Raw genomic sequence first — 115,343 nt, forward strand, 5'->3', positions numbered from 1 at the left:
ACTGGCAATGCGCCGGGGCGGAAACTTGGAAAGCCGAATCAGGGTGATAGTCCGAATCATGGCCGGTGGCCGCCCGCCAGATGCCAAAAAACAACACGTTAACCTTCGCGATTAACAAACTAACGCGCTAACCTTTTGCACACAAAGATTAATTTATTCCTGCGCTTTTTCGTTTGACCCAAACGGCCCCTTTCCACAAGATTAGCAGCGTTCCGAGGGAACATGACGTGATGGCTCCGGCGCAACTGCCGGAAATAAAACAACAAGGGGTCGCGTCGGTTCCAGCATATCTCCCCCTCGGACGGGCAAGCCGGAAATAGATGCCGGTGCCTATTTTGGACTTACCCGGGCTAACGGATGATCGCCGGGGTGTTTAGGGGTGATTGACCATGAAAACCTTTCTCAAGACCTTTATCGCTGACGAGTCGGGCGCTTCGGCGGCCGAATATGCTCTGATCCTTGCCATCGTTGGTGTCGGTATCGGTGCTGCCGCTCTTACGCTTGGCGCCAACGTCAAGCAGGCGATTGGCAATGCGGCTTCGGACGTTTACAAGTGCAACAACACGACGAGTGTGACTGCATCTTCGTCGGTCAACTCCGCTGCTTGCACTGGCAATGCTGGCTAATTTGAGTATAGAAATGGCCTGGTCTGCCTTTGCAGGCTGGGCCTTTTCGCCTTCAATATCTTAGGTGGCTGCGTCTTGGGGGGAGCTTCATGCAGGGGCGAAACGCCATAATTCTGCTCATTGCGGTGGTCATCGGCATCGTGGCCGTCATCATCGCCAATTCCTGGTTTTCCGGGATGCAGCAGCGGCAAGAAAAAGTCGCGGTCCAGCAGAAGCTATCCCGCATCGTCGTCGCCACCCAGCCGATGGAATTCGGCACCAAGATCACGCCGCAGATGGTGCGGATGCAGAACTGGCCGGCGGACTCCGTTCCGCAGGGCGCCTTTACCTCTATCGATGCGGTTCTGAAGGACAATCGCGTGGCGCTTCGCCCCATCGTCCCCAACGAACCCGTTCTTGCCAGCAAGGTAAGCGGCACCGATGGCCGCGCCACGCTGGCCGCCGTGCTGCCCGAAGGCATGCACGCCTATTCCATCAGGACAGACGCGACGCGCGGCGTTTCGGGCTTCGTGCTTCCCGGCACGATGGTTGACGTGCTGCTCACCCGCAAGATCGATGGTGATGGTGCCGGTCCGCAAGACCTGCGCTCAGACGTTATCCTGCGCAACGTGGAAGTGCTCGCCGCCGACCAGATGGCGAACGACAAGGAAGGCAAGCCCAAGGTGAGCCGCAACGTAACGCTGGCAACGACCCTGTTCGATGCGCAGCGCCTTTCGATTGCCGAAAAGGTCGGCACAATCAGCCTGGCCCTGCGCAAGGTGGAAGACGCCGCGCAGGACAAGGCGGACGGCGTGGTGCGCGATGCCGCCTTTACCGTTACTGACCGCCAGCTGGGCGGCAGGCGGATGTATATCGCCAAGCGCCGCGAAGGCCCGCCGCCATCCAGCATTCCGTCGGCGCGCATGGCTTCCGGCCCTGTTTCCGCCGCACCCGCCTTTTCGGGGCCGAGCATGACCGTTTTTCGCGGCACGGACCCCACAATCTATCCGCTTGGCTTCTCGGGGGGGAAGTAAGATGAAGGTCCTGACCGGAGCCAGGTCTGTCGCAGTGGGCGCGCTTCTGGCGCTTATGCTGCCCGCGCCCGCATTCGCGCAATATTCCAGCCAGATGGACGGTGCATCGCTGCACGCCGGCGAACTGGAAGTGCCCATAAACAAGAGCCAGGTCGTCACCGCCGACCGCTCCATCGCCAAGGCGTTGGTCGGCAACGCCGACATCGCGGACGTTCTGCCCATCTCGGGCCGCTCGGTCTATGTGCTGGGCAAGAAGCTGGGGACCACCAGCCTGACGCTTTACGATACCGGCGGCCGGGTTATCGCGATCATGGATGTCGCGGTGGGGCCGGACGTGGAAAGCCTGCGCCGCCAGATCGCGCAGCTGATCCCCGGACAGGACATCGAAGCGCGCATTTCCAACGGGTCCATCCTGCTTTCGGGCATGGTCAGCGATCCCGGCGCGGTGGACCGCGCGATGCAGCTGGCCAAGGCCTTTGCCGGCGATAACGTGATCAACCTGATGACCGTGGGCGGCAGCCAGCAGGTCATGCTGGAAGTGAAGTTTGCCGAAGTGAACCGCCAGATGGGCGAAAAGCTCGGCCTCGATTATGGCTTCTCGGACAACGGCAGCTTTGGCGGCGTGATCGGGGAAGGGGCGGCGCAGTCCGGCGCGGGCGCGGCCACGCTGGGCGCGATTTCGGATTCCTTCGGCATCTTCGGCAAGTCGTTCAGCATCGGATCGACCAGCATCAACGCCACGCTGAACATGCTGGAACGCCACGGCCTGGCAAAGACGCTGGCGGAACCCACGCTGATCGCGCTTTCGGGCGAACGCGCTTCGTTCCTGGCGGGCGGCGAGTTTCCGATCCCCGTATTGCAAGGCTCTTCGGGCGGAACGGGAACCAACAACAACGCCATCACCATCCAGTTCAAGCCTTTCGGCGTCAGCCTGGGCTTCACGCCCACGGTGCTGGGCGACAAGGTGATCAGCCTTGTGGTGGAACCCGAAGTCAGCTCGATCGATCCTTCGGCATCTGTAACGGTGAACGGTCTGGTCGTGCCCGGCCTGCAAACGCGCAGGGCCAGCACCACGGTGGAATTGCGCGACGGTGAAAGCTTCGCCATCGCCGGCCTGATCCGCCGCGATTTCCAGACCACCGTGCGCCAGCTTCCGATCCTGGGGTCGATCCCGATCATCGGTTCGCTGTTCCGTTCTTCCAGCTTCCAGAAGGGCGAGACGGAACTGCTCATCATCGTAACGCCGCGTCTGGTTGCGCCGATCAAGCCGGAGCAGGTTCGCCTGCCGACCGACCAGATCGAAGATCCCAAGGCGGTTGACGTGCTGATCGACGGGGAAGGGTACAAGCCCAAGGCCCTGCCGCCGCAGCCGAACGCGCCGATGGCCGATCCTGCAGGCGCCGCGGCGGCCGCACCTGCGGCCACGGGCGGGACCGCACCCGATGCAGCGGCAAAGAAGGATCCGGGCTATGAATATTGAACGCGGACGCTGGATTGCGATGGCCGGGCTTCTTCTGCTCGCCGGCTGTGAACACGGGGTTTATGGCAACGATCCGCGCGTGACGGACCTGGGCGAAGCCAACCGGCAGACCATGATGGCCCAGGTGATCGATCCCGATCCGCAATACGAATACCTCGATCCCGCAACCAGCGGCGAGCACGCCGCGCAGGCGATCGAACGCTATCGCACCGACAAGGTGAAAAAGCCTGCGGCCGTCCGCAGCACGTCCGTCAGTAGCGGCGGCGGCGGCGGTGGCGGCGGATAAGGGAAAGTGGACTGGAGCGGCGATGGAAGCCGGATTTTTCCGATCTTTCGCGCGGGATGAGCGCGGCGCCATTTCATCGCTTTATGCGGTCGGCATTCTCGCGCTTGTCGCGATCGCGGGGGTAGGGTTCGACTATGGGCGCATGATGGCGCTCGATACCGAATTGCAGAACGCGGCCGACCAGTCGGCGCTGGCCGCGGCGACGCAGCTTGACGGAAGCGACGGTGCAATGGCCCGCGCGCGAGCGGCTGCCATCAATGCGCTTGGCAACCAGACGCGTTTCGCGAACGACCGCGATGCGGACGGCCGGAACCTGAGCATTCCTTCCGCCAATGTCGAATTTTTCGATGGTTACGCAAACGACACCTTCGGCAGCGTCGCCACGACGGACGATGCGGCCAAGGTGGTGCAGGTGACGGTAAGCCCGCGCCGGGTGTTCTATGCGCTGACGCCGCTGGTCGATGCCTTCTCCGGCCGCGCGACGGGCAAGGCTGCGGCCATGCTACAGACCGCGACCTGCAACGTGCCGCCGATGATGTTCTGCGTGCCGAATGGCGCGGACGGCAATCCGCGCCGCGATTTTCCGACGTCGGACGATATCGGACACGGCCTTGCGCTCCACTTCAAGGCAAATGGCGTCAGTTCCAATCCCAGCAGCACCGATGCGACGCAGACGGATACGACCGTATGGGCACCCGGCGACTTCGGGTTCCTTGACATGGATTACTATCCCAAGAGTGGCCAGAACTCGACCGCCGGGGTAAATTCCTACGCGCTGGGCTGCACCGGAACACCGCCGGTAAGCAATCCGGGTTTCCGCACGCCGCAGGGCACGGCGCTCAATACCCGGTTCGATCTGTATGGAACGCCGAAGAAGAGCTGCGATTCCAGCACGGGTGACTTCTGTCCTTCGCCCAATGTGACGAAGAACTGGATCAACGTGCAGACGGTGACAGTGACCGACCCGAGCACGGCGACATGTGCATCGACTCCTCCGAACAAGAGCACCTGGAGGCCTTACGATGCAAGCACCGACAGTTCGTTTTCCAATCCCGGCTATCCGCTGGATGCATCCTATTCCGGACCATATGGCGATGGAAACTGGTCTCCGTCGACATGGATCTCGGCCGCTCATCCCGGCAACACGCTCGACGCTATTCCCGATCTTGACGGGAATGGCGAGATCAGCAGGTATGAGGCATACGAGTGGGAGATGGGCGATCCGGCCAACCTGCTGAAGCCGAGGCTGCTGCACAGCGATCCGCCGGTGGCGTCGAACGGCAACAGCGGCAAATGGGACGTCACGCTCTATTGCTCTTATCCGCAACCGGTGAATGCCACCGGCTTTCCCGCCAGCGATTCCGAAAAGGATCGCCGTGTGATGTCTGTTGCGGCGGTCGATTGCTCCAGCCTCAACGGCAAGGAGGCGGTCGATATCGTGCGCTGGGTCGACCTGTTCCTGGTCCAGCCGGTCAATACCACCGCGGAAGATCGCAACTTCCAGACGGAAATCATCGGCCCGGCCCGCCAGGCCAATGGCAACAGCGGCTTCCAGTATTTCGGCAAGCGCAAGGCGGTGTTGATCCGATGAGCCCGCGCCGCTTCATCCGTTCCGACCGGGGGAATGCGGGGGTCGAGTTCGCACTCGTCCTGCCGATGCTGATCGTGCTGATGTTCGGCGGGTTCGAGGCCGGTAACTTCGTGTGGAACGAGCACAAGCTGGTAGAAGCGGTGCGGGACGGCGCGCGCTTTGCCTCGCGCTATCCGGTCAGCACGTTTTGCGACGGCGAGAGGGCGAAACCCGCCACGGACGCTACCTATGCCGATGCAGTCGACGTGATAAAATTCTATACGCGCACCGGACGTATGCCGGGAAGCGACCAACAGGCGAACGCGGCCGTCCTGCCGCGCGTGCCCAACTGGACCAGCGATAGCCAGGTGACGTTCGATCCGGGCTGCGGCAAATTCGTGAGGACCGGGATCTATGGCGCCTTGACCAACGAGGCCGGCGATGCCGGTCAGGCCGGGCCTCTTGCGTCGATTTCAGCTTCGGTGCCGTATCGTTCCCTTTTCCACGGCCTCGGCTTTCCGAGCGTGGGCATTGTTCTGAGGGCGCGGTCCAACGTCGCGGTGATCGGGCTATGATCCGGATCGCGGCCTTCCTGCGCCAGGATCGCGGCGCGACCGCGGCGGAATTCGCGCTGGTCCTTCCGGTGGCGTTGCTGTTCCTTCTGGGGATCATCGACGTTGGCCGCTATGCCTGGGCGATGAACCGGATGGAAAAGGCGGTGCAGATGGGAACGCGCTATGCTGTTGCCACGTCGATCGTGCCCGAAGGCCTTAACAGCAAGGATTTCGTCGGCTTCGATTGCGGGGGCACGAGCGTTCTCGGGCCGGGCGATCCGATTTGCCGCGATGCGATCGGCACCATCGCCTGCACCGGCAGCCCGGCTTCGTGCACTTGCACGCCAAGCGCGCTTTCCGGTTCGTGCACCGGCCTTCCGGGAAATGCGGACAACGACGCATTCACGAAAATCGTCAACCGGATGCGGGTCGTTTCCCGGTCGGTCCAGCCCGGCGACGTTACGATCACGTACAGCGGTTCGGGGTTGGGCTATGCCGGCGATCCCTCTGTCGCCGACGACGGAACGCCTTTGAGCCAGGTTTCCCCGGTGGTAAGCGTGCAGGTGAAGGGCGCGACGTTCCGTTCGCTCGTCGCTTTCGGGGCGCCGCTTCGGCTTCCGACATTCCGATATTCCGAAACTCTCGAGGATGGCGACGGTTCTGTCGCGTATTAGGCTGATTCCATGGGCAACTTTGATAGAAAACTTGAATTGATGAACGATATGATTCCGACGTTGCCCGGCGGCCTTGTGATCGCTGCGAATGCCGCCGAGATCGAGCGGCTGCGCACCGCTTCGGTTGGCACCGCCTATCGGGGAGCGGTGTTCATTGCCACGACGCCGGGAGAGCCCCTGCCGAGAGACATTGTCGATTCCGCGCGCGTCCTGGTGATCGAGGTCGATCCGGAAGACGACGTATCGTTGCGCCGTGTCGGCGGCATCCGGGCGGAACGGCCGGACCTTGCCATCATCGCGGCGCTGGCAAAGGCCGATGTGTCGCTGGTGCGCACGTTGATCCGGCAGGGCGTTTCCGACGTTGCCACGTTGCCGTTCGAACCGGTGGAACTCGCGTCGCAGATTCTGGACGCCTCGGCGAAGTCCGCGGGCAAGGAAAGCAAGGTCAGCCTTGCTCCGATGTTCAGTATCGTGCGCGGGACAGGCGGTTGCGGAACGTCGACGGTCCTCACCCACCTTGCCGCTGCCTTGCAGGAGGATTGCGCGGGCAGCAAAGGCGTGTGCATCGTCGATCTTGACCTGCAGGGCGGGGATATCGCGCCGCTTCTGGGGGTGGAACCCAAGGTTACGGTTGCATCGCTGCTCGATGCCGGGGACCGGCTGGATGCCGATCTGGTCCAGGCCGCGGTGACGCGGACGCGCCATGATTTTTCATTGATTGCGGCGCCCGAAATGATCGAGCCGCTCGACACCGTCGATGTCGACTATTTGCTGCGCGCGCTGGCGCTGGTTCGCCAGCAGTTCGATATCGTCCTGCTGGACCTGCCGGCAAACTGGACCAACTGGGCGCTTTCCACCGCCCTTGCATCGACGCGCGTGTTGCTGGTTACCGATCTTTCCATCGCCAGCCTGCGACAGGCGAAGCGCAAGTTGCAGCTGCTTTCCTCCATCGGTCTGGAAAAGGACAAGGTGGAAGTTGTCGTCAACCGGCTGGAACGCAGGCTGTTCAAGGCCATCGGCGTCGAAGAGGCGGAAGAGGCGCTCAACCATCATGTCCTTGCGGGGTTGGCGAACGAAGGCGCGGCTATCCGCGGTGCACAGGACCAGGGGCTACTGATCGAAGAGATCGAAAGCCGCAGCAGGTTTGCCAGGGATATCCGGGCGCTTGCCGCTCAACTTTGCGGCCAGGGGGGATAGGCGCCCATGGCGATGTGGAACGTCAGGAAAACGCACGATGCCACCGAAGCACCGCCACAGGTGCATCCCGGCGACGTGGCCGCTCCGCCCCCGCAGGCGTCGGCGGGGCGTTCCCGCGCGGCGGAACGCAAGCTGCAACTGAAAGTTTCGATCCACCGCTCCCTGCTCGACAAGATCAACCTTGCCGCGCTTGACCAGTTTTCGCGTGAGCAGATCGAAATGGAGGTCAAGGACATCGTTCTTGAGCTTCTTTCGACCAAGCACGAAATGCTCAACGCCGAGGAACGGCGCGAGCTGGTCGAGGAAGTGCTGGACGAATTGCTCGGTCTGGGGCCGCTTGAGCCCTTGCTGAAGGACGAGACGATCACCGATATCCTGGTGAACGGATATTCGACCGTGTTCGTTGAACGTAACGGTTTGCTGGAAAAGGTGCCCACCCGTTTCCAGGACGACAAGCACCTGCAACGCATCATCCAGAAGATCGTCAGCGCGGTTGGCCGGCGGATCGATGAATCCTCGCCCTATGTCGATGCCCGTCTTGCCGACGGTTCGCGCGTGAACGCGATCATTCCGCCGCTGGCGGTGGACGGATCGACGCTGTCCATCCGCAAGTTCGCGAAGAAGCGTATCGGCATGGAGCGCCTGATCGAGTTCGGCAGCATTCCGCAGCCGATGGCGACGGTGATGCAGGCGATCGTCGCGGCGCGGCGCAACGTCCTGATCTCGGGCGGCACCGGTTCGGGCAAGACCACGCTGCTCAACGCCATGTCCTCTTTCATCGATCATCGCGAACGTATCGTGACGATCGAGGATTCGGCCGAGCTCCAGCTTCAGCAAGAGCATGTCGTCAGACTTGAAACGCGCCCGCCCAACCTTGAAGGGAAGGGCGAGGTGTCGCAGCGCGATCTCGTCAAGAACGCGCTGCGTATGCGGCCTGACCGGATCATCGTGGGCGAGGTTCGCGCCGGCGAAGCCTTCGATATGTTGCAGGCGATGAACACCGGCCACGACGGATCGATGACGACGGTCCACGCCAACTCGCCGCGGGATGCGCTGGCGCGTATCGAACAGATGATCGGCATGAGCGGGATCGACATTACGCCCCGGTCCGCGCGCAACCAGATCGCGTCGGCGGTGAACATCGTGGTCCAGGTCGCCCGCCTGATGGACGGCCGCCGCCGGGTCACCAGCCTTTCCGAAATCACCGGGATGGAGGGCGAGACGATCACCATGCAGGAGATCTTCCGCTACAAGATGACGGGCCGGACCGAAGACGGAACCGTTATCGGCCACTTCGAAGCCACGGGCATTCGCCCCAAACTTCTGGCCGATGCGGCTGCATACGGTGTGGACCTTCCGTCCGAAATCTTCCGGCCGGAAACGAAGCTGAACTGAGATGATCGACCTGCTCATCCGCATTGTCGTTCTGCTCGCGATCTTCGCGTCGATCTTCGTCGTGTCGCAGATCGCGCTTTCGGGCATCTGGCGCAGCCGGGCGCGCAGCGCGGCGATCAACAAGCGGTTGCGGATGATCAAGGAAGGCGCATCGCGTGAGGAAATCGCGGTGCATTTGCGCAAGAACGCGCCGGACGAATTTCCCAACCTGCCGGTGCCCGTGGCCAAGATGCTGCGGGCATTCCAGCGTTCGCTTTTCGCCGCAGCCGTCCCTTTGACCATGTCGCAGGCGCTGGCCGCGATCGGTGCGTTCTTCCTGGTCGTCTTCGTCGTGATGGCTTTGGCGGCCGCGCTTTGGGGATTTGCCCTTCACGCCGGCGTGGTGGTGATGATCGGCGCGGTCGCGGCGGCGATTGCCATCGCCATGCCGCTGTTCATTCTCAACAACCGGGCCCGCCGCCGCCGCAAGAAAGTGGAAGAACAATTCCCCGTCGCGCTGGACGTGTTCGTGCGCGCGTTGCGCAGCGGGCACCCGGTCGCTTCGGCAATCGAACTGCTCACCACAGAGATGGAAGATCCGATCGGCTCCGAATTCGGCCTGGTTTCGGACGAGGTCGCCTATGGCGCGGAACTGACGGACGCGATCGAGGCGATGGCCGAACGCTGGGATCTGGAAGACATGCGCATGTTCGTGGTGTCGCTGTCGGTGCAGATCGAAACCGGCGGCAACCTGGCCGAAGTGATCGAGAACCTGAACCAGGTTATTCGCGAACGCGCCAGCCTCTATCGCAAGGTGCGTGCGCTCAGTTCCGAAGGGCGAATGACCGGATGGATGCTGACCGTGCTGCCGGTGGTCACGTTCATCGGGATGTTCATGGTCAATCCGGGGTTCTACCTGAATGTGGCGATGGACCCGATTTTCCTGTTCGGGTTCCCTTCGCTGATCATCCTGTATTTCATCGGTGTCTTCTGGATACGCAAATTGGTTGACATCAAGGTCTGATATGCTTGGTTTTGTTCTCCAGGATCCGTTGATCCGCATCATCCTGCTGGTAGCGATCTTTGCCGTCGTGGTGTTCGCGGCGGTGTATGTGATGAACCTGATCGGGCGCCGGATCATGGTCAGGACGCAGATCAGGGAAATGGCCGCGGGCGCGCTTGAAGTCGTTCCTTCGGCACGGGCGTTGCGATCGGTAGAAAACGACACAGCCTGGTCGCGCATCGCCGCAGCGGTGGAGAAGGCGGGCCTCAACCTTACCGACACGAACGACGAAAGGCTGACCAAGCGTTTGCGCGCGGCGGGCTTCAGTTCGCCTGCCGCGCCCCGTGTGTTCACGCTGGTGCGGCTTGTCATGCTGATCGTCCTACCGCTCAGCTATGTCTCGCTGTCCTATTTCAGCGGGAACCCGCCGTCGTTTCTGAAGCTTTACCTGATCGGTTCACTGCTGGCTCTGCTTGGTCTCTATCTGCCCAACATCTATGTCCAGGCCCGTGCCGACCGGCGCAAGGAAGCGATCGTGAACGGCTTCCCGGACTGTCTGGATCTGTTGCTGGTATGCGTGGAATCTGGCCTGGGGCTTGAGGCCGCGATGGACCGCGTGGGCCGCGAAATGGCCCTGTCGCATCCGCTGGTTGCGGAACTGCTTTCGATTACCACGCTGCAACTGCGCGCCGGTGCATCGCGCGAAGAGGCGTTCCGCAAGCTGTCGGGCAGCGCGCAGGTGGAAGAGATCAGGTCGTTCACGACGCTTCTTATCCAGTCCGACCGGTTGGGGACGAGCATTTCGTCCACGATGCGGGTCTATGCCGCCGAAATGCGCGAAAAACGCCGCATGAGGGCGGAAGAGAAAGCGCACAGGCTGCCCGTTCTCATTTCTATCCCGCTTGTCGCCTGCATGCTGCCGGTGATGATCGGAACGCTCATGCTGCCGGCCGTTGTCATGGTGGTCCGGGATATCTTCCCGCTGATGTTGGGACGTTGAACAATAGGAGGTTGCCAATGCGCAGGACAATCGCGACCATCGTTGCTCTGACCATTGCCGCGCCGGCCCTGTCGGGGTGCGCGTCGCTGTTCGGAAGCCGCTTCAGTGCGCAATCCGCCAATTGGGTGCCGGATCAGCGCGACCCTCATGAATATGCGAGTTCGCAGATGTCGCTGGGGCGGGACGGACTGCGATACGGTCAATACGGCCTCGCGGTTATCGCCTTCCGCAATGCCGAGCGGTTTCCCGAATTTGCCGCCGACGCGCATAACGGACTGGGCGTAGCCTATGCCCAGATCGGCCGACCCGACGTTGCGCGGCATTATTTCGAGATGGCGATCAACGAAGCGCCAAAGGACAAGCGGTATAGTGCGAACCTTGCAAGGCTGGACGCCAGCCTTGCCGACCAGCAATCGAAGGCGCTTGCGCAGGCAGCGCCAGCCGCACCCCATGCTGTGGCCGATGCCCGTGGGCAGAACCAGATCATCGCCCAATTCCCCGGCAACGCCGTTCGTGCGGGATTGCGTGTAGAAATGCCGGCAGATTCGATGCAGCGCGTTTCGCAACGCGAAGTGGAAGTGGGCAGCGGAACGCCTGCCGCGGGCAGGCGCCGCTCGAACGTCAGCGCCGTTGCCCTCGCGCACCGGCCGACCGGGCGGCGGCTTAACCCGAATTACCCCGTCACGATCGATTACGCGGACCGCAAGGACTTCGGGTCTTCGGCCGTCCACGTTGCGAAGAAGGCGGCCTATCCGGTGCACATAGAGCTCGACCAGTAAGGCATTTCACCACGATGGAAACCGCAACTGTTGGCGCCCATGCGGTGCTTGTCGCCGCGTGCCTGTGCGCGGCATATCTCGATATTCGATACCGCCGCCTGCCGAACTGGTTGAGCGCTCTTACGCTGATCGCAGGCGTCGTTCTGGCTGGCGTCGCGGGCGGTTTTCCTGCGGTTGGCGCGGTGGCCATTCACGTGGTCATCGCGCTTGCCGTGGGCATGGCGTTGTTCGCGATGGGCTGGATCGGCGCGGGAGATGCCAAGTTCTATGCGGCCGTTTCCGCCTGGTTTTCGTGGCACTATGCGGCTGCGCTTGCCGGAGCGATCGGGATCGGCGGGCTTGTGTTGCTGGTTGCCTGGTTTCCGCTGCGCAAGATGGGAAGGGGCAAGGAAGATCCCCTGTTTCGCCAGTTGCCATTTGGCGTGGCAATCGCCCTGGGCGCGCTGCTCGCCCATTTCGGCGTGGCCCTTGTCGCGTAAAGTGGCCCTTGCCGCGTAAAGGCGCGTTTGGTCAGCGCCCCAGCGGATTTACGGCGTGTCCGTCGATCCGGACCTCGTAATGCAGGTGCGGCCCGGTTGAGAGCCCTGTAGATCCGACATAGCCGATCACGTCCCCGGCATGAACTGCCTGACCGGCGGCAACGGTCATGCGCGACATATGGGCATAGCGCGTCTGCACACCCTTTCCGTTGTCGAGGGAGACCATCAGCCCGTAGCCACCGGCCCAACCGGCCGAACGGACTATGCCGTCTGCGGTCGCTTCTATTGGCGCACCATATGGCGCACCAAGATCGACGCCGCTGTGCCATCTTTCTCCGCCAAGCAATGGATGCCAGCGCATTCCGAACCGGCTGGTAAGGATCGGCGAGGACAGCGGCATTCCGCTGGGAACGCCGCCGGTTCCCCCTGAAAAACCGGACTTTGACGCGGCGAGGAGACGTTGCGCGCGCAAGTAGCCTGCGAAGTCGACCGGGCTTCCGCTCAGGTCCATCGCCCGGCCTGCAACCACTGCGGGATCGGAGGCAACGCGAAGCACGGAAACGTCTGCCGCGCCTGTCGATCTGACGACGGTTACGCGTGCCGGAGCCAACGTGCGCGCGGCCGGTTCGGGAACGCTGCGCGAAACGGGCCATGTGACCAGCTTTGCCCCGACGGACTCGTTACTCTTCAATGCCGCGACGCCGGAGCGCGAATGGCTTTTTACTGAAGGCTCCGCGGCGAAAGCGTGCGACGATGCAACACCGGCCATCGCAAGGATGGCCAGAATCCGTGCGGCAGGGGAGCGTATCGACATTTCGCGTGCCGTCACAGCTCGGAAATGACCAGTACGTCGTCGCCTGCGTCATAGCGCAGGTCGATCCCCGCGCTGCGCAATTTTGCAAAGCTCAGGTATTCCGCGTTGGCTGACGATCCGGCAAGCCTGCTATAGGCCGAAGGCTGCATTTCGGTCTGGACCATCGAAAGAAGGTCGCCAAGCCTTACCGCAAGCCCGCCGCTCGCATCGATCTTTACGGTAAGCCTGCCCGCGATGTGGTTGTTCAGGCTTACCGACGTCTCGTGCATGATGACGCCGTCGACCAGCCGGTCGCGCGAAGGAGCGGCACCCGCCAGCCGTCCCGGCTTGCCGCCAGATTGACGGACGCTTGGCTGCGCCAATGCAGCGGTGCGCGTGGCCGATCGCTTTCCAGCCTGCGGCGCGGCGCGCGGAATATCCGCAAGATCGAACGTCTCGACCGCCCTGGAGCCTTGCATGAGCGCGGGTTGCTGGCTGTCGGTGGAAACGGATGCCAGACCAGCACCCTTTCCGGGCCGGGCGGCTGCCGCCGCTCCCGCACTGGATACCGGATCGGCAAAGCTTGCGCTGTCGTCCGCAATAGTCGGTACCGGGGCGGTGGCGCCGCCAGTTGGGGCGCTTGCCACGGGGCTGGTGTTCATCGTCGCCGCGATGGGCCGGAGCGGCGCCGCTGTTGCGCCCGCCGGTTGCTTGAAAGGCTGCTCTATTTCCACGTCGGGAAGGGTGAAGGCGATCAACGCGCGATCAGGCGAGGCAATCGGTGCCGTGCGGCGAATTGTGCCGACCGGGCTGGACGCAAGCGGCAAATCGAACCGCACGGCTAGGTTTTCGCTCCCGTTACCGTGCGACTCGGATTTCAGAGCCTGTGAAGTGCGCGTTGTCGGCTGGCGCAGCCCGGGTATGGAAGGTGCGGTTTCCCCGATTGCAGCAAGGCGATTTACATTTGTTCTCGAATTGCCCGGTTTTGCGGCAAGAGATTGATCCAGAACGGTTTTGCCTGTTCTTCCACCGTCGAATCCGGCCGATTTTTCCGGATTGGCAGAGAAAGCCGCGCGCACCATTGCGCTTGCCGGAAGCGTTTTGCCCGGCGGCGTATGGGCGAACGCAACGGCGACGCTCGCAATGCCGCCGGCAAATGCAGCGGCAATAAACGGAAATTCCGCGTCAAGTGATTGGAATCGCAATGTTCCTGGATGCGCTGAGTAGGTCATCTCGCTGCACCACCCCCAGTTGTCCGATCCAACCAGAATATCACAACCGGCATCCGGGAAAAAGCAGCCTTGCGGTCAGGGCGCGCGACACGGGCCGATTGCACCAGCGCTGCGGGACCGTCGCAAATCCGCGCGGTAACGAACGATTTCGGTTGTGTACCACTACCGGACAGTTCGTATTCAGGCACCCATGTTGTTAGTTTACAATGATTAACGCGCTTGCACGACTCGTTCTGGCGTGGTGTGCTGAAACTCTGGGAGTTGAGCTGTCCCGAGTCGGCCTTTGGCCCGGAGAGATTAGTCGCTTCCAGCTAACCATGTGCTCGGGTCGTCGAACGGGCAATCCTTCCAGGTTTCACGATTCCCGTTCGTGAGCGCGTCCCGGCCGATCCTCGTTGGGAGGACCGGCTTTGGGTTGCAGGGGATCGGAAATGGATTTTCAGGAGGGACGTCAGTCCGGAAGCAATGGTACGAATGCGTCGGCGGACAATACCGCTGCCGAGCATACTGCCGCTGCAAGCAACGCTCCGGCTGCAAGCAACGCCGTTGAACTCGTGCCCAATGCAGACAACGTCGTCGTCCTGCCCGAAGGGGCAAGCCTCGACGATTTGACCGTCCAGGGCCGTGATATCGTCATCACGCTGCCCGACGGGCAGGTCTATGTGATCCACGACGGCGCCGTTTACGTCCCGCAGATCGTTGTCGACAATGTCGAAATCCCGCCGTTGAACCTGGCGGCCCTGCTTACCGGCAATGGCCCGCAACCCGCGGCCGGTGCGGCGCAAAGCTCCGGCGGCAATTTTGCCGAAGCGGCCGGCCCGATCCAGTCGGCCTACGGTCTGGGCGATCTCCTGCCGTACACCAATCTTTCGTTCAGCGAACCGCAGCAGCGCGAAGTGCTGCCTTACCTGGCCGACAACAACGTTCCCGACGTGGTCATCCAGGACGGGTCGCCGGCATCCTCGAACGCGGTGGACAATGTCAGCGAGGCGGGCCTTCCGGCCGATCGCCTCAATGGCAACGTCGAAAGCCCGGGCTCGTCGGCTGGCGACGGCTCGGATTCAACGACCGGCACGATTTTCATCACGTCGCCCGACGGTATCGGGTCGATCACGATCAATGGCGTCACCGTCACCGGCGTTGCCGGCCAGGAGATCGACACCGGCACCGGCTCGCTCGTGCTGGGCGCGCTCGAAAACGGGCAGATCGGATATACGTATACGCTGTATGACAACACGTCCGGCGATAATGCGTCCGACGTGTTTTCCGTTGTCGTAACCGACACGGACGGCGACAAGGCCAATGCGACGTTGACCATCAACATCGCCGACGATGTGCCGACCGCGCATGCGGACAGCGGCAGCGCAGGTGAGGGCGCCACGCTTAACGTGAATGCGGCCTCCGGCGTATTGTCGAACGACGTGTTGGGAGCGGACGGCGCGGCGCCGGGCGGCGCGGTGACGGGCGTTGTTGCGGGCAGCGACACGAGCGCGGCGGTGACAGGCGGGATCGATACGGCGATCGCGGGGAGCTACGGCACGCTGACGCTGCACGCGGACGGCAGCTACAGCTATGCGAGCACGGCGAACGGGGTACCCGCGGGCGGGGCGAGCGACACGTTCGTCTATACGATCACCGACGGCGACGGGGACACCTCGACGACGACGCTGACGATCAACCTTACGGACAGCGGGCTTGCGGCGACCGGCGAGGACGCGAGCGTGAACGAGGCGGCGCTGGACGGGATCGGCTCGAACCCGTCGAGCAATGCGGAGACGGTGAGCGGGACGCTGGTGGACAACGCGTCCGGCGGCAGCGGGGCGCTGAGCTATGCGCTGGTGGGCTCGGGCACGGGCAGCCACGGTTCGATCACGGTGAACCCGGACGGGACGTGGAGCTATACGCTGACGAGCCCGGTTGACGGGACGACGCTGGATAACGGCACGAACACGGTCGATAACGTCGAGAGCTTCACCTACCAGGTGACCGACGCGAACGGGAACACGACGACGAACACGATCACGATCGACGTGATCGACGACGTTCCGACGGCGCGCGCGGACAGCGACAGTGTGGTCGAGGGCGGCACGACCGACGGCAACGTGGTGAGCGGTGTCGGCACGACCTCGGGTCTTGTCGACGTTCTGGGAGCGGACGGCGCGGCGCCGGGCGGCGCGGTGACGGGCGTTGTTGCGGGCAGCGACACGAGCGCGGCGGTGACAGGCGGGATTGATACGGCGATCGCGGGGAGCTACGGCACGCTGACGCTGCACGCGGACGGCAGCTACAGCTATGCGAGCACGGCGAACGGGGTTCCTGCAGGCGGGGCGAGCGACACGTTCGTCTACACGATCACCGACGGCGACGGGGACACCTCGACGACGACGCTGACGATCAACCTTTCCGACAGCGGGCTTGCGCCAGACAATCAGACGGTAACGGTTTACGAAGCGGCGCTGGACACCATCGTGGACCCCAACGACCTGGCGGCGAGCGCGGTGACCGGCAGCAATCCGACGCTGACCACCGAAACGGTGACCGGCCAGCTCAATGCCAACAGCGCGCCGACCTATGTCGCGACCAGCGGCACGACGGCTTACGGCTCATATCAGGTCAACGCCGACGGAACGTTCACCTATACGCTGACCAGCCCGTACACCACGACGCCTTCGGCCGATAACGGTGCGGAGACCGAAGCGGGCAAGGACTCGTTCAGCTACACCGCGAAGGATGCGAACGGGAACACCGTGAGCGGAACGATCACCGTGGACATCGTTGATGATGTTCCGTCTATCGACGTGACGGCGGGTTCGGACAGCGGCGTTGTGCTGACGACGCACGACGCGCTGACGGTGGGCGCGGCGTTCGACACGGCGAGCAGCACGGCGAACTTCGGTTCGGTGTTCGGGCTGACCTCGACGGCGGGCGCGGACGGCGCGGCGACGCCGAGCCTGTCCTATGCGTTCACGATCGACAACGCGGCCTCGGGCCTGACGAGCCACGGCGACGCGATCACGCTGTACCAGCTGGCGGACGGCACGGTGGTCGGCTCGACCGCGGGGACGGCGCCGGCGAGCGTGAGCGACGCATCGGTGGTGTTCAGCGTATCGGTGGCGAGCGACGGCACGGTCACGCTGACGCAGTTCCAGCAGATCGATCATTCGGCGGCGGCGGACCCGTCACCCACGGATGCACCGTTCGTCGACCAGACGACGGTCCTTGCCGACGGGCACCTGTCGCTGACCGCGAGTTCGACGATCACCGACAGCGACGGCGACAGCGCGACCGACAGCGCGTCGATCGACCTGGGTCACAACCTGGTGTTTGCCGACGCGGGGCCGAGCCTGAGCGCGACGGCGGCCGGCGTTGGCGTGACGGTGGACGAGACGACGGCGGGATCGCCGGGCGGTTTCGGGGTGAGCGGGATTTCCGCGACGTCGGCGACGGCGGCGATCACCGCCACCAGCGACTTCGGCGCGGACGGCCCGGCGACATCGGGATCGAGCGTTTACGGCCTGACCGTGAACGGCACGGGCACGACGGCGCTGCATACGACGGTGGGCGACTATGCGATCCATCTCGACCAGACGAGCTCGAGCACGATCAGCGGCATCTATAACGACGGCGCCAGCGATCACACCGCGTTCACCCTGACGATCAATGCGGACGGGACGCTGACGCTGACGCAGTTCGTGGCGCTGGATCACCCGGTAACGACCGACCCGAACGATCCGCTGCACCTGACAGACGCCAGCGGCGCCAGCCTGGTCGACGCGACGCTGACGATCACCGACTACGACGGCGATACCGCCACGACATCGGTCGGCATCGGCCAGAACGTGACGTTCCTCGACGACGGGCCGTCTATCGACGTGACGGCGGGTGCGGACAGCGGCGTTGTGCTGACGACGCACGACGCGCTGACGGTGGGCGCGGCGTTCGACACGGCGATGAGCACGGCGAACTTCGGTTCGGTGTTCGGGCTGACCTCGACGGCGGGCGCGGACGGGGCGGCGACGCCGAGCCTGTCCTATGCGTTCACGATCGACAACGCGGCCTCTGGCCTGACGAGCCACGGCGACGCGATCACGCTGTACCAGCTGGCGGACGGCACGGTGGTCGGCTCGACCGCGGGAACGGCACCGGCGAGCGTGAGCGACGCATCGGTGGTGTTCAGCGTATCGGTGGCGGGCGACGGCACGGTCACGCTGACGCAGTTCCAGCAGATCGATCATTCGGCGGCGGCGGACCCGTCGCCCACGGATGCACCGTTCGCCGACCAGACGACGGTCCTTGCCGACGGGCACCTGTCGCTGACCGCGAGTTCGACGATCACCGACAGCGACGGCGACAGCGCGACCGACAGCGCGTCGATCGACCTGGGTCACAACCTGGTGTTTGCCGACGCGGGGCCGAGCCTGAGCGCGACGGCGGCCGGCGTTGGCGTGACGGTGGACGAGACGACAGCGGGATCGCCGGGCGGTTTCGGGGTGAGCGGGATTTCCGCGACGTCGGCGACGGCGGCGATCACCGCCACCAGCGACTTCGGCGCGGACGGCCCGGCGACATCGGGATCGAGCGTTTACGGCCTGACCGTGAACGGCACGGGCACGACGGCGCTGCATACGACGGTGGGCGACTATGCGATCCACCTCGACCAGACGAGCTCGAGCACGATCAGCGGCGTCTATAACGACGGCGCCAGCGATCACACCGCGTTCACCCTGACGATCAATGCGGACGGGACGCTGACGCTGACGCAGTTCGTGGCGCTGGATCACCCGGTAACGACCGACCCGAACGATCCGCTGCACCTGACAGACGCCAGCGGCGCCAGCCTGGTCGACGCGACGCTGACGATCACCGACTACGACGGCGATACCGCCACGACATCGGTCGGCATCGGCCAGAACGTGACGTTCCTCGACGACGGGCCGTCTATCGACGTGACGGCGGGTGCGGACAGCGGCGTTGTGCTGACGACGCACGACGCGCTGACGGTGGGCGCGGCGTTCGACACGGCGATGAGCACGGCGAACTTCGGTTCGGTGTTCGGGCTGACCTCGACGGCGGGCGCGGACGGGGCGGCGACGCCGAGCCTGTCCTATGCGTTCACGATCGACAACGCGGCCTCTGGCCTGACGAGCCACGGCGACGCGATCACGCTGTACCAGCTGGCGGACGGCACGGTGGTCGGCTCGACCGCGGGGACGGCACCGGCGAGCGTGAGCGACGCATCGGTGGTGTTCAGCGTATCGGTGGCGGGCGACGGCACGGTCACGCTGACGCAGTTCCAGCAGATCGATCATTCGGCGGCGGCGGACCCGTCACCCACGGATGCACCGTTCGCCGACCAGACGACGGTCCTTGCCGACGGGCACCTGTCGCTGACCGCGAGTTCGACGATCACCGACAGCGACGGCGACAGCGCGACCGACAGCGCGTCGATCGACCTGGGTCACAACCTGGTGTTTGCCGACGCGGGGCCGAGCCTGAGCGCGACGGCGGCCGGCGTTGGCGTGACGGTGGACGAGACGACAGCGGGATCGCCGGGCGGTTTCGGGGTGAGCGGGATTTCCGCGACGTCGGCGACGGCGGCGATCACCGCCACCAGCGACTTCGGCGCGGACGGCCCGGCGACATCGGGATCGAGCGTTTACGGCCTGACCGTGAACGGCACGGGCACGACGGCGCTGCATACGACGGTGGGCGACTATGCGATCCACCTCGACCAGACGAGCTCGAGCACGATCAGCGGCATCTATAACGACGGCGCCAGCGATCACACCGCGTTCACCCTGACGATCAATGCGGACGGGACGCTGACGCTGACGCAGTTCGTGGCGCTGGATCACCCGGTAACGACGGACCCGAACGATCCGCTGCACCTGACAGACGGCAGCGGCGCCAGCCTCGTCGACGCGACGCTGACGATCACCGACTACGACGGCGATACCGCCACGACATCGGTCGGCATCGGCCAGAACGTGACGTTCCTCGACGACGGGCCGTCTATCGACGTGACGGCGGGTGCGGACAGCGGCGTTGTGCTGACGACGCACGACGCGCTGACGGTGGGCGCGGCGTTCGACACGGCGAGCAGCACGGCGAACTTCGGTTCGGTGTTCGGGCTGACCTCGACGGCGGGCGCGGACGGCGCGGCGACGCCGAGCCTGTCCTATGCGTTCACGATCGACAACGCGGCCTCTGGCCTGACGAGCCACGGCGACGCGATCACGCTGTACCAGCTGGCGGACGGCACGGTGGTCGGCTCGACCGCGGGGACGGCACCGGCGAGCGTGAGCGACGCATCGGTGGTGTTCAGCGTATCGGTGGCGGGCGACGGCACGGTCACGCTGACGCAGTTCCAGCAGATCGATCATTCGGCGGCGGCGGACCCGTCACCCACGGATGCACCGTTCGCCGACCAGACGACGGTCCTTGCCGACGGGCACCTGTCGCTGACCGCGAGTTCGACGATCACCGACAGCGACGGCGACAGCGCGACCGACAGCGCGTCGATCGACCTGGGTCACAACCTGGTGTTTGCCGACGCGGGGCCGAGCCTGAGCGCGACGGCGGCCGGCGTTGGCGTGACGGTGGACGAGACGACAGCGGGATCGCCGGGCGGTTTCGGGGTGAGCGGGATTTCCGCGACGTCGGCGACGGCGGCGATCACCGCCACCAGCGACTTCGGCGCGGACGGCCCGGCGACATCGGGATCGAGCGTTTACGGCCTGACCGTGAACGGCACGGGCACGACGGCGCTGCATACGACGGTGGGCGACTATGCGATCCACCTCGACCAGACGAGCTCGAGCACGATCAGCGGCATCTATAACGACGGCGCCAGCGATCACACCGCGTTCACCCTGACGATCAATGCGGACGGGACGCTGACGCTGACGCAGTTCGTGGCGCTGGATCACCCGGTAACGACGGACCCGAACGATCCGCTGCACCTGACAGACGGTAGCGGCGCCAGCCTCGTCGACGCGACGCTGACGATCACCGACTACGATGGCGATACCGCCACGACATCGGTCGGCATCGGACAGAACGTGACGTTCCTCGACGACGGGTCGAGCGCGGCGACGGCCGATGGCGTGTCGTTGACCAATGGATCTGGGGGCACCAACAGCGCCTTCCTGGATGCGGATCACACGCTCAGCAACAACTATGGCGCTGATGGTCCGGGGGCGGTGATATTCACTGCGGCCACGATCACGAGCCTTGAAGGGCAGAACCTGACGTCCGGCTTTGCGGCACTGGAATATGCCCTTTCGGCGGACGGTACGGTCCTGACGGCTTCGAAATCTACCGACCATTCGCTGGTGTTCACGATTGCCCTGCAACCGTCGGGTTCGCCTGACCAGTATGTCGTCACGATGGCGCAACCGGTCGATTCGACGAGCACGGTCAACTTCAACGACGGCACGTATGACTTTGTTGGCGGGAACGATCCGTGGGCCGGCTTCGTCCCTCTCGGGCAGGATCCCAACAAGCCGGGCGGCGTCGCGTTGAACGACAATTCCCATGACTTGCTGCTCACGCCGTTCGGCACGGATGGCACGTCCGGAGACTCGATCAACGGCACAGCCAATTCCGCCGGTGTTTCCGGTGGCGGCGGTGGCCAGAACATCGGCACGGACGAAGGCATCCGCCTGGATTTCGTCGTCGATCTGACCGGTAATCCGAAGGGCAGCCCTGCCAATTACGATGGCAACGTGGCCCAGCAGGATCACGTGTTCGACAACCATTACCAGGTAAACGACGTATCGGTGCAGTTTGGCAGCGGTTCGACGAACACCACGATCGGCATCGAGGCGTTTGACGCCAACGATTCCACGGACCTGGTCTATCACAACGGAACGCAGGTAAACGTCACGCAGGTCGTGATCAGCTATGATGGCGAGAACCAGCTTTTTTCCTTCGATCCCGCGCACCTTACCCAGACGCTTTCAGTTGGCAGCCCCGGCGGCCTTGCAGATCGCAACTACACGGTAACGTGGGTAGAAAGCTCGCCGGGTTCGGGTGTCTATTCGGTTGAAGTGACCGGCGTTCTGGATACCAGTGTGCGGATCGCCACGCATGGCGCTTCGGCGTACGAGGCCTTGGAAATCCAGCATATTTCCGGCGACAGCTTTGCGCTGACCGGTTTTGGTGCGGCCACGATCTCCAACGATCCGGTCGATTTCAATGTGCCGATTTCGATCCAGGACGGGGACGGCGACATCGTCCCTTCGGGCAGCCTTCCGATCCACCTCAATGCCACGACGACGCCGATCGCGATGGACCTCGATCACAACGGGGTGCAGTACCTTGGCCTCGCTGCTGGCGTGATGTTCGATTACAACCACGATGGCGTGGCCGAACATACCGCGTGGGTTGCCGGAAACGACGGCATCCTGGCGCACCAGGGGGCTGACGGTTCGCTCCAGATTGCGTTCTCCAGCGCCGGGGCGGGAACCGACCTGCAAGGCCTGGCCGCTACTTACGACACGAACGGCGATGCGCAGCTGACATCGGCGGACAAGGCCTTCGGCAGCTTCGGCGTATGGCAGGATGCCAACAGCAACGGCGTTGTCGACAGCGGCGAATTCCATACGCTGGCCGAACTGGGCATTTCCTCGATCTCCCTGAAGTCCGACGGTGTAACCTCGGTCCAGGCGGGCGGCGATGTCGTGGTCAGCGGATCGTCGACGTTCGTGATGAACGGCACGGCCGCCACGCTTGACGATGCTGCATTCGCAACCGTCGCTGCCGAGCGCACCGCCGCCCGCACCGCGGAACTGGCTGCGGTTTCGGTTGCGGCAGCGGGCTTTGCCGGTCTTGCGGCGGCGCACGCGGCCATGGCCATGCCGGTCGCGGCAGAATCCTCGAACGTGCCGGTGGCGACCCTGCAACTGGCCGATATCGCGGATCATGCCGTGCTGCCCGATGTGGTTTCGACCACGAAGGCGCCGGTCGAACATTTCGAGGCGCAGCAAGCGGAGCAGGCACCCACGCCGGAACGCCACGCGATGCAGGATTCGAGCACGCTCGAACCGCTTCACGACCTGGGCACGGTTGCGGATCATGCCAATCCATTGCCCGCTGTCCAGGCTGCGGTGGGCGGTGCGGACCTGCACGTATCTTCGCTGTTCGGCAACGCCGGCGATGCGTCGCTGATGCAGTCGATCCTGCAGGCGGCCCATTCGAACGGCGCCAACGCGCAGGCAGAACAGCAGCAGGCCCAGGGGACGATGGACCTGCCCGCCGTGCGCGAGGCGATGGCCGAAGGCACTGCGTCTCACGCCGTGGATGCGATTGTCGATCACTTCGCGGCGGGGCATTCCGCCCCTGCCATCACCATGCCCGATGGTGGCGCAGGCGATATGCTTGCCCATGCCCTTGCCGGTTCCGGACACCCGGCGATGAATCCGGGTATCATGGAGGCTGAAATGGCGCATGCTCTCGCCGCGGCAGAGGCTCACGCGGTGGTACACGCTTAAAAGATATTTTTTGCAGAAAGGGGATGGGGATGTCCCAATATACGAAGATGATCGCATGGGCGGTCGGGTTGTCTTGCGGTCTGGTGCCGGCCCTGGCCATGGCCCAGGACGCGACCGACCTGATGAGCCTCGACAAGGGGGCCTTGAAAGGGGAAATCCAGAAGCGCTTCGACGGCGCCGTGGCCGCCACGAAGGACGATGCCGTCGTCAACGCGGATTCGGCGGCGTTCATGTGGGCCTCGCAGGCCAAGGCGCAGTGCGGGATCGCGCTGGGCTTCCTGCGGAGCGGGACGAAGGATCCGGTCAGCATCGGCAAGTGCGCCTATGCCTACGATCGCATGACGACGCCGGTCGTCGCGTCGGAAACGCCGCTGCCACCCCCGCCGCCGCCACCGCCGCCGTGCAAGCCGGGGCCGTATATCGTGTTCTTCGACTGGGACAGCAGCGCGGTCACGCCCGAAGCGGCCGGTATCCTGGATACCGCCGTCACGTCGACCGCCGGTTGCGGCAGCAAGACCGTGAAGGTTGACGGCTATACCGACCGGTCCGGCAGCGATGCCTATAACCAGGGTCTTTCGCAGCGCCGCGCCGATGCGGTTCGCGATTACCTTTCCGGCCACGGTGCAACGGCAACGATCGAGACGCACGCCTTTGGGGAATCCAACAACCGCGTGCCGACGGCAGACGGAGTTCGCGAACTCCAGAACCGCCGCGTAGAGATCACGGTCGAGTAATCGGGAGGGGATGTCATCATGTCTATCAGCAAGACTCTGGCGATGAGCCTGGCGATGGCCCTTGCCGGCACGGCAACATCGGCCATCGCGCAATCCGCAGGCCCGGTTTCGATGAAGGATGCGATCGTTACGGCGGTCAATTCCAATCCGGAAATCGCGCAGGCGCAATACAACAAGGAAGCGATCCAGTTCGAACGCAAGCAGGCGCAGGGCCTCTATGCGCCGCGCGTCGATGTGGAGACGTCGGCGGGCTGGCGTAACCTCGACAACGCCACGCGCCGCAGTCTCGGCATTGCCGGACAGAACCTGTACCCGGTCAGCGCGGAAGCGCGGGCCGAATGGGTGGCGCTGGATTTCGGCCGCCGTCACGGTGAACTGCTGCGGCAGGCCGCCCGTGTTGACGGTGCGTCGCTTCGCGTGGTCGAACGTTCGGAATTCATCGCGCTGCAGGTGGCCCGCCAGTATCTTGACGTGTTGCTTCAGCAGCGCGTTGTCGCGGCGAGCCAGGACAACGTCTCGTTCCACCGCTCACTGGTGAGCGATCTTGGAGAAGGCGTGCGGCAGGGATCGATTTCGGTCGCGGACCAGCAGCAGGCGGAGGAACGCCTGCAGGCGGCCCTTGTCCGCCAGTCAGAGGCCGAACAGTCGCTTACCGAAGCCAAGATCAAGCTCCGCCGCCTGACCGGGCTGGATATCGATCAGGTGGTGATGCCGCCGACGCTGGCCGACGGCTTGCCCGGAACGCTTTCCGAAGCGGTTGGCCTGGCGCGGACCCAGAACCCCCTCGTGCGGGAGGCGGAAGCCGATGTCGATTCGGCCAATGCCCATGCGGACAGCGTTCGCGGTGACGGGTTTCCGAAGATCGGCGTCGATCTGTCGGGCCGCATCGGTGACGACATTGACGGCTTCAAGGGCACCACGCGCGATGTGCAGGCGCGGGTGTTCATGCGCTGGAACATCTTCGACGGCGGTATCAACCGCGCCAACTATCAGGAGATGGTCCGCCGCGCGAGCCAGGCCCGCTATCATCTGTACCAGGTCGCGCGTGAGGCCGAGGAAGACGTGCAGGTCGCTTGGACGTCTCTGAAGACGCACGGACGCGTGACGCAGCAACTGCAATCGCAGAGCCGCGTTTCGGACGACCTTCTGCTGTCCTATCGCAGCCAGTTCAACGTCGGCCGCCGGTCGCTGCTTGACGTGCTGGATGCGCAGAACACGCGTTACAGCGTTCAGGTGCGCCTTGAAACGTCGCGCTTTTCCGAAGTTTTCGCGCGCTATCAGGTGCTTGCGGCAACCAACCGGTTGCTGACCGCACTCGATGTGGCGCCGGGAGCGGGGGCAGGCGCGAACGAACGCGGACGCTTCAACTATGGGCCGCCGCGGCCCGCGGAAACGCAATACCGCACAATGCCTTGAGCTTGCACCGTGCATTGACCTGCACCGTGCCCTGACGGGTCGCATTCTAAGTCCGGCAACCGCAAAGGCGGGCCGGACACCAACTGGAAAGAACACGGCATGGCCGAAGGGCCCGGAAACGATTTGCACACAGGCGATGCCCTCATCGACTGCATCGGCCAGGTTGCGGAGCGTTTCGGGGTAACCTTCGCGCCGGGGATGTTCGCGTCTTTGGCGCGCCATCCCGACGGGCGGTTGCCGCTGCACCAGGCAGAGCCCGCGCTGGAACTGCTGGGCCTCAATTGTGATGTGTCGCGCCGTGCCAGGCTGCCCTCGCGGCCGGAAAACTATCCGGCGATCGTTTCGCTTGGCGAAGCGGGCGCCGTGGTGGTCCACGAGGTCAAGGATGGCGAGGCGCTGGTTTGGCGGCCCGGTCCGGCAACAGCCCAGTGGGAAAAACTGTCCGATATCGCCGATGAATACGCTGGCTGGATGGCCACCGTTTTCGGCGATCCTTCGACCATGCGCGACGCGGGCGCGCCCTGGCAGCAGAGGGCGCAGAGCCACTGGTTCTGGAGCGAACTTTACAAGCTGCGGCGCGAATTCTGGCCGGTGCTGCTGGCTTCCGTCATCATCAATTTCCTGGCGCTGGCCTATCCGCTGTTTTCGATGAACGTCTATGACCGCGTGATCCCGAACCGCGCGCAGGCGACGCTGTGGGTTCTTGCGGTCGGCGTTCTGATCGCCTTCGCGCTGGATTTTTCGCTGCGCCGGGCGCGCACCCGCGTGCTTGACCAGATCGGCCGCGATCTTGACCTGAAACTGTCCGAAAAGATCTATTCCAAAGTGCTTTCCGCGCCGCTTGCGGGACGCAAGGGGCATACCGGCAACCTTGTTGCGCGCGTTTCGGAATTTTCGATCGTCCGCGATTTCTATGCATCGACCACGATCGTGCTGATCGTGGACATGGCCTTCCTTGTGCTGTTCATCGCGGTGATCAGCTATATCGCCGGCTGGCTGGCGCTGGTGCCGCTGGTCGCGGCGGCCTGCATGGGGATATTCGGGCTGCGCCTGCAACGCAAGGTCAGCCGCGTCGCGCTTGAGGCGCAGGCGGATTATGGCCTTCAGCAGACGCTGCTGGTGGAATCGATCTCCGGCATGGAAACGCTGAAAAGCCTGGCGGGCGAGGGCGTGATGCTGGGGCGCTGGCGCCGCATTTCCGAAGTCGGATCGCATTCGCAGCGCCGGCTGCGCGATATAAGCTCCGCCGCGATCGGGCTGGCATCCACATTCCAGCAAGTTTGCAGCATCGGGCTGGTGGTTGGCGGTTATTACCTTTTCGCGGCCGGCCAGATCACCATGGGTTCGATCATCGCCATCGTGATGCTGGCGACCCGATCACTTTCACCCGCCGCGCAGTTCGCATTCTTGCTGACGCGCAGCCAGCAGGCGCGCAAGGTTCTGGATACCCTGCAGGAACTGTGGGCCGAGCAAGACGAGCGCAAGATGGGAAGCGCCTCGCTCACACCGTCCGTGCACAGCGCGAACGTGGTGACGGAAGGGCTGGCGTTCACGTATCCCGAAAGCTCCACGCCGTCACTCAGCAACATCAACATCACCATCAATCCGGGCGACCGCATTGCCATCGTCGGCCGGGTTGCATCGGGCAAGTCCACGCTGGGCCGCGTGCTGTGCGGCCTTTACCAGCCGACAGACGGCGCGATGCGCATCGACGGGATCGACAGCCGCCAGTACCGCCCGCAGGACTTGCGTGAGGCGTTTCGCTTCGTCGGGCAGGACGCGGCGCTGTTCAGCGGATCGGTGAAAGACAACCTTGCCATCGGCGCGGGTATCGTCAGCGACGACCAGCTGCTGGAAGCGCTGAAAAAGGTGGGCGCGGACGAGTTCCTGTCACGCGATGAAAGCGGCTTCGATCGCGGTGTGGGCGAATCGGGAATCAGGTTGTCCGGCGGCCAGCGTTCGTTTCTTTCGCTTGCGCGGGCGATGGTCCGCCCGGCCAAGCTGCTGTTCCTCGACGAGCCGACAGGCGCGATGGACAGCCAGAGCGAGCAACTATTTGTCGAACGCCTGTCCCGTTCCATGACACCTGGCCAGACACTTCTTATCGCGACGCACAGACCGGCACTTTTTACCGTGTGCAACCGCCTGATCGTACTCGACAAGGGGCAGGTTGTGGCGGACGGTCCGCGGGATGAAATCATCTCGTCGGCAGGGGGAGGGCTGAAATCATGAACGGAGCGCAAGACGTTCTCGATCTTGAATTGCCCTGGACCATTCGTCCCGCGTCGCCGGCTTCGCCGCGCCGCCGTGCCGTGGTTATCGCGCTTTGTGCGGGCGCTGCGCTGGTTGCCGCGGCAGGCGCCGGCCTCGCCTATGGTGACCGCGCCGCAACCGCGCTCGGCCTGTCCGGAAATGCGGGTCCGGCGGTGCGCCTTTCGATGGACGACGTGCGCAACGTCGAACAGATGACGGTTGACGACAAGTCGCAGATCCTTGTCGAGGGCGCGGAAGCCGAAACGCGCAACGCGGCCATTCCCGTATCGGGCCTGCCGCTGGAAAAGGCCGCCAGCCTTGTCATCCCCATGACCGACGGCCCGGCCTACACCACGGCGCTGCGCTGCCTGACGCAGGCGGTCTATTACGAAGCGGCGACCGAGCCGCTGGAAGGGCGGCGCGCGGTGGCGCAAGTCGTGCTCAACCGCGTTCGCCACCCGGCCTATCCGAACAGCGTTTGCGGCGTCGTCTATGAAGGATCGCAGCGCAGCACCGGTTGCCAGTTCAGCTTCACCTGCGACGGTTCGCTGCTGCGCAGGCCAATGCCCGGCCCCTGGCGCGCGGCAGAGGCCGTGGCCAAGGCGGCGCTGGGCGGAGCGGTCGATCAGGGCGTGGGCACGGCCACCAACTATCATGCCGATTATGTGCTGCCGCGCTGGGCATTCACTCTGGCGAAGATCGAACAGGTGGGCCGTCATATCTTCTATCGCTTCAATGGCAGTTGGGGCAGGCGCGCGATGTTCGATGCCCGCTACAGCGGTAGCGAACATATCCCGCAGATCGATTATGCCGCGCTGCGCCAGCGTCTTTTCGCTTCGGCGGGCGGCATGGAAGAGGACAAGCAGCTTGTGCCGGGGCTGACGGTCACGCCCAAGGTGACGGACCGCCACGCCGAAAACGACGTGGGCGGAAGGCTTGACGTAACCAAGCAGTGGCGGCTTTCCATTCCCGATCCGGTGAACGCCAGCAGCCAGTATCGCTCCGCGATTGCGCAGGACGCAGCCCCGGCCGAGCAGGCCAAGCCCGATACGCGCCTGGCGGGCATCCGCCAGCCCGCGCCCGCAATCCCCGGTGCCGCTTCCGGCGAAGGTCAGGTGGTGCAACAATGAGCGGACCTTTGGCGGCGCTGAAAGAGCGCACGGGTTACGGAAACTGGGACGCAAGCAGGCGGCTGATCGTCCTTTCCGCGATTGCCGTGACGCTTCTTGTCGTATGGGCCGGTTTCGCGCGAGTGGACGAAGTGACGCGCGGCATGGGCAAGGTCATCCCGTCCAGCAAGGCGCAGCTTGTCCAGGCGGCCAGTCCGGCAACGGTAACCTCTATCCTGGTGAAGCCCGGACAGATGGTGAAAAAGGGAGAGCTTCTGGTGAAGCTCGACGATTCCCAGTCCTCGTCCGCGCTTGGCCAGCTGGAGGCGGAGAACGAGCGTCTGTCCGCGCGCGCGGCCCGGCTTGAGGATGAAGGTACCGGCTCAAACAAGGATGATTGCGGCGTCGGCACCGCTTGTGCGGAAGAAGCGCGTCTTTCCGAAGTCCGGCGGCAGGCCGCGCAAAGCCGGCAGAACGCGCTTCAGGCGCAAGTGGAACAGCGGCAGCGCGATCTGAAGGAAGGGCAGGCGACCGTCGCGTCGCTGCAAACCAGCGTCCGCCTTGCGCAGGATCAGGTGAACATGCTCGCCCCGCTGGCCGCGAAGGGGATCGTCCCGAAGACCGACCTGCTCGACGCGCAGCGCCAGCTGGTCGATGCGCAGGGGCGGCTGTCCGCCGCGCGCCAGGGCGTCGGCCGCGCACAGGCGGCGATCCGCGAGGCGCAGGCGCAGTTGCGGCAGGCAAAGTTCGATTTCCGGCAGGATGCGCTTAACGAACGCAGCGAGATCACCACGAAGATCGCGGTGAACGAACAGACCATCAAGGGCGCCGAAGCGCGGCTGGAACGCAACGAGTTGCGCGCACCGGCAACCGGCTATGTCAACGATATGCAGGTCACAACCGTCGGCGGCTTTGTGAATGCGGGCGAAAAGCTGATGCAGATCGTCCCGATTGGCGAAAAGCTGCTGGTCGAAGCGCGCGTTGCGCCCAAGGACATTGCCTTCATCAAGGTCGGGGACCAGGCCAACGTGAAGATCACCGCCTATGATTTTTCGATTTACGGCGGGCTCAGCGGCAAGGTGCGCAACATCAGCGCGGACAGCATCTATGACGAAGCCGAAAAGCAGGCCTATTACAGCGTGACGGTCGAAACCGACCGCGCCTATATCGAAAAGAACGGCAAGCGGCTTCCCATCATGCCGGGCATGATCTGCGACGTTGAAATCGTGACTGGCAGCAAGACGGTGCTGACTTACCTGTTCAAGCCCGTCCTTCGCGCGTTCGACCAGGCTATGACCGAACGTTGAGTACGATCAGCGGCTGATCGTTCCCGTGGGATAGGCCACGATGTCGGTTGTGCGTGAAAAGCCGTGCAGCCACTTGTGGTCCGTGCTGAACGACATGATCGGCAGGTAATCGTAATCGCGCGAGGCATCGAGAACCTTGTCGGTCGCATTGTCCAGCAGCCAGTATCTGCCGCCGGACTTCACCACCAGCATCGCGTGATCGGCGTTGCGCACCCGGTCGCGCGCGATCGTCAGGAACATGTCGGATGCGGGCACGCCAAGCGCGGCAAGCATCTGCATCTTGACGATCGCGATGTCCTCACAATCGCCGGCCCTGCGGCGCAACGTTTCGCCCGCGTTGGCCCAATAGTCGGCGCGGTGGTAAAGGTCGCTGTCTTCGCGGTAGCGAATATGCTCGTTCGACCACGCATTCACGGCCGCCAGCTTTTCCGACATCGGCTCATTGCGCGTCGTGGGTACCAGTGCTTCTGCCGTCGAACGGCGCACGCGGGCCTTGCGCACGCGGTTCCATTCGGAATCGAAGCCGGTCCTGCTTACGGCAACGCGCGCGCTGGCAAGGAAATCGTCCGGACTGGCGGGCGCTTTCAGGCCCGGCTGGAACGTGCCCAGCGGCGCCTGCGGCAGCGTGAAGGACTGGCAGCGCGCACCGCCCGCTGCGGGCAGAGGCAGCGCTGCGGGCGTGGCCGGCACTTGTGCGGCTTGCGCTGACTGCTGTTGCCGCGCGATCATTTCCAGACGGCTGACGTGGCCGCCAAGGATCGCCTCCGACTTGCTGCGCATCGGTTGCAGGCTGGCCGGCTGTGGTGCGACAAGGCGCGGCACCGGCCATGCAGAGCAACCGTCCTGCGCGGCCATTACGGATAGCGTGGTCATCGGCAGAGACGTAACCAGCGAAATCGATGCGTGGGCAGGGGCTGGCGTCGCGATCTGGATCGCGGCGCAAGCTCCGGCAGCCATCAGGAATCGTGATCCTTTCATGGCGCCGCTTTTCGCAGCGCAAAGTCACTACTGGGTTGAACGGCATGGTTGCCGCCGAATTAACCGTAAATCCGCTTTAGGTGGAATTACCTCATGGCTTCGCGGCCGTTTCCGCCGCCTTCATGGATCATCTTGGTTTATTGCGTGCCAAGCACCGCGCGCGAAGCGGCCTCTATCCGGCTCCGCGACATAAGGCGGATCGTGGATGTGCCCTTGGCCAGAACCTGGCCCTGGGCGTCCAGCAGGTGCCCTTCGGCAAAACAGGTGGAGCGGCCGCCCTGTTCGATCCATCCTTCCGCCGTCAGCATGCCGGGCCTGACCGGCGCGAAGAAGCTGATCTTCAGTTCAAGCGAGACGGGCGTCACGTCGTCGTCCCCGCGTTCATGGTGCAGGCCGATGATCGCGTGGGCCATCGCCGCGTCGATCCAGCCGCTGACAAAGCCGCCCTGGACCACTCCGCCCGAATGGCACATGTGCATCCCGGCCAGGAACTCCATGGTTGAGCGGCCACCGGTCATCGCGACAATGCGCTGCAGGCCAAGCGTTTGCAGCATCTCGTTCGGTGCTGTGCCGGTTACCGTCGTCATGTTTTCATCCATCTCCCGATTTGCCTGCGCACCTATCGCGAACGCCCACGCGCCGTAACCGGCCACAGGTCGACCAGCGTGTTGCCGCTGACCACGTGATAGGTGTCATAAAGATTGACCGTGGGGTCGCAATGGGGCGCGCGCAGGGTCACGATGCTGTCCAGCTCCGGCAGGTTGCCCGCCATGTTGACGAGCGCGCCCTGTTCGTCGCCCATGAAGAAGAATGCGGTTCCTTCGGCAGCCCCTTCCGCGATCGTCGGCGGCTCCGCATCGGTGGCAAGCGACTTGAAGCCCGCATCCAGCGTGACCATGCCCGGTGAATTGGCACTGATCACGCGGCTGTCTATCATCAGCGCCGTCTCGAACGGCACTTCGTCTTCCTCGCCGGTCAAGGCGCAGGCCCGATACTGGTCGTCCATGAACACGTAGGAGCCGACCTGGAGTTCGGTGAACAGGCCCAGCGCCGCATCGATCCGGTGCGTGCCGGTGCCTCCGCCGGTAACGATGGGCGGCTTGCCGCCCGCCTGTTCCAATGCATCCAGAACGCCGCGCAGGTATTCCGCACGCTCGCGCATCGCGGCTTCGCGTTCGGCGAAGCTTTCGATATGTTGTTGCAGCCCGCAATAATACTGCACGCCGCCATAGAGCAGCGATGGCTCCGCCGCGATCGTGCGGAAGAGCGCAACCGCCGCCTGGGCATCGGCAACACCAGTGCGGTGGATGCCGGGGTCGATATCGACCAGCACGGTGAGCGGTGGCCCGCCGCTAGCGGCTATCGCGGCGGCAATGGCACGGGCCGCCATTGGATTGTCGGCGGTGCACATCAATCCCTCGCACCGATCGTTGAGCGCGATCAGCCGTTCAATTGCGGGCGCGGATACGACCGGCGAAGTGATCAGGATGCCGGTTATCCCTTCATCCGCCAGCGCTTCCGCTTCGCCCAGCTTGGCACAACACACGCCCAATGCCCCGGCGGCGATCTGGCGGCGGGCGATATCGGCGCTCTTGTGCGTCTTGGCATGCGGGCGCAGCTTCAACCCGTTCGCCCCGGCGAAATCGGCCATTCGCGCGATGTTCCGGTCAAGCGCGTCGCGGTCTATCACCAGCACCGGCGTATTGAGGTCGCGGCGCGAACCCTGGCGGCCGACAAGGTGGCGGTGGAGCTGTTCGTCGTTCACGCTGGCATCCTCATTTCGCATCGATACCGAACAGGCGCGCAAGATCGGCGTTGACGAACTTGCGCGATGGATCGACTTCGGCGCGGACCTTCAGGAAATCGCCCGTCTTCGGATAGAGGTCGAACACGTCCCGCGCGGTCAGCGTGTGCCGTTTCGCCCAGTGCGGGCGGCCGTTCGCGCCGCGCAACACCGGCTCGATCTCCGCGAAAAGGTCGCGCCAGGGCATTCGCGCGTATTGATGGAACGAAACCGATGCGCCCGGTCCGCGATTGAACGGCGACATCCAGATATCGTCGGCGGCCACCGTCCGGAATTCGAACGGGAAAGCCACCGGAAGGCGCTTCTTTCGGATATAGCCGATCGCATCCAGCAAGGTCGGTATCCCGTCGGCGCGTGGCAGTTCGTATTCCATTTCCTCGAACCGGATCGTGCGGTCGCCGGGGAATATCTGCCAGGCCGGGCCAACGCGCCGGCTCGGCTTCTGGCTTAGCCGCATCATCAGCCGTTGAAGCGAGGGGATCGTGAAATTCGCTGCCCTGCCAATTTCACAGGCGATGCGGAACGGGCGTTCGTCGATATCGGTGGTGCGTTCCAGTTCAGCTTCGCTTTCGACCGGGTGCAGGCTCTTGAAGATCACGTGATCGGCATAGGGGAACACGAAGAATTCGAAGTGGCGCGTCGCGCCGGCCAGGTCTTCCCACCGCTCCGCAATTTCGGCCAGCGGGCGGCTTTCAACGCGTTCCTCAAGGTAATAGGCGGGCAGCACGTTGATGCGGATGCGCGTCGCCACGCCGAACAGGCCGAGCGACAGGCGCTGCGCCTCGAAAAGATCAGGTCTCGTCCGCGCGTCGCACGTAACCAGCGAACCGTCCGCCAGCATCAGTTCGAACGCGGTCACTTGCGTGGAGAGGCTGCCCAGATCCTTGCCCGTCCCGTGCGTGCCGGTTGCCGTCGCCCCGGCGAGCGATTGCGGGTTCACGTCGCCCTGGTTGATCAGCGATAGCCCTTCTGCCCACAGCGCCTCTGTCAGCCGGGCAAGGCTCCATCCCGCAGGCACCCACGCGCTCTTCCGGTCAGGCGCGATCTCTATCGGCGCTGCATAATCGGACATGTCGATCAGTGTGCCGCCCGTCTCGCACAAGGGCATGAAGGAATGGCCGGCGCCGCGCACACGGACCTTGCCGGCCCCCAGCACGGCCTTGCGCAGTTCCGCCTCGTCGCGCGGCTGCGCGATGGCTTGCGGGCGCGCGGTCACGCTTCCCGACCAGTTGTGCCAATCCATCAATCGCATCCTCCCAGCTGCTTTGGCCATGTGCCTTGGCCAAGCCGCGCTTTTGCGCTGTTGGGGCATCTCAACCGGCTATCCGCGCGCAGCGGCCGCTTTTTGCGTTTGCCGCCTGGGGCCGAGGCTTGTTGTCCCCCGGCCTTCGCCCGTGCGCTACCAGGTCAGAACCTTGCCGGCAGCCCCCAGCGAAGGCAGCGCCGCGCTTGGCGTCATCATCGGAATGTCGGCGGGCACGTCGTCTCGGGTCAATCCGCTCAATTCCAGCGACTGCAGGCACCCGATGACCTGCACGCCGTTGTCCGTCGCCAGCTTCAGGAACTCGGCCACGCTCTTGCCGCCTTGCATCGGATAGATTTCTTCCGCGCGGCCCTTGGCCAGAAGCTCTGTCGCCGGGCCGGTGAAGTACATCACCACTTTCTGTTCGGCCGCCGCAGCGGTTGCAGCAAGGAAAAAGGCCGACGGAAGCCGTTTCGGGCTTTCGGGGCCAGAGATCAGGATAATGACCATGTCGGCCGGGGTGTCATCCATTGTCTGTCTCCTTTCGGGTGCCGATATTGTCTGGATGCGGCGGCAAGCGCCCGCTCCATGGCGATTTCAGCGAAGAGACCAGATTTGCAGCGGCAATGCACTAGCAATCTTGCGCCAGTGGGATGCGTTCAAGGCGGGCGCGCGTGATTAACGTTTCGCGTCGCCCGGTGGTGCATATGGGCAAAGGTCGGCGGCAGGGTGCGTCCGCGATGAACGCGCAGGCACCGGCGCAGAAAAAAGGGGGGCTGTCCCGAAGGATCAGCCCCCCATGAAGTTTGGGAGAGGATGCCTGAAAGGCAGGATCGAAATGGTTCTTCCTCATCGATTGTGCAAGTGCGAAGGCGGCATTTCCAGTTGCAGAAAACGCAAATTGGCAAGGAAAGGCCTTCATCCCTGACTTTTTGTGCGTTTTTCGGGGAAATCGCGCATCTAGGAATCGCAATGCCGCGTTTCACGGCCTAGCAGTTGCGACTCCACTTCCATGAAAGACCGGAAATATCATGAACAACAACGATCTCGCCGAAGCACTTGCCGCCAATCACGACCTTACGAAGGCGGATGCCCGCAAGCTGGTTGATGGTGTTTTCGCCGCAATTACCGATGCAGCTGCCAACGGTGAGGAAATCGCCCTTTCGGGATTCGGCAAGTTCAAGGTCAAGCACAGCCCGCAGCGCGAAGGCCGCAACCCCGCGACCGGCGAAGCGATGACCATTGCCGCGTCCAACAAGCTGGCCTTCACGCCTGCCAAGGCGGTGAAGGATCGCCTGAACGGCTGATCAACGAAGACCCAAAGGCGCCCCGTTCCCGCAATGGGCGGGGCGCCATATAGGTTCATCGGAAATACCCATGGAACTTGACGACCAGTTGCGCCGCTATTTCGGCACGGCCGACCTTGCCGCGCTGACGCCGCAGGCCTTTGCCGCGGGGCGCGAAAAGCTCCTCGTCGAATTCGGCCTGGAAAAGGATCGCAACCGCCGCTTTGCCATGTGGTTGCTGCTCCACATCCTTGGCGCCGCGCCCGATCTGGACGTTGCGTTCAGCGATCCGGAAGACCGCGAGGCCGCGCGCGACGCGATGGACATGGTCGCACGCATGGACGAACGCGCTAACGCGGCAGCCACGTAATCTCCTTCATCGTCCGTTGTTCAAACCGGATTGCAAGCGCGCAAGTCGGGGACGATCTGCGGCATTCCCCGGCACCTGCAACGGGCGATTGGCCCGATCCGTTGGGCGTTGATCGAAAGCCTTTGGCAAACCGGTATCCCCCAAGGTAGGTTCGCCGCGTTTCCCTGCGGTTGTGCGGAGGAAGGCCATGGCGATCGAACGCATAATCGACAAACGAACGCACGATCTTGGCGGAGGACTGGAGGTCGGCCGGGTCTTGCCGTTCCACGCCCGCCGCATGGTCGGGCCGTTCGTCTTTTTCGACCATCTTGGTCCCGTCGATCTTGCGCCGGGGATACCGCGCGCGCTTGACGTGCGGCCGCATCCGCACATCGGCCTTGCGACCGTGACCTATCTTTATTCGGGCCGCATCACCCATCGTGACAGTCTGGGTTTTCATCAGGAAATCCATCCCGGCGAAGTGAACTGGATGGTGGCCGGAAGCGGCATTACGCATAGCGAACGGCTGGAATATGCGCGCAGCAATGGCGCACATATGCATGGAATCCAGGCGTGGGTGGCCTTGCCCGAAGCGGACGAGGAGACGGCTCCGGCCTTTTATCACCACGAAGGGGCAGACCTTCCGGTGTGGGACGATGCCGGCGTCCAGGGCCGCCTGATCGCTGGCGAAGCGGATGGCATGAAGGCCGGCGTCCGCACGCATTCCCCGCTGTTCTACCAGCACATGGAAATGGAGCAGGACGCGCGTCACGCGGTTACGACCGATTATTCGGAACGCGCCGTCTATTGCGCCAGCGGGGAGATCGCGATTGGCGATGCGGTACTTCGTCCGGGGCAGATGGCCGTCCTATCCTCACGCGATGCCGCCGATGTCGTCGCCTTGCAGCCTTCGGTGGCAATGGCGCTGGGGGGTGATCCGGTTGGCGAGCGTTTCCTGTTCTGGAATTTCGTATCGTCATCGAAGGAACGGCTTGAACAGGCGGCGGAGGACTGGCGCCAACAGCGGATGAAACTGCCGGAAGGCGACGACCGCGAGTTCATTCCGTTGCCCGACAGGAAAGGATAGTTTGCCGATGGGCGAGATCACGATCGAACGGCAGGACGGGCCGCGCCACGGCCGCTATGTCGCGCGCATATCGGGCATCGGGGAAGAGGCGGAGCTTACCTATACCCACCGCGGGCCCGACCTGATCAGTGCGGATCACACGGGTGCGCCCGACGCGCTGAGAGGCACGGGCGTCGCCGCCGCGCTGGTGGAGCGGCTGGTTGCCGACGCGCGCAGCGACGGCTTTCGGATAATTCCGATCTGCCCTTACGTGCAGGCCAGGTACGCGAAACACCCGGAATGGCGCGACGTGATGACCGTGGCGCCCGGAGAGAAGCCCCGGATTTCCGGAAAGGCCGGTCAATGACCCGGCTTCTCGGCATATCAGGCAGTTTGCGGCGGGGATCGTTCAACACCGCGTTGCTGCGAAACGCGGCAGACCTTTTGCCCGAAGGCACGAGCCTTGAGATCGCCACGCTGCACGGCATTCCGCTCTATAATGCCGACGACGAAGCCGAGGGCGGCGTGCCCGAAGCCGTGGCCGAACTGAAAGAGCGCATCGCCGCGGCCGACGGTGTGATCCTGGCGACGCCGGAATACAACAACGGCATTCCTGGTGTGTTCAAGAACGCAATCGACTGGGTCTCGCGTCCGGCCGGGGATACCGCACAGGTATTCTCAGGCCGCCCGTTCTCGATCATGGGCGCATCGCCCGGCGGGTTCGGCACGCTTCTTTCGCAGAACCACTGGCTGCCGGTTCTGCGCACGCTGGGCGCGGAATTGTGGACCGGCGGGCGCCTGATCGTATCGCGCGCGGGCCAGGTGTTCGATGACGGAGGAACGATAACGGATTCCGAAATGCGCGAGCAGATCCGGCTGTTCCTTTCCGGCTTTTCGGATTTTATCGCGCGCCTGAAATCCTGATGGTTCCAAGGCCTGCATAGCCGATTCCTGCGGTGTTCGGCGCCTTAGTTGGTTGACTTATTAACTTATGTGCAATACCGGTATCGTGCGATGCTGACGAAAGCAGGGCAGGGGGTCCGGGGCATCGAAGACGAGCGATAGATGAAGAGTGCGACAAGCAAGGCCGAGCGGCAAAGCGCGAAAAGCGAAGGCTCCGGTGACAAGAAGCAATCGACCCGCGATCAATTGCTGGACGCGACCGGCGCCCTGATGATCGAAAACAACACCACGTCGGTGAGCTTCGGTGAGATTTCGGTCAAGTCGGGCATCAACGCGGCGCTTATCCGGTACCATTTCGGCAGCAAGCAAGGCTTGCTTGAAGCGCTGCTTGAGCGCGATGCGGGCGACAACTATGCCGCGCTGGAAAAGCTCGTGAATGCGGACTGGGACCCGGTCGAGAAGATGCGGCTGCATATTCACGGCGTTATCCGCCTGTATCAACGTGTTCCCTATCTCAACCGGTTGCTCATTTCGCTCCAGTCGGACAGCGAATCCGAGATTTCGCGCTATGTGATGGATCGCTTTACGACACCCGTCGTCAATGCGGAAAAGGCCATTCTCGAGCAGGGGCATCGCGAAGGCGTTTTCCGCGATGTCGATCCGCTGCTGTTCCATTTTTCGCTAATCGGCGCGTGCGACAGCATTTTTCACTCGCGGTCCGCGCTGCTCCAGCTCGTCGGCGTGGAAACGATCGATGACAAGTTGCGCGATCGCTATGCCGACCACGTATCGAAAATGATCCTTGGCGGCCTGCTCGTCCGTGAGGCGGGGAACGACTGACCCCTTCTGCAGAAGGGCGCGCAAAATCCGGCGTCGGTACGGGCCGGAGGGGAGAGGAAATGGAACTTGGCCTTCAGGACAAGGTGATTGTTGTCGCCGGCGCCAGCCGGGGCATCGGGCTGGGTATTGTCGAGGCGTGCCTGGCCGAAGGTGCGCGCGTTGCGCTCGCCGCGCGCGGGGCGGACGCGTTGCGAGATGTGCATGAAAGGCTTGCCGAAAAGCACGGTGCGGATCGGCTATGGTCGATGGCGGGCGACATGCGCGAAACGCAGGCGATCGAAACCTTGCTGGACCGGGTGGAGGCCGAATTCGGCCCGGTCTGGGGCGGGGTGGCCAATGTGGGACTGTTTCCCTGTCCGGCCGGTTACGACGTCGACGACGAGACCTGGGCTGGGGGTTTCGCCCAGAACCTTGACAGTTCCTATCGCCTGGCACGCGGACTGATGCGCCGGATGGAACCGCGCGAGGAAGGGGCGATCCTGTTCATCAGTTCGATCGCCGGGCTTGCATCGCTGGGGACGCCGCTGACCTATGGCACGTCGAAGGCGGCGATGAACCACCTTTCGGGTGAGCTTGCCAGGACGGCAGGGCCAATGGGCATTCGCGTCAACACCATTGCGCCGGGCAATATCATATTTCCCGGTGGCGACTGGGAAGCGCGATCGACCGGGAACCGGGCGGATGCGTGGTGGCGCTGGATTCGGCGCGAGGTGCCGATGCAGCGGTTCGGAACGCCGGAGGAAATTGGAAACGCCGCCGCCTGGCTGCTCAGCGCGAAGGCGAGTTTCGTTACCGGAACCGTCTTGCCGGTGGACGGCGGCCAGACACGCTGAACCGCCGCCTGGCCGCATTCAGCCTTGGTCGGTAAAGGCCGGAGCCCGCTTCCCCACGCGCGCATTCACCGCTTCTATCTGGTTGGGGGAACCCATCAGCGCGGCCATTTCCTTGCTTTCGGCCACAAGGATGTCCTTGTAATCGCCCTCTGCCGACAGATTGAGCAAGCGCTTGGCTGCGCGGATCGCGTCGGGGTTGGTGTTCGCAATACCCTTTGCGTATTCAAGCGCATCGGCCAGCGGATCGTCGCACAGGCGTGTCGCCAGCCCGATTTCCACCGCTTCGGGCCCTTCCACCATTCGCCCCGAATAGACTAGGTCGCGTGCAATATCGGCGCGAACCAGTTCCTTGAGAAGCGGGAATGCGCCCATGTCCGGCACCAGCCCCCAGTTCATCTCGAACGCGGAAAGGCGCACGTCAGGCGTGACGAAGCGCATGTCCGCACCCAGCGAAAGCTGGAACCCTGCACCCAGCGCCACGCCATGCACCGCCGCGATGACCGGGACGGGCAGGTCGCGCCACCCGAACGAAACCTGCTGGCCGCGGTTTGCGCCATTGGCATAGCGCGGCAGGTTCGTAATTGCATCGCCGCCCTTGCGTTCGCCCGATGCCATCTTGCCGAAGTTCGAAAGGTCCAGCCCGGCGCAGAACGCGCGGCCTTCACCGGAAAGCACGACGCACCGCAGGCCGCTGAGGCCTGCCAGTTCCTCTATCGCCCGGTTGACGCCTTCGAACATGGCATCGTCAAATGCGTTCATCTTGTCCGGCCGCGCCAGCCGGACGTCGGCCACGCCATTGGCGAATGAAATCGAAACCCGGTCGTTCATGCATCGTCTCCGTTTTCTGGCATTACCAATCCGCGCGGAGCCAATCCGCGCGAGCATTGGGCAAAGAAGGCTTGTCGCGCTTCTTTAATCGAACGATTAAAGCCGCGTCCAGCATGAAACGCCCTGATGCCGCCGGGCGGTGTGGTTGGAAGACAGGGAACTTGCCAAGCCTGTCGGGCAAATCTAGTTAGTTGATTAATGAAAAATGGCGTGAGTCGGCCGCCGCCGCGACGCCGGAACGGGATTGGACGATCGCTGCCGCAGAGAAGGGGTGCGTGCGCCGGATCGGCGCCCAGGTGCCGGCATGCCGGATGGCGATCGGATGCGAGGATGCAAAGTCTGGAATTTCAAGACAACACGACAAGATGGATGGAGAGATGACCATGGATTTCAACCTTCCCCAGGAGCTTCTCGATTACCTGAAAGAGCTTGACCGGTTCATCGCGGCGGAGATCAAACCGCTTGAGGATGCGGATGACAACGTTCGCTTCTTCGACCATCGCCGGGAATGGGCGCGGACCGATTTCGAGAACGACGGACTGCCGCGGCCGGAATGGGAAGAACTGATGCGCGAAGCAAAGCGGCGGGCCGACAAGGCCGGCTATCTGCGGTTTGCGATGGATCCCAAGTTCGGGGGCAAGGGCGGATCGAACCTGTGGATGACGGTGATCCGCGAATACCTCGCGGCAAAGGGGCTGGGCCTGCACTATGACCAGCAGAGCGAACATTCCATCGTCGCCAACAACCCGTTCGCCAAGATGTTCGATGACTTCGGCACGGAAGAGCAGAAGGCCGAATTCATTTCCGGCATGTTTGACGGTTCGCGGCGTATCACCTTCGGCCTGACGGAGCCTTATCACGGGTCCGACGCAACGCATATGGAAACGCGCGCCGTGCGAGAGACGCGCGATGGCGTAGAAGGCTGGCTGATCAACGGCGAAAAGATGTGGACCACGGGCATGCACGTGGCGACGCACTGTGCGCTGTTCTGCCGCACTTCGGGCGAGGACGGCGCCGCGCGCGGCATTACCTGCCTGCTTGTTCCGGCGGACGATCCGGGTGTGAAGGTCGAACAGTACCTGTGGACCTTCAACATGCCGACAGACCACCCGCGCGTTTCGTTCACCAACGTATGGGTGCCGGACAGCGCGATTTTCGGTCCGCCCGAAAACGGATTGCCGTTGGCCCAGTCGTTCGTGCACGAAAACCGTATCCGCCAGGCTGCGGGTTCGCTTGGCTCCGCGGTTTACTGCATCGAGGAAAGCGTGCGCTATGCACGGATGCGCCAGCCCTTTGGCGAGGATCTTGCCCGCAACCAGGCGATCCAGTTCCCGCTGGTCGAGCTTTCCACCCAGGCGGAAATGCTGCGCCTGCTGATCCGCAAGACCGCTTGGGAAATGGACCAGATGACCCACCCGGAAGTGGAAAAGCGCATCTCCGACAAGGTTTCGATGTGCAATTACTGGGCGAACCGCCTGTGCTGCGAGGCGGCGGACCGAGCGATTCAGGTCCACGGCGGCATCGGCTATTCGCGCCACAAGCCGTTCGAGCACATCTATCGCCACCACCGCCGTTACCGGATCACCGAAGGCACGGAAGAAATCCAGATGCGCAAGGTGGGCGCCTTCCTGTTCGGATACCTTGGCCCCAAGCGGAAAGAGTTCTCCGAACTCACCTATGACGACGTCGATTACCGCAAGCAGCCGCAGATCCGCCCGCGCAGCGGTTGGCAGGCGATCGACACGACGCGCCCGCCGGCGGACATCTGACGCCGGTGAAAGGGAGGGTTGCCGCCTTGGCAATCCCCCCGCCGTGCGGTTGCGCGCGGCCCGCAACGGATAACAGCCCCGGGCAGGGGCAAAAATGCCCCGCAAAGGGGAAACGGCCCGCAACGGGCAATTGGGAGAAGCCGAATGGACATGGAACTCGTAACCGAAGGCCTTCAGTTTCCGGAAGGGCCGATCGCGATGGCGGATGGCTCGGTCGTGCTGGTGGAAATCAAGCGCCAGACCCTGACGCGCGTGAAGCCTGACGGCACGCAGGAAATCATCGCGGAACTGGGCGGCGGCCCCAACGGTGCGGCGGTCGGCCCGGATGGCGCGGTCTATGTGTGCAACAACGGCGGTTTCCAGTGGCTTGACGATGACGGGCTGACCCTGCCGCACGGCACACCGGACTATTATGTTTCGGGATCGATCCAGCGCGTCGACCTGTCGGACGGTTCGGTGACCACGGTCTATGACGAATGCGATGGCGTGAAGCTGCGCGGCCCGAACGATATCGTGTTCGATGCCGACGGGGGCTTCTGGTTCACCGACCTGGGCAAGAGCAACGGCGATGTCAGCCATGTGGGCCACCTGCTTTACGCAAAGCCCGACGGTTCGATGATCGTGCGCGCGCACAATTCGATGGTGACACCAAACGGTGTGGGCCTTTCGCCCGACGGCAAGACCGTTCACGTGGCGGAGACCACCACCGGCCGGCTGTGGTCGTTCGGGATCGAAGGGCCGGGCAAGATCGCCGGGGCGGGCGGCACGTTCTCCGCCGGCCAGGTGATGGGGCCGCTGCCCGGATACCAGTTGTTCGACAGCCTTGGCGTTGAAGCGGACGGACGGGTCTGCGTGGCCACGCTGGTCAACGGCGGGATCACCGCCTTCGATCCGCGCGACGGAAGCTGGGAACAGTATTCTTTCCCCGATCCGATCACCACCAACATCTGCTTCGGCGGTGACGATATGCGCACGGCCTTCGTCACCTGTTCGGCCACCGGAAAGCTCTACAAGGTCCGCTGGCCGCGTCCGGGCCTCAAGCTGAACTTCAACGCCTGAGGAGCCTGCCCGTGGAATACCAGGACATACTCTACGAGGTCGATGGGCCGGTCCTGACCGTTACGCTCAACCGGCCGGACAAGCTCAACGCCTTCACCAACCTGATGGGCCGCGAACTGGCCGATGCGCTGCACCGCGCGGACGAGGATGACAGCATTCGTGTGGTTATCCTCACCGGCGCGGGGCGGGGCTTTTGCGCCGGGGCCGACATTTCGGCCGGGGCGGGAAGCTTCGATACCAAGAGCGGCGAAGGCGCGAAGAACTTCGGCGACGGACAGGACCGGGGAGAGGGCACCAGCTTCGTCCATGCGCTGTTCAACTGCAAGAAAGCGACGATCGCGGCTTTCAACGGCCCGGCGGTGGGCGTGGGGGTGACGCTGGCGCTTCCCACCGACATCAAGATCGCGTCCGACACCGCGCGGTTCGGTTTCGTTTTTGCCCGTCGCGGCCTTGTGCCGGAAGCGGGAAGCGCGTGGTTCCTGCCGCAGCTTGTCGGCAAGGCGCAGGCGTTGCGCTGGGCGATTGCCGGGAACGTGTTCGATGCGGCCGAAGCGCTGCGCGGCGGGTTGGTGAGCGAAGTCGTGCCTGCGGAACAATTGCTGGCACGGGCACGCGAGATCGCGATGGACATTGCGGAAAACACCGCGCCCATCTCTGTCGCGCTGACGCGGCAGATGATCTGGCGCTTCGGTTCTGCCGACCTGCCATTCGATCTGTTGCAGATCGACGGCGCCTTCGCGCTTCACCTCGGTTCGACCGGAGATGTGAAGGAAGGCGTCGCCAGCTTCATAGAAAAGCGCGCGCCGCACTTTCCGGGCAAGGTTTCCACAGACATGCCGCCCGGTTATCCTTGGTGGGAATAGGCGCAAGAGTGCCGTGGGCATGCAATTTGCCCACGGCACGGCTTGCCGATCATGTCCGATATTTCGCTTAGCGCTTAGCGGGTTTGGAACCTGCCTGCCGGGATACGCCCCATTGCGGACGTTTGCTTTCTGCACCCGTCATCCCAGCGAAAGCTGGGATCGCTGTCGCCCCCGTGCTAGCCATCAACAATGGGCGGCTGGGTCTATATCATGACCAACAAGCGCGATGGCGTTCTGTATATCGGGGTGACCGCCGATTTGCCTGCTCGTGTCATGCAACACCGCACCGGCAAAGGCTCCGCGTTCTGCCGCCGCTACGGCCTTGACCGGCTGGTCTATTCAGAACCGCATTCCGACATCCAAAGCGCCATCGTGCGGGAAAAGGCGATGAAGGCATGGAAACGAGCTTGGAAAATTGAATTGATAGAAAATGCCAATCCAGGATGGCACGACCTTTTTGAACACCTCGCGTTGCCGTGAGCGATCCCAGCTTTCGCTGGGATGACGGGGAAAAGGACGAGTCCGCTTCCCACCCCCATTCCTGCCATTCACCACACCGACCAGCCATGCCGAAACCGGACATGACAAGGGCCGGAGGTGGCCAAATTGCCTACCTCAGCAGTTCCAGCGTTCCGGCCGCGATCATTTCGCGCAACTCGCGTTTCAGTACCTTGCCCGATGCATTTTTTGGAAGTTCCGCGATAAAGCCCACCGCGCGCGGTTTTTTATAGCTGGCGATGTTGGCCTTGCAGAACTCTATGATTTCGGCCGGCTGCGCCTGCTCTCCGGCGCGGCACGAAAGGATTGCGACAACCTCTTCGCCCCAGGTGGGATGTTCCGCACCCACCACGGCGGCCTCAAGCACCGAGGGATGCTTGTAGAGCACTTCCTCCACCTCGCGCGGATAGACGTTCTCGCCGCCGGTCACGATCATGTCCTTCTTGCGGTCGACGATCCACAGATAGCCGTCCTCGTTCCAGCGCGCGACATCGCCGGTGTGGAACCAGCCATCGGTAAAGCTCTTTTCGGTCGCTTCGGGATTGCGCCAGTAACCTTTCAGAACCTGGTCGCCCTTCACCCACATTTCACCCTCTTCACCCGGAGGGGCGTCCGTCCCGTCCTCACGCACCACGCGAACGCGCGAGAGCAGCATCTGCCGGCCGACCGAATTGAGAATGGGCAATCCCTCGTCGATCGCCTGGTCGTGTTCGTCGGCGGTCAGCACCATCACGTTTCCGGCAAGTTCAGTCATGCCGAACCCGGTGCCAAAGCGCACTTGCGGCCACTTTTCCCGCGCGCGCAACAGCACCGCGGCGGGCATCGCAGACGCGCCGTATCCCATGTTGGTGAGTGAGGAGAGATCGTATTTCTCCATCTCCGGGTGGTCGAGCAGCATGGCGATCATGGTCGGTGCGGAACTGGCGGCGGTGCATTTGTATTTCTCGATCGTCGCGAACAGTTCGACCGGGTCGAAATTCTGCATCAGCACAACCGGAACGCAGCGCACGTGCTGCACCAGCATCCCGTATCCGGCAACGTGATACATCGGGAAGGTCAGCAGATAGACAGGATGCTCTTCTTCCGCGCGGTCCCAGCTTGCAACGGAATTCAGCACCGCGGCCACGACGTTTCGATGGCTCAGCATCGCGCCCTTGGGCAGGCCGGTGGTGCCCGAGGTATAGAGCAGCCAGGCAAGATCGTCCTCGTTCACGGCCACTTGCGGTTCAACCGGCTGGCCGCTTTGCAGCAGGTCGTCGAACGCGGTCGTGCCCGGCTGCTTCTCGCCAACGGTAACGATGGTGTGGACCGAGGGAATCTCGTCGCGGATCTGCTGGATCGCGCCGAAGAACTTGTCTTCCACGATCAGCACCGATGGTTCCGCATTGCCGATGATATAGGCCAGTTCACGCGGGGAGAGGCGATAGTTCAGGAAATTGAGTGCCATGCCGGCGGCCGGGACGCCGTAATAGCAATAGGCGTATTCGATGCAGTTTTCCGCCAGCATGGCGATCCGGTCCCCCGGACTGGCGATTTCCAGAAGCGCGTTCGCCAGCTTCCAGCAATCGTCACGCAGCTGGCTGAATGTGATCGCGCGTTCGCGCATGCGCACGGCGATGGCATCGGGCTCGTGATGTGCGGCGATTGCCGGGATTTCTCCGACCAGCATCCTTGGCTCTCCTCGTTCGCGTCCGCTCCGTGTTGGCCGAAGCTGGATCGTTCCATGTTTTCGCGTGCAATGCGTCCCGTCGGGCGCGGGTGCGCGTCGCACGTTGGCAAACCCTTATAGTGTTCACCCGGGCGCAGGCAATAATTGACTGACTAACTAACGGGTGGCAGAGCATAGGTTCCGGTGTGCCGGACAATGATTCAAATCACCCCGCCCGATGGGTGATGCCAAAGAGGAGATGCTGCGTCATGGGCAGGACAAGCGACGGGAAATGGGCAGAAGGCTGGTCTCCGCCCAAGTTCGAAGTGAACGCCAACGGCAAGGTGATCGGCGCAACCAATTCGCGCAGGCCGAACAACTGGGGCCGCTGGGGCGAGCTTGACCAGCGCGGCACCGTCAACTTCATCACGCCGGAAAAGGTCGCGCAGGCGGCGTCCCTCGTGCGTAGCGGCAGGGTGGTCAGCTGCGCGATCCCGCTAGACGCCACCGGGCCGGTCCACCCGGCGCGGTCGAACATCGTCCACCTGCATTCGGCGACCGGCTGCGACCATGCCGGCTGGAACTCCACCGGGCAGACCTATTCCGGCCTGCAGGGAACCGACGATTACATCATGATGCCGCTTCAGGGCAGCACCCAGTGGGACGGGCTGGCGCACATCGGCGCGGACGATTGCTTCTTCAACGGCTTCTGGGTCGGCGTGGTGGAAGCCGCGGGCGGGGCGACCCGGCTGGGTATCCAGAACATGAAGGACACCTTCACGTCGCGCGGCGTGCTGATCGACCTCCCGCGGCATCAGGGCGTCGAACGGCTAGAGCAGGGCCACGCCATCACTGCCGACCAGATAGACGCGGCGGCCGATGCCCAGGGCGTTTCTGTGGGAACCGGAGACATCCTGGTCGTGCGCACGGGCCACGTGCCGTGGTATTATACCCTGCAGGACAAGTCGGCCTATTGGTCGGGCGCGCCGGGCCTTTCGATGTCGATGGTGGAATGGCTGCATGAAAAGGAAGTCGCGGCCGTTGCGATGGACAACATCGCGATCGAGGTGGAACCGTTCGAGGAGCCATACGATTGCCCGTATCCGGTCCATGTCCGCCTGATCCGCGATCTTGGCCTGTCGCTGGGCGAGATCTGGTGGCTGGAAGACCTTGCAAAGGCGTGCGAGGAAGAGGGTCGGTGGGAGTTCATGCTGGTTGCACCGCCGCTCAACGTCACCAACGCGTCCGGCTCTCCGGTCAATCCCACGGCGATTTTCTGACCGATGGTGGCAGCATTGCAGAAGCAGAAAGAAACGGGCGACGATGCGCCGCCCAATGACGATCCCGAAACGTTCGCGGCCAAGCTGCTGGCGGCGGCGAAGCGGGTCGATCCCGAAGTAACGGGCATTGCGGGCGTTTCCCGCGTGTCAGCGGGCGCGACCCTGCAAACCTGGTCCATCGATCTCGAGAAGGGCGGCGCAATCCTGCCGCTGATCCTGCGCCGCTCGCCCGGCGGGCGGGCCAAGGCGTCGCTGACGCTGGACGATGAAGCGGCGGTTATCCGCGCCGTAGGGGCGAAAGGCCTTGCCGCACCGGCCGTCTGGCACGTCCTGCGGAGCGAAGACGCGCTCGGCGAAGGCTTCCTGATGGAGCGCATCGACGGAGAAACCCTGCCGCGCCGCATCATCCGCATGGTGGAAGCGGCGGGCAGCGGAGAGACGCTGACACGCCAGCTTGGCAAGACGCTTGGCCAGTTGCATCGCGTTTCGCTCGACGGGCTGCCCGGGCTTTCACATTCCGACGCCGAGACGCAGATCGCGCGGCTGGAGGAAGAATTGCGGAAAGACGGCGTGCAACCCCGCCCGGTGTTCGAACTCGCGCTGAAATGGCTGCGCCAGCGCATTCCTGACCCGGTAGAGCCGCGCCTTGTCCACGGCGATTTCCGCATCGGCAACGTGATCGTGGGCAAGGAAGGGCTGCGCGCCGTGCTCGACTGGGAGATCGTCCACATCGGCGATCCGGCCGAGGATCTTGCGTGGATGCAGGTGCCGCCGTGGCGCTTTGGCGGGCTGGACAAGCCCGTGGGCGGCATCGGCCGGCCAGAGGTGCTTTATGCGGCCTATGAGGAGGAGACGGGCGAGCCGGTCGATGTGGAACGCGTCCGCTTTTTCCGCGTGCTCGGCTCGCTTCGCTGGGGCGTGTCGACAGCGGGCATGGTCGAATGGCTGCGTGGGCACGATCCGACGGTGGAACGCGCGATGATCGCGCGGCGCGCGTCGGAAAACGAAATTGATCTGCTGCGCGCGATGGCAGGGAAGGAATAACCGAAATGCAGGAAGAACCCGGTCCCGCCGAGATACTGCAAACCGTCGCCACGTTCCTGCGCGAAACGGCAATGCCCCAGCTTTCGGGCCATGCCGCGTTCACCGCGCGGGTCGCGGCCAATGCGGTGGACCTTGTGCGGAGAGACATCGAATTGCGCGGTCTGTACGATGCGGCCGAACGGGAAAGGCTCGTGTCGCTACTCGGCCATGACGGGCCGCTCGATGCGTTGAACGGCGAACTGGCGGCAGCGATCCGCGACGATCGCATCGCGATCGATTCCCCGCAGCTGCGCAGCCACCTTTGGCAGACCACGCTTGAAAAGCTGGCGATAGACCAGCCCACCTATGCCTCATACCGCGCGGCGCTGAACGAAGACGCCGCCTGAAGGAAAAATGCGCGGCGGCACGAACCGGCCGCGCCCAGAGGAGAGAATGACGCCATGGCAAGCCATGCAAACGGATCGTCGGCCGACGATTGGCCCAAGGTCGATATTCCGGAGACGTACCGCATACTCACCGCGCCGGGCGCGCCGTTCGAGATGGAGCAGGCTACGATCGATGGCCGAAAGTATCGGGTTTACAAGAACGCGCTGAAGACGCTGCGCGAGGTTTTCGACATCGCCCGGTCCTGGGGGGACCGCGATTACATCGTCTTCGAAGACGAGCGGCAGACTTATGCCGAACATTTCCGCGCCGCAGGCCGGCTGGGTCGTATACTGGCCGAACGCTATGGCGTGACCAGAGGCGACAGGGTGGTGATTGCCATGCGCAATCTGCCCGAGTTCACTCTGGCGTTCTGGGCGGGCGCTTCGATCGGCGCGGTGATGACGCCGCTCAACGCCTGGGGCAGCGGAGAGGAACTGGCCTATGGCATCGCCGATTCGGGCGCGAAAGTCGCCTTCGTCGATGGAGAGCGGATGGACCGCCTGCGCCCGCACCTTGGCGAGCTGTCGCTCGAAGCGGTGATCCTTACGCGGCCGGGGCCGGACGGAACCGAAGGCGCAACGCTGCTGGAAGACCTGATCGGCCCGCCTTCGGGCTATGGCGACCTGCCGGACGATCCCGCGCCCGATCCGGGAATAGAAACGGACGATCCCGCGACGATCCTTTACACGTCGGGCACCACGGGGCGGCCCAAGGGCGCGCTTGGAAGCCATCGCAACATCCTGACCAACGTGGTCAGCCTGGGCTTCAACGCGGCCCGCGCGGCAGTGCGCAAGGGGGAGGGCATTCCCGTGCCGCCTGAGCCCGATCCGGATGCGCTTCAGCCGTGCATGCTGATCCCCGTGCCTCTTTTCCACGTTACCGGCATCAATTCGATGATGGTGCCGGCGATCCTGGGCGGGGCAAAGATCGTGCTGATGTACAAGTGGAACCCCGAACGGTTCCTTGAACTGATAGAGCGCGAAAAGGTGACCGGCACCACCGGCGTCCCGGCCATGGTCTGGCAGGTTCTGGAGTCGCCCGATTTCGACAAATACGATCTCTCCAGCCTGCAAGGCTATGGCTATGGCGGTGCGGCGATCGCGCCCGAACTGACATTGCGCTTCGTAAAGCAGTTTCCGTGGTTCGCGGTGGGGCAGGGCTATGGCGCGACCGAGACAAGCTCTGTTTCTGCGGCGCACAGCGCGGAAGATTACCTGCTGCACCCCGATAGCGTGGGCCTGCCCGTTCCGTGCGTCGATCTGAAGGTGGTGGACGAGAACGACCGCGAAGTGCCTCCGGGCGCATCGGGTGAATTGTGCATTCGTGGACCCAACGTCGTCCACGGATACTGGAACCGGCCGGAACAGACCGCGGCGACGTTTCCGGACGGCTGGTATCACACCGGCGATATCTGCCGGATCGACGAGGATGGCTTCGTATATCTGCTCGACCGCAAGAAGGACATGCTGATCCGCGGGGGTGAAAACGTCTATTGCGTCGAGGTCGAAAGCGTCCTGGTGGCACACGATGCGGTGATAGATGCCGCCGTCGTCGGCCTGCCGGACAGGGTGCTGGGAGAGGAAGTGGGCGCGGTGGTCCAGTTGAAACCGGGATTGAGCGCAACCGAAGCGGAATTGCGCGAATTCGTGGGGCGGCACCTTGCGCCGTTCAAGGTGCCCAAGATGATCGACATCCGCACGCAAGAGTTTCCCCGCAATGCCAGCGGCAAGACGCTGAAGCCGGTGCTGCGCGAGGAATTGCTGGCGATGCAGGAGGAGCGGAACGATGGGTGAGGACGCCACCTTGGAGCACGGCGAAGGCCAGCGTATTGGCGACGTCACCGATAAGCACCGCTTCGACGAAGCGGCGCTGGATGCGTGGATGGCCAGCAACGTGGCAGGCTATGCCGGAGGGCTGGCCGTCCGTCAGTTCGCGGGCGGCGCGTCCAACCCCACGTTCCTGCTGGAATCGGGCGGCAAGCGGTATGTTCTGCGAAAGAAGCCGCCGGGCCAGTTGCTGCAAAGCGCGCACCAGGTGGACCGGGAATACCGTGTGATGAAGGCGTTGGGGCCAACAGACGTGCCGGTGCCGGTGATGCGCGGGCTGTGCACCGATCCCGATGTGATCGGCACCAGCTTTTACGTGATGGATTTCCTTGAGGGGCGCATCTTCCGCGATGCGGCGCTGCCGGGAATGGAACCTGCGGAGCGTGCGGCGATCTATGACGAACTGAACGCCACGCTGGCAAAGCTGCACAAGGTCGATTGGAAGGCGGCGGGCCTTGGCGATTACGGCAAGCCCGGCAACTATTTCGAACGTCAGATCGCACGCTGGACCCGGCAATATCGCGATGCCCCGCTCGATCCGGTGCCGGACATGGACCGATTGATAGAGGAACTGCCCGCGCACATCCCGGCGGACGATTCGGTATCCATCGCGCATGGCGATTATCGGCTGGAGAACGTGATGTTCCACCCCACCGAGCCGCGCCTTGTCGCCGTGCTCGACTGGGAGCTTTCAACGATCGGGCATCCGCTGGCAGACCTCGGCTATTCGGGCTTTCTGTGGCATTCGCACGGGGCAGGCTGGGGATCGCTGGACGGCGTGGACCTTGCCGCCAGCGGTATCCCGAAAGAGGCGGAGTGGATCGAAGCCTATCGGCAAAGGACCGGGCGTGATCGGATAGAGGGCTGGAATTTCCTGCTGGCGTTTTCGGTCTTCCGGCTCGCTTCGATCAGTCACGGCGTTCACGCCCGCGCACTGGCGGGCATCACGCCGACCGCGCAGGCGGGAGAGAACGGCTGCCCGATCCTTGCCGCACAGGCGCTTGAACTGCTTCACAGGAAGGACTTCGCATGACCGATAGTGCGGAAACACCGCCGCAAGACGTGATTTACAAGGTTGCCGATCATATCGCGACGATCACGCTCAATCGCCCGCACCGCCGCAACGCGCTGGGCTGGAACGCCTATGCCCAGCTTGAACAGGCCCTGCGCGATGCCTCGGCCGATAATGATGTACGCTGCGTTATCGTGACGGGGGCAGACCCGGCGTTCTGTTCGGGCGACGATGTGCAGGAAATCATGGCAGGGCCGAAAAGCTATGCCAGTTCGAACAAACAGATCACCGTGCGTCACAAGCCGACGCCCGCCGCAATGGCGGCGCTGGAATGCGAAAAGCCGATGATCGCGGCGGTGAACGGAGCGGCCATCGGCTGGGGCATGGAACTGGCGCTCTATGCCGATATCCGCCTTGCATCGGCCAACGCGAAGTTCTCCGAAATGTTCATCAAGCGCGGCCTGGTGTGCGACGTGGGCGGATTTTATCGCCTGCCCTCGGTCGTTGGCCCGGCCAAGGCGGCGGAACTGCTGTTCACCGGCGACGTGATTGATGCCGCAGAATCGGAACGCATCGGGCTGGTCAGCAAGGTCGTTCCCCATGACGATCTGATGCGCGAAGCAATCGCGCTCGCCGCGCGAATTGCGGCCAACCCGCCGCTGGCGCTGCGCTTCATGAAAGAGGGGTTGTCGCGCACCGCCTATGGCGATCCGCACGAGATTGGTTCATGGGCGATCGGCGCGATCCGGGCGCTGATGGAAACCGAAGACCACAAGGAAGGCGTGGCCAGTTTCCTCGAGAAGCGAGAGCCCGTGTTCAAGGGGCGTTAGGCGGCGTGAAGTTCAAACCATCGGGAAAAGGCACCGGGTTCGCAGACGATCCGCGTGACGGTCCGCCGCTGCGCGAATGGCTGGAATACGGCTGGTCGCAAGAGGCGGCCATCGGCGAAGTCGAGGTGGAAGGCGCTGTGGCACGCTATCGCGTCTGGGGGCGCGGCGCGGGCGATCAGGATCGGCAAAAGCCGGGGCTGGTATTCGCGCACGGGTTCCTGGCCCACGCGCACTGGTGGGACCATATCGCGCCGCACTTTTCCGCCGAATACACGCCAATTGCGGTGGATTTCACCGGCTTCGGGGACAGTGACAGGCGCCCGTCCTACAGCCGGATGCAATACGGGCGGGAAATTGCTGCCGCCGCCGCGAACGAGGGGGTGGGCACAATCGACCTTGTGGCGCACAGCTTCGGATCGCTGTCCGCTCTCTATATCGCCAGCCAGCGGCCCGATCTGGTGCGGCGGGTGGTGATCGTCGATGCCCACGTCTTTCGCGAGGAACGCCCGCGCGCCCCGCGCGAAGGCGGCCCGCAAGAACGGTTCTATCAAAGCAGGGAAGAGGCGCTGGCGCGATATCGCCTCGTCCCGCCCGGCGCATGGCCGCACCCCGATATCCTTGCCTATTTCGCCCGTCATTCGCTGCGCGAATCCGAACAGGGGTGGAACTGGAAGTTCGATCCCGCGATCGTTACCCGCATGGCCGAAGAGCCGATGCGCGAGGCGCTTCACGGGCTGCGCGTGCCGGTGGACTATATCCACGCATCGCGGTCTGAAATTGCAGGGTCAGAGGAAATCGAGGCATTCCGCCGCGCGCTTCCGACCTGCGGAACGCCGGTGACGGTGGAGCTTTCGCATCATCACATCATGATCGAACAGCCCGTGGCACTGGTCGCGGCGCTGAAGGGTCTGCTGGCCAATCCCCGGCAAATGGAGGAATTCTGACAATGCCCGATACGCCCGTTGTTCCCCGCCCGGCGGCGACAGTCCTCCTTATCAGGGACGATCCGTTCGAAGTGCTGATGGTGCGCCGCAATGGCAGGGGAATGTTCGCGCACCTACTGGTGTTTCCCGGCGGGCTGGTTGAGGAATCGGACGCATGCGAAAGCTGGCTGCCGCATTGCGTCAACGCGGGGCATCTGGACGCGAGGCAGCGTGCGCATCGCATCGCCGCCTTGCGCGAAACATGGGAAGAGGCATCGATCCTGCTTGTGGATGGCGCGGACGGGCCGATTTCGCGCCCGCCGGACAATCCGCACCCGGACGATTTTCGCCACGCCGTTCGGCAAAGCGGCGGCAAGCTGGATCTTGAGGCGCTGCAACTGTTCGGCCATTGGATCACGCCCGAAGACGCGCCAAAACGCTATGATACGCTGTTTTTCATCGCCCGCGCGCCGCATGGGCAAACCGCGCAACACGATGGCGGGGAAACCGTCGCGCTGGAATGGATAGAGCCGCATTCGGCCTTGCAGCGCGACCGCGAGGGCGTGGGCGGCGTGATGTTCCCCACGCGGCTGAACCTGTTGCGGCTTACCGAAACGCCCGGTGTCGAGCAGGCGTTCGCCGCCGGGCCGCAGCGCAGGATCATGACCGTCACTCCGCGTGTCGAACACCGCGAAAGCGGGCCGGTAATCTGCATTCCGCAAGAAGCCGGTTACAGCCAGTGGGAAGAGCCGGTGCGTTCGTCCCGCTGAGGTTTCAGCGCGCGCGCGGCACGATGCCCATATGGGCAATGTCGCCAAGCAGGCGGGCGAACATCCGTTCGGTGTCCTCGCAATCGCCAAACCCGGCCTGCCGCAGCTTGATCGTGCTGACCAGCACCGGAGCGCGTGCCGCATCGGCCGGAGCGTCAACACCAAACAGCAGGTCGGCATAGTGATGCGATTCGCCGACGAGTTGGGGCAGGGAGAGCGGAAGCAGGCCTTCGCGCTCAACGATGCGGTCCCACACGTCCGCATGGTCCATCAGGTATTGCGCGATGGAAAACGGTTCGGCGTATGTCGCTTCCATTTTCAGCGCCGCGGCGATTGCCGGCCAGACGCCTTCCCAGGTGAACACATCTCCGTTGGTCACGTTGAATGTCTCGTCGGCGGCCTGGGGTGCTTCTGCTGCCCATAGCAGGGCCTGCGCCACAAGATCGGCGCTTACCGCCTCCGCCACGCCGCCGGGGCGGCCGGGAAAGGCAAGCGGGCGGCCCAGTTCGCGCTGGATCGCGGCATAGGCGCCAAGCACCGGGATGATGTTCATGGCCGCGCCGGTAGCCGTTCCGAATACGACTTGCGGGCGCCAGACGGTTAGGCTCCAGTTGGCATCCCTGCGCAGGCCGCGCAGGTAATCTTCCTGGAGCCAGTAGAAATTCGCGTGCGGATCGCGCGGCCAGCTTTCGCGTGCGGGAACCGAAATTGCGTGGACGTGGGCGCCATAGGCCTTGGTTCCCTGCAACACCGAAACATGGCGAAGGTCCGGCGCGGCTTGCAGCAACGGCTCCATCAGGTTTTTCAGCATGGCAAGGTTCGTTGCCATCTGGTCTTCTTCGTACCAGCCGGCGACAAGGCCGGGTTTTTCGAACAGGGCCGCGAATACCAGGTGCGTCGCCTGCGCCAGTTGCGGCGCGGCATTCCGGCAGGCATCGGCATCCAGCAGGTCCAGCGGAAGGTGCTTTACCCCAAGCGACGGAGGAAGGTTCGGTTCGCGCCGCGAAATTCCGATTACCTGGCCGAAACCGCCACGGGCGAAATGTTCGGCGGCAGCCTGGCCGATAACCCCGCTGGCCCCTGCAACGACAACGGTCCGCCTGCTCATGCCGGGGCAAACAGGGTATTTTCGCGCAAGGCGCACGGGGCGTTATCGATCACAGGATCTCCATTGTCGTTTCAAGATAAAACCGTTGTCAGTGACAGCCCCCGGGTACTCACGGGAACAGGTGGAGAGAGAGAGAACTCCGGGGGCTATCGTTTCGTTATGGGCATTCCGTTTGCCGGTGCCCTTGCATCTTACAGCTGCCTTACATCTTCCAGCTGAACGTCATGCCGTATGTCGCCGGCATGCCGGTGAAGCGAAGCAGGGCATCGTTGGTATGGGTGGCCTGCGTCCAGTACCACTTGTTGAACACGTTGCGGCCCCAGAACTGCAGGGTCCACGGTCCTTTCTCAATACCGGCACGAAGATCCACCAGCGTGCGTGCGGGAATTTCCAGCAGGTCCGCCGGTTGTACCGGATTCGGACCCTGGTCATAAAAGAACTGCCGCGTGCTGGACTGGTAGTTGATCGTGCCGCCGAAAAACGCGTCGAGCGAGTCCGTCAGCGCGAACGTGTACTGCGCGTCGCCATAGGCCTGCCACGGCGGAGCGTTGGGGAAGGGCTCGTCCTTGAAGTTGACGGGCATCGGGTTGAACGGATCGTAATTGTAGTAATCGCCGATAACCCTGCTCTTCGCATAGCTGACACCGGCCGACATGTTGAAGCCGGCAAACGGCGCGATCTGCGTTGAAACCTCAAAGCCCTTCACTTCGGACTTCGGCACGTTGACCAGTGCGGGAAGCGCGCCAAACACGGGGTCCGTCAGGCTGCCCAGTATCTGCTTGTCCTTGTAATCGTAATAGAACAGCGCGGCGTTCAACTGCATATGCCGGTCGAACAGGGTGCTCTTCACGCCCAGTTCGTAAGCGGTAAGCTGTTCCTGCACCGCGGGCTCAAGCTGGGTATAGGAACTCGTCGCGACGGTCGGGAATCCGCCCGCCTTGAAGCCGCGGCTGATGTTCGCATAGATCAGCGTATCGGGAATGGGCTTCCAGTCCACGCCTGCGCGGAACGAGAAATTGTCCTGGTCCAGCGTGTTGAAGAAGTCCGGCGTTGCGGGGTTGAACGTCGGCCCAGGTCCGGTGGTGGCGCAGGCGCCCGGTCCGGCATCCACGCCCGGACCCTGTCCGGCAAGATATTCGGCCTGCGTGATATAGCCGTTTACGAAGGCGAGAAGGTTCTGGATGGCCTGGGACGCCAGCGACCATGTCCCGTCGCCGGAATCGTGCGCGCAGCCCTGATAGTCCTTGTTGACCTTGGTGTAGCGCCCGCCGGCATAGACGGACAGCGTATCGGTCAAGGGCACCTGGACGTTGCCGAACACCGCATACGTCTGCGTTTTCTGGCGGTTCTGCGGGTTCGTCGGCCCAAGCAGGATGCCTAGCGTGGGCACCGCGCCGGAGTTGCCGTAACTTTGCAGGAAATTGTCGTATGTCTTGTCGCGTTCGTAGTTCACGCCGACGATCCAGTTCCCCGTGGTGGAGAACGACCCGCTCAGCCGCAGTTCCTGATAGAGCGTATCGATGTAACCGCGCTGCTGCGATTCATAGTCCTGATAGATCAGGCCATCGCCTTCCACCGGCTGGTCGCGCTTGAAATGCTCATAGGCGCTGACCGACGTCAGCGTGACGGAATCAGACAGGTCCAGCTCCATGCGCAACGCGATCTGGTAAAAGCTGTTGTCGCGCGCCAGGCTGGTGCAATTGCTCGCCGTCGTTGGCCGGTCGGGTGTAAAACCATATGGCGGCGGGATGGTGTTGAACGGTTCGTTGAACGGCGAATTGTTGATGCATGCGCTGCGATCCGCGGCCCTGGGATCGTGCGGCGCCAGCGGATAGGCCAGGATCCGGGGATCGACGCCGTTCAACGGATTTAGCGGCACCACGCCGAAGAATTGCGGCACCTGCGTGTCGGACCGGTCGCGCCAGCCATTCACGTTCAGCGTCGCGCGGAAGGTGTTGGTGGGTTCGAACTGCAACATCACGCGGCCAGTCCAGAGGTCTTGCTGACCGGACGACATGGGGCCCGTGAAACCGTGCTGCCAATCGTCCATCGACTGGCGGCGCACCGCAACGCGATACTTCAGGCTGTCGCTCAGCGGTCCTGAAACGAACACCTGCGCGTCAAGCTGGTCGAAGCGGCCATAACTGACATCGGCACCGGCAGAGAACGTGTCGGTCGGCTTGTTGGCGATATAGTTGATCGCGCCGCCGGTGGCGTTCTGGCCGAACAGGATGCCTTGCGGTCCCTTGAGCACTTCGACCCGTTGCAGGTCCAGCGATGCACCCGCGGTCATCACCGAGAACGGCAATGGCACTTCGTCAACATAGACGCTGACCGTTGGGGAGGCCGCGAGCGAGGTGTCCTGGAAGCCCACGCCGCGAATGGTGAAAATTGGCGTGCCATAGGCCGATGGCGTGAAGTTCAGGCCGGGCGTGACCTTTGAAAGGTCTGCCGTGTCCTTGATGCCCAGGCGCGTAAGTTCCTCGCTTCCGACAGCCTGGATGGACATGCCGATGTCGTTTTCACGTTCGACACGCTTCTGGGCCGTCACGACGATCTGCTTCAACTGGCCGGTGCCCGCCTGGTCCTGCGTCCCGTCCTGGGCAGGGGCGCCTGCGGCCAGGCTGGCCGTGGATTCGTTTTGCCCGTCGTCTGCCGCATATGCGGGCGAAGCAATCGCAATTCCGACGATCAGAGCTGGCACACCTATTCTTAGTGCGTGACGAACCTTCATACATCCTCCTGTCCCATCGTGTTTCCGATGTTTTCTGGCGCAATGCCCGCGGTCGTTGTTTGGGCCTGCGACAGGAGGAATATCATCGCGGGACGGATTTAGCTAGTTGGAAAACTAAATTGCGTTTCACAGGTTGTGCAACTGCATAACTTGCTGGCCGACAGGCACTTTTCAGCCGGCATCAGTGTGCGTCCCGGTTTGCCCTGTCCGCAACGGACAAGGTTGATGGTCGCGAATCCGATTCTCCTGCAATATGCCTCGGCAAATGGTGCGCGCGCACCGATTGGTGCGGCGCGGACTGTCAGTCTATCGCCATCACAAGACGGCGCGCTGGATCATCCAGAACGCCGCTGTGCTGCCGATCAGGTAAGCGGCGATATGGCGCAGGCGGACTTCGGCGCTTGCCGCGAAACGCTTGACCAGCGCGATGATCGCGAAGCCGAGCGCCACGATGGCTAGCTGGCCGATTTCCACGCCCACATTGAAGCTGAACAGCGCCATCGGTACGTCGCTTTGCGGCACGCCAATCTCCGCCAGTGCGGCAGCAAACCCGAATCCGTGGAGCAGGCCGAAGCTGAACGCCACCAGCCACGGAACGCGCGAGGTGAGGCGTGGGTGCGCCGGGTCTTCCTTCACGATCTCTACCGCCAGAAACACGATCGACAGCGCGATGCAGATCTCCACCGGGCGTCGCGGAATGGTGAACAGCCCCAGTGTGGTTGCCGCCAGCGTCAGAGAGTGGGCAACAGTGAATGCCGTTACCGTTTTCGCGACTTGCCAGCCGCGCCGGATCAGCAGCACCAGGCACAGCACGAACAGGAAATGGTCCCACCCGGTCAGGATGTGTTCGATGCCGAGGCTCAGGTATGTTCGGGCGACCTGCCAGCGGTCGGGCTTGACCGGCACGGTGATGAATGGCGCATCAGGCGTCAGGCGTTGCGCGTCGACAGGCTCACCCAGCGGAGCGATGCGCAACAAGGCGTCGGTATAACCGCGCTCCAGCCCCTTTAGTCCCACCTTGCCGCCAGCAAGCGGCTTGGAGCAGGTGGCGGTCATCGTTTCGACCAGCGCCGCGCCTTGCAAGCGCGGCTCCCCGCGAGAGAGTTTGCACCATTCGGGCAGGGAAGGGCGCGCGCGGATCGCGATGCCGCCAAGGATCGGCGCCTTCCAGATGACTTTCCACGTGCCCTGCGTTTGCTCGTCGAGTTCCAGATAGCCCGGCTGCAACACATCCGCGCGCGCCGTGTGCGCGAAGGAGAGAAGCGCAAGGCAAAACGCCACGCACGCGGTGACGATCGGGCGCAGGCTCATCGCGGCTTCTCGATCACCACGTCGTAACCGTTGACCATCTCGTTGAAGGCCTTGTCGATTGCCTGCTTCGATCTGGCCGATCGCCAGTCGTTCTCGACCCGCTGGCGCACTTCGTCGAGCGTGGGCTTGCGCGGCAACACGCGCTTGTCGATCCGCACAAGGTGCAGCCCGACGCCCGATGTAACGGGGCCGGTCCATTGTCCTTCGGGCAGCTTCAGCAGCGCACCGGCAAAGTCGTCGCCAAGCTGGTCGGCGATGTCGGCCGAAGAGACGCCATCGAAATGCATCGGCAGCGGGATCGGCTTGCCGATGCTTCGCGGATCGGCGCCAGCCCTGAGCCTGGCGAGCGCGGTCTTTGCCGCGGCGCGGTTCGCCGGGGTGTCGTCGCCCAGATAGACCTGATCGAAGGCATAGACCGGGTTGGGCGCGTATTTTGCCGGGTCTTTGTCCAGCAGCGCCTGCAATTCGGCATCGCTGGGCGTGGCGGCCTGCGCGTCTGACATCGCCAGCGATTCCATCTTGTTGCGCATCCGCTTGATCACGACCTCGTCATCCCGGTCCAATCCAAGGCGCTGTGCTTCGCGGTAATAGACCTGATCCTTCACATCGTCGCGGATCATGCCATCTATCTCGTCCTGCGTGGGCGGGCGGTGATAGGTTTCCATCCAGCGGTCGACGAGCCGCGTGACCATCGCCTCGCTCACCACGATGCGCCGTTCGCCCGGATCGGGCGGGACATTTGACCAGATCGCGAAAATCGCGGCGCCGGCCAGCAGGAAATGGACCAGCGGTTCGCGCAGCATGGCCCGCGCGCCTTGTTTCAGGGTCATGCGTCCATCTTCATGAAACGGGCGGCGTGTACCAGATGGGCGATGTATAGCCGCGCTCCTGCTGGGTCAGCGGGATTTCGGCGGGAAGCGTCTCGTTGAACTTCACCTTGTCGTAATCCATCCAGGTCGGCGTGGGGATCTGCAGCACGCGCAGGTAATAGAATGCGCGCTGTGTAGGATCGAACTCGGGATCGGTCCACACCGTCGCCAGCGCGGGTGCGCCGATCGAATTGGCATAGGTCGCCTTGCCGGTATCGACGGTGTTGCCCACCGCCGGAACCTTGCCGTTCATGATCCGGCGCTTGTCCATGTCGCTCCACACGACGTCGAACACCTTTTCGTGGCTCTTGCCCGCCTTGTCGGTCCAGCCCTTGACCACCTGAACGCGGTCGAGGTTGGCGCCAATCGGGTCTTTCAGCGCGGAAACGATGAAGCTGGGGGCGCCGTTCTTGCCCCGCGTGCCCAGCGTGCCGCCCATCGGCACGCCGCGCCCGTATCCTGCGTGAACCCAGTCGCCCTTCAGGTCGCTATCGGTGAAATTCCAGCCGCCGAAGAAGCGCAGCACCATGCGCGGGCCGGTGGTGGCATAGACCTCGCGCCGCTTCATCGCGTCCCACAGTTCCGCGCGGGTGTTGGCCCGCGCCCAGACCGCCGCATAACCGCTGGCCAGCGTCTGCCAGTTCATGATCCCGACCTTCTCTTTCGGCATGCCGGGGATCAGCGTGTCGGTTGTGCGGTGCGGATTGGGCTCCACGCCCGGATGCTTGCCGAAGAAATTGTCGTCATCGGCGGTGGAGAGCGCGGTGTGGCTGTCTGTCGAGCCGACGACGCCGAACTTGTAGGGATTTTCACCGGTTCGTTGCGCGATCTGCAGGCCGCGTTTCAATGCCTCGCGCACATAATCGCCTGCGTACATGTCGGGCGTGGTGGGCTGGCTGTGCAGCAGGTTGTTCTGGTCCCACCCGGCAACGCCGAAACCGGCGAATTCGTCGTTGGGCGAAAGGAAGGGGTGCGTTTCGCTGTCGCCCTTGATCTGCGTGATCTCGACCAGCGGTTCGTGCGCGGCGCGGCGACGGGCATAGGCTGCGCTCATCGGGCCGCCGCCGGGTTCGGTCATCATGAACATCAACCCGTTCGACAGGTTGGAGTTGTGCGGGATCGCCAGCACCTTGCCGCCCGTTTTCTTCTCATAGGCGTCCATGTAGTCCCACAGCCTGTCGGGCGTTTTCAGGAAGCCGGGGTCTGCGGGGAGAACCTGGCGGGCCTTGCTGCCGCCATCGCGGAACACAAGGTTGCGGTGGAGGTTGTTGCCGCCATCCATCAGCGTGTATTCGAAACCGATGAACGCGGTGAACCTGCCCGGCTGGTTATAGCGTTCGACCGTGTCGATCTGCGCATCCCAAACGGAGCGCGTAAGCTTGTCTCCGCCGGCATCGAAACCGAACGCCCCTTCGTTCTTGCCGCGCGCGATCAGCATTTCGGCGGTTGCCTTCAGCGATCCGCCGATGCCTTGGTGCATCAGGTCATACCAGTGCAGCATTCTGGGATCGCGGATCTGGCTGCGCGGCGTATCGTAAAACGCCTTGGTCGAACCAAGCCCTTCAGCGTGATCGGTGATGACCAGGAAATCGAGCGGGCGGGCGAGCTTCGCCTTGATCCCGGTGGAAGAGGTGACTTCCTCACCACGCGCAAAGCGCAGCGCATCTTCGGGCATCAGGCGATTGCCGAAACCGAAGGCATCGACAGAATTGGCCGTGTGGAGGTGCGTGTCGCCCCAATAGACGCGTTCGGGCACGTCGGTCAGCTTGACGGTTCCGGCATTACCTGCGGCAGCCGGTGCGACCTGCGTCGCTTCGGACCGGTTGCTCGCGAAGATGAGCAATCCGGCGGCCAGAGCAGCCATGCCGGTTCCGGCAAGAACAGATTTTTTCACGGCATTTCCCCCAAACAACTGTGTATCGCGATCTTCGGTTTGCCGAAGATCGCGCCTTGTCCCGGTTCCGCACCGGGACTTTCAATTCCAGCGTTCGACTTTTATCCCCCGGATGCGATGGTCGCCGCGCAGGCTAGCACCACGGCGCGACAGTGCGGCGCGCAAAATATTTGTGCAGGTGAAAGCCGTTGGCTATCACTCCACCCCGGAGAGGGGCCGGATAATGATCAGCCTGCATCAGTTGGAAATGATCGTCGCGATCCATCGCGCGGGTGGCTTCCGGGCCGCGGCGCGCGAATTGAAGATCACGCAGCCGACCCTGAGCAAGGCCGTGATGCGCATGGAAACGCAGCTTGGCTACAAGCTGTTCGAGCGCACGCCCACGGGAGCGCGCCCGACCCCGGCGGCAGAATTCATCGCCAAAGGGGCCGAACCCTTGCTGGAGGATGCCGCGCGGCTGATGGCCGAGGCAAAGCGGCGTCACGATGGTGAGGAGGGCCTTCTCAGGTTGGGAATCGGCCCGATGCTGAAGCATGTGCTGCTGCCGGACTTGGTCAGGCGGATCAGGGATCGCTTCCCCGGCGTCCATTACCAGATCACCCAGACGGGGGCGGACGACCTCACGCGGCTGGCGACCGAACGCAAGATGGATGCGGTCTTCGTCTATCACGAAGTGGCGCGCAAGGAAGATGACCTGATCCGCGCCAGGATATTCAGCGACGATGTCGTCGTGATCGCGCGCAGCGGCCATCCTCTCCAGACAGCAGGCGTGGTTGCGCAAGACGATCTTCGCGCATTCGACTTCGCCTTGCCGGGTATGCCCGCGCATGTGATGGATTGGCTCGAATTTCCGCCGGACAAAGGCCGATCGCGCGGCGTTGCGCTGGAATCCGACAATTACGAGGTTCTGCTTGACCAGATCGGTCGATCCGATTGCCTGACGCTGGCCCCCCGAACCTTCTTTGCCGACCTGATCGATGCGGGAACGATCGTTACGATACCAACCTTCAAGCCGCCGCTCACGTATGAATGCTGGATGCTGTCTCCGCCGGAATTTGCGCGCACGCCGATGTTCTCGGCCATTGCCGCAATCGCGCGTGACATGTTTCGTGGCGTGAATGGATGACGCTATTGCGCCGGGCCGGACTTTTCGAGGATAGCCTTTTCGACGAAGACCTTTGCCTCAATCGTCGTTGCCGAGTTCCCCACTTTTACGGCCGCCGCCGGGCTGATCGCGATTTTCAGGCTGTCTGCCTGGTCCGCTTCGATGACGATGCGATAGGCGCCGGGCGGAATCTGTTCGAACAGGAAATAGCCGTCCGCTTCGGTTCGCGCGGATTTGACCACTTTCCCGTCCGCATCGAGCAGGTCGAGCCGCAGGCCCGACACGCCTCTTGCCGATGTCTGCGAGCGGAAGAAGGCGGTCCCTTCGATGTCGCTGGTTTCCTCGATCGCATAGTTGGATACGTGGATACGCCCCGGTCTGGGGACGACTTCGAACCCGCGCGTTTCCGCAACGTCCATGATGTCCGGAAAGGTTGACGGGTCAGCCTGCACGCTTGCGCGCGTGCCGCTGCCCAGCCCGGTCAGCAGCGCGACGCCTTGATCGTCGGCTTCCACCGTGTCGTTGAATGTAGAGAAGGCGACCTTGGGAATGGCCGGCTCGCCCGGATCATAGCGGTGGTTGCCGTTCCGGTCGCGATAGGCGCGCACGGCAACCGCGCCCGATGACGCCAGCCCGGGCTCGCCCACGAACATCCGCCCGGTCAGCGGGTCGCGGCCGAAACTGAAGCCAAGACGCAGGCCGACCGCATAATTTTGCCGCCCGAAACCGTAAGTCCCGTCGAAAGCAAGCGATGCGGGGCCGATCTTGCGCACCAGCGACGCGCTGATCTGCGTATCGCTCTCGGCGAAGGCATGGCTGACGGAGCCGTGAACGCGCGTCAGGTCGTCCACCTGGTAATCCACTTCGAGCGCGGTGGACGCGATGCGCGGCGTCGGCACGATCTCGTATGTCGCGGACGCGCGGACAAGGCGGCGCGAACCTGCCAGCGTGGACAGATCGAACGTGCCCAGCAACTGGTTGGTGCTGCCGCCCGTCGGATCGGAGGTGTTGCTGTAATCCAGGCTGTTCGAGGCCATGAAGGTGCCGACCTGCGCCGACCCTCGCAATGAAGCGGTCGTCTGCGTGCGTCCGCCCCGGTACTGGAAACGTTGGACGCGCGCCGAAAGCGGAATTACGCCGCCCGCCGCACCCTTGCCGATGCCGATCGTGGTGTTGACGTTCAACACCGTCGCGCGGGTAAGCACGTCGCCGGTGAAGCTGCGCACCTCGTCCACGAAATCGCCGCGATATTCCGCGTGGGTGAAGGTGAAGGCCGATCCGAATACCCGTCCGCCCAGGCCCACTTCAACACCGGTCGCACCGCCGTTTTCCAGGCCGATGTCCAGCTTGGCGGCCAGCTTGCCGATGCCTGTCCGCAATCCTGCGGTGGCAAGCTGCCGGCGACCTTCCTGCGTATCGAACCATGCCGCGCCGGCCGTGGCGGTAAGCGTGCCGTTGATGCCATAGGCAAGCTGCAGGTTGCCGCGCCACAGCCCGTAATCGCGGGTAGGCGTGAAATTGGGGCCTGTCGTGTTGAAGACGTTGGTGTCTTTCTGGACCGCGCCGAAACTGTAAACCAGCTGGCCCGCCGCCAGCCGCCCGTCGCCGACATTGATGGTGCGCACGGATTCGCTGCGCTGGCCTTGCGGGCCATAGAACACGAAGCGAAACACGTTGATGCCGTAATCGACCGGCAGTTGCAGGAACTCGTACTGCCCGTTCACGGACATCCGCGTCGATCCCACCAGTACGCCATTGCGATAGAGTTCTACCTCGTACCCGTCGGGCAGGGGGCCGCGCAGGTCGATCGTATCGAAGACGGACGCGCTTTCCAGCGGCGCATTGGTAAGCGTAACGCCGCGCCCGCCGGTTCCCCGCAATCCCATGGCCATCGTCGGCGTCGCAACATCGCCCACCTGGAATTCCGTGGCGTGCAGTGGCCCCAGAAGGCTCGCGTCCGGATCCTGCCGCCCGATTTCGAGCCGGGAACTGACCAGTCCATCCCGCGTGGTCGCGCCCAGGAACAGTTGCGTCGTCATATAGGCAAGATCGCCCGAAAGCCGCAGGTCGCCTTCGAGCCGGGTGCCCAGCGCGCTGTCGGACAGGGTGCGAAACTCCACGTCCGCCAGCGGCACGGAAACGGGTAGCCACGGCGTTTCCCGTCGCGGCCAGTGCTTCTGTCCATTGCGCCCGCCTTGCGCGGCCAGTTTTTCGCGTTCCGCCTCGCGCTGGGCGCGCAACTGGAACGGGAAGGGCTCAAGCGTTTCGATCGTGACCGACTGGTCCCGCAGGTCGGTCTTGATCGTAAGCGGCAGCAAATCCGCGAACTTGTCCGATCGCAGGTAAAGCTCGCCATCGAAGGCGGTTGCTTCCCCCGGATCGAGCGGCATGGTCTTGCCGTTGAGCGTGATCTGGCCCTGGCGCAGGTTTATACGAAGCGTGCGGTTCTGGTCGATGAACCAGCCGCTGGCATAATGGCCATCGTCGCTGATCGCTATGGCAAGGTCGAGATAGCGGGCAAGCGCGCCCACCGGCAGGAAAATTCCGTCGGGCGTTCCATAGGCGATCAGCGTGTCGTCGCCCGAGGCCGCAACGGCAGGCTTGGTGCGGATCGTCAGGATCAGTTCGTCGTCATAGGAAAAGCGAACTGCCTTGCCGGGACGGGAAGGCAACGGTCCGGGGGCATTCGCAAGGTCGGCGTTCGGTGTTGCCGCGGGCATTGTCCCGGAGGTGCCCTGCGCCTTGCCGGTGGGCATTGCTGCGGGGAGGGGGGCGAAGCTGGCGTCCCTGTCGCTTCCCGCCGCGCCGCCCGTCTTGCCGAACGCAGGTTCCGGCATCGCTTTGGCGGGTTGCGGTGCGGTCGGTTGCGACAGGGCGAGGTTGGCATCCGTTCCGGCAATCGGCTGCGCTTCGGGAAAGGAGCGGGCGATGGACCGGCGCGCGGTGTGTCGCAGATGCGGTCTTGCCGACGCGGATTGGCTGGACGGAGCGCGCACGGGCGCTGATGCGGTTTTGGTTGCTTCGTCCGTGCCGAATGCCGGGTCCGGAATCGTCCGGCTGTCCGCGCGCGATGCCAGTTTGCGGACATTGGGCGCGGGAATGGATACGGTTTCCGTTGGCGGGTTTGCCGCGATTCCCGGCAGGTCGAAAACGGGCAAGTGTTGCGCCGTCGCAATCGGTCTGTCGCCCAGCGTCAGCGCCACGGCCTGCCCCTTGCTCTCCGGACTTGCGGCCTTTGCGGCAGAGGGCAATGCAAGCGGCTGCGAAGGTTCGCGGGCAGTCGTGAACGCCTGATTGGCGGGCGGAAACGTCCTGCCCGTTGTATCTATCGCCGGGACCGGATGGCTGTCCGTCGTTGCATACCGGACGGGTTGCGCGTCGTCTTCGTCAATCCTTGCGATGGTTACGCCCTGGAGCAACCCGGCCGCACTTGCGATGGGTGCTGTCCCCAGGCCGGGCGCAATCGCGACCGCGCCAGCATTTAATATCGGACTCGATTGCGATGCCAGGTCTTGTTCGGGGGTTTCCTGCCGCTTCGGCGACGGTTGCGGCGCATGATCCGTAGCAGTCGGAATCGGGGGCTGCACGTCCGGCAGCGGAGGGGGCACGCCTGCAAGCGCGGCATGGCTTGCGCTGCCAAGCAGTGCTGCCTTGTCCGGCACGGCGGCACGGGCGTCGGTCATGCGCCCGGATGGCGCTAGCGGACGCATTGCCGCATCCGGTCCCCGCCGCCCGTCGGAAGGGGCTGCCTTTACCGGCGTTATGGCGAACGCCGGAGCCGGGATGTCGCCTTGCTGCTTCTGCCCCGTGGTCCTGCCCTGCTTGTGGCCGGGCCGCGCCGATGTGTCGGAACCGACATCGGCCGTCGGCGCCGGGCCGCCGAACCGCAGCCACAAAGTTGCGCCAACGATGACCGAGGCAAGGCCGGCCGCTGGTGCGCGGCCAGGCCACAGGCGCGATCTCACGGCACGACGAAGTCCTGCTTGGCCAGCGTCTGGCCCGGATTCACGTCATCGTCGACATAGGTTACGGTCAACCGCATGCCCGGCTTGAGGCGCTGTTCCCTGATTTCCGGGCGAACCGGAATGGAAACCTTGCGCCAGTCGATCTCCGGATAGACGCCAACGCCCTTCAACAGCGCGACCGGTTCGTTCGATCCCGGCGCGGTCACGATCAGGTCGCCGAACGAGGATCGTGTGCCTTCGCGCGTGATAACAAGGTCTATCGTCCCGCCGCCGTCGTCGTTGGGGGTGAAGGACACGTCCTTCAATCCCGATTTCAGCGTGGTTTCCCCGATGCGAACGATGACCGGGATGGAAATCCCGAAGCGCGGGATGATCCGCACGCCGACGGATTTGTTGTCCACCTTGCCAAGCGCATTGTCGATGGAGAAGCTGGTCTCGTCGGCAGGGGGCACGGAGACGACGACGAAGTGCGATCGGTATTCGCCCGGCGCCATGCCCGGCCGGGTGCGGGCCATGACGTGGATCGTCTGCGCCTCGTTGCCTTGCAGCATCACGCGCCGGGGCGACCAGCGCAACATGGCGCTTGCGGTCTGCACCTTTGCTTTCAGGTCAGCGTCCTGAACCTTGTCCAGGTTCGTTACCTGCCCGTCGTTCGACATCGCCATGTCCACGATGCGCGTTTCGTATTCGCCGGTATTCGCCGTCTTGTTGTAAAGGCCGATCGTGGCGATGCGCTGGCGGCCGTCGATCACCACGCGCTTGGGGTAGATGTTGATATCGCCCATGCCGCCCACCGATCCGGCGGGGGGCTTGCCGTCCGGCCCCATCGGCGGCGGCGCGGCCTCTTGTGCGCCGGACGGGCCAGAGGCGAAAGCAAGCGCAAGACCGGCGACCAGCACAGGCAGCTTTCGCAAATCGGTCGGCAACATCGTTAATCCCGGTTAACTAAAAACAAAATAGCTCTATGGGATTCCGCGTAAGAAAGGCAATGATTGCCAACGAGTAGTGCACACCTGATGTTTCGCGCGGTTAACAAACTTGTCCCTGCTTTCCCCACCTGCCTGGTTGCGGTGGCGAATTGCCTGCGCCACTATTCGCCCGGAATGGGCGGAACGGGTGGCAATTTCCGGAAGACGGCAAGGCAGCGGTCGCTGCGCAAGGCAAGTGTGTGCGTGGGCGCGATGACGGCGGCCCTTGCGGCGCTGGCTGGCACGCCGGCCCTGGCCAATCCGCCCAGCGTCAGCGTCACGGCGGACAACGATCTCGCTTTCGGCCGGATGATCGTCTTTTCGCAAGGATCGCGCACCGTTTCCTATACCGGGACGGTGCAGGATTCGGGCGTGATGAACCTGCCCGGAAGCACGGCGCGACCGGCACAGTTCACCGTCACTTTCGATCGCGGCAACCAGAGCCGCCGGCCGCTGGACGTTATGATAGAGCTAGTGGTTTTCCCGGCGTCGCAGGTGATTGTCGGCGGTGTGACGGCCCGGCTCGGCCAGTTCGATTCCGATCTTCCGGGCGCATCGGTTCTGACGGCGGGGCAGGTGTATCAGATAGAGTTCGCCAACTGCGTCACGCGGACCTGCTCGCGCACGTTCCACGTCGGCGGACGGCTGGATGTGACCCGCGCCTTTGGCGGTGCGGCCATCGCGATCCCGATCCCCGTCAACGCGACGCTGGTGGCGATGAACTAGTTCGTTTCGGTGCTCCCTGCGGTGTGATAGGCATTGTTACTGAGTAAGGTTTAGCGTGAACGTGCCGGTTTTCCGGCACGTCCGACCTGTAGCCCCCCGGCAGGACGGAATATGCGATGAAGGCCGAAAAGATCGATGCCATTCGCGCGCTGGCCGCAGCGGCAATTATTGCCGGTGCCGTCCCCACATCGGTTGCCAGCGCGCAGGAGGCTTCGGCGCGGGGCAGGGTGAGTGCCATTGTGGTGCGACCACTGTCGGTCACGCGGACTGGCGATCTGGATTTCGGGACGGTTGCGGCAACCGGCAAGGGCGGCGGAACGGTTCGGGTGGCGCCTTTCGCGCGCGCGGCGCGGTTCGCGGGCTCCGCGCGGCAGGCCGATTGCGGAACCGATGCAGCGTGCGGCGCGGTCCATGCCGCATCGTTCCTGGTAACGGGTGAGCCGGGACGGCGATATCGTGTGCGCCTTCCCGCCGAAGCGACCGCCCGCGATCCGCGCAATCCGGCGCTTGCGCTGAAGGTTGTCGCGCTTGCGGCGCGCGCGCGGTCAGCCGTGGACCGAATCGGCGAGGGGCAACTGGACGGCGCTGGTTCGGACCGGCTGCAAATAGGCGGCACGCTGGTTGTCCCGCCGTTTACGAAAGCAGGCCATTTCACCGCCCGGATCGCGGTTCTGATAGACTACGATTGAACGCCCGGCGTGCTTGCGGGGCCCGTAATCGGCGGCATTCGCCTGGTGTCCGGCGGGAAATCCAATCGCAAAATGTCGATTAACGCGCGATACCGTGCGCTTTCGCAAATGATAAACTTCGTTAACTACTAAGCACTAATACGTGCCTCAGCCTGAAGATCGGGGGGACCGCCTTCTGGCTTTGAATCCATCGCCCTGTGTGGCGATTGTCATGAGCGAGGTACGCAGATGTTCAAGAAGATTATCCTGGTTGCCGCATCGGCCGCGGCTTTTTCAACGCCCGCACATGCGGCGCCCAGTTCGGCGACGGCATCGGGTGATGCGACGGCGACGGTTGTTTCGCCGATCACGCTTGACCATGACAGCGGCGCGGTCCTGGCCTTCGGTTCGTTCAGTGCCGGCACCGGCGGCACCGTCGTGGTCAACCGCAATGGTCGCGGTTCGGTTACGGGCGACGTCAGCTTCGTTGCCGCTTCGACCAATTCGGCCGACAGCTTCACCGTTGGCGGACAGGCGGATACGGCCTTTTCGATCTCCACCACGGACAGCACGGTTTCGACCGGAGGCACCACGCCCTCCACAATGGATTTCACCACCAACGCCCCGGCCAAGGGCACGCTGGACAGCAGCGGTGCTGCCACCTTCACCGTTGGCGGCACGCTGACGGTCGGTGCCAGCCAGGCGCCCGGTTCCTATACCGGCACCTATGACGCGACCGTAACCTACAACTGATCTTCGCTCGCGGGTGGGCGGGAAACCGCCTGCCCGCATTGCTAGCAGAGCAGCGACGATGCGCATTCTCCCATCTGCCGCCGTCCTTTCGGGACTGGGCGGACTGGCTGCGGCCTGCCTGTGCCCGTCGCCGGCGCTGGCGGGTAGCGCCAGCCAGTCGAGCGTTACGGGCAAGGTTCAGGCCAACGTCGTCGAACCGATGGATATCCGGTTGCTGGACGATATGCGCTTCGGGGCGTTCATCAGTCCGGTCGCAGGCGGCACGATTGCCGTTGCGCCGGACGGAACGGTTTCCACCGCCAGCGGCATGACCGGGCAGGATGCCATTTCCCAGCCGTCAACCGGGCGCGGCCCCGCCGCGTTTCGCCTGAACGGCACGAAGAACCGCTTCTTCATCGCCAAGGTGCCCAAGGACATCACCATTTCCAACGGCGGTGCATCCATGCTGGTGAGCAACATCACCGCGAACGTGAAGAACGGGAAGAGCGTGTTCGATGCGGACGGGATGTTCACGCTGAAAGTCGGCGGCACGCTGAACGTGAACGCGAACCAGCAGACCGGGAGTTATTCCGGTACCTTCCAGGTAACTGTCCTTTATCAATAAGGTAAGCGGGGCGTTCACCGTTTTACCCGCATGAAACTCCGCGCGAACGGCGCGGAGATTGCGCATCGGGCGACTGCAATACACCCGCGAACATGATGCAGCGCTTGTGCCGCGCGTTTGCCGCGCTATCTGGTCGCGCAATGCTGAACCTCACAGACATAACCGTCAGGCTGGGCGGGCGCACGATTATCGACGGCGCGAGTTCGCGCTTGCCGCCGGGCGGCCGGATCGGGCTGATCGGCCGCAATGGCGCGGGCAAGTCCACACTCGTGCGCGTGATCGCCGGGATGCTCGAGGCTGACAGCGGATCGGTGGACATGCCGCGCGGCAGCCGCATCGGCTATATCGCGCAGGAAGCCCCGGCGGGTGAGGCGACGCCGTTCGAAACGGTGCTGGCCGCCGATACCGAACGCGCCGCGCTGATGGCCGAAAGCGAAACGTGCGAGGAACCGCACCGCCTTGCAGACATCCACGAACGCCTGATCGCCATCGATGCGCATGCCGCGCCCGCGCGCGCCGCGCGCATCCTGAGCGGTCTCGGTTTCGACGAGGATGCGCAGGCCCGCCCGCTCGAAAGCTTTTCCGGCGGGTGGCGGATGCGCGTAGCACTGGCCGCGTTGTTGTTTTCCGCACCGGACCTGCTCTTGCTGGACGAGCCTTCGAACCACCTCGACCTTGAAGCGGTGATGTGGCTGGAAGATTTCCTGAAAGGCTATCCCGCCACGATCCTGCTGGTCAGCCACGAGCGCGATTTTCTCAACAACGTGGTCGATCACATCCTGCACCTGAGCGGCGGCAAGCTGACGCTTTATCCCGGCGGCTATGACGCGTTCGAGCGCCAGCGGGCGGAACGGCAGGCGCAACTCGCCTCCGCCAAGGCAAGGCAGGATGCCCAGCGCAAGCGGCTTCAGGACTATGTCGCGCGCAATTCCGCACGGGCTTCCACCGCCAAGCAGGCACAGTCGCGCGCCAAGGCGCTGGCCAAACTGCAGCCGATTGCCGAACTGATCGACGATCCCTCGCTCAGTTTCGATTTTCCCAGCCCCGGCGACGAATTGCGCCCCCCGCTCATCACGCTCGACATGGCGAGCGTCGGCTATGGCGATGTGCCGGTCCTGCGGCGGTTGAACCTGCGTTTCGATCCGGACGAGCGCATGGCGCTGCTGGGCCGCAACGGCAACGGCAAGACCACGCTGGCACGCCTGCTGGCCGCGCAGCTGTCGCCGATGGACGGGGAAATGAACGCCAGCGCCAAGATGCGCGTCGGCTATTTCACGCAGTACCAGGTGGAAGAGCTGGACCGCGCCGAAACGCCGTTGCAGCATATGACGCGGCTGATGGGCGGCGCCAACCCCGCAGCCGTGCGCGGCCAACTGGGGCGGTTCGGCTTTTCCGGTCCCAAGGCGACGACCGAAGTCGGCAAGCTGTCTGGCGGCGAACGTGCGCGGCTTGCGCTGGCGCTGATCACGCGCGATGCGCCGCACCTGCTGATCCTGGACGAGCCGACCAACCACCTTGATGTCGATGCGCGCGAAGCGTTGATCCAGGCGCTCAACGAATACAGCGGCGCGGTGCTGATCGTCAGCCACGACAGGCACATGCTGGAAATGACGGCGGATCGGCTGGTGCTGGTGGACGGCGGCACGGCGAAGGACTTCGATGGATCGGTCGACGATTACATCGCCTTCGTCCTTGCGAAAGATCCGGCGCAGGGCGGCAAGGATGCCAATGGCGATGCGGGCAAGGCCGGCGTCAACCGGAAGGAACAGCGCCGCGCATCGGCGGAAGCGCGCGAAAAGACCAAGGTCTTGCGCAAGACGCTCGGCCGCCATGAGGCAGAGCTTGAACGGCTGACCGGCGAGCTGGACACGCTCGACCGCGCGCTGGCCGATCCCGCGTCGGCCGCGCCGCCGTTTGCCGGAATGTCGATGTCCGACCTTATGAAGCGCCGCGCAGCGATAGAGCAGCGGATCGGATCGACCGAGGAAGCTTGGATCGAATCGTCCGAAGCACTGGAAGCGATGGCGCAATGACGATGCAACTGGAACGCTTCGACGCGGCGGCTTTCCTGCGCGATACCTGGCAGCGGAAACCGCTGCTGATCCGCAATCCCTGGAAGGACTGGCACAATCCGCTGGACCCTGACGAGCTGGCGGGCCTTGCCTGCGAAGACGCGGTCGAATCGCGCCTCGTCACGATGTCGGACAAGGGATACGCGCTGGAAAACGGGCCACTGGCGGAAGACCGCTTTGCCACGCTCGGCACGCGCGACTGGACGCTGCTGGTCCAGTCCGTCGACCATCACGTTCCGGCTGTAGCCGAACTGATCGAACCGTTCCGCTTCGTTCCCGACTGGAGGCTGGACGATGTGATGGTCAGCTATGCCGCCGATGGCGGCGGTGTCGGCCCGCATTTCGACAATTACGACGTATTCCTTGTCCAGGGGCTGGGGCGCCGACGCTGGCAGCTTGGCGCGCGTTGCGACGATGCCACGCCGCTTCTGCCGCATGACGATCTGCGCCTGCTGGCCGAATTCGAACCGGTTGAGGAATGGGTGCTTGAACCGGGGGACATGCTGTATGTCCCGCCCGGCATCGCGCACAACGGCGTTGCTGTTGGCGACGATTGCATGACCTATTCGATCGGGTTTCGCGCTCCTTCGGAATATGACCTGATCGAAGGCTGGACGGATGATATTCTCGACGGTCTTGGAGAGGATCGGCGCTATGCCGACCCCGGCCTTCCGCTACAGCCCAATCCCGGCGAGATAACCGAAGAGGCGCTTTCGCGGCTGCATGAAACGGTCACGCGCAAACTTGCCGATCGCGCCGCGTTTGTTCGCTGGTTCGGCCGGTATAACAGCGCGCCCAAGAATCCCGAGATCGAATGGGGGCCGGAAAATCCCGTTTCCACCGAAGAGGTGCGCAAGGCGATCGACGCGGGCGTGGCGATAGTGCGCAATCCCGCCAGCCGCTTTTCGTTCGTGGCGGGCACGAACGGCGACGTGCTGCTGTTTGCCGATGGCGAATGCTTCGAATGCGCGGGGGATTCTGCCCTCTTCGCAAAAGCGCTTTGCGCGCAAGTTCGCTTCGTGCCCGATAGCGGGCTGGCGCGAAATGATGATGCGCTTCGCCGGATTGCCCGTCTTTGCACCAGCGGCAGCATCGCATTCGCCGGCTAGGTCTAGCTTCCCTCGCGCCATGATCCCGGCGCGATCCCTTCAAGCGACCAGTCCCCCACGCTCCAGCGCACAAGCCGCAGCGTGGGCAGGCCCACCGCGGCGGTCATCCGGCGGACCTGTCGGTTGCGACCTTCGCGAATAGTCAGCCTGATCCAGTGATCGGGAACGGTCTTGCGAAAACGCACCGGCGGATCGCGCGGCCACAGGGCAGGGGGCTCTATCGCATCTGCTTGCGCGGGCCGCGTCATGCCGTCTTTCAAGCGCACGCCCTTGCGCAGCATGTCCAGCTTCGCCTCGTCGGGCGCGCCTTCAACCTGCACGAGATAGGTCTTGGGCAGCTTGAACCGGGGATCGGCGATCCGGGCCTGCAGCTTGCCGTCATCCGTAAGCAGCAAAAGCCCCTCGCTATCGGCATCGAGCCGTCCCGCCGGATAGACGCCGGGCACATCGATGTGATCCGATAGCGTGGGCCGCCTGGTGGGCGACTTGTTGTCGGTAAACTGCGACAGCACGCCGAACGGCTTGTTGAACAGGATAAGTCTGGCCATCGCTTTGCGTGCACCCTTTGCCAGGCGGCGTGTTGCGGGGCCGTATTCCCTGCCTGCTGTTTTGTCGTCAGTCCACCATCGCGGCGACGAGCCGCTGCAATTCGATTTGTGTCAAGGTTGCGATCGGGCCGGCATTGGCCGTCACGCGATCGTCACCCGCGCTGTCGCGTCGGGCAAGGTGTTTCGGATGCCTTGCGGCACCGCTTTTCGGATATGTCATGAATTCCTTTTGGGCGGCACGCGGCCGTCCTGTTTCGAACGTGCGGATCAGCGCCGGATATTGCGCCGCCGTGCACCGCCCGGACCCTGGCCCGGCGTGCGTTCGCGATAGACGATCCGTCCCTTGGACAGATCGTAAGGCGTCATCTCGACATGCACCCGATCTCCAACGACCGAGCGGATGCGGAAGCGGCGCATTTTCCCGGCGGTATAGGCGATAATCCGGTGCTCATTTTCCAGAACCACGCCGAAGCGTCCGTCGGGCAGGATCTCGTCGATCTGTCCTTCCAGCGTAATGAGCTCTTCCTTCGCCAAACCGTATCCTTTCGCGCACAAAAAATCTTTCACCGCACACGGGCTTGTCCCGGTGCGGGGCCATGCGGCATGAGTTGGAAAAGAAGCCGCACCACGGCGGCTGCCCAATTCCGTCACAAGCGACGTGAGGCAATTTTCATATAGAGCCACATCCGAAAATTGCAAGATGGGCCGTTGTCAAAGGCTGCGGCGCCGGACGTTCCAGCAATTCCGCACAATCTCCCGCCCGGTTGTTTTCATGCCATTTTCGGGTCCGTTCCGGCGGGGTTTGACGGTTTGCGTCCGGCTCGTCCATATGATGCCATGACCTTCACCAGGATGACCCGCCGACAGGCACTCGCCGGCGTTGCCGCCACGTCTTTCATTGCCGGTTCCGTGCCCGCCGCCGTCCGCGCCGCCGCTGCTCCGGCAACGCCCGCCGGGCAGTTGCTGGACAAGCTGGCCTGGAACCTGCTGGACCTCGACCCGACCACCGCGACATCGCTGGGCGTCGATACCGGTGCCCATGCTGCGCTGCGCGGCAAGCTGGACGATCGATCGCCCGCCGGGGTGGCCGCCAGCCAGCATTTCCTGAAAAGTGCGCTGGGAGAACTCGCCGCCGTGCCGAAGGCCGGACTCGATGCGTCCACGCAGACCAGCCTTGCCGTGGCCGAAAGCGCATTCCGCACCGCGCTTGACGGAATGGCGCTACCCTATGGCGTCGCCACAATCGGCGGCTGGCGCAACACGCCATACGGGGTGGTCCAGAACGTTGGCGGCTGGCTGGACATTCCGCAGCTTTTCGATGGCACGCAGCCGGTGCGCAATGCCGAGGATGCCGCGGCCTATCTTGCGCGGCTGGAAGCAACGCCTGCCTTGCTGGACGGTGAAACGGTCCGCATCCGCGAGGCGCGCGAGATGGGGCTGGTCCCGCCCGATTTCCTGCTCGACAGGACGATCAAGGCGATGACCGGCAGCATAGCCAGCGCGGCCGCCGCCGACGGCCCCTATGTCGGCCCGCTGGTTCGCAAGGCGAAGGGGCTGGAAGGCCCGTGGCAGGATCGTGCGATGGCCATCGTCAAGGACAAGGTGATCCCCGCGCTGCAACGCCAGCTTGCCGAAATACACGCCCAGCGGGCGGTGGCGACAAATGCGGCGGGCATGCTGACGCGGCCACATGGCGAGGAGTGGTACGCGTGGGGCCTGCGCGCGAGCACGACGACGCGCCGCAGCCCCGAGGAAATCCACAAGCTGGGCATAGAGCAACTGGCGGACCTTCACGCGCGGATGGACGTGATCCTCAAGGGCTTCGGCCTGACGAAGGGTTCGGTTGGAGAGCGCGCCGCCGCATTGCAGCGCAGGCCGGAGTTCAACTTCCCGGCCAATGATGAAGGCCGCGCCCAGATCATCGCCTATATGCAGGCCAAGATCGATGCGATCCGGGCCAGGATGCCGCGCGCGTTCCGGCGGCTGGTGAAGGGCAATCTGGAAATCCGGCGAATGCCGCTGGCGCAGGAACCCGGCGCGCCCGCCGCATATGGCGGTCCCGGTTCGATCGACGGCAAGATCCCCGGCAAGATCTGGGTGAACCTTGGCGATCCCTCGATCCACAACAAGGTGACGATCCCGGATCTTGTGTTCCATGAAGGAATACCGGGGCACGTGTGGCAAGGCGAATATGCGCAGGAACTTCCGCTGATCCGGTCCATCCTGGCGTTCAACGCCTATTCGGAAGGCTGGGCGCTCTATTCCGAGCAGCTGGCGGACGAACTGGGGATGTACGATGACGATCAGGCCGGGCGGCTGGGTTACCTGATGGGGCTTTCGTGGCGCGCGGTGCGACTTGTGGTCGATACCGGCATCCACGCCTATGGCTGGAATCGCGAAAAGGCCCTTGCGCAGTTCATTGCGGCCACGGGCCTGCCGATGTCCAACGCTGCCAGCGAGGTTGACCGCTATTGCGCGTGGCCGGGCCAGGCCTGCGGGTACAAGCTGGGCCAGATCGAGATCGACGCACAGCGCGACCGCGCGAAAAAGGCATTGGGTGCGCTATACGACTTGCGTGATTTCGATCAGGCCGTGGTGGATGGCGGCAACGTGCCGCTGGACGTCTTGGCGCAGAATATCGGGCGCTATATCGCTTCGGCGAGCACCTGACATCGGCGTATCGCTGTCCGCCGCCGCGCGACTGGCGCGACGGAATGTGGCGGGGTAAGGTCCGCAGGCATGCGGAACACGGCGCGTGGTGCCGTCTGGTCTTTCATGCCACGGATTCTTCAGGCCGTCCGCTTGGACACGGGTGGAAACAACCTTTCGATGCAAGGTGATTCTCAGCGTCCGGTTGCGAGCGGACTTGCCGGTGTCTTTGCCGAAAACCGGGCGGCGCTGTTGCGCTTTCTGGCCGCGCGCTGCGGCGATGCCGCCACGGCCGAAGACCTGCTGCACGACCTCTGGATACGGACCGAAACGGCCAGCACCGGCCCGGTCGCCAATGCGCGGGCCTATCTTTTCCGCATGGCGAACAACATCGTGCTCGATGCCGCGCGGGCACGCAGGCGCGCTATGGCGCGCGACCGAAGCTGGGTGGACAGGGATGGCAGGCATGATGCGCCGCCGGGTGAAAGGCCCGATCCCGCCCCACCGCCGGACCAGGCGATTTCCCGCGCGCAGGAAGCGGCACTGCTGCACCGCGCGATAGCGGACCTGCCGCCGGGCGCGGCGCGCGCATTGCGGCTGCATCGCTTCAACGGCCTGAAACAGGCCGATGTGGCGCGCGAGATGGGCATCAGCGTAAGCGCGGTGGAAAAGCACCTCGCGAATGCGATGAAACATCTGCGCAACGCGCTTTCCGACTGCGGATGGTATGATCCGGCGGCGTCATTGCAGCATGACCCGGCAGGCGGTGGGGAACCGCCAAGGGAACCGCAACGATGACCGATACGGACCGCATCCTTTCGCAGGCGGCAGCCTGGCACGTCGCTACCGTGCACGACGACATGGACTGGGACGCCTTCACGGCGTGGCTGGAGGAAGGCGCTCGCCATGCCGCCGCCTATGCAGAGGTTGCCGAGGCAGATGCGCTGGTGGAAGAACACAGCGAACATCTCGCACAATTGGATCTCCAGCCCCCGACGCAGGACACCGACGCGGCCGTAAGCTACCCGCGCAACCTGTCCCGGCGCTGGTTTGCAGGCGGCATGGTCGCGGCAATTGCTGCGGCGGTTGCGATCCTTGTCGTTCCGTCTCTTCGCGGCAAGCCCGACAGCATTTACGAAACGGCGGCATCGGCGCGGACGATCGCGCTGACCGACGGCTCTACCGTGCGACTGGCGCCGCATTCGCGCCTTGCCGTTTCGGGCGACGATCCGGCGCATCTTGCGCTGGCGGGCGGCGCCTGGTTCGATGTGCGGCACGATCCTTCGCGTCATATGCGGATTGCGGCCGGGCCGGCCACGATCAGCGACATCGGCACGCGGTTCGATGTCCAGACGACGCCTTCGACCGTTCGCGTGGGCGTTGCCGAAGGTGCCTTGCGTGTGACATCGGGCGATCTTGCGCAGCCGGTTGCGCTTCATGCCGGGCAAGCGCTCACGTTCGATGCCGGTGCGCATCGTGCCGCCGTGCGAAGCGCCGCGCGTGACGATATCGGGGCATGGCGTTCGGGACGCCTTACATACGAAGATGCGCCGCTGGCACTGGTCGCGGGCGATCTTGGCCGTTATGCGGGCGTTTCCGTTCGGGTCGCCAGTGGCCTTGAGGATCGACATTTTTCGGGAACCTTGGTTATCGGCGATGGAGCGGCGGCTATCCGGGACCTTTCGCAGCTCATGGGGCTGTCGCTTGGCCGCGACGCTGGCGGTTATCGCCTCGGTCCAGCTGCCCGCTGAGGCCGTTGCCCGCGAAGCGACGGAAAGCGGTCGCGCTTCGATAGACATTGCCCCCCAGCCGTTGCCGCGCGCGCTTGCGGAGCTTTCACGCCAGGCGGGAATTTCCATCGGAATGTCCGGCGCGCTGCCGAACGTGCGCGGCCGGCGGGTGCGTGGGCGGATGACGGCGGGCTCCGCGCTTGCCCGCCTGTTGCGCGGCACCGGATTGGTTGCACGCAAGGTCGGTCCGACGGCTTGGCGGATAGAGCGTGCGTGGGCACGACCAGCCACGTCGCATTCGCCTGCACCTGCACCTTCGGTCGATGGCGCGATCCGTTCCGCGCCCATCGTCGTGAGCGCGACAAAGCGGGACGCGGATCTCCTGTCTCTGCCGCTGGCGGCGTCTGTCGTCCGAATTCCGGCGGAAACGCAAGGCGATGCCGCAGCCGGTAGCGATTACGTGGCGGCAAACGCCGAAGGCATAGCGCTGACGGGACTGGGGCCGGGCCGCAACAGGATGTTCCTGCGCGGCGTGGCGGACAGCGCATTCGGCGGGGAAAGCCAGTCGACCGTCGCGGTCATGCTTGACGATGCGCGCGTCACCTATGCAGCGCCCGACCCCGATCTCAGGCTGGTGGACGTTGCGCGTGTCGAAGTGCTCAAGGGGCCGCAGGGCGCGCTATACGGCACGGGTGCGCTGGGCGGGATATACCGGATCGTGACCAACCGTGCCGATGTGCGCGACTGGTCGGCAACAGGTACGGCCGGAGCGCAATCCGTCGCGTCGGGGAAGCCAGGGTTCACGGGATCGGGCATGGCAAACCTTGTGCTGGCGCGTGACCGCGCGGCGCTTCGCGTTGTCGGGTATTCGGCATATGAGCCGGGCTGGGTCGATACCGGAGCCCGCAAGAATGCGAACGCTACACGTGTCGCGGGCGGCCGGGCGGAGCTGGGCATTGTCCCGGCGCAGGGATGGCGCATCGATGCGATGGGCCAGGTGCAAAGGTTGGAAACCCGCGATAGCGCCTATGTCTATGCGCCCGGCGCGCGGTCTCGCCCCGCACAGGCGGCAGAGCCGCATGACAACGATCTCGATGTGTTTTCGCTGCGCGTCAAAGGCGGAATCGGCGTGGTCGAAGCGGTTCTTGTTACCAGCGTTGCGCGGCACGAAGTGCAGGATACACTGGATGCGACAATCGGTGCGGACGGACTTGGCCTGTCTGATCCGGCGCTGTTCGTCGACACGCGCCACTATCGGGTGTGGAACACGGAACTGCGCGTGAATGGAACCAGTGGGGCACTGCACTGGCTGGTGGGTGCGGCGCACCTCGAAGCAAGGCAGCATGGCGTCCAGAAGCTGGCCGGCAAGCAGCCGGGCGAAGCCCTGACGATTGCCGATACGTTCCGGACCAGCGCCGAAACGGCGCTTTTCGTGGACGCGGGGGCGCCGCTGGCAGGCCGTCTCTCGCTGGATGGCGGGGCAAGGATTTTCCGCGACGTCGTGGAAACGACGCGCAGCGAGGCCGGCGGAAGCCAGCAGGCCCGCCGGCGCTTCGGAATAACGCCCACCGTCGCGCTCAGCTTGCGCAACGATGACAGTGCGCTGGCCTGGCTGCGTTTCGGTACGGCATTCCGCCAGGGCGGGATCGACCACGACGGGACCGGTCAGGTCCGCACCTTTGCAGGCGATGAACTGGCAACCGTCGAAGCCGGCTGGCGGCGCGACCTTGGGGGTGACGGCCTGCTTGAAATTGGAGCCTATTATACATGGTGGCGTGACGTTCAGTCCGACATGCTTTCTGCAGACGGCCTGATCGAAACACGCAACGCCGGGCGGGCGCGGATTATCGGCGCCGAAGCCACATTGCGCCGACCCTTGCCCGGCCGATGGACGATTGACCTGGGAGCGGCGTACCAGGACGCAAGGCTTGTGCGAAACGACCTGGGGTTTGAGCTGGATGACCGCCGCTTGCCCGTCATTCCGGAATTCACCTTGCGCGGCGCGCTGGAAAAGCAGTTCGCGCTCGGCCGCGCGCAAGCCTGGTTAAAGGCGTTCGTGCGATATTCCGGCCCTGCAAGGTTGAGTTTCGACCCGTTGCTGGACCGTGCAATGGGCAACCTACTCGACACTCGCATCGAAGGTGGCGTGACGCTGGGTGACTTCCATCTCTCGGCCGATGTCGACAACCTGTTCGATGCCGGTGGGAACCGGTTCGCATATGGAAATTCGTTCCGGATCGCGACGATGCGGCAATTTATTCCCCAGCGTCCACGCACGGTCACGATCGCCATAGGCCGGTCGTTCTGAAAAAATTCCGGCGTGCCGGGATGCGGATGAACGGCACACGCGGCGTCTTGTCGATGATGCCATCTTGAGGAGTCGCATGCGCACCAGGTTATTGCAATCGCGCGGAATACAAAACCGGCCGGTTCGTGCAATGCGCGCCGCGGTGCGGGAAGACTGACATGCTGCTTCCAGCCGCCGTCCTGGCCGTCCAGTCTCCCGCAGTGGCGCAGTCGCTGCCCGATGCGTTGATTGCGGCCGCGCCGGTTTACGCGCCCGCAACGACGATCGACCTTGGCGGCGAAAGCGGCACTCCGGCCCCCGGACAGGCGAACGCGACACTGGGCGATGCGGGAGAGGATGCGGGCAGCAACGATGCGGGGGCCGCGCCGATAACCGTCGTGGCGCACGAACCCGCGCCGCCCGGCGATCCGCTTATGCAAGCGAACGAGGAATCCTACCATACCGTCCAAGCGGTTGACGATGCGGTGGTGAAGCCTGCGGCCATTGCCTACAAACACGTCGTGCCCCACGTGGTCCGCGATGGTTTGCACAACGTGCTGCAGAACCTGCATGAGCCGGTGGTTTTCCTGAACTTCCTGTTGCAGGGCAAACCGGGCAAGGCGGTGGAGACGCTCGGACGGTTTGCGATCAACACCACAATCGGCGTGGCCGGCCTTGTCGATGTTGCAAAGCGCAAGCCGTTTCACCTGCGCTATCGGCCCAACGGCTTCGCGGACACCCTGGGTTTCTATGGCGTCGGTCCGGGGCCATACCTCTATCTGCCGTTGCTCGGTTCTACGACGGTTCGCGACCTTGCGGGTCTGATGGCGGACAAGATGATCTTGCCGTTGTCCGCGGGCGGCACGTTCCGCAACCCCACCTATGCGGTGTCGACAGGCGTGGTGAAGTCGCTTGACGAACGGGTGCGACTGGATGCGAAATTTAAGTGCATACGCGCGACCGACCATCCCTATGCGACGGAGCGCGCGCTCTATCTTGCTCAGCGAAAGGCTGAAATCGATGCGTTGAAACACCCCTCGCACCGAAAGCGCGGGCGGACCGGCGCCGGTGCCGATACTGACGGCGGGACGTTGGTTTCATCGTTCGTGCCGGGTGGCGATTGCGCATCAGCGGGCGATTGAAGGCAACCCGGATTGCCGCGGTGACGGTTTTTGAAGTGGCATTGCCGCGCGCGGCTTGGCATTGAGTGGCCATGACAGTTGCAGAACTTCGCGAAGGAATGGTCGCCATACCCGGCGGTACGTTCACGATGGGATCGGAAGCGTTCTACCCTGAGGAAGCGCCGCTGCGGCGCGTGAAGGTGGACCCGTTTCTGATCGACGAGACGCCGGTTACCAACCGCCAGTTCGCGCGCTTCGTGGAGGCGACGGGTTACGTCACCTTTGCCGAGATCCCGCCCGATCCGAAGGATTATCCCGGCATGCTGCCCGGCATGGACAAGGCCGGATCGCTGGTTTTCCGAAAGACGCGCGGACCGGTGGACATGGGCAATCCGGGCAACTGGTGGCATTTTGAGTTCGGCGCTGACTGGCGGCACCCGCTGGGGCCGGATTCATCGCTCGACGAACTGGACCTGTGGGATCATCCGGTGGTCCACGTCGCGTGGACCGATGCCGATGCCTACGCCAAGTGGGCGGGCAAGGCCCTGCCGACAGAGGCCGAATACGAATATGCGGCGCGCGGCGGGCTGGAAGGCAGGGAATATGCCTGGGGAGATGAGCTTGCGCCCGGCGGAGAGATGATGGCGAACTATTGGCAGGGCCTGTTCCCCTTCGCCAACCAGTGCCTTGACGGGTGGGAACGCACTTCTCCGGTCAAGAGCTTCGCGCCCAATGGCTATGGGCTTTACGACATGATCGCCAACACATGGGAATGGACCGCCGACTGGTGGAGCGATCACGGCGCCAATACCGATCCGGCGAAGAAGTCGGGCGGTGCGTGCTGCACGGTTTCCAACCCGCGTGGCGGCCAGTTGAAGGACAGCTACGATGCGCGCCAGCCCGGCGTGCATATCGGGCGCAAGGTGCTGAAGGGCGGATCGCACTTGTGCGCCGAGAACTATTGCCAGCGCTATCGTCCCGCCGCGCGCCACCCCGAAATGATCGATACGTCCACCACGCACATCGGCTTTCGCTGCGCGGTGCGGGGTTGACGTCTCGACCGCCTGTTCTCTCAATTGCTTGTTCACGCGAAGATTTTTGCGCGTGCGATTGCGCAGTGCAGCAACACGTCTTAACCAACATCATATCGAACCGGTCGTGCCGCGTCTGGTTACCGGGTGAACTGCGCCGCAGCGGGCCGTGAACAGTGCCCGGAACAGGGCTGAAAAACAGGGAAGGTCGCAATCAAGATGCCATTTTCGCTTACCCCTTCGCGCGCGGGTCTTGCGCGGATCGCGCTTGCATCCGCCTGTGTGCTTGGTGCGCGCCCGGCCCTGGCGCAGTACGATCCCCAGTCGGCCTTCGCTCCGTTCGACATGCACCAGGCGGTGAACGTCTATCGTTCCTCCAACGGACTGCCGGGGCCGGATTACTGGCAAAACCGCGCGAATTACCAGATTCACGCCACGCTCGATCCGGATGCGAAGGCGCCTTCGCTGACGGGTGAAGAGGTTATCACCTATACCAACAACAGCCCGGACCAGTTGGCCAACCTGTGGCTGCAACTGGACCAGAACCTTTACAGGAAGGACAGCCGGGGAACTTTTGCAGGTGGCTGGCCGCGCCCTGCATCCACCGACGGTTTCGTCCTCGACAAGGTCGAGATCGAACATGGCGGCAAGTTCGTGTCCGCGCCGTTCCTTGTCAGCGATACGCGCCTGCGCGTGACCTTGCCGGAAGAGCTTGCCGGGCATGGCGCGAAAACGCGGCTGCGCATTTCCTGGCATTTCGCCATTCCCGGTGAATGGGGAGGGCGCATGGCCTGGGGCAAGGCCAAGGACGGCCCGATCTACGATCTGGCCCAGTGGTATCCGCGCATGGCGGTTTACGACGACGTGCGCGGCTGGGATACGCTGCCCTACCTCGCGCAGGAGTTCTACCTCGAATACGGGGACTTCGATTATTACGTGACCGTGCCGAGTGACATGCTCGTCGCCGGATCGGGCGAACTGGTGAACCCGCAGGACGTGCTCACCGCGCGGCAGCAATCGCGGCTCGCCAAGGCGCGTACCAGCGATGCGACCGTGATGATCCGCGCGCCGGGCGAGATTGGCGACCCCGCCACGCGCCCGCGGCACGACGGAACGCTTACGTGGCACTTCCACATGGACGATACGCGCGACGTGGCGTTCAGCGCCTCGAAGACGTTTGCGTGGGACGCGGCGCGCATCAACCTGCCCGGCGGCAAGGCCTCGCTGGCGATGTCGTTCTATCCGGCGGAAAGTGCGGGGAAGGGCGCGTGGGGTCGCTCGACCGAATACCTGAAGGACTCGCTGGAGAACTATTCGAAGCGCTGGTATCCCTATCCCTGGCCCGCCGCGATCAACGTTGCCGGCCCGGCCAGCGGCATGGAATATCCGGGCATCCTGTTCGACGGGATCAAGGACAAGGGCAAGGGCCTGTTCTGGATCACCGCGCACGAAATCGGCCACAGCTATTTCCCGATGATCGTGGGCTTTGACGAGCGTCGCAATGCGTGGATGGACGAAGGCTTCAACACCTTCATCGACGTTTATGAATCGGACGATTTCAACCACGGCGAATATGCGCCCAAGCGCGATCCGGAATATGCGCCGGGCGGCGGTAATCCGGTGGACGAGATCCTGCCGGTAATGGAAGATCCAAAGGCACCGGCGATCCTGACGCGCGCCGATTCCATAACCGAAAAGTATCGCCACCCCGTCACCTATTTCAAATCGGCGCTGGGGCTGGTCCTGCTGCGCGAACAGATCCTGGGACCGGACCGGTTCGATCCCGCGTTCCGCCGCTTCATCGCCAAATGGGCTTACAAGCATCCGCAGCCCGCCGATTTCTTCCGTGCGATGGAAAGCGGGGCGGGCGAAGACCTCAGCTGGTGGTGGCGGGGCTGGTATGCGCACAACTGGACGCTGGACCTTGGGGTGGATTCAATCGCCCCGGTTGACGGAGACGCGGCCAAGGGCACGAAGATCGTCGTGGGAAGCCATGACAAGCTGGTTATGCCCGCCACGCTGCGCGTCGACTTTGCTGACGGCACGCACAGCGATTATCGCCTGCCGGTCGAAAGCTGGATCAAGAACGTGACGACAAGCGTCATGGTCGCCCCGGGCAAGACGGTGACCGCCGCAACGGTCGATCCTGATCATAAGCTTCCCGACAAGGACCGCGCGAACAACACCCTGAAAGCGGCCGGAGCCTGAAATTCCCTGCCGGGCTGCCCGCGGTGAAACCTTCACCGGGGCAACCCGGCAGGCCGGTTCGGCCGCCCGGCAGGCGCATGCGTCTGCAAGACGGTTGCAGATCATTAGTTAGCACGCTAAATATAGCGCATGGACTCGCGCCGACAGATTGAACGCTCGCTCACTATGCGCATGGCGCCCGTTGCGCGCGCGTGGCGCCAACTGGCGGACAGGGCGCTGGCATCGCTGGGCGTTTCGGAATCGGCGGCGCGGGCAATCGCTTATCTTGACCGCCTTGGCCCCGACACGCGGCAGGGCGACCTGGCGCGCGCTATCGGCATCGCCGAACCGTCTCTGGTCCGCACGCTCCAGCAAATTGAACGGGCCGGGTTGATCGTCCGTGTGGCGGACGATGATGACCGCCGCGCCAATCGCCTGCGTCTTACCGCGCAGGGTGCCGACCTGGCAGGCCGCATAGACGAATGCCTGGCAGCCGAACGGGCGCGGTTGCTTGCCGGTTTCGACGACAGCGAACTGCGCCTCGCGGTTCGCCTGCTTGAAACGATGGCCAGCCGTATCTCGGAAGGGCTCGGCCGGTGATTGGCCGCCATTTCGGCATCGATGCGGCGCTGTTTTCGCTCAAGGCCTATGCGGCGGCGATGCTGGCGCTCTACATCGCGTTCTCGATCGGCCTGCAGCGGCCTTACTGGGCGTTTCTAACCGCCTATATCGTGGCCCAGCCGCTGGCGGGGGCAGTGCTTTCCAAGGCGATGTTCCGCGTGATCGGGACATTCGTTGGCGCCATCGCGGCGGTGGCCATGGTGCCCGTGCTGGTGAACAGCCCCGAACTGCTGAGCCTTGCAATCGGCCTGTGGCTGGGGCTTTGCGTGTTCGTATCGCTGCTCGACCGCACGCCAAGGGCCTATATGTTCGTCCTTGCCGGTTACAGCGCCGTCCTTATCGCCATTCCAAGCCTGGACACGCCGGACGCGATTTTCACGGTGGCAAGCCTTCGCGTTCAGGAAATCACGCTGGGCATCGTGTGTGGAACGCTTGTCCACGGCGTGATCTTCCCCGGCTCGGTTTCGGAATTCCTGCTGGGCCGCGTGGCGGTGATCCTGGAAGATGCAGAGCGATGGTCGCGCGATTCGCTTGCGCTCGATCCGGACGATGCCTTGGAGGATGAACGTCGGCGCCTGGCGCTCGACATTACAGAGTTGCACCAGCTTTCCATCCACTTGCCGTTCGACATCAGCCGCCTTGCACCGCGCGTGCGCACGGTTCGCGCGTTGCAGGACCAACTGTCCTTGCTGATGCCGCTTGGCGCGGCGGTTTCGGATCGCATCGTAACCTTGCGGCAGGAAGGCGGCGTTCCGCCAGCCGTGCAGACCCTGCTGGCCGACGTGCAGGGCTGGCTGGCTGCATCGGGCGGCGACGATTGGCGCTCCGGCGCTGCCGCCTTGCTCGATCGTTGCGCGGCACTGGAACCGAGGGTCGATGCGCAAAGCAACTGGCACGACCTGATCGTGCTCAGCCTTGTCGCCCGGTTGGGAACGCTGGTCGCCGCGCATCGCGACTGCCGCGACCTTGCGGTCCAACTCGGCACGATGAATCGCAGGCCTGTTACGCCCCGCGTTGCCGAATTGCTTGCCGGTCGCGCGGATCGCGAACTTCACCGCGATTATGCAGGTGCGTTTCGCGGCGCGCTGGGTGCGTTCCTGACTATGGTTCTGGGGTCAGCGTTGTGGATCTGGAGCGGGTGGAACGATGGAGCAACGGCGGTGATGCTGGCTGGCGTGTTCCTTGCGCTGTTTGCCGCTGCCGACAATCCTCTCGTTCCGCTGAAGGCATTCTTCCTGGGTACGCTCTTCGCGACAACGCTGGGTGCGATCTATGGTTATGCGATCATGCCGCGGCTTGACGGGTTCGTTCAGCTTGCGGCGGTGCTGGCTCCTCCGCTTCTGGCGCTCGGCGCGATGATGTATTCGCCGCGCTGGACCTCGCTTGCCATGCCGGTCCTCCTGGGCCTGGGCAGTCCCTTGCTCCTTGCCGACCACTATACCAGCGCATTCGCCGCATTTGCCAACGGTGCGATTGCGGAACTGGTGGGACTGGCGTTTGCCATCGTCATGGCGCGCCTGCTCCAGTCGGCCGGCGTGGAAGGGGCAATCGTCCGGACCGTGCGCGCCGGGTGGACCGATATTGCCGAACGCAGCAACCTGAACATCCAGCCCGATGTGCGCGCATGGATGGCGCGCATGCTGGACCGCATTGCCCTGCTGGCACCACGGCTCGCGCTTACCGGACGCGCGCCCGGTGCGCCGCTTTACGATGCCCTGCGCGATTTACGCACCGGCGTGGCCATCGGTGAGCTGCGCCAGTTGCGCTATGATCTTCCGGCAAGCGAAACGGCGCCGCTGACCGAGGTTCTGCGCGGGGTGGGCGGGTATTACCGGTCGCTCGACCCGCGTCACCCCGGCCCGGCCGATCCGGGCTTGCTGGAAGAGATCGACGGCGCGCTGCACACCTTTTCGGATCATGCCGCGCAGCGAGATCGCCGTTCGGCCGCGCTCGCTCTTGTCAGCTTGCGCCGGAATCTTTTCCCTGAGGCCAGCGCGCCGGAGGTAGCGGCATGAACGGCGAAGTGGCTTTCCATGGCATCTATGTCCCCACGCTTCTTGTGTTCGCCGTGCTGGCGGCGGTCGTCACGATGGGGCTTGTGCGCATCTTCAACCTGTTGGGGCTCTATCGCTTCGTCGCTTATCGCGCGCTTGTCGATCTGTGCCTTTTCATCCTCGTGCTCGGGCTGATTTCCTGGGCCTCCCCGTATTTCGGCATTCACCAATGAAAAACATCCTCTCCTTCCTCGGTCGCAGCGCGGCCACGATCGTCATTGTCATCGCGGCGGCGCTGGTCGCGATCTGGCTCTGGAACCATTATGAGCGGAGCCCGTGGACACGCGACGGCCGGTTGCGCGCCGATGTCGTCAGGGTGACGCCCGATATCGGCGGGCTGGTTACGGAAGTGGACGTTCACGACAACCAGGCCGTTCATGCGGGCGACCTGCTGTTCGTTATCGACAAGCCGCGCTATTCGCTGGCCGTGCGCCAGGCGCAGGCTACCGTGTCGAGCGCGGCGGCCACGCTGGCGCAGGCCCGGCGGGAATCGCACCGCGACCTTGCGCTGGGCGATCTTGTCGCCACAGAGGCGCACGAACAGAACGTCGCGAAAGTGGCAACGGCAGAGGCCGCGCTGTCCGAGGCTCAGGCGGCGCTGGCCAGCGCAAGGCTCAACCTCGCGCGGACTCAGGTGAAGGCATCGGTGAACGGCACCGTCACCAACCTGGACCTGCATCCGGGCGATTACGTGGGGGCGGGCCAGCAGGCGATGGCCTTGCTCGACCGGGACAGCATCCGCGTCGAAGGCTATTTCGAGGAAACAAAGCTGCCGATGATCCATGTGGGAGAGCCGGTTACGGTGCACCTGATGGGGGAATCCCGCCCGCTTGAAGGACGGGTGGAAAGCATCTCGGCCGGGATTAACGATACCACGCGCAGCAATTCCGGCAACTTGCTGCCCAATGTCGATCCCACGTTCAGCTGGGTGCGGCTTGCCCAGCGCATTCCGGTGCGGGTGAAGCTGACCAGCGTGCCCAAGGGTGTGCGCCTGATCGCGGGCCGGACCGCAACCGTCACGATAGAGCATGACAGTGAAAAGCGGGACCAATGATCGTGCGCGGTAAATTGCTGGCTTGCGGCCTTTTCCTGTTGCTTGCGGGATGCGCAACGGCGGGTCCGGATTATCGTCCGCCTGCCAACGGGGTTTCGACCGCGCCCGCCGCGACGGGAACCTTCGCATCGGCCGACGGGCCGGATTTCGCGCAGGCGCCGTTGCCCGATCGCTGGTGGAAACTTTACGACGATCCTAGGCTGGACTCGCTGGTGGAACAGGCACTTGCGGCCAACGCCGACTTGCGCGTGGCGGACGCTAACTTGCGCCGCGCCGATGCCGTGGTGCGCGAAACGGCGGCGGGGCGGGATATCGCGACCAGCGTCACCGGCGGGGCAAGCCTCGCAAGACCATCGGGAACGGGCGCGGACCTGCCGGGAACCGTTTCCTATGACCTGGGGCTTGGCGCCAGCTATTCGCTTGATCTGCACGGCAAGATCAGGCGTGCCATCGAAGCGAGCATGGCGGACCGCGAAGCGGTGGCCGCCGCGCGCGACGCAGTGCGGGTGAACGTGGCCGCCGCCACGGCCAAGGCTTATGCAGACACCTGCGCCGCGAATTACCGGCTTTCCGTCCTGCAAAAGGTGGTGAAGCTCCAGCAAGAGACGCTGGACGCAACGCAGCGATTGCAGCGTGCGGGAAGAGGTACCGCTTTCGATGTCAGCCGGGCACAGGCAGCGGTCGATACAAGCAGGGCTTCGCTGCCGGGCCTTGTCGCAAAGCGCAAGGCGGCGCTTTACCTGCTGGGCGCTCTGCTCGGCCGCGCGCCCGCTGACTATCCGAAGGCGGTGGAAAGCTGTGCGACGCTGCCCGACCTTTCCCGCCCGATGCCGGTGGGCGATGGCGCCGGGCTGATCCGTCGGCGTCCCGATATACGCGAGGCAGAGCGCACGATCGCCGCCGATACCGCTCGCATCGGAGTAGAGACGGCGGATCTTTACCCGCAAATCAGCTTCGGCGGTTCGGTCGGGCTTTCCGGCCCGCTGGGCGATGCGGGCAGCCCTTCGTCATTCGGGTTCAGCCTGGGGCCGCTGCTGAGCTGGAGTTTCCCCAACCGGCCGGTCGTCCGCGCGCGCATCGACGAAGCCGGAGCGCAAGTGGATGCCGATCTGGCGAAGTTCAACAGCACCGTTATCGAAGCCCTGCGCCAGACCGAAACCGCGCTGGAAACCTATGCGCGCGATCGCGAGACTGCGGCCGACCTGGCAAAAGCACGCGACAGCGCGGCCCTTTCGGCTTCGCAGGCGGGCAAGCTGTTCCGGTTCGGGCGCGGCGATTTCCTGTCGCTGCTGGATGCGCAGCGGTCACTGGCCAACGCACAGGCGAGCTATGCCGCCGCGCAGGCAACCGTTGCCGATGACCAGATCGCCGTGTTCATGGCGCTGGGTGGCGGCTGGCAATAGGGCTTTAGCGGCGGAAGAGCTTGCGCCGCAGCCGGTAAAGGTAGGCGGAAATCTTCTCGCCCAGGGTCTGCGAATAGTCGGGTTGCGCCATTTCCACGCGGGCGCGCAAACTGTGGCGGACCGGCTCTGCTGCCGGTTGCTCGTCCGGTTCCGGTTCCTGCCAGGATTGCTGGCCTTCGCCTGCATCCGATGCCGAGATCGCTTCGGGCGCCTCGTGCACTTCGGGCGGGTCGGAAATGTCCGATTGTGGCCACGCCTGCGGTTCCGCCGAAACGGGGGCCGGGTCGCCGGGCAGGCCATCATCGCCGCCGGTCAGTGGGGTGTCGCGCGGCTCCGCGTCCGGCGCCGGGGGAATGTCCGCAAACGAAGGCTGTGGCAAGGGCGGTGCGTTGTTGAATGGGGCCGGGTCGAAAGACGCGGGATCGACAGGAGCCGGGTTATCGAACGCAACAGGTGGCTCGCCGCTGTCGGCAAGCGTATCGCGGCTGAGCGGAACGCCTGGGAACGCGGCTTCACCCATTGCCGGGGCGGAAACGCCTTCCAGAACGCCGTGCTGGACAGAGGCGCTATCGACATCCAGGCGCTGGGCAGAGGCCATTTCGGTGAACCGGGCCGCCTCGCGCGCGTCTTCCTCGTCCAGAACGATAACCGGCTTCTTGGTTCCCTTGCGTGAGACGAGATCGAGCATGCTGGCTTCGCCCGCAAGCACCTCGACCATTTCCGCGTTTTCACCACCGGTCGCGCCGTCCAGTTCGTTAGGCCACACGTCGGCGGGAATTTCCTCGGCTTGCGGATCTGGCTTGTATTCGTCGCTTCCCGAAACGGGTGCGTCGAAGAACGGATAGACGCCGTCGCAGGCAGCGATGACGCACAGCGGCCGTGGCAGGCCCTTTGCGTGGACCGTATCGCGCAGGGCCTTGTGGATGATCGCCGCGATATAGCAGGCGCCGATCGTTCCCGCGCGGATTTCCTCTTCGTTCGGGGCGACCTCGTTGAACAGGCGGTCTTCCAGTTCGATGATCGGGCCATAGACATCGTCCAGTCCCTTGATCGAAAGCGTGACGTCCGTTGCCTGGTAATCGCCCTGCCATTCGAAACCGTCGCGCGAATATCCATCCAGCAGTTCCTCGCGCGTGGCTTCGGAAAACGGATAGGCGGAATCGCTGAAATAGAATGTCTTGATGAACGGGGCGAGCCTTCCGTTCGAAGGGCCGGGACCGCCCAGGTCGCGCGCATCGGCCAGCGCAACGCCAATGGCGGAAATCGGATGGCTGGGCCGGTCATGGTCGCGCACGCGATCGGCAAGCCGGTTCCACCCCGCAAACTCCACGTCGGCAGGGGTAACCTCAAGGAAGCGCGCGGGAAGAATTCCGCCGGCGCCAGCATAGGGCGCAAGCAACGCGCGCAGCTTTTCGATGGCCTCATCGATCCGGCCCTGACGGAGCATATCTTCGATGAGATACCGAAAATCCTGCTCGTCCTTGCCGTCGATGGTGATGCTGTCCACGCGATACCCTCCGACAATCGTGGTCAACGGAGACTAGCCTCGAATGGTTTATCAGCCGTTAGCGCGCCGGGTTAAACAATTGCGGCGCATGGCGGCACCTGGCGGGGGAGTCTTCTCCTGCGGGTGGGAGTGTCTGCCGGTCGTTTGCGATTGCCGGCAAATGGGGATCGCCTGCCGTAAATTTTCGGGTATGGTCACGCGCAAAGCGCGGCAGAATGATGCGAAGGGGAGGCACGAATGAACGGCGCGGAAGCGTTTATCGGCACGTTGAAGGCAAGCGGAGTGGAGGTGTGCTTCGCCAACCCCGGCACGTCTGAAATGCAGCTTGTCGGCGCGATCGACAAACAGGACGGAATGCGCGCGATCCTGGGGTTGTTCGAAGGCGTGGTCACCGGTGCAGCCGATGGATACGGCCGCATGGCGGACAAACCGGCAGTTACCCTGCTTCACCTTGGGCCGGGGCTGGGCAACGGGCTTGCCAACCTTCACAACGCGCGTCGTGCCGCATCGCCGGTCATCAACATGGTCGGCGACCACGCCACCTATCACCTGCACTATGACGCGCCGCTGACATCCGACGCGGCCGGCGTGGCCCGCCCGATGTCCGACTGGGTGCGCGTTTCGAAGTCCGAGCGCGACCTTGCGCAGGCGGGCGCGGAAGCGTTCCGGGTGGCGCAGACCTATCCGGGCAAGATTGCCACGGTCGTCGTCCCGGCGGACCACGCCTGGACCGAAGGTTCCGCAACCGTCGCCGCGCCATTGGCTGCCGATGCGCCGAAAGCGCCTGCCGCCGCGATTGAAGCGGCGGCCGAGGCATTGCGCAACGCGGACGGTCCGAAGGCGCTTTTCCTGGGCGGCCGCGCCCTGCGCGAAGATGCGCTTCTACAGGCGGGGCGTATCGCCGCCGCAACCGGCGCGCGGATCATCTGCGAAACCTTTGCCGCCCGTCTCCAGCGCGGGGCGGGGCGCGTGCCGGTGGAACGGCTTCCCTATTTTGGTGAGCAGGCGCAGGAATTCCTTGCCGGGCTTGAGACCATCGTTTTCTGCGGATGCGAACCGCCCGTTTCCTTCTTCGCCTATCCCGGAAAGCCAAGCTGGCTTTCGCCGGAGGGGGCGACGCTGGTGCGGCTCGCATCGCTGAGGGAAAATGCGCTTGATGCGCTGACAGGGCTGGCCGCCGCGCTGGATGCCCCGGCCGAGCCGGCAAAGGTGCAGCCGGTGGCAAGTTTCCCGGCGAACGATGAAGACAAGCTCTCGCCCGCCGGGGTTGGCTCGCTGCTTGGCGGCATGATCCCCGAAGATGCGATTGTTTCCGATGAGGGCGCAACGGCGGGTCTGGCGATCTTCGGCATGACGGCGGGTGCCAAGCGGCACGACTGGCTGATGCTGACCGGCGGTGCGATCGGGCAGGGGCTTCCTCTGGCCGTCGGCGCGGCGGTTGCCTGTCCCGATCGCAAGGTGCTGGCGCTTCAGGCGGACGGCGGGGGGATGTATACGCCCCAGGCGCTGTGGACCATGGCGCGCGAAAAGCTGGATGTGACCACGGTGATCCTCAACAACGGGTCGTATGCCATCCTCAACATCGAACTGATGCGCGTCGGCGTGCAGAACCCGGGACCGAAGGCGCTTTCGATGCTGGACCTTCGCAATCCTGCGCTTGACTGGTGCGCCATCTCCGAAGGGATGGGCGTGCCTGCCGTGCGCGCGACGACGGTGGGCGAATTCCGCAAGGCGCTGGCCGATGCGTTGGCCCACAGGGGGCCGCGCCTGATCGAAGCCATGATCTGATGGGGCGGTCGCTCAACCTTTTGCCGGCGACGTTTTCGGACTTCCGGCGAATGGCGGAGCGGCGCCTGCCGCGCTTCCTGTTCGATTATATAGACGGGGGATCGGGCGCAGAAGTTACTCTGGCGCGCAATACGGCAGACTGGGAAGCGGTGAAGCTGAACCAGAAGGTGTTGCGCGACGCTTCGAACCTGGACACCTCGGTGGATCTGTTCGGCAGGGAACTGGACTTGCCGATGGTGCTTGCCCCCATCGGCATGGGCGGGATGACGCGCCGTCGGGGCGAAGTCCAGGCGAAGCGCGCGGCGGACGCGGCCGGAATACCGTTCTGCCTGTCCACCGTGGGGATCTGCCCGATGGACGAGGTTGCCCGCGTGTCCGACAAGCCGTTCTGGTTCCAGCTTTACATGCTGAAGGACCGCGGGATCGTGCAGGAGATACTCGATCGGGCGCGCGAAGGCGGGGTGGAAACGCTGGTCTTCACGATCGACCTTGCCGTTCTGGGAACGCGGTATCGCGATATCCGCAACGGGATGATGGGGGGACTTGGCCCGTGGGGCCGGTTCCGCAGCGGGCCGGTCGATTTCATGCTTCATCCGCGCTGGGCATGGGATGTCGGCGTGATGGGCAGGCCGCATGGCTTCGGCAACCTTGCCCGTTATGTGAAGCAATCGAACAACCCGCGTGACTACCTTCACTGGACAGGCTCGCAATTCGATCCTTCGGTTACGTGGAAGGACATCGAATGGCTGCGCAAGATGTGGCCGGGCAACCTGGTGCTGAAAGGCATCCTCGATGTCGACGACGCGCGCCGGGCGATCGGTGCCGGTGCCGATGGAATGGTCGTTTCCAACCACGGTGGCCGCCAGCTTGACGGCGTCGCCTCGACCGCCGCGATGCTTCCGCGTATTGCCGATGCGGTGGGCGGCGAAACGACGCTGATCGTCGATGGCGGCGTGCGTACCGGGCAGGATCTTGTTCGCGCGCTGGCATTGGGCGCCAGGGCCGCGATGATCGGCCGTCCTTGGGTACTTTCCATCGCGGCGCAGGGCGAAGCGGGCCTGACACGCTATCTGGCCCTGATGAAGCAGGACATGCGGATCGCGCTGGGGCTGACCGGAATGCCGCGTGCGCGTGACGTTGGGCGCGACGCATTGCTTCACGAATGATCCGTATCGGGCGCATCGACGGGGTGATTTAACCGGCTTGACTATAGTAAGCATGGTTTATATCCGCGCAGGTTGTGCGCAACAATATAGCCTTTCTATCGACCGACGTCGGCCGGCTGCTTCGCAAGCGGTTCGATGCGGTTGCGCGTAATTTCGGGGTAACCGGGCCGCAATGGCGCGTGCTCGTCCATCTCGACCGGACGCCCGGCATAAACCAGGGCACGCTGGCCGACCGGCTCGAGGTTGAGGCGATCACGGTCGGACGGATGATCGACCGGCTTGAAAAGGCCGGCATGGTGGAACGCCGGCCCGATCCGACAGATCGCCGCGCCTGGCGGCTCTACCTTTGCGAAGAGGCACAGCCCCTGCTCGGGCAATTGCGCGATTGTGCCGAAGAGGTGATGCGCGACGCGCTCACCGGATTTGACGACGCCGAACACGAGAAACTGCTGGAAATGCTTGAACGCGTGCGCTCCAATCTTTGTGAGCAGATTGTCGAAACGCAGGTGGCCCATGGCTGAGGCCGATCCGTTCAACGCCGAGGAAGGCGCTGTGGCGGACGCGAAGGCGCCATCGCAGATCCATCGCAAGCACCAGGGCCGCGCCCGGATGGTGGTGATGCTGCTTGTGCCGTTGCTTATTGTCGGCGGCGTGGCGTGGTGGTGGTTCGGAAGTACCGGCACCGAATCCACCGATAACGCCTATGTGAAGGGGGATATCGTCTCCGTCGCGGGCGAAGTGACCGGCAAGATCGTTTCGGTGAACGTCACCGAAAACCAGATGGTGAAAAAGGGTGACGTGCTTTTCACGATCGATCCCGATCCCTATCGCGTGGCGATCAATCAGGCCGATGCCCAGATTGCGCAGGCACAGGCCCGGATTACCGCGCTTCGGGCCGATGTCGGCGCCAACGCCGCAGACCTGGCCGGTGCGCGCAACGATCTTGCATTGGCCCAGGCGAATTACAGGCGCGAGAAGGAATTGATGGAGCGCGGCTTCAACACGCGCGCAAGGATGGACGCCGCCGAACACGCGGTTGCCGCGGCGCGGGACCATATCGCCTCTATCCAGGCAGACGTCGCCAAGGCACAGGCGCAACTGGCCACCGGCGCGCAAGTGCCCGGCGTCAATCCCGAAGTCGCCGCCGCGCGCGCTGCCCGTTCGAAAGCGGAACTGGACCTGTCGCGCACGGTGGTTCGCGCCCCGGCAAGCGGTCGCGTCAGCCAGACGGGCAAGGTGCTGGTCGGATCGATGGTTTTTCCCGGCGTGCCGATGGTTTCCATCATGAAGTCCGGTAGCGCGCGGGTCGATGCCAATTTCAAGGAAACACAGCTCGATCGCATGAAGCCGGGCCAGAAGGCCGAAGTCAGGTTCGATGCCTATCCGGGAATGAAGCTTTCCGGACACGTGGAAAGCATCGGTATCGGCACGGGTTCAGAGTTTTCGGTGCTTCCGGCGCAGAATGCGACCGGGAACTGGGTGAAGATCACCCAGCGTGTGCCGGTGCGCATCGCAATCGACGAAAAGCCCGAACATCCCCTGATCGCCGGGCTCAGCGCGGAAGTCTCCGTCGATGTCGGCAAGGACTGAAGCGGCGCCCGGCCACGGTCCGCAGGAATCGGAAAAGCCGCCGCTGGAAGTTGAAAACCGCGGTCTGCTGATCGTCTTCGTGATGGCCGCGATGATCATGCAGATGCTTGACACGACGATTGCCAACGTCGCGCTGCCACACATGGAATCCTCGCTTGGCGCGACCCAGGAAACTGTCACCTGGGTGCTGACCAGCTATGTGCTCGCTTCTGCCGTCACCTTGCCGCTGTCGGGCTGGCTGGTCGATACGTTCGGGATCAAGCGTGTCCTGATTTTTTCGGTCGTCCTGTTCACGGCGGCATCGGCGTTGTGCGGCGTAGCGCAGAGCCTGAACCAGATGGTGCTGTTCCGCGTGCTTCAGGGCCTTGCAGGTGCTTTTCTGTCACCTGTCGCGCAAACGATCATGCTCGATACCAGCACGCCGGAGGAACGTCCGCGGCAAATGGCGATTTACACGCAGGGCGTTATGCTCGGCCCGATCGCCGGCCCGGTCCTGGGTGGCTGGATTACCGAGAATTACACCTGGCGCTGGGTGTTCTTCATCAATGTGCCGATCGGTATCCTTGCGGTATTCGGCCTTTTGCTGCTTCTTCCCAATACGGAACGGCGGCATCGCAAGATCGATATCACCGGCTGGGTTCTTATCGCGGTCGCCCTTTCAAGCCTGCAATTGATGCTCGATCGCGGATCGACAAAGGACTGGTTCGATTCCGGTGAAATCGTGATCTATGCGGTCGTGGCAGCCTGTTCTTTTTGGATGATGATGGTTCACTTCGTGACCGCCAGGAATCCGCTCTTCCCGCGCGAACTGTTCTTCGACCGGAATTTCGTTGGAAGCCTGTTCCTGTTCTTCCTTGTCGGCATGGTGATGATGGCGGTCCTGGCGCTTCTGCCGGGCCTGTTGCAGACGATTTACGGTTATCCGGCGGTCGACGCGGGGTGGCTGCTGGCACCGCGCGGCATCGGGATGCTGATATCCGTCACCCTGTTCAACAAGCAGATTACTAGGCTGGACCCACGATTCGCGCTGACACTTGGCCTTGGCCTTGCCGGTTGGTCGCTATGGCTTATGTCGCGCTGGTCGCCGGACATGCCGATGGAGCCGATTTTCATGACCGGCCTGATCCAGGGCGTGGGGTTGAGCTTCACCTTCATTCCGCTGACCCTGCTTGCATTCGCGACGCTGCCTTCCAAGTTTCGGGCCGACGCATCCGCGCTCAATAACCTGTTCCGCAACGTCGGATCGTCGGTCGGCATCACGATTTGCAGTGTGCTTCTGGCGCGCAACATCCAGCTGAATCACGCCGAAGTCGGATCGGCATTGCGCATTCCGCAGATGCCCTTCGCGCTTGACCGCATCACCGCCTATGGCGAGGCAAGCGACGCGGTGATGCAGGTCATGAACGGAATGGTGAACAAGCAGGCGGCGATGCTCGCCTATCTGGATGATTTCCTGATGATGTCGGTCCTGTGCTTTGCCGCTATTCCGTTCCTCTATCTGTTGAAGCGCAATACCATGCCCGCAGGGCCGCCCTCGGCTGCTGCGGCGGATGCTGCCGGGCACTGACGCGGAATTTTTGTCGCGCACCGCGCATTTTTCGCACCTTGCGGGTTGCGCGTTTGCGCGCGATGTTTAATCAACCGATTAAATAGCGGCCGGAATGGAATCAATGCGTCCGGCCAACACAAGCGGAGGCGAGGGTGTCGATACTCTACGACGAAGGACAACAGGCGATTGCGACCGAATCGCGCCGCGTGCTCGATGCGCGGACCGACAAGGCGCGTCTGCTTGGCCTGCTTGAGCAGGTCGGCGAATTTGACGAGACTTTCTGGAATACCGCTATCGAGCAGGGCTGGACTGCGCTCGCCCTGCCCGAAGCCTATGGCGGGCTTAACCTGTCGCTGGTCGAACTGGGGCTGGTTGCGCAAGCCACCGGCGCGGCAACGGCGGGGGCTCCTTTCCTGAACACGTCCTACGGTGCCGCGATGGCGATCCTCCACGGGTCAGACGATTCGGCAAAGAGCGATTGGTTGCCCCGCCTTGCCAGCGGCGACGCCACCGGATGCGTCGCATTTGCAGAGGGTAGTTCCCCACTACCGCCAAAGCCCGCCATTACATTCGACGGGATGATGCTGACCGGAAGGAAGCCGGCGGTGCCGGGCGGCCTGAAAGCGGACATGGCCGTTGTCTGGGCATCGCTGGGCGGGCGCCCGGCGTTAGTGGCGGTCGCGCTTGCGGAGGCGAAGCGGGAGCCTGTCAGCAGCTTCGACAACGCGCGTCTCTATGCCGATCTGGTGTTTGACAAAACGCCCGCGCAGCTTCTGGCACAAGGCGATGATGCACTGGTGCTGGCGCGCGATGTGCTGGCGCGCATGGCGGTCGTCACCGCGCACGAACAGGTCGGCGGCGCGGAAGCCCTGCTGTTCATCGCGCGCGATTACGCGAACGAGCGCAAGGCCTTCGGCCAGCCGATCGGCGCGTTCCAGTCAATCAAGCACCGCATCGCAGAGCTTTACGGGCTGGTGGAGATCGCGCGGGCCAATTGCATCCATGCAGCCGCACAGGAAGGGCAGCCGGGTTTCGCGGTCGCCGCCGCCGACGCGCGTCTTTCGGCAACCGAGGCATACGACACGGCCGCGCGCGACTGTATCCAGATTCACGGCGGCATCGGCGTGACATGGGAAACGGGCCTGCACCTCCACATGCGCCGCGCGCGCAGCCTTGCGATCGAGCAGGGCAACACGCTGTTCTGGGAAGACTGGCTGGTGGATGAACTCTTGAAGGGAGACGCGGCATGAGCGACCTCGACGCCTATCGCGACAAGGCCCGCAAATGGCTGGAATCGGTCGCGCCGGAATTCGGCCGCGACGCGCGGCGCGGGCTTTCGGTGGAAGAAGACCTGGCGCTTGGCCGCCGCTATCAGCGCGCCAAGTACGATGCGGGCTACACCGGCATCAACTGGCCGGTCGAAGTCGGCGGGCAGGGGCTCGGCCACCTGGAAAAGATCACGTTCGACGGCGAGGAAATGCAGTTCGGGATGCCGAACGTCTATTTCGGCATCTCGCTGGGCATGCCGGTGCCGATCCTCATCCGCTTCTGCGAAGACAAGCCGTGGATGAAGGAGCGCGTGATAGCGGCGTTGAAGGGGGAGGAGATCTGGTGCCAGCTCTTCTCGGAACCCTCGGGCGGGTCAGACCTTGCCGCGCTGCGCACCCGCGCCGAGACGGACGGCAATGGCTGGCGAATGAGCGGACAGAAGGTGTGGACCAGCTGGGCGCAGTATTGCGATTATGGCGTGATCGTGGTTCGCACCGATCCCACCGTGCCGAAGCACAAGGGGCTGACCTACTTCTGGGTGGATATGAAGGCGCCCGGCGTCGAAGTCCGCCCGATCAAGCTCGCCGGTGGTGACAGTCACGTCAACGAAGTGTTCTTCGACGACGTGCGGCTGGAAGATTCGCAGCGGATGAGCCCGGTTGGCGGCGGTTTCGGCGTTGCGCTGACAACGCTGATGATCGAACGCTATGTCGCGACCGACAGCGCCGGGTTCGGCCCGCACCTCGACCTGTTCGTGGAAACCGCGCAAGACATTGACCTGAACGGCAGGCCGGCGATCGAGGATGGCCGCATCCGGTCCGCCATCGCGCGCAACCATGCGATGCGGGCAGGGCTCGATTCCATCACCCGCCGCGCGATGCTGATGATGCAGGCGGGTATGCAGCCAGGGCCGGAAGGATCGCTGCAAAAGCTGGTCGCGGTGCGTAGCCGGCAGAAGCTGTCGGAACTCGGCCTGGACTTGCAGGGCAATGAAGCCTTCGCGTTCGATCCCCACGCGTTCGTCAAGGAAGACTGGGGCACAAGCTGGCTCAACGCGCCGACCGGACGGATCGCCGGCGGGTCGGACGAAGTCTTGCTCAACACCATTGCCGAAAAGATCCTTGGCCTGCCGCAGGATCACCGGCCCGACAAGGGTGTTCCATTCAACCAGATTCCCGCTTGAGGAGCACAAGAAAATGAAAATCGACAAGAATATTGCAGCGGTCGTTACCGGTGGTGCCTCGGGCCTTGGCCGGGCGACGGCGGAGGCGCTGGCGGCGGCCGGCGCGAAAGTCGCGATCTTCGACATCAACCAGGAACTGGGCGAGGAGGTCGCCAAGGCGATCGGCGGCGTGTTCTGCAATGTCGATATAACCAGCGAGGAATCGGTTGTCGCCGGGTTTGAAAAGGCGCGTGCGGCCCACGGGCAGGAACGCGTGACCGTGCACTGCGCGATGACCAGCCGCCGCGGCAAGACGCTCGCTTGGGACAAGGAAGCGGGCAAGCTGAAGCGCCTGTCCACCGAGGATTACGAATTCGGCGTGCAGGGCATCCTCGTCGCCAGCTATCGCATCGCCTCGATTTCGGCGCTGGGCATGTCCGATCTTGAACCCATGGAAGACGGCGAGCGCGGTTGCATCACGCTTACCGCATCGGTCGCCGCGCAGGACGGGCAGATCGGGCAGGTGACTTACGGATCGGCCAAGGCGGGCGTCAACGGGCTCGTCCTGCCGATGGCGCGCGATCTTTCGGATCTTGGAATCCGGGTGAACTCGATCATGCCCGGCATTTTCCACACGCCGCTTCTGGGGCGCCTGCCGGACAACGTTCTGGCAAGCCTCAATGCCTCGGTCCCGTTCCCCAAGCGGTTGGGCAAACCAGAGGAATTCGCGTCGCTGGCAATGGAACTGGCGCGTAACACCTATTTCAACGGCCAGTGCATCCGCCTTGATGGCGCGATCCGCATGGCGCCGCGCTGATCGCGCAAGTTCCCTGGAGGGGCGGACCGGCGACGCGCATCGCCGGTCCGTGTCAGGCCCGGACGGAGGCTATGGCTCGCCGGTCCAGCTCTTGAAGCCGAAATGGTGAAACACCTCCTGCGCCGGTTCGCTGCGCAGGAAATCGAGCCACATCTGCGCCGCTTCGGGATGCGGCGCGTTGGTCACAATCGCGCCGGCATAGATGCCGGTCGCGTTCTGGCTGGCGGGAATGTCGACGTCCTCGATAGGATTGCCGATCTCTTCCTGGAAGATCGCTTCCGATTTCCACGTGACGCCCGCCTGCGCGCGCCCGGTCATCATGAACAGAGGCGACTGTCGGTGGTGAATCTGCGTCAACCGGGTGGTGCCGTCGGCAACCTTGGTCTTGTAAACCTTCTGCACCAGCGCATCGCCGCCCGCATTCGACAGCGCCTTTTCGATCTGACGGGCAACGCCCTCGAACTCGGGATTGGGCATGACCAGCCTGATCTTCGCCGCACCAAGATCGTTCAGCGATCTTGCGTGCGCGGGATTTCCCTTGGGAACCATGATCGTCAGCGTATTGGTCGCATAACGGACCACCGGCCCCGTTGCGATGCCTTCATCGACGGCGGCCTGAACCCGTTTTGCGCCAGCAAGGTAGACGTCAGCGGGTGCCCACCAGGTCATGTTACCGACCGTAATCCGGCCACCGGCGCGGATCTGGTGCATCAGCAAACCGGGGGGCAACGTTTCCCAATAAAGTCGGCTTTTGTATTCCGGGTGCAGCTTTTCGAAACGTTCGACCAGTTGCGCCATCGCGAAATAGTAGTTGCCGCCCACATAGATCACCAGCTTCGCCGTTTGTGGCGAGCCGTGGAGGTCCGGCAGGTTGTCGACCTCGGGCACGGTGAAGGTGAAGCCGCGCGGCTGGGCATCGTTGTTGCGCCCGTTCTGCCACGGGGGATAGGCCGCTTCGTGCGCATCGCGCGGCAGCGTCCAGTCGTTTGACGTGTCTTGCGCCATTGCCGGAGACAACGCGCAAAGCGCCGCTCCGGTTGCCGCGAGCGAGAGGATTATCCTGCGAAAAGCCATCGGTTCGCTTCTTCCTGGCCGCCTGGCGGTCACTTGCTGTAGACGAAGCCTGCGTCGGCCAGTTCGACGATGGTGGCCACGATGCCGGGGGTTAGAACGACGCCGGGGATCAGGTGGTTGGTAAGATCGACCGCGATCGCTTCATGTTCGCCCTTGCCGGCAACGGACAGTTTGTGCGCGATCTCCCAGATCGCGTTGTGGCAGGCGAGGAACACCACGCCGCGCTGCTGCAACACGCTGATGGAGTTGCCGGCGGGGCTGAACGGCCCGGCGGGGTCCTGGTGCGACGTTGCATCGATCTGCATCGGCTTGCCCAGCACGGTGTTGGTGGGGAACTTGTCCCCGGCAAGGTCGGTCAGCTTGTACTTGTCCCACATCTGCTGGTCGAACAGAGCCAGGTGCGCGGAGCCGTGTGTGGCGGATACCGCAAAGAAATCGGGATGCTGAAACGAAAAACGCTGCGCGTTGAGCGAATTGCGCATGAGGTTGAGCCATGCTCCGTGGATGTCGGAATTATCCCACACCTGCTTCGCCTTGCCGGGATGCCCGATGACGAGGCTGAGCGCTTCGCTGTCCCATTGGCCGGGATTGTCCAGCACCATCGGGCATGTGGTATAATCGCGCTTGCGCGGCGCGGCGGCCAGACGCTTTGCGAAATCCGCGCCGGAAACGGGGGCGCTCATTGTGGCGGCGCTGGCCGCGGCGGGCGCGGCGGCGGCGATAGTTGCCAGGGCGGCAAGGGCCGAGCGGCGATCGGATTCAAGCATTGGGTTTTCTCCTCTGCGGCCCCCCGGCACGCGAGCTAATTGAAAAATTCGGGACGGCGTCAGGTGTTCCCTTCCGAAGGATCGGCAAGTTTCGCGCGTTCCCGGGTGCTGAGGTCATCGAGATAGTTCAGGATTTTCGGCACTTCGCTGTCGGGCACCGGCGCCATGAAGGTGTGCCGCATCTTGTCGACCGTCTTCGTCCATTCCCCGCGCGTGAGCGGAGGCTGTACGAGCACCATCGAGGGTGAGTGGCAGGCGCGGCAGTTGTTGTTCATAGCATCGACATCGGGACCGGCGGGAAACTCTTCTTCCGCGCCGTCGGGCATTTCGATGCTGGCCGACGTCAGTTTGAAGTCGGCGGGCAGTTTGCCTCCCGCCGTGTCGGTATCGCCGCCGGACCCGCCTTTCGAACAAGCGGCGAGCGAAAGGAGTGCAATCGCGGCGAGGAGAGGGGGTATGCGCATCACGCTTCTCCCGCCTTCAGCGTGATCGTTTCGACCCCGCATTGCATATAGCCGCCCGGGTTCCAGACCATGTCCATCGGCTGCGCCACGCCATCGCTGTTGGTGCAGCGGCAACTGACGGCCAAAGTCCCGCCTTGCGGTGCATCGACGGTCGCATCGAAGCGCCGGAAGCTGTATTTGCCCGCGTCCTTGCCAAGCGTCGCCAACTTCCACGACTTGCCGCCATCGGTCGAAACTTCCACCTTGGCCACGCCGGTGTTCCCGCCAAAGGCGATGCCGGACAGTGCCAGCGGCGCATCGGGCTTGATCGCCTGGCCGTCCTTCAGGTTGGTCACGAACGAGCGCGGGACCATCTTGTTGATGGGCTCTTTCTCAAAATCCTGTGTTCCGGGCGCGATGTTGGCGAAGGGCGTCTTTGGAATCTGGTATGCCTTGGCCATCCAGAACTGGTCATCGGTGTGGTCCAGCACTTCGATGTCATTCAGCGCCTTCATCCAATAGGTCGAATACCATCCCGGCACGACCAGCCGCAGCGGGAAGCCGTTTAGCAGGGGAAGCTGCTCTCCGTTCATGGCGAAGGCGATCATCACCTCGCCGTCGCGCGCGTGGTCGACCGTAAGCGATTTCAGGAACTTGGGGGCATCGGGAACCATCGCATCGTCCAGCCCGCCGAAGCGCACGTCCACCGCGCCCGATTTCACACCGGCCCGGTCCAGCACGTCCTTCAGGCGTACGCCGGTCCAGCGCGCGTTGCCCATCGCGCCATTGCCCCATTCGCCGCCGGTCACATTGGGCTGGAACAGACCGCGCGAATTGCCCGAACACTGATTGACCGCCATGTATTCGATGCGGTCGAACTTGTGCAGCAGATCGTCGAGCGTGATCTCGATTTCCTTGTCCACGTGCCCGCGCACCTTGAGGCGGAAGCTGTCCACGTCGACGGCAGTGGGTTCCGTGGCCCAGTGCCAGCGGACGAAGAACCTGTCGTTCGGCGTGATGATTCCGTCGTTGTAAACCTCGAACGGCGTTTCCAGCAGCGGGCCGCGGACGCGGTGCAGCACCATTTCTCCCTTCGTGGGAAAGGACGATGTCAGCGGCCGCGTGGAAGGCTTGCCGGGCAGGCGGAGGTCGATGGTCTTCATCGCCTGCGCCCACAGCGGTGCAGTTGCCAGGCCCGCGCCGCCAATCCCGGCAGCACCCATAAGGCGTCGGCGTGACAGGATGGTTGCCAGCCTGCTGTCGAATTTGTCCATCGGTCGGTCTCCCATCTTTCCTTTGGACTTTCGCCCTTGCCGGACGATCAGTGCATCAGCAGCACGCCGCCAAGCACGACGGCGAGCATCACCAGTGTTTCGATGACGATCAGCACGAACGGGCGCCAGCCCACTTCGAGCACGCTCTTGAGGTCGGTCTTCACGCCGATCGCGGTGATCGCGATGACAAGGAAATAGTGCGACGCGGTTGTGCCCCACAGCGTCAGTTCCTTGGGCACGACCGCCGCACTGTTGAGTGCCGCGAAGACGAAGAATGCCACCAGGAATCCCGGAATGTACGAAACTTTCTGCCCGGACGCGTGCTGTTGCTGACCGCGCCCCAGCCAGAAGAACACGCCCATCACGATCGGCAGCAGCATCGCCACGCGCACAAGCTTCACGAAGGTGGCAAGCGTTCCGACTTCGGGCGAGATCGCGTTGCCGGCCGCAACGACCTGCGCAACGTCGTGGATCGTGCCGCCAAGGATCACGCCCATGTCCTGCGGGGTGAGGTTCAGCGCGGTGACCAGCAGGGGATAGAAAATCATCGCGATCGTCGCCATTAGCGTGACGACCGCGATAACCACGGCCAGCGACCGTTCGCTTTCCTTGTCCTGCGGCAGGACGCTGGACACCGCGGCTGCGGCCGATGCGCCGCAAACCGATACCGAACCGCCCGAAAGCGCCCCGAATTCGCGGCTGAGGCCCAGCGCCCGCGCGCCGAGCGCACCCGTCACCATCGTCACCGCCATCGCGCCGATCACCAGCAACAGCGGCGAAAGGCCGATGGAGATGATATCGGCCAGCGCGATCTTCAGCCCCAGCAGGGCAACGCCGTAACGCAGGACATTGCGCGCCGACCAGTTGATGCCGGGCCGGATCTTTTCCAGATCGTAGGTGAAGTGGATGGCAAGCCCGATCAGCAAGGCGATCAGCATCGGCGGCGCGCCATAGTGCTGGCTGATCGCTTCTGAACAGATGCCGCCGACAGCGGCGATCAGCACGCCCGGATAATTCGTGGCAAGCCAGCCGCCCCATGCGGCCGGGTTGCGCTTGCCGGGCGATGCACTGCCCGGAGTGGCGGACGTCATCGGATATTTCCCCCCGTGGTATCCCCGTCAAAGTTCCGAAGGCGTCCCACCGCTCAGAACTTGTGCGACCAGCCGATGCCCAGTTCGTACTGGTGCATTTTCAGCTGGATCAGGTGGCCCGGATTTGGGCCGGCGGGGGTTACTTCAAATCCGTTCGTCGTCGAATCCGGCGAGAAGACGAAGGCGAGGTTGATCGCGCTGCGCTCACCCGTCGCGAAGCCGAGCCCTGCGGTATAGTGCTGGTCCGAAACGCCCGGGGCGAGGATGTTGATCGTCGCGTCGCTGGACGGAACCGGGTTGTCGTTGAACGCCATGCCGGCGCGCAGCGTCAGCCGTTGCGACGGGCGCACGACCAGACCGAACTTGTATTCGTTGGTGTCCTTCCAGCCGAAGCCGGGGCCGCCGACAGAACCGAACTGCGCGGGTGTAAGCGACGAGTTCGAAACCGCCGGGACATCCGAATAGTTGATGCGGCGGTAATCGGCCATGAACGTGACCATCGGCGTGGGCGAGATGGACAGGCCCACCGTGTAGTTCGACGGAATGTCGAAATCGCCGCCGTTTTCGAACAGGCCGGCATATTTCTTGAACCGGCTCATGTTCATCTTGGTCTGGTACGACGCGCCCAGCTTGATCGCTGGCGTGATCTTGACCAGTGCGCCCACGCGCACGCCGAAGCCCGAAGAGGTGCTGTTGCCGTTGTTGGTCAGCTTGGTGGGATCGACGGTCAGCGGATTGCCGCTCATGTCATATGAAAACGCGGCGAGGCCGGCGGCGTGGAATATCTGCATTCCGAAAACGGGCGCGACGCCGACGGTCAGGTGATCTCCGAACTTGCGCGCATAACCGACCGAAACGAAAGCCTGGATCAGGTTGACCCCGGTTCCGCCGCCGCAGAATACGCCGGTGGATGCGGGAAGGGGTGGAGAGACACAGGCCGGGTTGGGCGTTTCACCGTAATTGGTGTTGAGCCCGCCATTGCCGAACACGGCAACACCGATGGCCGAATTGTCGTCAAGCTTCCACGAAGCCGCCGCGCTGGGCAAGATGAAGTACTTGCTGCCGCTCTTCACAGTGCCGCTTGGCGTGAAGCCGGGATCGCCCGAACCGGTGAATTGGCGGCGCGGCATGAACAGCGACGCGCCGATTTCCACCTGGCTGTCGATTTCCGCGATGCCCGCCGGGTTCACGCCAAGCGTCAGCGGCGTTTCCGGATTGGCGACGCCTGCACCGGCCTGTCCCTTGTCGGTTATGCTGATGCCGTTGAGGAAATATCCGTCCGTCGCATGCGCCGCCGCCGGGGCGAGCACGGTCGCCGCGGCCGTGGCGAACAACCATGCGCCCTTCTTGAATCGAACCATAATAACGCCCTTTCACATATTTGCTTTTTCGGGGTTTCCTTGCGCGGCGCTTCTCCAGCGCGCCATGCATGGTCCTTGTCGCGCCCTCTCCCAAAGGCGTGAAGGCTGGTCGGGCCGCCTGGTGTCAGGCGACCCGTTCTATGATGAACCGATAGACGTTTCCGTCCTGTCCCTGTTCGACCATCTTGTTGCCCGTGGTGCGGCAGAAGGCTTCGAAATCCTTCACGGAACCCGGATCGGTCGCAAGGATTTCAAGCTGCTTGCCGTTGTCCATCGCGGCCAGCGCCTTCTTGGCCTTGAGGATGGGAAGCGGGCAGTTCAGCCCCTTTGCGTCCAGGGTGTCATCGGCCATTTGGCATTTCCTTTCAGGGCAGTTTCAACCGCGCCGGGCGGTCAGATATAAAGGTTGATGTCCGAGGTCAGCGCTCGTTCCATATAGGTCGCTGCCCCCGCGTACTCGATGTCGTCGATCATGTCGGAGTTCTTGTATTCGAACAGGTCCATGGTCATCTGGCAGGCGATCAGGTTCACGTCGGAAAGCTGCGCCGCTTCGCGCAGATCCTCGATAGAGGCGACACCTTTCTTCTTGATCATGTCCTTCATCATGCCGGTTGCAAGACCGGTCATCCCCGGCAGCATGCCGATGATGTTGGGCATCTTCATGTGGCCGCCCATCATGGGCATTTCCATCGCCGTGTTGCCCAGAGGATTGACGGTGAGGTCGAGATCCTTCTTGAGCAGGCCCAGCCCGTAGAACGTGAAGAACATGGTCACGTTCACGTCCATCGCCGCGGCGGTGGTGGCAAGAATGAACGGTGGATACGCCCAGTCGAGCGTGCCCTTCGTGACGATAATCGTCATGGACTTTCCGTTAGGAAGTTCGGCATCTGCCATCGGTAATCTCCCAGCTTCAGGCGCCGGTTTTGGCCCTGGCGCACCCTTCCTCACAGGGTTTCCACCCTTTGCTATATACAAACCGCTTCCGCGTTCATGCGCAAGTGCTTATTTAGAGGGTATGCAATAACGTATTCGGGAGGACGCTACATTGACCGTGCGCAAAGCGGTTTTCATTGATCATCCGGTCTTTTCCTCCGCCGCGTGGGGCACGATGCACCCGCTCGCCTTTGCCCGGCAGGCCAACGTGCGCAGGCTTGCGAGCGCGATGGGGTGGCTCGAATCCGAATCGGTTGTGAATGCCGACCTGCCGAGCCGCGACACCTTGCTGCGCTTTCATGACGCCGATTATGTAAACGCACTGGACATGGCGGTGAGCACCGGGAAGGTCAGCGCCGAAGCGCGCGCACGCTATGATTTCGGAACGATGGAAAACCCGATCTTTCCGGCGCTGTTCACGCGGGCGTCGGCAACGGTGGGCGGTTCCATCGCCGCGGCGCGGGCGGCGCTGGGTGGCGCGGTGGCCTTTCATCCGGCAGGCGGCACGCACCACGGCAAGCGCGACCGGGCGAGCGGGTTCTGCTATTTCAATGATCCGGCTTTCGCGATCGCGACCCTGCTCGACGCCGACGTGGGAACGGTGCTCTATCTCGATATCGACGCGCACCACGGCGACGGGGTGGAGGGGCTTTTTGCCGGCCACCCGGATGTTCGCACCGTTTCGATCCATGAGGAAGGACGTTGGCCGCACAGCGGATTGCCCGATTCCGATTCGGCCATAAACGCGCTTAACATCGCCGTGCCGCGCGGGTTGAACGACAGCGAAATGGACTGGCTCATCGAAGGCCCCATTGCCGATCATGCGCGGCGGATCGCCCCTGCGGCCATCGTGATCACCGCCGGTGCGGACTGTCTGGAAGGCGATCCGCTTTCGGCCATGGCCGTCACCAACGGCGCGTTCTGGCGTGCGGTCATGACGGCGTGCGAATGGGCGCCGCACGCCGTTGTGCTGGGAGGAGGGGGCTATAACCCCTGGACGGTCACGCGCGGGTGGGCGGGACTTTGGGCGTGCCTTTCCCGCCAGGATCCGTCGGCACCGCTGACGGCAGAGGCGTCGGCGCTCCTCGGCAGCTTCGAAAGCGACCTGGTCGATTCGGATGAAATCGACCCCCAGTGGCTTGCCTCTGTTGCTGACAGGCCCGCGCCGGGCTGCGTTCGCGACGAATTGAAACGGCGCGCAGCCGCCGCTTGCGCCGATTTTGCGGCCGGGTGAGCGATTTTCCGGAAAAGCGCTTGGCGATCCGGCAAAGTAGTGCAAAGCTATATTAGAGAAAAAGCATATTGAGGTGCGGGATGAACTGGCTGAGCCGGCTTGAAGCGATAGAGGCGCTTGAAGACGCCACCTTCGACGAAGGCCTTGTCGCTGAGATGGAGCGCAATGCGGAGCGCGCCCGATCGCGATCGCTGCGCTTTTCCAGCCCCACATTTAAGGAATACAAGACCGAAGAGCTTTCCGGCTGCGGCAAGAACAGCTTCCCCGCCTTTTCGATCACGGCAGGCGAATGCGCGCTGAATTGCGACCACTGCCAGAAAAAGATCCTCGAACCGATGATCCCGGCCACAAAGCCGGACATGCTTGATCGCAAGGTGCGTGACCTCATCATGTTGCAGGGTCTTCGCGGGTTCCTGCTGTCGGGCGGGTCGAACCGCAGGAACGAGATCAACTATGATCGATTCTACCCCGTGATCGAGGGGTTGAAGCGGGACTTTCCGTTCCTCCAGATCGCGATCCATACCGCGCTCGTCGATGAACCGGCGGCAAAGCGGATGGAAAGCGCGGGCGTCGATTCCGCTATGATGGACGTGATCGGCGCGCAGGAGACGATCCGAGACGTCTATCACCTCGACAGGCCGGTAGAGGATTTCGAAGCCGCACTGGCCGCGCTGTGCGGCACCAGCATGTCCGTTGTGCCGCACATCGTGCTTGGCCTGCACTATGGCCGGATGCTGGGAGAACCGGCGGCGTTCGACATGGTTTCGCGTTACGGCATCGACAGCCTGGTGCTCGTCGTCATCATGGATATCTACGCCAAAGCGGGCACTTTCGCGACGCCCGACCGGCATGAGATCGGGCGCATGTTCATGGAATCGCGCGAACGGCTGCCAGACAAGAAAGTGCTGCTTGGCTGCGCACGTCCGGCCGGGATGCACAAACGCGTGACCGATGCCTATGCGGTGATGGCCGGGCTCGACGGGATCGCATTCCCGGCCGAGGGCGCGGTCGCTGTTGCCAACATGACGGGGCGCACGTTCGAACAGGAACATTCCTGCTGCTCGATCAAGACCGGGCTGGGCGAAGGTGCGGACAGCACGGGCAAGGCGCTCTGCGCTGCGTGATGGTGCAGGCATGATCGAAACCTGCGATGTTGCGGTGATCGGCCTCGGTCCGGCGGGAAGTTCCGCCGCGATCGCGGCCGCGCGTAGCGGCGCGCGGGTCATGGCGTTCGATCGCAAGCGCGAGGCGGGCGTGCCCGTGCAATGCGCGGAATTCGTGCCGATGATGCTGGGCATCGAAAGCGGCCCGGTGACTTTCACCCAGGTCCAGCCGATCGATGCGATGGAAAGCTTTGTCGAGAACACGCACGATCGCCACAACGACGATTTTCGGGGCCGCATGATCGACCGCGCGGCTTTCGACCGGGAACTGGTGCGCCAGGCCGAAGCGGCGGGCGCAAGGGTTTCGTTTGCGGAGCAGGTCGAAAGCATCGACCGATCGGGCGTCGTGACGCTTTCCGGCGGGCGGCGGATATTCGCGCGGGTTCTGGTGGGCGCGGACGGCCCGCGGTCGCGCGTGGGTGCGGCCATCGGCTGCCGGAATACAGAGGTTGTCGAAACGCGGCAGGTTTCCGTCCCGCTTCGGCAATCGCAGGCATCTACCGACATCTATCTGAGCGCAGACATCCCCGGCGGTTATGCCTGGGTATTCCCCAAGGGCGATATCGCCAATGTCGGGCTGGGCGTGGATCGCGCGTTCAAGGACCGGCTGAAACCCGCGCTGGAATTGCTGCTCGACCAGCTTGAGACCGAAGGCGTGATCGTCCGCGATGTGCTGTCCCATACCGGCGGGGCGATACCCGTTGGCGGCCCTGTCGGCTTCGCGGGCAGGCTGGGTGACGTGCAGGTCTTGCTGGCCGGAGACGCCGCGGGGCTGACCAACCCGATTACCGGCGCCGGGATTCCGGCGGCTTGCCAGTCGGGCAAGATGGCGGGCGAAGCCGCAGCGCGTTTGGTGCGTGGCGCCGACGATGCCGTGACGGACTATTACGACGATATCGAAGACCTGTTCGGCGCATCCTTGCGCCGCGCGGTCGACCGGCGCGACGAGCTGATGGCCCGTTTCGCGCAGGGCAAGCCGAACCGCAACCAGCTGCGCCGCAGCTGGATCGCATATCCGGCCTATTGGGCCGCAGACTACAAGGACACTGGGGAGACAGACGATGAGCTGCTTGAAGCCTGAAGGCGCAATGCCCGGCGCGAGCGGGGCCGAAGGCCGCGATTACAACGCCTTTGGCGCAATGCAGCCGCGCTCGCCCAGCGAAGCGCCGCAGGACTTGCGCAACGGCGGCCGGGTGAAGGCGACAGACATACGCCCTACCGGCACCTACCTGCCTAACAACAACATCCTGACGCCGCACATGCGCAGTCCGGAATACGTGCAGATGAGCACGGCGGCGGCCATCACATTGGGCATCATGCCAGGCAAGATGCATCGCTGTTCGTGCACCCGTTGCCTGAACCTTTTGCTGACCTATCCCGAAGGGTGCCGCGCCAACTGCGCCTATTGCGGCCTTGCCCGCCACCGCGAGGCGGATCGCAACTATGCCGACCGCAATTTCATCCGCGTCGACTGGCCTGCGGTGCCGATGGAGCAGATTGCCGAGACGGTCGGGCGCGATCCTGAAAATTCGCCGTTCCACCGGATGTGCATATCGATGATAACGCATCCCAATTCGGACGACGATACCAAGACGGTGCTCAAGACCTGGACCGACCATGTCGATCCCGACGCGATCCCGATTTCCATCCTGTCGAACCCCACCACGATGACGCGGCAGGACGTGCAGCAATTGCGCGACATGGGATCGGACATCTTCACCGTCGCGCTGGATGCCGCGACGCCTGCGCTGTTCGATCGCACGCGCGGCAAGGGCGTGAACTCGCCGCATAAGTGGTCGAAATACTGGGAAATCCTTGAAGACGCGCGCGACATCTTCGGGCCGCAGAAGTTCGGCGCGCACATCATCGTGGGCATGGGCGAGACAGAGGCCGAAATCCTGCATCTGGTGCAGCAGCTGGTCGACATGGGCGGGCACAGCCACATGTTCTGTTTCTTCCCCGAGCAGGGCAGCCTGATGGACCACCTGCCGGCCACCCCGCGCGACCAGTGGCGGCGCGTGCAGCTTGCCCGCTACATGATCGATTATTGCGGCGTGCGCGTGGACCAGATGAAGTTCGACGAGGAAGGCCGCGTCGCCGACTTCGGCCTGCCTTCGGGCGAAGTGGATTCGATTATCGACGCCGGCATAGCTTTCCGCACCAGCGGCTGCCCCGGCAAGTTCGCCGAGGATATCTCGGCTTGCGACCGTCCCTATGGTGACAGCCCGCCGTCGAACATCGCCAGCTATCCGTTCCAGCCGCAGGCGCCGGACCTTCGCCTGATCCGCAAGCAGTTGAACTGCGAGCGGCCCGGCGATCCCTATGTCGAGGACGAGGAACTGGAAATCACCGCGCAGCCCGCCGAATGACCCGCCCGTTCCGCCTGATCGACACCGGCCTGCGCGAAGGCCGGGCGAACATCGCCATGGACCAGGCGATCATTTCGCTGCGCCAGCAGGGAGCGATCGGGGATACCGTGCGCTTCATCCATTTCCAGCCTAGCGCGCTGGTGGGGCGGCATCAGGACCTGAGCCTGGAACTGAACCTCGATTATTGTGCGCAGCACGGCATCGGCACGGTGCGGCGAATGACCGGGGGCGGTGCGCTCTACCTCGATCCGCAGCAGCTAGGCTGGGCGATCACCTGCGACCGGTCGGTCTTTTCCGGTTGCGATCTTGGCGAGATCACCAGACGCATCTGCGAGGCTGCCGCCGCGGGCCTTTCGAAGCTGGGCATCGACGCCCGCTATCGCCCGCGTAACGACATAGAGGTGGACGGACGCAAGATCAGCGGCACGGGCGGCTTCTTCGACGGGAACGTGCTGATGTTCCAGGGCACGGTGCTGGTCGACCTCGATCCGGCGACGATCGGGCAGGTGCTCAACATTCCCAAGGCCAAGCTCGCCAAGCGCGACCTTGACGATGCGGCAAGCCGCGTCACCACGCTTGCCGCGTTGCTGGGCGAAGCGCCGTCGCTTCAGGCGGTGCAGGACGCCATCGCGGCGGGGCTGGCCGAAAACCTTGGGCTGGACCTGACCGCCGAATCCGTTTCCGAAGCCGAAGAAGCAGAAGCGCGGGCCGCTTTCGACGAGGAAATCGGCACTGACGATTTCGTTGCCGAGATTGACGGCGCGAGCCGCGAAGCCGGGATGCGCGTGGGCCATCACATCGGCGCGGGCGGCATCGTCAGCGCGCACTTGCGGCTTGAAGGCGCGGGGAATGACCGCGTGCGTGAAATCCTGTTCACCGGGGACTATTTCGTGGCCCCGACGCGCATCGTGTTCGATCTTGAATCGAGCCTTCGCCGCGTGACGCTGGACGGCCTTGCCGACGCGATCCGGGCCTATTTCGCCACGCTTCCGCCCGGCGGCCTGCTTTCCATCGGCGCAGACGATTTCATTGCGGCCGCCGAAGCCGCGCGCGCCGCACAGCCGGTTCCCGCCGACGCATGAAGGCGCTTACCGTAATCCAGCACGACAGCGCGGAATACCTGGGCCTGATGGAAGACCATCTGGAGGGCCGCCGCATCCGTTTCCGCTATGTCCGTCCGTTCACCGGCGCGGTGCCGATCCCCGACCTTGACCTTGTGGGAGACGGGCTGGTGCTGCTGGGCGCGGGGCCATGGGGAACGGCCGGAGAGCGCGACCTGCCAACGCTGGCCGAAGAGCTGGCGCTGGCCCGTTCCTGCATGATGGCCAACAAGCTGGTTATCGGCATCGGGCTGGGCGCGCAGATCGTGGCGCTGGCGGCGGGAGGCAAGGTCGAGCGCGCGCCGCTCGAATGCCGGGTGGGCACCGCGCGCCGCGACGATCCGGAAGGGCTGGCCGGTTACGTGCCGGAGACGTTTCCCTATTGCACATACGGCCGCGACCGGGCGGTCCCGCCGGCGCACGCCCGAATCCTTGCGCGTGACGAGGATGGCCGTCCGCTTGCCTTCCAGATGGGGGAAACCGCGTTCGGTTTCACTTTTCACCCCGGTCTGAAGGTTGCCATGATCGAGGATCTGGTGATGGAATTCGAGGAAAGTCCCGAGGGAATCGCCGCGCAACTTCCGCAGATTCGCGCCATCCAGCGCGGGATAGAGGACGCGCTTGTGCCCATTATGACGGGTCTGGTGGCGGTCACCGGCCTGAT

General features: G+C 63.8%; 98 protein-coding genes and 1 pseudogene (1 of these 99 cut by a window edge). 71 read left to right on the forward strand and 28 right to left on the reverse strand.

The annotated features are described in order from the left end of the window. Window positions 1-389 precede the first annotated feature (389 nt). The 13 genes from RXV95_RS07960 to RXV95_RS08020 all read left to right on the forward strand — a co-directional run bounded on the left by RXV95_RS07960 (window position 390) and on the right by RXV95_RS08020 (window position 12,035). Window positions 390-626 (forward strand): Flp family type IVb pilin, encoded by a 237-nt coding sequence (locus tag RXV95_RS07960; protein WP_338468474.1) that lies wholly within the window; start codon window positions 390-392, stop codon window positions 624-626. An 89-nt stretch (window positions 627-715) separates the two neighbouring features. Further along, window positions 716-1,639, forward strand: coding sequence for a Flp pilus assembly protein CpaB (gene cpaB, locus RXV95_RS07965; RefSeq protein ID WP_338468475.1), 924 nt, complete (start codon window positions 716-718; stop codon window positions 1,637-1,639). A gap of 1 nt (window position 1,640) precedes the next feature. After that, on the forward strand, window positions 1,641-3,119 hold the full coding sequence (locus RXV95_RS07970) for a type II and III secretion system protein family protein (protein WP_338468476.1): 1,479 nt from the start codon (window positions 1,641-1,643) through the stop codon (window positions 3,117-3,119). Beyond that, entirely contained in the window at window positions 3,109-3,405 is a 297-nt protein-coding gene (locus RXV95_RS07975) for a hypothetical protein (RefSeq protein ID WP_338468477.1), read from the forward strand. The genes RXV95_RS07970 and RXV95_RS07975 overlap by 11 nt, the downstream gene beginning before the upstream one ends. A gap of 22 nt (window positions 3,406-3,427) precedes the next feature. Continuing rightward, window positions 3,428-4,996 (forward strand): pilus assembly protein TadG-related protein, encoded by a 1,569-nt coding sequence (locus RXV95_RS07980; protein ID WP_338468478.1) that lies wholly within the window; start codon window positions 3,428-3,430, stop codon window positions 4,994-4,996. Next, window positions 4,993-5,550 (forward strand): TadE/TadG family type IV pilus assembly protein, encoded by a 558-nt coding sequence (locus RXV95_RS07985; RefSeq protein ID WP_338468479.1) that lies wholly within the window; start codon window positions 4,993-4,995, stop codon window positions 5,548-5,550. The genes RXV95_RS07980 and RXV95_RS07985 overlap by 4 nt, the downstream gene beginning before the upstream one ends. Continuing rightward, entirely contained in the window at window positions 5,547-6,203 is a 657-nt protein-coding gene (locus RXV95_RS07990) for a TadE family protein (protein WP_338468480.1), read from the forward strand. The genes RXV95_RS07985 and RXV95_RS07990 overlap by 4 nt, the downstream gene beginning before the upstream one ends. Before the next feature lie 39 nt (window positions 6,204-6,242). Next, window positions 6,243-7,400, forward strand: coding sequence for a P-loop NTPase (locus RXV95_RS07995; protein WP_338468481.1), 1,158 nt, complete (start codon window positions 6,243-6,245; stop codon window positions 7,398-7,400). 12 nt (window positions 7,401-7,412) lie between these two features. Beyond that, on the forward strand, window positions 7,413-8,795 hold the full coding sequence (locus RXV95_RS08000) for a CpaF family protein (RefSeq protein WP_338468529.1): 1,383 nt from the start codon (window positions 7,413-7,415) through the stop codon (window positions 8,793-8,795). Window position 8,796: 1 nt separating this feature from the next. Further along, entirely contained in the window at window positions 8,797-9,798 is a 1,002-nt protein-coding gene (locus RXV95_RS08005; protein ID WP_338468482.1) for a type II secretion system F family protein, read from the forward strand. Window position 9,799: 1 nt separating this feature from the next. Next, on the forward strand, window positions 9,800-10,777 hold the full coding sequence (locus RXV95_RS08010) for a type II secretion system F family protein (protein ID WP_338468483.1): 978 nt from the start codon (window positions 9,800-9,802) through the stop codon (window positions 10,775-10,777). Between the two features lie 17 nt (window positions 10,778-10,794). Continuing rightward, a complete protein-coding gene (locus tag RXV95_RS08015; RefSeq protein ID WP_338468484.1) occupies window positions 10,795-11,556 on the forward strand; it encodes a hypothetical protein in 762 nt (253 codons plus the stop codon). A gap of 14 nt (window positions 11,557-11,570) precedes the next feature. Next, window positions 11,571-12,035 carry a prepilin peptidase gene (locus RXV95_RS08020; RefSeq protein ID WP_338468485.1) on the forward strand — a complete coding sequence of 155 codons (465 nt, stop codon included), beginning with the start codon at window positions 11,571-11,573 and terminating at the stop codon, window positions 12,033-12,035. A 31-nt stretch (window positions 12,036-12,066) separates the two neighbouring features. Here RXV95_RS08020 and RXV95_RS08025 read toward each other — a convergent pair whose 3' ends face one another. Both RXV95_RS08025 and RXV95_RS08030 read right to left on the reverse strand, forming a co-directional pair. Beyond that, window positions 12,067-12,849, reverse strand: coding sequence for a M23 family metallopeptidase (locus RXV95_RS08025; protein ID WP_338468486.1), 783 nt, complete (start codon window positions 12,847-12,849; stop codon window positions 12,067-12,069). Window positions 12,850-12,860: 11 nt separating this feature from the next. Then, window positions 12,861-13,667 (reverse strand): hypothetical protein, encoded by an 807-nt coding sequence (locus RXV95_RS08030; protein WP_338468487.1) that lies wholly within the window; start codon window positions 13,665-13,667, stop codon window positions 12,861-12,863. An 824-nt stretch (window positions 13,668-14,491) separates the two neighbouring features. Between RXV95_RS08030 and RXV95_RS08035 the strand changes: the two genes are divergently transcribed. From RXV95_RS08035 to RXV95_RS08060, 6 genes and pseudogenes are all read left to right on the forward strand, one after another. Further along, window positions 14,492-23,554: a DUF5801 repeats-in-toxin domain-containing protein gene (locus RXV95_RS08035; RefSeq protein ID WP_338468488.1), complete on the forward strand. Its 9,063-nt coding sequence runs from the start codon at window positions 14,492-14,494 to the stop codon at window positions 23,552-23,554. 368 nt (window positions 23,555-23,922) lie between these two features. Further along, window positions 23,923-24,288, forward strand: a pseudogene (locus RXV95_RS08040) (OmpA family protein); the annotation flags it as partial. 18 nt (window positions 24,289-24,306) lie between these two features. Then, window positions 24,307-25,704 (forward strand): TolC family protein, encoded by a 1,398-nt coding sequence (locus RXV95_RS08045; protein WP_338465536.1) that lies wholly within the window; start codon window positions 24,307-24,309, stop codon window positions 25,702-25,704. A gap of 99 nt (window positions 25,705-25,803) precedes the next feature. Then, window positions 25,804-27,936, forward strand: a complete 2,133-nt coding sequence (locus tag RXV95_RS08050) for an ATP-binding cassette domain-containing protein (RefSeq protein ID WP_338465537.1) — start codon at window positions 25,804-25,806, stop codon at window positions 27,934-27,936. After that, entirely contained in the window at window positions 27,933-29,087 is a 1,155-nt protein-coding gene (locus RXV95_RS08055) for a cell wall hydrolase (protein WP_338465538.1), read from the forward strand. Before RXV95_RS08050 ends, RXV95_RS08055 begins: the two co-directional genes overlap by 4 nt. Continuing rightward, the gene (locus tag RXV95_RS08060; protein WP_338465539.1) at window positions 29,084-30,373 is read left to right on the forward strand and encodes an HlyD family type I secretion periplasmic adaptor subunit; all 1,290 of its coding nucleotides are present in this window, start codon (window positions 29,084-29,086) and stop codon (window positions 30,371-30,373) included. The genes RXV95_RS08055 and RXV95_RS08060 overlap by 4 nt, the downstream gene beginning before the upstream one ends. A gap of 6 nt (window positions 30,374-30,379) precedes the next feature. Here RXV95_RS08060 and RXV95_RS08065 read toward each other — a convergent pair whose 3' ends face one another. The 5 genes from RXV95_RS08065 to RXV95_RS08085 all read right to left on the reverse strand — a co-directional run bounded on the left by RXV95_RS08065 (window position 30,380) and on the right by RXV95_RS08085 (window position 34,929). Further along, a complete protein-coding gene (locus tag RXV95_RS08065) occupies window positions 30,380-31,330 on the reverse strand; it encodes a transglutaminase-like cysteine peptidase (protein ID WP_338465540.1) in 951 nt (316 codons plus the stop codon). 158 nt (window positions 31,331-31,488) lie between these two features. Next, window positions 31,489-31,938 (reverse strand): PaaI family thioesterase, encoded by a 450-nt coding sequence (locus tag RXV95_RS08070; RefSeq protein WP_338465541.1) that lies wholly within the window; start codon window positions 31,936-31,938, stop codon window positions 31,489-31,491. Between the two features lie 32 nt (window positions 31,939-31,970). Continuing rightward, complete coding sequence (locus tag RXV95_RS08075) at window positions 31,971-33,116, reverse strand: DSD1 family PLP-dependent enzyme (protein ID WP_338465542.1); 1,146 nt, start codon at window positions 33,114-33,116, stop codon at window positions 31,971-31,973. 10 nt (window positions 33,117-33,126) lie between these two features. Next, the gene (locus RXV95_RS08080; RefSeq protein WP_338465543.1) at window positions 33,127-34,407 is read right to left on the reverse strand and encodes a D-arabinono-1,4-lactone oxidase; all 1,281 of its coding nucleotides are present in this window, start codon (window positions 34,405-34,407) and stop codon (window positions 33,127-33,129) included. Between the two features lie 147 nt (window positions 34,408-34,554). Continuing rightward, the gene (locus RXV95_RS08085) at window positions 34,555-34,929 is read right to left on the reverse strand and encodes a DsrE family protein (protein WP_338465544.1); all 375 of its coding nucleotides are present in this window, start codon (window positions 34,927-34,929) and stop codon (window positions 34,555-34,557) included. A 500-nt stretch (window positions 34,930-35,429) separates the two neighbouring features. Here RXV95_RS08085 and RXV95_RS08090 point away from each other — a divergent pair, with 500 nt between their 5' ends. From RXV95_RS08090 to RXV95_RS08120, 7 genes are all read left to right on the forward strand, one after another. Next, window positions 35,430-35,705: an HU family DNA-binding protein gene (locus RXV95_RS08090; protein WP_338465545.1), complete on the forward strand. Its 276-nt coding sequence runs from the start codon at window positions 35,430-35,432 to the stop codon at window positions 35,703-35,705. A gap of 70 nt (window positions 35,706-35,775) precedes the next feature. Further along, window positions 35,776-36,054 carry a hypothetical protein gene (locus tag RXV95_RS08095; protein ID WP_338465546.1) on the forward strand — a complete coding sequence of 93 codons (279 nt, stop codon included), beginning with the start codon at window positions 35,776-35,778 and terminating at the stop codon, window positions 36,052-36,054. A 187-nt stretch (window positions 36,055-36,241) separates the two neighbouring features. Beyond that, window positions 36,242-37,120: a pirin family protein gene (locus tag RXV95_RS08100; protein ID WP_338465547.1), complete on the forward strand. Its 879-nt coding sequence runs from the start codon at window positions 36,242-36,244 to the stop codon at window positions 37,118-37,120. Between the two features lie 7 nt (window positions 37,121-37,127). Beyond that, window positions 37,128-37,466 carry a GNAT family N-acetyltransferase gene (locus RXV95_RS08105; RefSeq protein ID WP_338465548.1) on the forward strand — a complete coding sequence of 113 codons (339 nt, stop codon included), beginning with the start codon at window positions 37,128-37,130 and terminating at the stop codon, window positions 37,464-37,466. Further along, on the forward strand, window positions 37,463-38,023 hold the full coding sequence (locus RXV95_RS08110; RefSeq protein WP_338465549.1) for an NADPH-dependent FMN reductase: 561 nt from the start codon (window positions 37,463-37,465) through the stop codon (window positions 38,021-38,023). The genes RXV95_RS08105 and RXV95_RS08110 overlap by 4 nt, the downstream gene beginning before the upstream one ends. Window positions 38,024-38,164: 141 nt before the next feature. Next, entirely contained in the window at window positions 38,165-38,842 is a 678-nt protein-coding gene (locus RXV95_RS08115) for a TetR family transcriptional regulator (RefSeq protein ID WP_338465550.1), read from the forward strand. Between the two features lie 59 nt (window positions 38,843-38,901). Beyond that, on the forward strand, window positions 38,902-39,675 hold the full coding sequence (locus RXV95_RS08120; protein WP_338465551.1) for an SDR family oxidoreductase: 774 nt from the start codon (window positions 38,902-38,904) through the stop codon (window positions 39,673-39,675). 18 nt (window positions 39,676-39,693) lie between these two features. Here the strand turns inward: RXV95_RS08120 and RXV95_RS08125 are convergent, their stop codons facing one another. Beyond that, the gene (locus RXV95_RS08125; protein WP_338465552.1) at window positions 39,694-40,503 is read right to left on the reverse strand and encodes a crotonase/enoyl-CoA hydratase family protein; all 810 of its coding nucleotides are present in this window, start codon (window positions 40,501-40,503) and stop codon (window positions 39,694-39,696) included. Between the two features lie 383 nt (window positions 40,504-40,886). On the opposite strand from RXV95_RS08125, the gene RXV95_RS08130 reads away from it, so the two are divergent. The 4 genes from RXV95_RS08130 to RXV95_RS08145 all read left to right on the forward strand — a co-directional run bounded on the left by RXV95_RS08130 (window position 40,887) and on the right by RXV95_RS08145 (window position 44,674). Beyond that, window positions 40,887-42,272 carry an acyl-CoA dehydrogenase family protein gene (locus tag RXV95_RS08130; protein WP_338468530.1) on the forward strand — a complete coding sequence of 462 codons (1,386 nt, stop codon included), beginning with the start codon at window positions 40,887-40,889 and terminating at the stop codon, window positions 42,270-42,272. 144 nt (window positions 42,273-42,416) lie between these two features. Then, a complete protein-coding gene (locus RXV95_RS08135; RefSeq protein ID WP_338465553.1) occupies window positions 42,417-43,331 on the forward strand; it encodes an SMP-30/gluconolactonase/LRE family protein in 915 nt (304 codons plus the stop codon). An 11-nt stretch (window positions 43,332-43,342) separates the two neighbouring features. Then, a complete protein-coding gene (locus RXV95_RS08140; protein ID WP_338465554.1) occupies window positions 43,343-44,194 on the forward strand; it encodes an enoyl-CoA hydratase-related protein in 852 nt (283 codons plus the stop codon). A 189-nt stretch (window positions 44,195-44,383) separates the two neighbouring features. Continuing rightward, entirely contained in the window at window positions 44,384-44,674 is a 291-nt protein-coding gene (locus RXV95_RS08145) for a GIY-YIG nuclease family protein (protein WP_338465555.1), read from the forward strand. Window positions 44,675-44,804: 130 nt separating this feature from the next. Here RXV95_RS08145 and RXV95_RS08150 read toward each other — a convergent pair whose 3' ends face one another. Continuing rightward, entirely contained in the window at window positions 44,805-46,361 is a 1,557-nt protein-coding gene (locus tag RXV95_RS08150) for a long-chain fatty acid--CoA ligase (protein ID WP_338465556.1), read from the reverse strand. 248 nt (window positions 46,362-46,609) lie between these two features. On the opposite strand from RXV95_RS08150, the gene RXV95_RS08155 reads away from it, so the two are divergent. Genes RXV95_RS08155 through RXV95_RS08190 form a run of 8 tightly spaced genes read left to right on the forward strand, consistent with a single transcriptional unit; the run spans window position 46,610 to window position 54,451 of the window. Next, a complete protein-coding gene (locus RXV95_RS08155; protein WP_338465557.1) occupies window positions 46,610-47,620 on the forward strand; it encodes a cyclase family protein in 1,011 nt (336 codons plus the stop codon). A gap of 15 nt (window positions 47,621-47,635) precedes the next feature. After that, entirely contained in the window at window positions 47,636-48,664 is a 1,029-nt protein-coding gene (locus RXV95_RS08160) for a phosphotransferase family protein (protein WP_338465558.1), read from the forward strand. A gap of 5 nt (window positions 48,665-48,669) precedes the next feature. Continuing rightward, window positions 48,670-49,050 carry a DUF6285 domain-containing protein gene (locus RXV95_RS08165; protein ID WP_338465559.1) on the forward strand — a complete coding sequence of 127 codons (381 nt, stop codon included), beginning with the start codon at window positions 48,670-48,672 and terminating at the stop codon, window positions 49,048-49,050. A 54-nt stretch (window positions 49,051-49,104) separates the two neighbouring features. Continuing rightward, window positions 49,105-50,883 carry a class I adenylate-forming enzyme family protein gene (locus RXV95_RS08170; RefSeq protein WP_338465560.1) on the forward strand — a complete coding sequence of 593 codons (1,779 nt, stop codon included), beginning with the start codon at window positions 49,105-49,107 and terminating at the stop codon, window positions 50,881-50,883. Continuing rightward, the gene (locus RXV95_RS08175) at window positions 50,876-51,949 is read left to right on the forward strand and encodes a phosphotransferase (RefSeq protein WP_338465561.1); all 1,074 of its coding nucleotides are present in this window, start codon (window positions 50,876-50,878) and stop codon (window positions 51,947-51,949) included. The genes RXV95_RS08170 and RXV95_RS08175 overlap by 8 nt, the downstream gene beginning before the upstream one ends. Continuing rightward, on the forward strand, window positions 51,946-52,758 hold the full coding sequence (locus tag RXV95_RS08180; RefSeq protein ID WP_338465562.1) for an enoyl-CoA hydratase-related protein: 813 nt from the start codon (window positions 51,946-51,948) through the stop codon (window positions 52,756-52,758). Before RXV95_RS08175 ends, RXV95_RS08180 begins: the two co-directional genes overlap by 4 nt. A 5-nt stretch (window positions 52,759-52,763) precedes the next feature. Continuing rightward, window positions 52,764-53,702, forward strand: a complete 939-nt coding sequence (locus RXV95_RS08185; RefSeq protein WP_338465563.1) for an alpha/beta hydrolase — start codon at window positions 52,764-52,766, stop codon at window positions 53,700-53,702. A gap of 2 nt (window positions 53,703-53,704) precedes the next feature. Then, complete coding sequence (locus tag RXV95_RS08190) at window positions 53,705-54,451, forward strand: NUDIX hydrolase (RefSeq protein WP_338465564.1); 747 nt, start codon at window positions 53,705-53,707, stop codon at window positions 54,449-54,451. A gap of 4 nt (window positions 54,452-54,455) precedes the next feature. Here RXV95_RS08190 and RXV95_RS08195 read toward each other — a convergent pair whose 3' ends face one another. From RXV95_RS08195 to RXV95_RS08215, 5 genes are all read right to left on the reverse strand, one after another. Further along, window positions 54,456-55,559 (reverse strand): SDR family oxidoreductase, encoded by a 1,104-nt coding sequence (locus tag RXV95_RS08195; protein ID WP_338465565.1) that lies wholly within the window; start codon window positions 55,557-55,559, stop codon window positions 54,456-54,458. Between the two features lie 202 nt (window positions 55,560-55,761). Beyond that, the gene (locus RXV95_RS08200; protein ID WP_338465566.1) at window positions 55,762-58,263 is read right to left on the reverse strand and encodes a TonB-dependent receptor; all 2,502 of its coding nucleotides are present in this window, start codon (window positions 58,261-58,263) and stop codon (window positions 55,762-55,764) included. 345 nt (window positions 58,264-58,608) lie between these two features. Beyond that, window positions 58,609-59,604: a HupE/UreJ family protein gene (locus RXV95_RS08205; RefSeq protein ID WP_338465567.1), complete on the reverse strand. Its 996-nt coding sequence runs from the start codon at window positions 59,602-59,604 to the stop codon at window positions 58,609-58,611. Continuing rightward, window positions 59,601-60,434: a peptidylprolyl isomerase gene (locus RXV95_RS08210; RefSeq protein ID WP_338465568.1), complete on the reverse strand. Its 834-nt coding sequence runs from the start codon at window positions 60,432-60,434 to the stop codon at window positions 59,601-59,603. Before RXV95_RS08210 ends, RXV95_RS08205 begins: the two co-directional genes overlap by 4 nt. 10 nt (window positions 60,435-60,444) lie before the next feature. Beyond that, window positions 60,445-62,367 (reverse strand): DUF3604 domain-containing protein, encoded by a 1,923-nt coding sequence (locus RXV95_RS08215; protein WP_338465569.1) that lies wholly within the window; start codon window positions 62,365-62,367, stop codon window positions 60,445-60,447. 223 nt (window positions 62,368-62,590) lie between these two features. Between RXV95_RS08215 and RXV95_RS08220 the strand changes: the two genes are divergently transcribed. Next, window positions 62,591-63,493 (forward strand): LysR family transcriptional regulator, encoded by a 903-nt coding sequence (locus RXV95_RS08220; protein WP_338465570.1) that lies wholly within the window; start codon window positions 62,591-62,593, stop codon window positions 63,491-63,493. 2 nt (window positions 63,494-63,495) lie between these two features. Here RXV95_RS08220 and RXV95_RS08225 read toward each other — a convergent pair whose 3' ends face one another. Beyond that, window positions 63,496-67,155 (reverse strand): hypothetical protein, encoded by a 3,660-nt coding sequence (locus RXV95_RS08225; RefSeq protein ID WP_338465571.1) that lies wholly within the window; start codon window positions 67,153-67,155, stop codon window positions 63,496-63,498. Window positions 67,156-67,433: 278 nt separating this feature from the next. Then, window positions 67,434-68,366 (reverse strand): hypothetical protein, encoded by a 933-nt coding sequence (locus RXV95_RS08230; protein WP_338465572.1) that lies wholly within the window; start codon window positions 68,364-68,366, stop codon window positions 67,434-67,436. Between the two features lie 252 nt (window positions 68,367-68,618). Here RXV95_RS08230 and RXV95_RS08235 point away from each other — a divergent pair, with 252 nt between their 5' ends. From RXV95_RS08235 to RXV95_RS08260, 6 genes are all read left to right on the forward strand, one after another. After that, the gene (locus tag RXV95_RS08235; protein WP_338468531.1) at window positions 68,619-69,131 is read left to right on the forward strand and encodes a DUF4402 domain-containing protein; all 513 of its coding nucleotides are present in this window, start codon (window positions 68,619-68,621) and stop codon (window positions 69,129-69,131) included. 116 nt (window positions 69,132-69,247) lie between these two features. After that, window positions 69,248-69,820 (forward strand): DUF4402 domain-containing protein, encoded by a 573-nt coding sequence (locus tag RXV95_RS08240; protein ID WP_338465573.1) that lies wholly within the window; start codon window positions 69,248-69,250, stop codon window positions 69,818-69,820. A gap of 228 nt (window positions 69,821-70,048) precedes the next feature. After that, complete coding sequence (locus tag RXV95_RS08245; RefSeq protein ID WP_338465574.1) at window positions 70,049-70,552, forward strand: DUF4402 domain-containing protein; 504 nt, start codon at window positions 70,049-70,051, stop codon at window positions 70,550-70,552. 58 nt (window positions 70,553-70,610) lie between these two features. Then, window positions 70,611-71,156: a DUF4402 domain-containing protein gene (locus RXV95_RS08250; RefSeq protein ID WP_338465575.1), complete on the forward strand. Its 546-nt coding sequence runs from the start codon at window positions 70,611-70,613 to the stop codon at window positions 71,154-71,156. Window positions 71,157-71,296: 140 nt separating this feature from the next. Beyond that, window positions 71,297-73,189, forward strand: a complete 1,893-nt coding sequence (locus RXV95_RS08255) for an ABC-F family ATP-binding cassette domain-containing protein (RefSeq protein ID WP_338465576.1) — start codon at window positions 71,297-71,299, stop codon at window positions 73,187-73,189. 2 nt (window positions 73,190-73,191) lie between these two features. Further along, window positions 73,192-74,337, forward strand: coding sequence for a cupin domain-containing protein (locus RXV95_RS08260; protein ID WP_338468532.1), 1,146 nt, complete (start codon window positions 73,192-73,194; stop codon window positions 74,335-74,337). A gap of 2 nt (window positions 74,338-74,339) precedes the next feature. On the opposite strand, the gene RXV95_RS08265 is transcribed toward RXV95_RS08260, so the two are convergent. From RXV95_RS08265 to infA, 3 genes are all read right to left on the reverse strand, one after another. Then, a complete protein-coding gene (locus tag RXV95_RS08265; RefSeq protein ID WP_338465577.1) occupies window positions 74,340-74,885 on the reverse strand; it encodes a pseudouridine synthase in 546 nt (181 codons plus the stop codon). Window positions 74,886-74,952: 67 nt separating this feature from the next. After that, a complete protein-coding gene (locus RXV95_RS08270) occupies window positions 74,953-75,105 on the reverse strand; it encodes a hypothetical protein (RefSeq protein ID WP_338465578.1) in 153 nt (50 codons plus the stop codon). A 47-nt stretch (window positions 75,106-75,152) separates the two neighbouring features. Then, window positions 75,153-75,419 carry a translation initiation factor IF-1 gene (gene infA / locus RXV95_RS08275; RefSeq protein WP_338465579.1) on the reverse strand — a complete coding sequence of 89 codons (267 nt, stop codon included), beginning with the start codon at window positions 75,417-75,419 and terminating at the stop codon, window positions 75,153-75,155. Window positions 75,420-75,722: 303 nt separating this feature from the next. Between infA and RXV95_RS08280 the strand changes: the two genes are divergently transcribed. The 12 genes from RXV95_RS08280 (at window position 75,723) to RXV95_RS08335 (ending at window position 91,022) form a co-directional block, all read left to right on the forward strand. Continuing rightward, window positions 75,723-77,555 carry a DUF885 domain-containing protein gene (locus RXV95_RS08280; RefSeq protein WP_338465580.1) on the forward strand — a complete coding sequence of 611 codons (1,833 nt, stop codon included), beginning with the start codon at window positions 75,723-75,725 and terminating at the stop codon, window positions 77,553-77,555. A 159-nt stretch (window positions 77,556-77,714) separates the two neighbouring features. After that, window positions 77,715-78,332, forward strand: coding sequence for a sigma-70 family RNA polymerase sigma factor (locus tag RXV95_RS08285; protein WP_338465581.1), 618 nt, complete (start codon window positions 77,715-77,717; stop codon window positions 78,330-78,332). Next, window positions 78,329-79,285 carry a FecR domain-containing protein gene (locus tag RXV95_RS08290; RefSeq protein WP_338465582.1) on the forward strand — a complete coding sequence of 319 codons (957 nt, stop codon included), beginning with the start codon at window positions 78,329-78,331 and terminating at the stop codon, window positions 79,283-79,285. Before RXV95_RS08285 ends, RXV95_RS08290 begins: the two co-directional genes overlap by 4 nt. Beyond that, window positions 79,239-81,572 (forward strand): TonB-dependent receptor, encoded by a 2,334-nt coding sequence (locus RXV95_RS08295; protein WP_338465583.1) that lies wholly within the window; start codon window positions 79,239-79,241, stop codon window positions 81,570-81,572. Before RXV95_RS08290 ends, RXV95_RS08295 begins: the two co-directional genes overlap by 47 nt. Before the next feature lie 158 nt (window positions 81,573-81,730). Further along, entirely contained in the window at window positions 81,731-82,693 is a 963-nt protein-coding gene (locus RXV95_RS08300) for a VacJ family lipoprotein (RefSeq protein WP_338465584.1), read from the forward strand. Window positions 82,694-82,791: 98 nt separating this feature from the next. Then, entirely contained in the window at window positions 82,792-83,724 is a 933-nt protein-coding gene (locus RXV95_RS08305; protein ID WP_338468533.1) for a formylglycine-generating enzyme family protein, read from the forward strand. A 198-nt stretch (window positions 83,725-83,922) separates the two neighbouring features. Beyond that, window positions 83,923-85,911: a M1 family metallopeptidase gene (locus RXV95_RS08310; RefSeq protein ID WP_338465585.1), complete on the forward strand. Its 1,989-nt coding sequence runs from the start codon at window positions 83,923-83,925 to the stop codon at window positions 85,909-85,911. A gap of 129 nt (window positions 85,912-86,040) precedes the next feature. After that, window positions 86,041-86,490: a MarR family transcriptional regulator gene (locus RXV95_RS08315; protein ID WP_338465586.1), complete on the forward strand. Its 450-nt coding sequence runs from the start codon at window positions 86,041-86,043 to the stop codon at window positions 86,488-86,490. Beyond that, window positions 86,487-88,526, forward strand: coding sequence for an FUSC family protein (locus RXV95_RS08320; protein ID WP_338465587.1), 2,040 nt, complete (start codon window positions 86,487-86,489; stop codon window positions 88,524-88,526). Before RXV95_RS08315 ends, RXV95_RS08320 begins: the two co-directional genes overlap by 4 nt. Next, window positions 88,523-88,738 carry a DUF1656 domain-containing protein gene (locus tag RXV95_RS08325; RefSeq protein WP_338465588.1) on the forward strand — a complete coding sequence of 72 codons (216 nt, stop codon included), beginning with the start codon at window positions 88,523-88,525 and terminating at the stop codon, window positions 88,736-88,738. Before RXV95_RS08320 ends, RXV95_RS08325 begins: the two co-directional genes overlap by 4 nt. Beyond that, window positions 88,735-89,619 (forward strand): efflux RND transporter periplasmic adaptor subunit, encoded by an 885-nt coding sequence (locus RXV95_RS08330; protein ID WP_338465589.1) that lies wholly within the window; start codon window positions 88,735-88,737, stop codon window positions 89,617-89,619. Before RXV95_RS08325 ends, RXV95_RS08330 begins: the two co-directional genes overlap by 4 nt. Next, a complete protein-coding gene (locus tag RXV95_RS08335) occupies window positions 89,616-91,022 on the forward strand; it encodes an efflux transporter outer membrane subunit (RefSeq protein ID WP_338465590.1) in 1,407 nt (468 codons plus the stop codon). The genes RXV95_RS08330 and RXV95_RS08335 overlap by 4 nt, the downstream gene beginning before the upstream one ends. A 4-nt stretch (window positions 91,023-91,026) precedes the next feature. On the opposite strand, the gene RXV95_RS08340 is transcribed toward RXV95_RS08335, so the two are convergent. Beyond that, complete coding sequence (locus RXV95_RS08340; protein WP_338465591.1) at window positions 91,027-92,556, reverse strand: hypothetical protein; 1,530 nt, start codon at window positions 92,554-92,556, stop codon at window positions 91,027-91,029. Between the two features lie 210 nt (window positions 92,557-92,766). Between RXV95_RS08340 and RXV95_RS08345 the strand changes: the two genes are divergently transcribed. The 8 genes from RXV95_RS08345 to RXV95_RS08380 all read left to right on the forward strand — a co-directional run bounded on the left by RXV95_RS08345 (window position 92,767) and on the right by RXV95_RS08380 (window position 101,870). After that, window positions 92,767-94,317: an acetolactate synthase large subunit gene (locus tag RXV95_RS08345; RefSeq protein ID WP_338465592.1), complete on the forward strand. Its 1,551-nt coding sequence runs from the start codon at window positions 92,767-92,769 to the stop codon at window positions 94,315-94,317. Continuing rightward, a complete protein-coding gene (locus tag RXV95_RS08350) occupies window positions 94,317-95,483 on the forward strand; it encodes an L-lactate dehydrogenase (protein ID WP_338465593.1) in 1,167 nt (388 codons plus the stop codon). Before RXV95_RS08345 ends, RXV95_RS08350 begins: the two co-directional genes overlap by 1 nt. Before the next feature lie 74 nt (window positions 95,484-95,557). Continuing rightward, complete coding sequence (locus tag RXV95_RS08355; RefSeq protein ID WP_338465594.1) at window positions 95,558-96,004, forward strand: MarR family transcriptional regulator; 447 nt, start codon at window positions 95,558-95,560, stop codon at window positions 96,002-96,004. Continuing rightward, window positions 95,997-97,073: an HlyD family secretion protein gene (locus RXV95_RS08360; RefSeq protein ID WP_338465595.1), complete on the forward strand. Its 1,077-nt coding sequence runs from the start codon at window positions 95,997-95,999 to the stop codon at window positions 97,071-97,073. Before RXV95_RS08355 ends, RXV95_RS08360 begins: the two co-directional genes overlap by 8 nt. Continuing rightward, the gene (locus RXV95_RS08365; RefSeq protein WP_338465596.1) at window positions 97,057-98,640 is read left to right on the forward strand and encodes a DHA2 family efflux MFS transporter permease subunit; all 1,584 of its coding nucleotides are present in this window, start codon (window positions 97,057-97,059) and stop codon (window positions 98,638-98,640) included. The genes RXV95_RS08360 and RXV95_RS08365 overlap by 17 nt, the downstream gene beginning before the upstream one ends. A gap of 134 nt (window positions 98,641-98,774) precedes the next feature. Continuing rightward, window positions 98,775-99,872: an acyl-CoA dehydrogenase family protein gene (locus RXV95_RS08370; protein WP_338465597.1), complete on the forward strand. Its 1,098-nt coding sequence runs from the start codon at window positions 98,775-98,777 to the stop codon at window positions 99,870-99,872. Then, complete coding sequence (locus tag RXV95_RS08375; RefSeq protein ID WP_338465598.1) at window positions 99,869-101,074, forward strand: acyl-CoA dehydrogenase family protein; 1,206 nt, start codon at window positions 99,869-99,871, stop codon at window positions 101,072-101,074. The genes RXV95_RS08370 and RXV95_RS08375 overlap by 4 nt, the downstream gene beginning before the upstream one ends. A 13-nt stretch (window positions 101,075-101,087) precedes the next feature. Beyond that, window positions 101,088-101,870, forward strand: coding sequence for an SDR family oxidoreductase (locus RXV95_RS08380; RefSeq protein WP_338465599.1), 783 nt, complete (start codon window positions 101,088-101,090; stop codon window positions 101,868-101,870). 69 nt (window positions 101,871-101,939) lie between these two features. Here RXV95_RS08380 and RXV95_RS08385 read toward each other — a convergent pair whose 3' ends face one another. From RXV95_RS08385 to RXV95_RS08420, 8 genes are all read right to left on the reverse strand, one after another. Then, complete coding sequence (locus tag RXV95_RS08385; RefSeq protein WP_338465600.1) at window positions 101,940-102,944, reverse strand: substrate-binding domain-containing protein; 1,005 nt, start codon at window positions 102,942-102,944, stop codon at window positions 101,940-101,942. Between the two features lie 29 nt (window positions 102,945-102,973). Further along, the gene (locus RXV95_RS08390) at window positions 102,974-103,711 is read right to left on the reverse strand and encodes a hypothetical protein (RefSeq protein WP_338465601.1); all 738 of its coding nucleotides are present in this window, start codon (window positions 103,709-103,711) and stop codon (window positions 102,974-102,976) included. 59 nt (window positions 103,712-103,770) lie between these two features. Continuing rightward, window positions 103,771-104,175, reverse strand: a complete 405-nt coding sequence (locus tag RXV95_RS08395) for a hypothetical protein (protein WP_338465602.1) — start codon at window positions 104,173-104,175, stop codon at window positions 103,771-103,773. Then, on the reverse strand, window positions 104,175-105,428 hold the full coding sequence (locus RXV95_RS08400; protein WP_338465603.1) for a molybdopterin-dependent oxidoreductase: 1,254 nt from the start codon (window positions 105,426-105,428) through the stop codon (window positions 104,175-104,177). Before RXV95_RS08400 ends, RXV95_RS08395 begins: the two co-directional genes overlap by 1 nt. 47 nt (window positions 105,429-105,475) lie before the next feature. Next, a complete protein-coding gene (locus RXV95_RS08405) occupies window positions 105,476-106,519 on the reverse strand; it encodes a putative sulfate exporter family transporter (RefSeq protein ID WP_338465604.1) in 1,044 nt (347 codons plus the stop codon). A 53-nt stretch (window positions 106,520-106,572) separates the two neighbouring features. Further along, entirely contained in the window at window positions 106,573-107,880 is a 1,308-nt protein-coding gene (locus RXV95_RS08410; protein ID WP_338465605.1) for an outer membrane protein transport protein, read from the reverse strand. Window positions 107,881-108,004: 124 nt separating this feature from the next. Continuing rightward, complete coding sequence (locus tag RXV95_RS08415; RefSeq protein ID WP_338465606.1) at window positions 108,005-108,232, reverse strand: sulfurtransferase TusA family protein; 228 nt, start codon at window positions 108,230-108,232, stop codon at window positions 108,005-108,007. 41 nt (window positions 108,233-108,273) lie between these two features. Further along, on the reverse strand, window positions 108,274-108,741 hold the full coding sequence (locus RXV95_RS08420; protein WP_338465607.1) for a DsrE/DsrF/DrsH-like family protein: 468 nt from the start codon (window positions 108,739-108,741) through the stop codon (window positions 108,274-108,276). Between the two features lie 190 nt (window positions 108,742-108,931). Between RXV95_RS08420 and RXV95_RS08425 the strand changes: the two genes are divergently transcribed. The 6 genes from RXV95_RS08425 to RXV95_RS08450 form a co-directional block, all read left to right on the forward strand. Next, window positions 108,932-110,047, forward strand: coding sequence for a hypothetical protein (locus RXV95_RS08425; RefSeq protein ID WP_338468534.1), 1,116 nt, complete (start codon window positions 108,932-108,934; stop codon window positions 110,045-110,047). A gap of 80 nt (window positions 110,048-110,127) precedes the next feature. Then, window positions 110,128-111,171 (forward strand): hypothetical protein, encoded by a 1,044-nt coding sequence (locus tag RXV95_RS08430; RefSeq protein ID WP_338465608.1) that lies wholly within the window; start codon window positions 110,128-110,130, stop codon window positions 111,169-111,171. 10 nt (window positions 111,172-111,181) lie between these two features. Next, on the forward strand, window positions 111,182-112,291 hold the full coding sequence (locus RXV95_RS08435) for an NAD(P)/FAD-dependent oxidoreductase (RefSeq protein WP_338465609.1): 1,110 nt from the start codon (window positions 111,182-111,184) through the stop codon (window positions 112,289-112,291). Then, window positions 112,272-113,579: a radical SAM protein gene (locus RXV95_RS08440; RefSeq protein ID WP_338465610.1), complete on the forward strand. Its 1,308-nt coding sequence runs from the start codon at window positions 112,272-112,274 to the stop codon at window positions 113,577-113,579. Before RXV95_RS08435 ends, RXV95_RS08440 begins: the two co-directional genes overlap by 20 nt. Then, window positions 113,576-114,661 carry a lipoate--protein ligase family protein gene (locus tag RXV95_RS08445; protein WP_338465611.1) on the forward strand — a complete coding sequence of 362 codons (1,086 nt, stop codon included), beginning with the start codon at window positions 113,576-113,578 and terminating at the stop codon, window positions 114,659-114,661. The genes RXV95_RS08440 and RXV95_RS08445 overlap by 4 nt, the downstream gene beginning before the upstream one ends. Further along, window positions 114,658-115,343 carry the 5' portion of a hypothetical protein gene (locus RXV95_RS08450; protein ID WP_338465612.1) on the forward strand. It continues 7 nt past the right edge of the window, so 686 of the gene's 693 nt are visible here — the first part of the coding sequence; its start codon is at window positions 114,658-114,660; the stop codon falls past the right edge of the window. Before RXV95_RS08445 ends, RXV95_RS08450 begins: the two co-directional genes overlap by 4 nt.

This window comes from Novosphingobium sp. ZN18A2, from assembly GCF_036784765.1.
GTDB lineage: Bacteria > Pseudomonadota > Alphaproteobacteria > Sphingomonadales > Sphingomonadaceae > Novosphingobium.

Coding starts and splice junctions, on each gene's coding strand:
- RXV95_RS08085 (WP_338465544.1), bottom strand. CDS start 34,929: ATGGATGACACCCCGGCCGACATGGTCATTATCCTGATCTCTGGCCCC.
- RXV95_RS08105 (WP_338465548.1), top strand. CDS start 37,128: ATGGGCGAGATCACGATCGAACGGCAGGACGGGCCGCGCCACGGCCGC.
- RXV95_RS08375 (WP_338465598.1), top strand. CDS start 99,869: ATGAGCGACCTCGACGCCTATCGCGACAAGGCCCGCAAATGGCTGGAA.
- RXV95_RS08125 (WP_338465552.1), bottom strand. CDS start 40,503: ATGAACGACCGGGTTTCGATTTCATTCGCCAATGGCGTGGCCGACGTC.
- RXV95_RS08290 (WP_338465582.1), top strand. CDS start 78,329: ATGACCGATACGGACCGCATCCTTTCGCAGGCGGCAGCCTGGCACGTC.
- RXV95_RS07980 (WP_338468478.1), top strand. CDS start 3,428: ATGGAAGCCGGATTTTTCCGATCTTTCGCGCGGGATGAGCGCGGCGCC.
- RXV95_RS08045 (WP_338465536.1), top strand. CDS start 24,307: ATGTCTATCAGCAAGACTCTGGCGATGAGCCTGGCGATGGCCCTTGCC.
- RXV95_RS08050 (WP_338465537.1), top strand. CDS start 25,804: ATGGCCGAAGGGCCCGGAAACGATTTGCACACAGGCGATGCCCTCATC.
- RXV95_RS08345 (WP_338465592.1), top strand. CDS start 92,767: ATGAACGGCGCGGAAGCGTTTATCGGCACGTTGAAGGCAAGCGGAGTG.
- RXV95_RS08150 (WP_338465556.1), bottom strand. CDS start 46,361: ATGCTGGTCGGAGAAATCCCGGCAATCGCCGCACATCACGAGCCCGAT.
- RXV95_RS08325 (WP_338465588.1), top strand. CDS start 88,523: ATGAACGGCGAAGTGGCTTTCCATGGCATCTATGTCCCCACGCTTCTT.
- RXV95_RS08380 (WP_338465599.1), top strand. CDS start 101,088: ATGAAAATCGACAAGAATATTGCAGCGGTCGTTACCGGTGGTGCCTCG.
- RXV95_RS08095 (WP_338465546.1), top strand. CDS start 35,776: ATGGAACTTGACGACCAGTTGCGCCGCTATTTCGGCACGGCCGACCTT.
- RXV95_RS08240 (WP_338465573.1), top strand. CDS start 69,248: ATGAAGGCCGAAAAGATCGATGCCATTCGCGCGCTGGCCGCAGCGGCA.
- RXV95_RS08445 (WP_338465611.1), top strand. CDS start 113,576: ATGACCCGCCCGTTCCGCCTGATCGACACCGGCCTGCGCGAAGGCCGG.
- RXV95_RS08035 (WP_338468488.1), top strand. CDS start 14,492: ATGGATTTTCAGGAGGGACGTCAGTCCGGAAGCAATGGTACGAATGCG.
- RXV95_RS08385 (WP_338465600.1), bottom strand. CDS start 102,944: ATGGCTTTTCGCAGGATAATCCTCTCGCTCGCGGCAACCGGAGCGGCG.
- RXV95_RS08395 (WP_338465602.1), bottom strand. CDS start 104,175: ATGCGCATACCCCCTCTCCTCGCCGCGATTGCACTCCTTTCGCTCGCC.
- RXV95_RS08365 (WP_338465596.1), top strand. CDS start 97,057: ATGTCGGCAAGGACTGAAGCGGCGCCCGGCCACGGTCCGCAGGAATCG.
- RXV95_RS08435 (WP_338465609.1), top strand. CDS start 111,182: ATGATCGAAACCTGCGATGTTGCGGTGATCGGCCTCGGTCCGGCGGGA.
- RXV95_RS08315 (WP_338465586.1), top strand. CDS start 86,041: ATGGACTCGCGCCGACAGATTGAACGCTCGCTCACTATGCGCATGGCG.
- RXV95_RS08020 (WP_338468485.1), top strand. CDS start 11,571: ATGGAAACCGCAACTGTTGGCGCCCATGCGGTGCTTGTCGCCGCGTGC.
- RXV95_RS08330 (WP_338465589.1), top strand. CDS start 88,735: ATGAAAAACATCCTCTCCTTCCTCGGTCGCAGCGCGGCCACGATCGTC.
- RXV95_RS07970 (WP_338468476.1), top strand. CDS start 1,641: ATGAAGGTCCTGACCGGAGCCAGGTCTGTCGCAGTGGGCGCGCTTCTG.
- RXV95_RS08190 (WP_338465564.1), top strand. CDS start 53,705: ATGCCCGATACGCCCGTTGTTCCCCGCCCGGCGGCGACAGTCCTCCTT.
- RXV95_RS07960 (WP_338468474.1), top strand. CDS start 390: ATGAAAACCTTTCTCAAGACCTTTATCGCTGACGAGTCGGGCGCTTCG.
- RXV95_RS08000 (WP_338468529.1), top strand. CDS start 7,413: ATGTGGAACGTCAGGAAAACGCACGATGCCACCGAAGCACCGCCACAG.
- RXV95_RS08100 (WP_338465547.1), top strand. CDS start 36,242: ATGGCGATCGAACGCATAATCGACAAACGAACGCACGATCTTGGCGGA.
- RXV95_RS08195 (WP_338465565.1), bottom strand. CDS start 55,559: ATGAGCAGGCGGACCGTTGTCGTTGCAGGGGCCAGCGGGGTTATCGGC.
- RXV95_RS08360 (WP_338465595.1), top strand. CDS start 95,997: ATGGCTGAGGCCGATCCGTTCAACGCCGAGGAAGGCGCTGTGGCGGAC.
- RXV95_RS08420 (WP_338465607.1), bottom strand. CDS start 108,741: ATGACGATTATCGTCACGAAGGGCACGCTCGACTGGGCGTATCCACCG.
- RXV95_RS08130 (WP_338468530.1), top strand. CDS start 40,887: ATGGATTTCAACCTTCCCCAGGAGCTTCTCGATTACCTGAAAGAGCTT.
- RXV95_RS08060 (WP_338465539.1), top strand. CDS start 29,084: ATGAGCGGACCTTTGGCGGCGCTGAAAGAGCGCACGGGTTACGGAAAC.
- RXV95_RS08070 (WP_338465541.1), bottom strand. CDS start 31,938: ATGACGACGGTAACCGGCACAGCACCGAACGAGATGCTGCAAACGCTT.
- RXV95_RS08255 (WP_338465576.1), top strand. CDS start 71,297: ATGCTGAACCTCACAGACATAACCGTCAGGCTGGGCGGGCGCACGATT.
- RXV95_RS08080 (WP_338465543.1), bottom strand. CDS start 34,407: ATGCGATTGATGGATTGGCACAACTGGTCGGGAAGCGTGACCGCGCGC.
- RXV95_RS08225 (WP_338465571.1), bottom strand. CDS start 67,155: ATGACCGACGCCCGTGCCGCCGTGCCGGACAAGGCAGCACTGCTTGGC.
- RXV95_RS08250 (WP_338465575.1), top strand. CDS start 70,611: ATGCGCATTCTCCCATCTGCCGCCGTCCTTTCGGGACTGGGCGGACTG.
- RXV95_RS08220 (WP_338465570.1), top strand. CDS start 62,591: ATGATCAGCCTGCATCAGTTGGAAATGATCGTCGCGATCCATCGCGCG.
- RXV95_RS08270 (WP_338465578.1), bottom strand. CDS start 75,105: ATGACATATCCGAAAAGCGGTGCCGCAAGGCATCCGAAACACCTTGCC.
- RXV95_RS08265 (WP_338465577.1), bottom strand. CDS start 74,885: ATGGCCAGACTTATCCTGTTCAACAAGCCGTTCGGCGTGCTGTCGCAG.
- RXV95_RS08170 (WP_338465560.1), top strand. CDS start 49,105: ATGGCAAGCCATGCAAACGGATCGTCGGCCGACGATTGGCCCAAGGTC.
- RXV95_RS08430 (WP_338465608.1), top strand. CDS start 110,128: ATGAACTGGCTGAGCCGGCTTGAAGCGATAGAGGCGCTTGAAGACGCC.
- RXV95_RS08015 (WP_338468484.1), top strand. CDS start 10,795: ATGCGCAGGACAATCGCGACCATCGTTGCTCTGACCATTGCCGCGCCG.
- RXV95_RS07990 (WP_338468480.1), top strand. CDS start 5,547: ATGATCCGGATCGCGGCCTTCCTGCGCCAGGATCGCGGCGCGACCGCG.
- RXV95_RS08390 (WP_338465601.1), bottom strand. CDS start 103,711: ATGCTTGAATCCGATCGCCGCTCGGCCCTTGCCGCCCTGGCAACTATC.
- RXV95_RS08025 (WP_338468486.1), bottom strand. CDS start 12,849: ATGTCGATACGCTCCCCTGCCGCACGGATTCTGGCCATCCTTGCGATG.
- RXV95_RS08415 (WP_338465606.1), bottom strand. CDS start 108,232: ATGGCCGATGACACCCTGGACGCAAAGGGGCTGAACTGCCCGCTTCCC.
- RXV95_RS08285 (WP_338465581.1), top strand. CDS start 77,715: ATGCAAGGTGATTCTCAGCGTCCGGTTGCGAGCGGACTTGCCGGTGTC.
- RXV95_RS08405 (WP_338465604.1), bottom strand. CDS start 106,519: ATGACGTCCGCCACTCCGGGCAGTGCATCGCCCGGCAAGCGCAACCCG.
- RXV95_RS08165 (WP_338465559.1), top strand. CDS start 48,670: ATGCAGGAAGAACCCGGTCCCGCCGAGATACTGCAAACCGTCGCCACG.
- RXV95_RS08230 (WP_338465572.1), bottom strand. CDS start 68,366: ATGTTGCCGACCGATTTGCGAAAGCTGCCTGTGCTGGTCGCCGGTCTT.
- RXV95_RS08210 (WP_338465568.1), bottom strand. CDS start 60,434: ATGACCCTGAAACAAGGCGCGCGGGCCATGCTGCGCGAACCGCTGGTC.
- RXV95_RS08335 (WP_338465590.1), top strand. CDS start 89,616: ATGATCGTGCGCGGTAAATTGCTGGCTTGCGGCCTTTTCCTGTTGCTT.
- RXV95_RS08300 (WP_338465584.1), top strand. CDS start 81,731: ATGCTGCTTCCAGCCGCCGTCCTGGCCGTCCAGTCTCCCGCAGTGGCG.
- RXV95_RS08175 (WP_338465561.1), top strand. CDS start 50,876: ATGGGTGAGGACGCCACCTTGGAGCACGGCGAAGGCCAGCGTATTGGC.
- RXV95_RS08155 (WP_338465557.1), top strand. CDS start 46,610: ATGGGCAGGACAAGCGACGGGAAATGGGCAGAAGGCTGGTCTCCGCCC.
- RXV95_RS08305 (WP_338468533.1), top strand. CDS start 82,792: ATGGTCGCCATACCCGGCGGTACGTTCACGATGGGATCGGAAGCGTTC.
- RXV95_RS08310 (WP_338465585.1), top strand. CDS start 83,923: ATGCCATTTTCGCTTACCCCTTCGCGCGCGGGTCTTGCGCGGATCGCG.
- RXV95_RS07975 (WP_338468477.1), top strand. CDS start 3,109: ATGAATATTGAACGCGGACGCTGGATTGCGATGGCCGGGCTTCTTCTG.
- cpaB (WP_338468475.1), top strand. CDS start 716: ATGCAGGGGCGAAACGCCATAATTCTGCTCATTGCGGTGGTCATCGGC.
- RXV95_RS08135 (WP_338465553.1), top strand. CDS start 42,417: ATGGACATGGAACTCGTAACCGAAGGCCTTCAGTTTCCGGAAGGGCCG.
- RXV95_RS08145 (WP_338465555.1), top strand. CDS start 44,384: ATGGGCGGCTGGGTCTATATCATGACCAACAAGCGCGATGGCGTTCTG.
- RXV95_RS08180 (WP_338465562.1), top strand. CDS start 51,946: ATGACCGATAGTGCGGAAACACCGCCGCAAGACGTGATTTACAAGGTT.
- RXV95_RS08005 (WP_338468482.1), top strand. CDS start 8,797: ATGATCGACCTGCTCATCCGCATTGTCGTTCTGCTCGCGATCTTCGCG.
- RXV95_RS07995 (WP_338468481.1), top strand. CDS start 6,243: ATGAACGATATGATTCCGACGTTGCCCGGCGGCCTTGTGATCGCTGCG.
- RXV95_RS08410 (WP_338465605.1), bottom strand. CDS start 107,880: ATGGTTCGATTCAAGAAGGGCGCATGGTTGTTCGCCACGGCCGCGGCG.
- RXV95_RS08090 (WP_338465545.1), top strand. CDS start 35,430: ATGAACAACAACGATCTCGCCGAAGCACTTGCCGCCAATCACGACCTT.
- RXV95_RS08120 (WP_338465551.1), top strand. CDS start 38,902: ATGGAACTTGGCCTTCAGGACAAGGTGATTGTTGTCGCCGGCGCCAGC.
- RXV95_RS08010 (WP_338468483.1), top strand. CDS start 9,800: ATGCTTGGTTTTGTTCTCCAGGATCCGTTGATCCGCATCATCCTGCTG.
- RXV95_RS08400 (WP_338465603.1), bottom strand. CDS start 105,428: ATGGACAAATTCGACAGCAGGCTGGCAACCATCCTGTCACGCCGACGC.
- RXV95_RS08110 (WP_338465549.1), top strand. CDS start 37,463: ATGACCCGGCTTCTCGGCATATCAGGCAGTTTGCGGCGGGGATCGTTC.
- RXV95_RS08350 (WP_338465593.1), top strand. CDS start 94,317: ATGGGGCGGTCGCTCAACCTTTTGCCGGCGACGTTTTCGGACTTCCGG.
- RXV95_RS08055 (WP_338465538.1), top strand. CDS start 27,933: ATGAACGGAGCGCAAGACGTTCTCGATCTTGAATTGCCCTGGACCATT.
- RXV95_RS08065 (WP_338465540.1), bottom strand. CDS start 31,330: ATGGCTGCCGGAGCTTGCGCCGCGATCCAGATCGCGACGCCAGCCCCT.
- RXV95_RS08260 (WP_338468532.1), top strand. CDS start 73,192: ATGCAACTGGAACGCTTCGACGCGGCGGCTTTCCTGCGCGATACCTGG.
- RXV95_RS08245 (WP_338465574.1), top strand. CDS start 70,049: ATGTTCAAGAAGATTATCCTGGTTGCCGCATCGGCCGCGGCTTTTTCA.
- RXV95_RS08115 (WP_338465550.1), top strand. CDS start 38,165: ATGAAGAGTGCGACAAGCAAGGCCGAGCGGCAAAGCGCGAAAAGCGAA.
- RXV95_RS08440 (WP_338465610.1), top strand. CDS start 112,272: ATGAGCTGCTTGAAGCCTGAAGGCGCAATGCCCGGCGCGAGCGGGGCC.
- RXV95_RS08235 (WP_338468531.1), top strand. CDS start 68,619: ATGACGGCGGCCCTTGCGGCGCTGGCTGGCACGCCGGCCCTGGCCAAT.
- RXV95_RS07985 (WP_338468479.1), top strand. CDS start 4,993: ATGAGCCCGCGCCGCTTCATCCGTTCCGACCGGGGGAATGCGGGGGTC.
- RXV95_RS08280 (WP_338465580.1), top strand. CDS start 75,723: ATGACCTTCACCAGGATGACCCGCCGACAGGCACTCGCCGGCGTTGCC.
- RXV95_RS08205 (WP_338465567.1), bottom strand. CDS start 59,604: ATGAGCCTGCGCCCGATCGTCACCGCGTGCGTGGCGTTTTGCCTTGCG.